Source organism: Planomonospora parontospora (genome assembly GCA_014647935.1).
Taxonomy (GTDB): Bacteria; Actinomycetota; Actinomycetes; order Streptosporangiales; family Streptosporangiaceae; genus Planomonospora; species Planomonospora parontospora.
On the sequence record BMQD01000021.1, the window covers coordinates 1 to 114,703 of the forward strand.

93 protein-coding genes, 3 tRNA genes and 1 riboswitch (1 of these 97 cut by a window edge) are annotated in these 114,703 nt (G+C 72.7%); of the genes, 56 read left to right on the forward strand and 40 right to left on the reverse strand.

Annotated features, from left to right (window positions below; translation table 11 throughout):
- The first annotated feature begins 84 nt into the window (after positions 1 to 84).
- The 7 genes from IEZ07_RS27075 to IEZ07_RS27105 all read left to right on the forward strand — a co-directional run bounded on the left by IEZ07_RS27075 (position 85) and on the right by IEZ07_RS27105 (position 19,460).
- Entirely contained in the window at positions 85 to 3,585 is a 3,501-nt protein-coding gene (locus IEZ07_RS27075; RefSeq protein ID WP_191897351.1) for a non-ribosomal peptide synthetase, read from the forward strand.
- Positions 3,575 to 9,043, forward strand: coding sequence for a type I polyketide synthase (locus IEZ07_RS27080; RefSeq protein WP_191897352.1), 5,469 nt, complete (start codon positions 3,575 to 3,577; stop codon positions 9,041 to 9,043). The genes IEZ07_RS27075 and IEZ07_RS27080 overlap by 11 nt, the downstream gene beginning before the upstream one ends.
- Positions 9,040 to 9,243, forward strand: a complete 204-nt coding sequence (locus IEZ07_RS27085; protein ID WP_230881929.1) for an MbtH family protein — start codon at positions 9,040 to 9,042, stop codon at positions 9,241 to 9,243. The genes IEZ07_RS27080 and IEZ07_RS27085 overlap by 4 nt, the downstream gene beginning before the upstream one ends.
- Positions 9,244 to 9,248: 5 nt before the next feature.
- Positions 9,249 to 12,401 (forward strand): non-ribosomal peptide synthetase, encoded by a 3,153-nt coding sequence (locus IEZ07_RS27090; RefSeq protein WP_191897353.1) that lies wholly within the window; start codon positions 9,249 to 9,251, stop codon positions 12,399 to 12,401.
- Positions 12,398 to 17,899 (forward strand): non-ribosomal peptide synthetase/MFS transporter, encoded by a 5,502-nt coding sequence (locus IEZ07_RS27095; protein ID WP_191897354.1) that lies wholly within the window; start codon positions 12,398 to 12,400, stop codon positions 17,897 to 17,899. Before IEZ07_RS27090 ends, IEZ07_RS27095 begins: the two co-directional genes overlap by 4 nt.
- Positions 17,896 to 18,873 carry a TauD/TfdA family dioxygenase gene (locus IEZ07_RS27100; RefSeq protein ID WP_191897355.1) on the forward strand — a complete coding sequence of 326 codons (978 nt, stop codon included), beginning with the start codon at positions 17,896 to 17,898 and terminating at the stop codon, positions 18,871 to 18,873. The genes IEZ07_RS27095 and IEZ07_RS27100 overlap by 4 nt, the downstream gene beginning before the upstream one ends.
- 311 nt (positions 18,874 to 19,184) lie before the next feature.
- The gene (locus tag IEZ07_RS27105; RefSeq protein WP_191897356.1) at positions 19,185 to 19,460 is read left to right on the forward strand and encodes a hypothetical protein; all 276 of its coding nucleotides are present in this window, start codon (positions 19,185 to 19,187) and stop codon (positions 19,458 to 19,460) included.
- 57 nt (positions 19,461 to 19,517) lie between these two features.
- Here the strand turns inward: IEZ07_RS27105 and IEZ07_RS27110 are convergent, their stop codons facing one another.
- Positions 19,518 to 19,820 (reverse strand): aldo/keto reductase, encoded by a 303-nt coding sequence (locus IEZ07_RS27110; RefSeq protein WP_204054632.1) that lies wholly within the window; start codon positions 19,818 to 19,820, stop codon positions 19,518 to 19,520.
- A 149-nt stretch (positions 19,821 to 19,969) separates the two neighbouring features.
- Here IEZ07_RS27110 and IEZ07_RS27115 point away from each other — a divergent pair, with 149 nt between their 5' ends.
- Complete coding sequence (locus IEZ07_RS27115) at positions 19,970 to 21,070, forward strand: integrase core domain-containing protein (protein ID WP_191897357.1); 1,101 nt, start codon at positions 19,970 to 19,972, stop codon at positions 21,068 to 21,070.
- A gap of 265 nt (positions 21,071 to 21,335) precedes the next feature.
- Here the strand turns inward: IEZ07_RS27115 and IEZ07_RS27120 are convergent.
- A tRNA-Arg gene (locus tag IEZ07_RS27120) sits at positions 21,336 to 21,409 on the reverse strand.
- A gap of 252 nt (positions 21,410 to 21,661) precedes the next feature.
- On the opposite strand from IEZ07_RS27120, the gene IEZ07_RS27125 reads away from it, so the two are divergent.
- The 7 genes from IEZ07_RS27125 (at position 21,662) to IEZ07_RS27155 (ending at position 28,674) form a co-directional block, all read left to right on the forward strand.
- The gene (locus IEZ07_RS27125; protein WP_191897358.1) at positions 21,662 to 22,459 is read left to right on the forward strand and encodes a phosphotransferase; all 798 of its coding nucleotides are present in this window, start codon (positions 21,662 to 21,664) and stop codon (positions 22,457 to 22,459) included.
- A gap of 240 nt (positions 22,460 to 22,699) precedes the next feature.
- Entirely contained in the window at positions 22,700 to 23,599 is a 900-nt protein-coding gene (locus tag IEZ07_RS27130; protein WP_191897359.1) for a cobalamin biosynthesis protein, read from the forward strand.
- A gap of 202 nt (positions 23,600 to 23,801) precedes the next feature.
- Complete coding sequence (locus IEZ07_RS27135) at positions 23,802 to 25,334, forward strand: cobyric acid synthase (protein WP_191897360.1); 1,533 nt, start codon at positions 23,802 to 23,804, stop codon at positions 25,332 to 25,334.
- On the forward strand, positions 25,334 to 25,540 hold the full coding sequence (locus tag IEZ07_RS27140; RefSeq protein WP_191897361.1) for an SHOCT domain-containing protein: 207 nt from the start codon (positions 25,334 to 25,336) through the stop codon (positions 25,538 to 25,540). Before IEZ07_RS27135 ends, IEZ07_RS27140 begins: the two co-directional genes overlap by 1 nt.
- Before the next feature lie 149 nt (positions 25,541 to 25,689).
- Positions 25,690 to 26,610, forward strand: a complete 921-nt coding sequence (locus tag IEZ07_RS27145; protein ID WP_191897362.1) for an ABC transporter ATP-binding protein — start codon at positions 25,690 to 25,692, stop codon at positions 26,608 to 26,610.
- On the forward strand, positions 26,579 to 27,379 hold the full coding sequence (locus IEZ07_RS27150) for an ABC transporter permease subunit (RefSeq protein ID WP_191897363.1): 801 nt from the start codon (positions 26,579 to 26,581) through the stop codon (positions 27,377 to 27,379). The genes IEZ07_RS27145 and IEZ07_RS27150 overlap by 32 nt, the downstream gene beginning before the upstream one ends.
- Positions 27,379 to 28,674 carry a PucR family transcriptional regulator gene (locus IEZ07_RS27155; protein ID WP_191897364.1) on the forward strand — a complete coding sequence of 432 codons (1,296 nt, stop codon included), beginning with the start codon at positions 27,379 to 27,381 and terminating at the stop codon, positions 28,672 to 28,674. Before IEZ07_RS27150 ends, IEZ07_RS27155 begins: the two co-directional genes overlap by 1 nt.
- On the opposite strand, the gene IEZ07_RS27160 is transcribed toward IEZ07_RS27155, so the two are convergent.
- Both IEZ07_RS27160 and IEZ07_RS27165 read right to left on the reverse strand, forming a co-directional pair.
- The gene (locus IEZ07_RS27160) at positions 28,595 to 29,641 is read right to left on the reverse strand and encodes a DUF8829 domain-containing protein (RefSeq protein WP_191897365.1); all 1,047 of its coding nucleotides are present in this window, start codon (positions 29,639 to 29,641) and stop codon (positions 28,595 to 28,597) included. The genes IEZ07_RS27155 and IEZ07_RS27160 overlap by 80 nt on opposite strands.
- A gap of 205 nt (positions 29,642 to 29,846) precedes the next feature.
- Positions 29,847 to 31,085, reverse strand: coding sequence for an MFS transporter (locus IEZ07_RS27165; protein ID WP_239320749.1), 1,239 nt, complete (start codon positions 31,083 to 31,085; stop codon positions 29,847 to 29,849).
- 67 nt (positions 31,086 to 31,152) lie between these two features.
- Here IEZ07_RS27165 and IEZ07_RS27170 point away from each other — a divergent pair, with 67 nt between their 5' ends.
- Positions 31,153 to 31,779 carry an ArsR/SmtB family transcription factor gene (locus tag IEZ07_RS27170; RefSeq protein ID WP_191897366.1) on the forward strand — a complete coding sequence of 209 codons (627 nt, stop codon included), beginning with the start codon at positions 31,153 to 31,155 and terminating at the stop codon, positions 31,777 to 31,779.
- A 96-nt stretch (positions 31,780 to 31,875) separates the two neighbouring features.
- Here IEZ07_RS27170 and IEZ07_RS27175 read toward each other — a convergent pair whose 3' ends face one another.
- The 4 genes from IEZ07_RS27175 to IEZ07_RS27190 all read right to left on the reverse strand — a co-directional run bounded on the left by IEZ07_RS27175 (position 31,876) and on the right by IEZ07_RS27190 (position 36,440).
- On the reverse strand, positions 31,876 to 32,835 hold the full coding sequence (locus IEZ07_RS27175) for a quinone oxidoreductase family protein (protein ID WP_068903586.1): 960 nt from the start codon (positions 32,833 to 32,835) through the stop codon (positions 31,876 to 31,878).
- 72 nt (positions 32,836 to 32,907) lie between these two features.
- Positions 32,908 to 34,821: a serine/threonine-protein kinase gene (locus IEZ07_RS27180; RefSeq protein ID WP_239320746.1), complete on the reverse strand. Its 1,914-nt coding sequence runs from the start codon at positions 34,819 to 34,821 to the stop codon at positions 32,908 to 32,910.
- A 149-nt stretch (positions 34,822 to 34,970) separates the two neighbouring features.
- Entirely contained in the window at positions 34,971 to 35,723 is a 753-nt protein-coding gene (locus IEZ07_RS27185) for a DUF4328 domain-containing protein (protein WP_191897367.1), read from the reverse strand.
- Positions 35,724 to 35,789: 66 nt separating this feature from the next.
- Positions 35,790 to 36,440, reverse strand: a complete 651-nt coding sequence (locus tag IEZ07_RS27190; RefSeq protein ID WP_204054631.1) for a response regulator — start codon at positions 36,438 to 36,440, stop codon at positions 35,790 to 35,792.
- A 128-nt stretch (positions 36,441 to 36,568) separates the two neighbouring features.
- Here IEZ07_RS27190 and IEZ07_RS27195 point away from each other — a divergent pair, with 128 nt between their 5' ends.
- Both IEZ07_RS27195 and IEZ07_RS27200 read left to right on the forward strand, forming a co-directional pair.
- Positions 36,569 to 37,246, forward strand: a complete 678-nt coding sequence (locus tag IEZ07_RS27195) for an ABC transporter ATP-binding protein (protein ID WP_068903591.1) — start codon at positions 36,569 to 36,571, stop codon at positions 37,244 to 37,246.
- Positions 37,243 to 39,288 carry an FtsX-like permease family protein gene (locus IEZ07_RS27200; protein ID WP_239320743.1) on the forward strand — a complete coding sequence of 682 codons (2,046 nt, stop codon included), beginning with the start codon at positions 37,243 to 37,245 and terminating at the stop codon, positions 39,286 to 39,288. Before IEZ07_RS27195 ends, IEZ07_RS27200 begins: the two co-directional genes overlap by 4 nt.
- A gap of 82 nt (positions 39,289 to 39,370) precedes the next feature.
- Here IEZ07_RS27200 and IEZ07_RS27205 read toward each other — a convergent pair whose 3' ends face one another.
- On the reverse strand, positions 39,371 to 40,405 hold the full coding sequence (locus IEZ07_RS27205; RefSeq protein WP_191897369.1) for an LLM class F420-dependent oxidoreductase: 1,035 nt from the start codon (positions 40,403 to 40,405) through the stop codon (positions 39,371 to 39,373).
- Positions 40,406 to 40,508: 103 nt separating this feature from the next.
- Between IEZ07_RS27205 and IEZ07_RS27210 the strand changes: the two genes are divergently transcribed.
- Entirely contained in the window at positions 40,509 to 42,005 is a 1,497-nt protein-coding gene (locus tag IEZ07_RS27210; RefSeq protein ID WP_204054630.1) for a sulfatase family protein, read from the forward strand.
- 90 nt (positions 42,006 to 42,095) lie between these two features.
- On the opposite strand, the gene IEZ07_RS27215 is transcribed toward IEZ07_RS27210, so the two are convergent.
- The gene (locus IEZ07_RS27215; protein WP_191897370.1) at positions 42,096 to 42,872 is read right to left on the reverse strand and encodes a FadR/GntR family transcriptional regulator; all 777 of its coding nucleotides are present in this window, start codon (positions 42,870 to 42,872) and stop codon (positions 42,096 to 42,098) included.
- A gap of 88 nt (positions 42,873 to 42,960) precedes the next feature.
- On the opposite strand from IEZ07_RS27215, the gene IEZ07_RS27220 reads away from it, so the two are divergent.
- Genes IEZ07_RS27220 through IEZ07_RS27235 form a run of 3 tightly spaced genes read left to right on the forward strand, consistent with a single transcriptional unit; the run spans position 42,961 to position 46,218 of the window.
- Positions 42,961 to 43,947, forward strand: a complete 987-nt coding sequence (locus IEZ07_RS27220; protein ID WP_191897371.1) for a (Fe-S)-binding protein — start codon at positions 42,961 to 42,963, stop codon at positions 43,945 to 43,947.
- Complete coding sequence (locus tag IEZ07_RS27225) at positions 43,944 to 45,539, forward strand: lactate utilization protein B (protein WP_301549354.1); 1,596 nt, start codon at positions 43,944 to 43,946, stop codon at positions 45,537 to 45,539. Before IEZ07_RS27220 ends, IEZ07_RS27225 begins: the two co-directional genes overlap by 4 nt.
- 52 nt (positions 45,540 to 45,591) lie before the next feature.
- Entirely contained in the window at positions 45,592 to 46,218 is a 627-nt protein-coding gene (locus IEZ07_RS27235) for a LutC/YkgG family protein (RefSeq protein WP_191897372.1), read from the forward strand.
- A gap of 105 nt (positions 46,219 to 46,323) precedes the next feature.
- Here the strand turns inward: IEZ07_RS27235 and IEZ07_RS27240 are convergent, their stop codons facing one another.
- The gene (locus IEZ07_RS27240; protein ID WP_191897373.1) at positions 46,324 to 47,397 is read right to left on the reverse strand and encodes a baeRF2 domain-containing protein; all 1,074 of its coding nucleotides are present in this window, start codon (positions 47,395 to 47,397) and stop codon (positions 46,324 to 46,326) included.
- Positions 47,398 to 47,577: 180 nt separating this feature from the next.
- Positions 47,578 to 48,000 (reverse strand): DUF2795 domain-containing protein, encoded by a 423-nt coding sequence (locus IEZ07_RS27245; RefSeq protein WP_068903602.1) that lies wholly within the window; start codon positions 47,998 to 48,000, stop codon positions 47,578 to 47,580.
- Positions 48,001 to 48,199: 199 nt separating this feature from the next.
- Here IEZ07_RS27245 and cbiE point away from each other — a divergent pair, with 199 nt between their 5' ends.
- From cbiE to IEZ07_RS27300, 11 genes are all read left to right on the forward strand, one after another.
- Positions 48,200 to 49,435, forward strand: coding sequence for a precorrin-6y C5,15-methyltransferase (decarboxylating) subunit CbiE (gene cbiE / locus IEZ07_RS27250; RefSeq protein ID WP_191897374.1), 1,236 nt, complete (start codon positions 48,200 to 48,202; stop codon positions 49,433 to 49,435).
- Between the two features lie 84 nt (positions 49,436 to 49,519).
- Positions 49,520 to 50,347 carry a sirohydrochlorin chelatase gene (locus tag IEZ07_RS27255; RefSeq protein ID WP_191897375.1) on the forward strand — a complete coding sequence of 276 codons (828 nt, stop codon included), beginning with the start codon at positions 49,520 to 49,522 and terminating at the stop codon, positions 50,345 to 50,347.
- Between the two features lie 179 nt (positions 50,348 to 50,526).
- Positions 50,527 to 51,696: a nicotinate-nucleotide--dimethylbenzimidazole phosphoribosyltransferase gene (locus IEZ07_RS27260; protein WP_191897376.1), complete on the forward strand. Its 1,170-nt coding sequence runs from the start codon at positions 50,527 to 50,529 to the stop codon at positions 51,694 to 51,696.
- Between the two features lie 156 nt (positions 51,697 to 51,852).
- Positions 51,853 to 53,088, forward strand: a complete 1,236-nt coding sequence (gene cobA, locus IEZ07_RS27265; protein ID WP_068903610.1) for a uroporphyrinogen-III C-methyltransferase — start codon at positions 51,853 to 51,855, stop codon at positions 53,086 to 53,088.
- Positions 53,085 to 55,268, forward strand: coding sequence for a GTPase (locus tag IEZ07_RS27270; RefSeq protein WP_239320734.1), 2,184 nt, complete (start codon positions 53,085 to 53,087; stop codon positions 55,266 to 55,268). The genes cobA and IEZ07_RS27270 overlap by 4 nt, the downstream gene beginning before the upstream one ends.
- 157 nt (positions 55,269 to 55,425) lie before the next feature.
- Positions 55,426 to 57,072: a YfjP family GTPase gene (locus IEZ07_RS27275; protein WP_191897377.1), complete on the forward strand. Its 1,647-nt coding sequence runs from the start codon at positions 55,426 to 55,428 to the stop codon at positions 57,070 to 57,072.
- A gap of 140 nt (positions 57,073 to 57,212) precedes the next feature.
- Positions 57,213 to 57,959: a single-stranded DNA-binding protein gene (locus IEZ07_RS27280; protein WP_191897378.1), complete on the forward strand. Its 747-nt coding sequence runs from the start codon at positions 57,213 to 57,215 to the stop codon at positions 57,957 to 57,959.
- Positions 57,960 to 58,332: 373 nt separating this feature from the next.
- Positions 58,333 to 59,634 carry a GGDEF domain-containing protein gene (locus IEZ07_RS27285; protein WP_191897379.1) on the forward strand — a complete coding sequence of 434 codons (1,302 nt, stop codon included), beginning with the start codon at positions 58,333 to 58,335 and terminating at the stop codon, positions 59,632 to 59,634.
- 26 nt (positions 59,635 to 59,660) lie between these two features.
- The gene (gene ettA, locus IEZ07_RS27290) at positions 59,661 to 61,325 is read left to right on the forward strand and encodes an energy-dependent translational throttle protein EttA (protein ID WP_191897380.1); all 1,665 of its coding nucleotides are present in this window, start codon (positions 59,661 to 59,663) and stop codon (positions 61,323 to 61,325) included.
- A gap of 68 nt (positions 61,326 to 61,393) precedes the next feature.
- Complete coding sequence (locus IEZ07_RS27295; RefSeq protein WP_191897381.1) at positions 61,394 to 61,855, forward strand: acyl-CoA thioesterase; 462 nt, start codon at positions 61,394 to 61,396, stop codon at positions 61,853 to 61,855.
- Between the two features lie 45 nt (positions 61,856 to 61,900).
- Positions 61,901 to 62,722 carry an arylamine N-acetyltransferase family protein gene (locus tag IEZ07_RS27300; protein ID WP_204054627.1) on the forward strand — a complete coding sequence of 274 codons (822 nt, stop codon included), beginning with the start codon at positions 61,901 to 61,903 and terminating at the stop codon, positions 62,720 to 62,722.
- A gap of 102 nt (positions 62,723 to 62,824) precedes the next feature.
- Here IEZ07_RS27300 and IEZ07_RS27305 read toward each other — a convergent pair whose 3' ends face one another.
- The 4 genes from IEZ07_RS27305 to IEZ07_RS27320 form a co-directional block, all read right to left on the reverse strand.
- Positions 62,825 to 64,354 carry a glycoside hydrolase family 13 protein gene (locus IEZ07_RS27305; protein ID WP_191897383.1) on the reverse strand — a complete coding sequence of 510 codons (1,530 nt, stop codon included), beginning with the start codon at positions 64,352 to 64,354 and terminating at the stop codon, positions 62,825 to 62,827.
- Positions 64,355 to 64,399: 45 nt separating this feature from the next.
- Positions 64,400 to 64,798: a globin gene (locus tag IEZ07_RS27310; RefSeq protein WP_191897384.1), complete on the reverse strand. Its 399-nt coding sequence runs from the start codon at positions 64,796 to 64,798 to the stop codon at positions 64,400 to 64,402.
- A gap of 124 nt (positions 64,799 to 64,922) precedes the next feature.
- Positions 64,923 to 65,954, reverse strand: coding sequence for a mechanosensitive ion channel family protein (locus tag IEZ07_RS27315; protein ID WP_301549355.1), 1,032 nt, complete (start codon positions 65,952 to 65,954; stop codon positions 64,923 to 64,925).
- Positions 65,955 to 66,340: 386 nt separating this feature from the next.
- Entirely contained in the window at positions 66,341 to 66,589 is a 249-nt protein-coding gene (locus IEZ07_RS27320) for a hypothetical protein (RefSeq protein ID WP_231647630.1), read from the reverse strand.
- 377 nt (positions 66,590 to 66,966) lie between these two features.
- On the opposite strand from IEZ07_RS27320, the gene IEZ07_RS27325 reads away from it, so the two are divergent.
- The 4 genes from IEZ07_RS27325 to IEZ07_RS27340 all read left to right on the forward strand — a co-directional run bounded on the left by IEZ07_RS27325 (position 66,967) and on the right by IEZ07_RS27340 (position 71,545).
- A complete protein-coding gene (locus IEZ07_RS27325) occupies positions 66,967 to 68,529 on the forward strand; it encodes an NsdA family TPR-like regulatory protein (RefSeq protein ID WP_191897385.1) in 1,563 nt (520 codons plus the stop codon).
- On the forward strand, positions 68,526 to 69,017 hold the full coding sequence (locus tag IEZ07_RS27330) for a GNAT family N-acetyltransferase (RefSeq protein WP_068903628.1): 492 nt from the start codon (positions 68,526 to 68,528) through the stop codon (positions 69,015 to 69,017). Before IEZ07_RS27325 ends, IEZ07_RS27330 begins: the two co-directional genes overlap by 4 nt.
- 765 nt (positions 69,018 to 69,782) lie before the next feature.
- On the forward strand, positions 69,783 to 70,400 hold the full coding sequence (locus tag IEZ07_RS27335; protein ID WP_191897386.1) for a TetR/AcrR family transcriptional regulator: 618 nt from the start codon (positions 69,783 to 69,785) through the stop codon (positions 70,398 to 70,400).
- Entirely contained in the window at positions 70,397 to 71,545 is a 1,149-nt protein-coding gene (locus IEZ07_RS27340; protein ID WP_191897387.1) for an FAD-dependent monooxygenase, read from the forward strand. Before IEZ07_RS27335 ends, IEZ07_RS27340 begins: the two co-directional genes overlap by 4 nt.
- A 20-nt stretch (positions 71,546 to 71,565) precedes the next feature.
- Here IEZ07_RS27340 and IEZ07_RS27345 read toward each other — a convergent pair whose 3' ends face one another.
- The 3 genes from IEZ07_RS27345 to IEZ07_RS27355 are packed head-to-tail and all read right to left on the reverse strand — an operon-like array spanning position 71,566 to position 73,598.
- Positions 71,566 to 72,009 carry an NUDIX hydrolase gene (locus tag IEZ07_RS27345; protein ID WP_275413866.1) on the reverse strand — a complete coding sequence of 148 codons (444 nt, stop codon included), beginning with the start codon at positions 72,007 to 72,009 and terminating at the stop codon, positions 71,566 to 71,568.
- A 12-nt stretch (positions 72,010 to 72,021) separates the two neighbouring features.
- On the reverse strand, positions 72,022 to 72,654 hold the full coding sequence (locus tag IEZ07_RS27350; RefSeq protein WP_191897389.1) for a DUF47 domain-containing protein: 633 nt from the start codon (positions 72,652 to 72,654) through the stop codon (positions 72,022 to 72,024).
- Complete coding sequence (locus tag IEZ07_RS27355) at positions 72,651 to 73,598, reverse strand: inorganic phosphate transporter (protein ID WP_239320731.1); 948 nt, start codon at positions 73,596 to 73,598, stop codon at positions 72,651 to 72,653. The genes IEZ07_RS27350 and IEZ07_RS27355 overlap by 4 nt, the downstream gene beginning before the upstream one ends.
- A 336-nt stretch (positions 73,599 to 73,934) precedes the next feature.
- On the opposite strand from IEZ07_RS27355, the gene purU reads away from it, so the two are divergent.
- On the forward strand, positions 73,935 to 74,786 hold the full coding sequence (purU, locus tag IEZ07_RS27360; RefSeq protein ID WP_191897390.1) for a formyltetrahydrofolate deformylase: 852 nt from the start codon (positions 73,935 to 73,937) through the stop codon (positions 74,784 to 74,786).
- Positions 74,787 to 74,851: 65 nt separating this feature from the next.
- Here the strand turns inward: purU and IEZ07_RS27365 are convergent, their stop codons facing one another.
- From IEZ07_RS27365 to IEZ07_RS27375, 3 genes are all read right to left on the reverse strand, one after another.
- A complete protein-coding gene (locus IEZ07_RS27365; RefSeq protein ID WP_191897391.1) occupies positions 74,852 to 75,199 on the reverse strand; it encodes a VOC family protein in 348 nt (115 codons plus the stop codon).
- Positions 75,200 to 75,296: 97 nt separating this feature from the next.
- The gene (locus tag IEZ07_RS27370; RefSeq protein ID WP_191897392.1) at positions 75,297 to 76,118 is read right to left on the reverse strand and encodes an AraC family transcriptional regulator; all 822 of its coding nucleotides are present in this window, start codon (positions 76,116 to 76,118) and stop codon (positions 75,297 to 75,299) included.
- A gap of 113 nt (positions 76,119 to 76,231) precedes the next feature.
- Positions 76,232 to 78,304 (reverse strand): prolyl oligopeptidase family serine peptidase, encoded by a 2,073-nt coding sequence (locus tag IEZ07_RS27375; RefSeq protein ID WP_191897393.1) that lies wholly within the window; start codon positions 78,302 to 78,304, stop codon positions 76,232 to 76,234.
- Positions 78,305 to 78,621: 317 nt separating this feature from the next.
- Here IEZ07_RS27375 and IEZ07_RS27380 point away from each other — a divergent pair, with 317 nt between their 5' ends.
- The 3 genes from IEZ07_RS27380 to IEZ07_RS27390 all read left to right on the forward strand — a co-directional run bounded on the left by IEZ07_RS27380 (position 78,622) and on the right by IEZ07_RS27390 (position 80,316).
- On the forward strand, positions 78,622 to 79,131 hold the full coding sequence (locus IEZ07_RS27380; RefSeq protein WP_068903643.1) for an HNH endonuclease: 510 nt from the start codon (positions 78,622 to 78,624) through the stop codon (positions 79,129 to 79,131).
- A gap of 54 nt (positions 79,132 to 79,185) precedes the next feature.
- Positions 79,186 to 80,010 (forward strand): GNAT family N-acetyltransferase, encoded by an 825-nt coding sequence (locus IEZ07_RS27385; protein WP_191897394.1) that lies wholly within the window; start codon positions 79,186 to 79,188, stop codon positions 80,008 to 80,010.
- Positions 80,011 to 80,109: 99 nt separating this feature from the next.
- Entirely contained in the window at positions 80,110 to 80,316 is a 207-nt protein-coding gene (locus tag IEZ07_RS27390; protein ID WP_068903647.1) for an FmdB family zinc ribbon protein, read from the forward strand.
- 156 nt (positions 80,317 to 80,472) lie between these two features.
- Here the strand turns inward: IEZ07_RS27390 and IEZ07_RS27395 are convergent, their stop codons facing one another.
- The 5 genes from IEZ07_RS27395 to pepN form a co-directional block, all read right to left on the reverse strand.
- Positions 80,473 to 80,958: a helix-turn-helix transcriptional regulator gene (locus tag IEZ07_RS27395; RefSeq protein WP_068903649.1), complete on the reverse strand. Its 486-nt coding sequence runs from the start codon at positions 80,956 to 80,958 to the stop codon at positions 80,473 to 80,475.
- Between the two features lie 332 nt (positions 80,959 to 81,290).
- Positions 81,291 to 83,129, reverse strand: coding sequence for a dihydroxy-acid dehydratase (gene ilvD / locus IEZ07_RS27400; protein WP_068903650.1), 1,839 nt, complete (start codon positions 83,127 to 83,129; stop codon positions 81,291 to 81,293).
- Positions 83,130 to 83,353: 224 nt separating this feature from the next.
- Complete coding sequence (locus tag IEZ07_RS27405; RefSeq protein WP_239320729.1) at positions 83,354 to 84,166, reverse strand: nuclease-related domain-containing protein; 813 nt, start codon at positions 84,164 to 84,166, stop codon at positions 83,354 to 83,356.
- 131 nt (positions 84,167 to 84,297) lie between these two features.
- Entirely contained in the window at positions 84,298 to 85,281 is a 984-nt protein-coding gene (locus IEZ07_RS27410; RefSeq protein WP_068903657.1) for a hypothetical protein, read from the reverse strand.
- Positions 85,282 to 85,512: 231 nt separating this feature from the next.
- Complete coding sequence (gene pepN / locus IEZ07_RS27415; RefSeq protein ID WP_191897396.1) at positions 85,513 to 88,086, reverse strand: aminopeptidase N; 2,574 nt, start codon at positions 88,084 to 88,086, stop codon at positions 85,513 to 85,515.
- A gap of 223 nt (positions 88,087 to 88,309) precedes the next feature.
- On the opposite strand from pepN, the gene IEZ07_RS27420 reads away from it, so the two are divergent.
- Together IEZ07_RS27420 and IEZ07_RS27425 are read left to right on the forward strand one after the other, a co-directional pair.
- Positions 88,310 to 88,930: a mycothiol-dependent nitroreductase Rv2466c family protein gene (locus IEZ07_RS27420; protein ID WP_068903661.1), complete on the forward strand. Its 621-nt coding sequence runs from the start codon at positions 88,310 to 88,312 to the stop codon at positions 88,928 to 88,930.
- A gap of 440 nt (positions 88,931 to 89,370) precedes the next feature.
- Positions 89,371 to 90,780 carry an aldehyde dehydrogenase family protein gene (locus IEZ07_RS27425; RefSeq protein WP_191897397.1) on the forward strand — a complete coding sequence of 470 codons (1,410 nt, stop codon included), beginning with the start codon at positions 89,371 to 89,373 and terminating at the stop codon, positions 90,778 to 90,780.
- Positions 90,781 to 90,888: 108 nt separating this feature from the next.
- Here the strand turns inward: IEZ07_RS27425 and def are convergent, their stop codons facing one another.
- Positions 90,889 to 91,377 (reverse strand): peptide deformylase, encoded by a 489-nt coding sequence (gene def, locus IEZ07_RS27430; RefSeq protein ID WP_068903665.1) that lies wholly within the window; start codon positions 91,375 to 91,377, stop codon positions 90,889 to 90,891.
- Positions 91,378 to 91,476: 99 nt separating this feature from the next.
- On the opposite strand from def, the gene IEZ07_RS27435 reads away from it, so the two are divergent.
- Positions 91,477 to 91,944 (forward strand): ribose-5-phosphate isomerase, encoded by a 468-nt coding sequence (locus IEZ07_RS27435; protein ID WP_189239229.1) that lies wholly within the window; start codon positions 91,477 to 91,479, stop codon positions 91,942 to 91,944.
- A 19-nt stretch (positions 91,945 to 91,963) separates the two neighbouring features.
- Here IEZ07_RS27435 and IEZ07_RS27440 read toward each other — a convergent pair whose 3' ends face one another.
- Together IEZ07_RS27440 and IEZ07_RS27445 are read right to left on the reverse strand one after the other, a co-directional pair.
- On the reverse strand, positions 91,964 to 92,119 hold the full coding sequence (locus IEZ07_RS27440; protein WP_157237510.1) for a hypothetical protein: 156 nt from the start codon (positions 92,117 to 92,119) through the stop codon (positions 91,964 to 91,966).
- 75 nt (positions 92,120 to 92,194) lie between these two features.
- Positions 92,195 to 93,424, reverse strand: coding sequence for a GNAT family N-acetyltransferase (locus IEZ07_RS27445; protein ID WP_191897398.1), 1,230 nt, complete (start codon positions 93,422 to 93,424; stop codon positions 92,195 to 92,197).
- A gap of 118 nt (positions 93,425 to 93,542) precedes the next feature.
- Between IEZ07_RS27445 and IEZ07_RS27450 the strand changes: the two genes are divergently transcribed.
- The 3 genes from IEZ07_RS27450 (at position 93,543) to IEZ07_RS27460 (ending at position 96,754) form a co-directional block, all read left to right on the forward strand.
- A complete protein-coding gene (locus tag IEZ07_RS27450) occupies positions 93,543 to 94,658 on the forward strand; it encodes a PP2C family protein-serine/threonine phosphatase (protein ID WP_191897399.1) in 1,116 nt (371 codons plus the stop codon).
- A 96-nt stretch (positions 94,659 to 94,754) separates the two neighbouring features.
- On the forward strand, positions 94,755 to 96,059 hold the full coding sequence (locus IEZ07_RS27455; RefSeq protein WP_239320723.1) for a M50 family metallopeptidase: 1,305 nt from the start codon (positions 94,755 to 94,757) through the stop codon (positions 96,057 to 96,059).
- A 50-nt stretch (positions 96,060 to 96,109) separates the two neighbouring features.
- Positions 96,110 to 96,754 carry a MarR family winged helix-turn-helix transcriptional regulator gene (locus tag IEZ07_RS27460; protein ID WP_191897400.1) on the forward strand — a complete coding sequence of 215 codons (645 nt, stop codon included), beginning with the start codon at positions 96,110 to 96,112 and terminating at the stop codon, positions 96,752 to 96,754.
- On the opposite strand, the gene IEZ07_RS27465 is transcribed toward IEZ07_RS27460, so the two are convergent.
- The 5 genes from IEZ07_RS27465 to IEZ07_RS27485 form a co-directional block, all read right to left on the reverse strand.
- On the reverse strand, positions 96,741 to 97,247 hold the full coding sequence (locus IEZ07_RS27465) for a DinB family protein (protein WP_191897401.1): 507 nt from the start codon (positions 97,245 to 97,247) through the stop codon (positions 96,741 to 96,743). The genes IEZ07_RS27460 and IEZ07_RS27465 overlap by 14 nt on opposite strands.
- Before the next feature lie 84 nt (positions 97,248 to 97,331).
- The gene (locus tag IEZ07_RS27470) at positions 97,332 to 98,279 is read right to left on the reverse strand and encodes a coiled-coil domain-containing protein (protein WP_239320720.1); all 948 of its coding nucleotides are present in this window, start codon (positions 98,277 to 98,279) and stop codon (positions 97,332 to 97,334) included.
- A gap of 90 nt (positions 98,280 to 98,369) precedes the next feature.
- Positions 98,370 to 98,505: riboswitch (cyclic di-AMP (ydaO/yuaA leader) on the reverse strand.
- Between the two features lie 72 nt (positions 98,506 to 98,577).
- A complete protein-coding gene (gene galT, locus IEZ07_RS27475; protein ID WP_191897403.1) occupies positions 98,578 to 99,675 on the reverse strand; it encodes a galactose-1-phosphate uridylyltransferase in 1,098 nt (365 codons plus the stop codon).
- The gene (locus tag IEZ07_RS27480; RefSeq protein ID WP_191897404.1) at positions 99,672 to 100,472 is read right to left on the reverse strand and encodes a DeoR/GlpR family DNA-binding transcription regulator; all 801 of its coding nucleotides are present in this window, start codon (positions 100,470 to 100,472) and stop codon (positions 99,672 to 99,674) included. The genes galT and IEZ07_RS27480 overlap by 4 nt, the downstream gene beginning before the upstream one ends.
- 82 nt (positions 100,473 to 100,554) lie before the next feature.
- Complete coding sequence (locus tag IEZ07_RS27485; RefSeq protein WP_191897405.1) at positions 100,555 to 101,160, reverse strand: HD domain-containing protein; 606 nt, start codon at positions 101,158 to 101,160, stop codon at positions 100,555 to 100,557.
- A 113-nt stretch (positions 101,161 to 101,273) separates the two neighbouring features.
- On the opposite strand from IEZ07_RS27485, the gene IEZ07_RS36385 reads away from it, so the two are divergent.
- Positions 101,274 to 101,351 carry a 50S ribosomal protein bL37 gene (locus tag IEZ07_RS36385; protein WP_373293985.1) on the forward strand — a complete coding sequence of 26 codons (78 nt, stop codon included), beginning with the start codon at positions 101,274 to 101,276 and terminating at the stop codon, positions 101,349 to 101,351.
- 87 nt (positions 101,352 to 101,438) lie between these two features.
- On the opposite strand, the gene IEZ07_RS27490 is transcribed toward IEZ07_RS36385, so the two are convergent.
- The 3 genes from IEZ07_RS27490 to IEZ07_RS27500 all read right to left on the reverse strand — a co-directional run bounded on the left by IEZ07_RS27490 (position 101,439) and on the right by IEZ07_RS27500 (position 105,543).
- Positions 101,439 to 102,008 (reverse strand): TIGR03086 family metal-binding protein, encoded by a 570-nt coding sequence (locus IEZ07_RS27490; protein ID WP_191897406.1) that lies wholly within the window; start codon positions 102,006 to 102,008, stop codon positions 101,439 to 101,441.
- Positions 102,009 to 102,169: 161 nt separating this feature from the next.
- A complete protein-coding gene (locus IEZ07_RS27495) occupies positions 102,170 to 103,930 on the reverse strand; it encodes an ATP-binding SpoIIE family protein phosphatase (protein WP_191897407.1) in 1,761 nt (586 codons plus the stop codon).
- A 254-nt stretch (positions 103,931 to 104,184) separates the two neighbouring features.
- Positions 104,185 to 105,543: a TrpB-like pyridoxal phosphate-dependent enzyme gene (locus IEZ07_RS27500; protein WP_191897408.1), complete on the reverse strand. Its 1,359-nt coding sequence runs from the start codon at positions 105,541 to 105,543 to the stop codon at positions 104,185 to 104,187.
- A 140-nt stretch (positions 105,544 to 105,683) separates the two neighbouring features.
- Between IEZ07_RS27500 and IEZ07_RS27505 the strand changes: the two genes are divergently transcribed.
- Positions 105,684 to 105,833 carry a hypothetical protein gene (locus IEZ07_RS27505; protein ID WP_191897409.1) on the forward strand — a complete coding sequence of 50 codons (150 nt, stop codon included), beginning with the start codon at positions 105,684 to 105,686 and terminating at the stop codon, positions 105,831 to 105,833.
- Positions 105,834 to 105,955: 122 nt separating this feature from the next.
- Here IEZ07_RS27505 and IEZ07_RS27510 read toward each other — a convergent pair.
- Positions 105,956 to 106,026: transfer RNA gene (locus tag IEZ07_RS27510), tRNA-Gly, on the reverse strand.
- Positions 106,027 to 106,114: 88 nt separating this feature from the next.
- Here IEZ07_RS27510 and IEZ07_RS27515 point away from each other — a divergent pair.
- Positions 106,115 to 106,188, forward strand: a tRNA-Pro gene (locus tag IEZ07_RS27515).
- Positions 106,189 to 106,272: 84 nt separating this feature from the next.
- Here the strand turns inward: IEZ07_RS27515 and IEZ07_RS27520 are convergent.
- Positions 106,273 to 106,779, reverse strand: coding sequence for an ATP-binding protein (locus IEZ07_RS27520; protein ID WP_239320717.1), 507 nt, complete (start codon positions 106,777 to 106,779; stop codon positions 106,273 to 106,275).
- A gap of 244 nt (positions 106,780 to 107,023) precedes the next feature.
- Here IEZ07_RS27520 and IEZ07_RS27525 point away from each other — a divergent pair, with 244 nt between their 5' ends.
- The 6 genes from IEZ07_RS27525 to IEZ07_RS27550 form a co-directional block, all read left to right on the forward strand.
- Complete coding sequence (locus tag IEZ07_RS27525; RefSeq protein WP_191897410.1) at positions 107,024 to 107,890, forward strand: Sco1979 family transcriptional regulator; 867 nt, start codon at positions 107,024 to 107,026, stop codon at positions 107,888 to 107,890.
- A gap of 207 nt (positions 107,891 to 108,097) precedes the next feature.
- Positions 108,098 to 109,468: a trigger factor gene (tig, locus tag IEZ07_RS27530; protein ID WP_191897411.1), complete on the forward strand. Its 1,371-nt coding sequence runs from the start codon at positions 108,098 to 108,100 to the stop codon at positions 109,466 to 109,468.
- 322 nt (positions 109,469 to 109,790) lie between these two features.
- Positions 109,791 to 110,435: a ClpP family protease gene (locus IEZ07_RS27535; protein WP_153054624.1), complete on the forward strand. Its 645-nt coding sequence runs from the start codon at positions 109,791 to 109,793 to the stop codon at positions 110,433 to 110,435.
- Positions 110,436 to 110,446: 11 nt separating this feature from the next.
- Positions 110,447 to 111,091, forward strand: a complete 645-nt coding sequence (locus IEZ07_RS27540; protein ID WP_068903692.1) for an ATP-dependent Clp protease proteolytic subunit — start codon at positions 110,447 to 110,449, stop codon at positions 111,089 to 111,091.
- Between the two features lie 193 nt (positions 111,092 to 111,284).
- Positions 111,285 to 112,562 (forward strand): ATP-dependent Clp protease ATP-binding subunit ClpX, encoded by a 1,278-nt coding sequence (clpX, locus tag IEZ07_RS27545; RefSeq protein ID WP_068903694.1) that lies wholly within the window; start codon positions 111,285 to 111,287, stop codon positions 112,560 to 112,562.
- Between the two features lie 198 nt (positions 112,563 to 112,760).
- On the forward strand, positions 112,761 to 114,703 hold the 5' portion of the coding sequence (locus tag IEZ07_RS27550; protein ID WP_191897412.1) for a valine--tRNA ligase. It continues 643 nt past the right edge of the window; 1,943 of the gene's 2,586 nt are visible here — the first part of the coding sequence; the start codon lies at positions 112,761 to 112,763; the stop codon falls past the right edge of the window.

A 114,703-nucleotide genomic window follows, 5' to 3' on the forward strand; every position in this document is an offset into this window, starting at 1 on the left:
CTGGGTCCCCGACCACGCGGGCAACCGCTACTTCAGCGAGCTCCGTCTGCAGATCACCGACCCCGACACCCCAGGCGGTGTGCGATGAACGACCACCTGCCCCCTCCCGAGGCGACCGTCGCCGACCTCATCACGGCGCGGGCCCGCGCCGTGCCGGACGCGGTTGCGGTCGCCCAGTGGGACGAGAAGATCACATACCGCGAGCTGGTCGGCCGCGCCGCGGCGCTCGCCGCCCGGCTCGGCGCGCTCGGCGTCGGGCCGGAGAGCCGGGTCGGGCTCTGCGTGGAGCGGCGGCCCGCCGCGGCGGTCGCGATCCTCGGCGTGCTGCTGTCCGGCGGCTGCTACGTGCCGCTGGATCCGGCCGGTCCGCGGCTGCGCCTGAGGGACACGGCCGCCGACGCCGGTCTGGAGATCGTGGTGGCGGACCGGGCGGGAGCGGAGGCGGCCGGCGAGGCGGGCCTGCGGTGCGTCGCCGTACCCGGCCCGGCCGAAGCGGTCGACCTGTCCGCGGTGCCCGCCTGCCCGGCCGCGCCGGACAACCTCGCCTACGTGCTGTACACCTCCGGCTCCACCGGCTGGCCCAAGGGCGTGCTCGTCACCCACCGCAACCTGGCCGACTTCGTCGTCTCGTGCGCCGCGAGCACCGGAGCCGACCGGACCACCCGCGCGCTGGGGATCGCGTCCTTCGGGTTCGACGCCTCCGTCATCGACCTGTTCGTGCCGCTGAGCGTGGGCGGCGCGGTGCAGCTGGCCGGTGCCGCCGACCGCGCCGACCCGGCCAGGCTGCAGCGCTTCATCGCCGGGCACCGGGTCACCTGGGGGTTCGTCACCCCGGCCGTGCTGTCCCTGCTCGACCCCGCCGCACTGCCCGACTGGCGCCTGGTGATGTGCGGCGGCGACGCGGTGCCGCCCGCGCTGGTCGACCGGTGGGCGACGCCGGGCCGCCGGTTCATCGACTCCTACGGGCCCACCGAGACCACGGTGCTGGCCGTCACCGGCGACCTGACCGCGCCGCAGGCCACGCCGGTGCCGATCGGCCACCCGACGCCCGGCCACCGCTGCCACGTCGTCGACGACCGGCTCCGCCCGGTCGGACCCGGCGCCGAGGGCGAGCTGCTGATCGGCGGCCCCGGCGTGGCCCGCGGCTACCTGGGCAGGCCCGCGCTGACCGCCGAGGCGTTCGTGCCCGACCCGTTCTCCGGCGAGGCGGGCGCGCGGCTCTACCGGACCGGCGACATCGTGCGGTACGCCGACGACGGGCGGCTCGTCTACCTGGGCCGCCGCGACGGACAGGTCAAGATCCGCGGTCAGCGGATCGAGCTCGGCGAGGTCGAGTCCGTCCTGGAGGAGCATCCGGACGTGGCGCGGGCGGCCGTGGAGGCGGTCCCGAGACCTGGCGGCGACCTGGAACTGGTCGCGTTCCTCACGCCGGAGGCCGCCCCCGCCGATCCGGGGTACGCGGCCGCGCGGCTCACCGCGGCGATGCTGCCGGGACGCGTGCTGCGCCTGCCCGAGCTGCCGCTCAACCCCTCCGGCAAGGTGGACAGGGCCAGGCTGCGGGAGCTGGCCGCGCAAGGACGCCCGGCCGGCGACCTGGCGGAGGGGGAGACGCCCACCGAACGGGCGCTCGCGGCGGTGTGGCGGCGCCTCGGCGTCGGTGCCGACTTCTTCGCGAGCGGAGGCGACTCGATCACCGCGATGCGGCTGGTCGCCGCCGCCCGCGACGAACTGGGCCTGGACGTGTCGGTGGAGGACGTGTTCGCCGGCCGTACCCTGCGGGAGATCGCCGCACGGTTCGACAAGGCCGCTCGGCGGACGGGGCCGGAGCTCACCTCCGGCAACCCGCCGACCCTGGCTCCGCCGCAGCGCCGCCTGTGGTTCCTGGACCAGCTGGCGCCCGAGGCCGCGCCGTACAACATCGCCCTCGCCGAACGGCTGCGCGGGCCCCTGGACGTGCCGGCGCTGCGGGCGGCGCTGCGGGCCGTCGCCGAGCGCCACGAGGTGCTGCGCTGGCGGATCCGGCAGGAGTCCGGTGTGCCGTACGCCGTCTGCGAGCCGCCGTCCGACGTGGACCTGACCGTGGTGGACCTGACCGGACACGGCGCGGCGCAGCTGCGCGCCCGGCTGGCGGCCGGTGCGGCCGAGCCGTTCGACCTGGCGGACGGCCCGCCCTGGAGGGCGCGGCTGTACGCGCTGGGCCCCGGCGAGCACGTGCTGGCGCTGACCCTGCACCACGCGGTGTTCGACGGCTGGTCCCGGGACACGCTCTACACCGACCTGTCCGCCGCCTACGCGAGCGCCGCCACCGGCCGGCCGGTGGACCTGGCGCCGCTGCGGGCGTCGTACGCCGACTACGCGGTCTGGCGGGCCGGGCGGGACCGCCGCGACGGCGACGCGGACCTGGCCTGGTGGACCGGGCACCTGGCCGGCGCGCCCACCGTGCTGGACCTGCCCCGCGACCGGCCCCGCCCGGCCGTGCAGACCTACCGCGGCGCCGAGGCCCGCGTGCTCCTGCCGCCGGCCGCCGGCGCCGCGGTCCGCGCGCTCGCCGCCGACCTCGGGGTGACTCCGGCGGGGGTGCTGCTGGCCGGCCTCGGCCAGCTGCTCCGCAGGCTCACCGGCAGGGCCGACCACGTGATCGGCGCGGTCGTCGCCGACCGGAGGGTGGCCGCCTTCGGCGACCTGGTCGGGTTCTTCGTCGACATGGTCCCGCTCCGGCTCCGGCCGGACCGGCGCGACGACTTCGCCACCCAGGTACGGCGGTGCGCCCGCGAGCTGCTGGACGCCGCCGCGCACCCGGCCGCGCCGCTGGAGCGCGTGGTCGAGGAGCTCGGCATCCCCAGGGACCCCTCCCGCGCCCCGCTGGTGCAGGTCGTGTTCAACGTGCTGAACCTCGCCGAGCCCCGGCTGGACCTGCCCGGGCTGAGCAGCGAGACGATCGAGGTGGACAAGCCGGGGTCGCCGTTCGACCTGACCGTGTACGTGGCGGAGCGGGACGGCGGGTTCTCCGTGGAGGTCGTCTACAACCCCGACCTGTTCGACGCCGCCAGGGTCGGCGCGATGCTCGCCGACTACGTGGACACGGTCGGCGCGCTGGCCGCCGACCCGGCCGTCCCGGTGGGCGAGGTCGCCCTGCCCGCACGGGTCACGCCGGACGGCGCGCCCGGCGCCATGCGGGTCGCCGATCCGGTCGCGGCGCCGCCCGGGAGCCGGGGGATCGGGTCGGCCGCCACCGAGAGGCTGATCACCGAGATCTGGTGCGAGGTCCTGGAACGGGACGGCGTCGGCCCCGGCGACAACTTCTTCGACATCGGCGGCCACTCGCTGGCCCTCGCCGCCGTGCACGCCCGGCTGCGCGCCCGGCTCGGCGGCGAGCTGCGGATGGTGGACCTGTTCCGCCATCCGAACGTCCGCTCCCTCGCCGCCCACCTCGACGCCCGGGCGGGCGGTTCCGCGGGCGACCCCCCGGACGGCGACTCCGAACTCGCCCGCGCGATCTCGCGAGCCGAGGCGCGGCGCAACCGCACCCGACGCGCACGACGCGTCCACAGCACCACCGGACAGGAGAACGACCATGATCAGTGACGTCAACGACGAAGGCGTCGAACCCATCGCGATCGTGGGGATGGCCGCCCGGGTGCCGGGCGCGGCCGACATCGGCGAGTTCTGGCGCAACCTGGTCGACGGCGTCGAATCGATCACCGAATTCACCCGCGAGGAGCAGATCGCCCGCGGGGTCCCCGAGGAGGACGTGGACGACCCGAGCTGGGTGTCGAAGGCGCCCTACGTGGAGGGGTACGACCAGTTCGACGCCGGGCTGTTCGGCCTGACCGCGCGGGAGGCGGAGATCCTCAACCCGCAGCACCGGCTGTTCCTGGAGTCGTGCTACGCCGCGCTGAACGACTCCGGGACCGACCCGGCGCGCTACGACGGCGCCATCGGCGTCTACGCGGGCACCGGAGGCAACCAGTACCTCTGGGAGAACCTCGCCCGCAACAGGCGGGTGTGGGACACCCGCCACGGCATCGGGCTCGCCACCGCCAACTCGCCGAACTACGTGGCCACCACCGTGTCGTACCGGCTGAACCTGCGCGGGCCCAGCCTGACCCTGCACACCGCCTGCTCCACCTCGCTGGTCGCGCTCCACCTCGCCTGCGAGGCGCTGCGCAACGGCGAGTGCGACATGGCCCTGGCGGGCGGGGTGAACGTGGAGCACCCGCCGGCCACCGGATACATCGGGGTGGAGGGGTTCACCTCGCCCGACGGCCACTGCCGGCCGTTCGACGCCGACGCGAACGGCACCGTCTGGGGCAGCGGCGTCGGCGTCGCCGTCCTCAAGCGGCTCGAGGACGCCCTCGCCGACGGCGACCACATCCGCGCGGTGGTACGCGGCAACGCGATCAACAACGACGGCGCCGGCAAGGTCGGCTTCTCCGCCCCCAGCGTCGACGGGCAGGCCGCCGCGGTCGCGCAGGCGCTCGGGGTCGCCGCGATCGACCCGCGCACGATCGGCTACGTCGAGGCGCACGGCACCGGCACCGCGATGGGCGACCCGATCGAGGTCACCGCGCTGTCCACGGTCTACACGCGGCACACGCGGGACCGCGGCTGGTGCGGCATCGGCTCGGTGAAGTCCAACATCGGCCACCTCAGCCAGGCCGCGGGCATCATCAGCCTGATCAAGGCGGTGCTGGCCCTGGAGAACGGGCTGATCCCGCCGACGATCAACTACGAGCGCCCCAACCCGGCGATCGACTTCGACGACACCCCGTTCTACGTGGCGTCCACGCTCAGCAAGTGGGAGACGGACGGCGGCCCGCGGCGCGCCGCGGTGAGCTCCTTCGGCATCGGCGGGACCAACGCGCACGTGGTCCTGGAGGAGGCGCCCCGCGTCGAGGCCGGCACCCGCCCCCCGCGGCCCGCGCACCTGCTGCAGGTGTCCGCCAGGACCGCGACCGCGCTGGACAAGGCGGTGGAGCGGCTCGCCGAGCACCTGACGGCCCACGAGGACCTCGACCTCGCCGACGTGGCCCACACGCTGCGGGCGGGCCGGACGGAGTACCCGCACCGGGCCGCGGTGGCGGCCACCGACCGGGCCGACGCCGTCGCCGCGCTGCGGGACCGCAGACGCCGGCGCAGGGGAGAGGCCGGCGCCTCCTCCCCGGCGGTGGCCTTCCTGTTCTCCGGGCAGGGCGCGCAGTACGCCGGCATGGGCGCGGAGCCGTACCGGACGGAACCGGTGTTCGCCGCCGCCGTCGACGAGTGCGCGGGCCTGCTCACCGAGCACCTCGGCCTCGACCTGCGCGAGCTTATGTTCGGCGGCGCGCCCGACGCCGAGGAGACGCTCCGGCGGACGTGCTACACCCAGCCGGCGCTGTTCACGGTGGAGTACGCGCTGGCCCGGCTGTGGCAGAGCTGGGGAGTACGGCCGGCCGAGATGATCGGCCACTCCATCGGCGAGTACGTCGCCGCGACCGTCGCCGGGGTCTTCACCCTGGCCGACGCGGTGCGGCTGGTCGCCGCCCGCGGCGCGCTGATGCAGTCCATGCCGCCGGGCGCGATGCTCGCCGTCCAGCGGGACGAGTCGGAGCTGGCCGGCCGGCTGCCGGACGGGGTGTCGGTGGCGACCGTCAACGGTCCCGGCACCTGCGTGGTGGCCGGTCCCGCGGACGCGATCGAGGCGTTCGCCGAGACGCTGAAGGCCGAGAAGGTGGGCTGCAAGGCCCTGCGCACGTCGCACGCGTTCCACTCGCCGATGATGGAGCCGATCCTCGCGGAGTTCACCGCGCTGGTCGCCTCGGTGCCGCGGCACGCCCCGCGCCTGCCGTTCTGGTCCAACGTCACCGGGCGGCCCATCACCGCCGAGCAGGCGACGGACCCGGCGTACTGGGCGGACCACCTGCGGCAGCCGGTCAGGTTCGGCGCCTGCGTCGCCGGGCTGTACGCCGCGTACGGCGACACGCCGCCGCTGCTGGTGGAGTGCGGGCCCGGACGGCAGCTGGCCGGCCTGGCCAGGATGCAGCTGCCCAAGGGCGCGCCCGCGCCGCTGCCCAGCCTGCCCGGGCCCGGCGAGCGGACCGGGGACGCCGCCACCCTCTACGACGCGGCGGGCACGCTGTGGGCCGCCGGAGTGCCGCTGACCGGGGGCTTCGGCGCGGCGGGCCGCCGGGTGCCGCTGCCGGCCTACCCGTTCGAGCGCCGGAGCTACTGGATCGACGCCGACCCGGCCGACCAGGCCGCCGGTCCGGTCCGGCACCGTGAACCGGCCGGCCCGCTGCCGCTGGCCGACTGGTTCGCGGTGCCCACCTGGCGCCAGGCCGCCCCGGACCCCCGGCGGACCGACCTCGGCGACTGCCTGGTGCTGGCCGACGGGCCCCGCGGGGACGAGCTCGTCGCGGAGCTGCGCGCCCGGGGCGCCACCGTGCGGACGGCCGGAGCCGGCGACCACGAGGCGCTGCTCGCCGGCGGCGTCCCCGCCAGGATCGTGCACGCCCTGGCGCTGGACGGCCCGCCCGCGGACGGCGGGATCGCCGCCACCTGGGAGGCGCAGGAGCGGGGCTTCTTCAGCGTGCTGAGCCTGGTCCAGGCCCTGGCCGGCGCCGGGGCGGCCGAAGGGGTCCACCTCGACGTGGTGTCGTCGGGCACCTCGGACGCCCAGGGCGACCTGACCCGCCCCGAACACGCCACCCTCGCCGGCATCGTCAGGGTGGTCCCGCTGGAACTGCCCGGCCTGACCGTCCGCCACATCGACGCCGACCCGCAGGCAGGCGCCGCGCGGACGGCCGACCTCGTCGCCGAGCTGCTGCGGCCCGCCGACGAGCCGGAGGTGACGCTGCGCGCCGGCCGCCGCTGGGTCACCGACCACACCCAGGTGTCCCTGGACGCGGAGACCGCGAGCGGCACGGTGGTCCGCGAGGAGGGCCGGTACCTGATCACCGGCGGCACCGGCGGCATCGGCATCACCCTCGCCGAGGACTTCGCGCACCGCGCCCGCGCCCGGCTGGCGCTGCTCAGCCGCGGCGGCCTGCCGCCGCGTGAGGAGTGGGACGCCCACCTGGCGGTGCACGGCGGCACCGACAGGACGGGCCGGGCCATCCTCGCGATCCGGCGGATGGAGCAGGCCGGGGCCCGGGTGCTCGTGCTGACCGCGGACGTCACCGACCCGGCGGAGCTGGCCGCGGTGCGCGAGCGGATCGACGCCGAGTTCGGCGGGCTGGACGGCATCGTGCACGCCGCAGGCCTGCCCGGCGGCGGCATGGCCGAGGTGAAGGACCGCGCCGCGGCCACCGCCGTGCTGGCACCCAAGATCGCGGGAACCCTCGCCCTGGCGCAGGCCTTCGGCGACCTTCCGCTCGACTGGGTGGCGCTCTGCTCCTCGGTGACCTCGGTGGTCGGCGGCCTCGGGCAGGTCGACTACTGCGCGGCCAACGGCTTCCTCGACGCCTACGCCCGCGGCGCCCACGGCTGGCGCGCGCCCGTCGTCTCGCAGAACTGGGGCGGCTGGACCGAGGTCGGCATGGCCGTCGAGGTGTCCGCGCCCGACGGGTTCCGCGCCGCCCGCGGCGGGGTCGCCGAACCGCTGGACCACCCGGTCCTGTCCACCCGGGTGACCGGCCCGGACGGGGAGACCGGGTGCCACGGCCTGGTGTCCGCCGCCACGCACTGGCTGCTCGACGAGCACCGCATCGGCGAGGTCCCGGTGGTGCCCGGCACCGGCCACCTGGAGTCGGTCCGGGCCGCCGTGGCCGCGTGCCTGCCCGCCCCGGACGCCGACCACGTCGTGGAACTGCGGGACGTGGCGTTCCTGGAGCCGTTCTCCGTCCCGGACGGGAGCACCGCGCAGTACCGGGTGGAGCTGACCGCCTCACCGGACGGCGGCGCCGACTTCCGGGTGGTGAGCCGTACGGCGGGCCGCTCCGCCGCGCACGTGCGCGGCTCGGCCGCCTGGGTGCGCCCCGCCCCGGCCGAGGAGGCGGACGCCCGGCCGATCGCGGCCCGCTGCCGGCCGGGCTCCGCGCGCGGGACCGGACCCGGGGCCGGAGCCGGGACCGGACGCACCAGCATGCTCAGCTTCGGCCCCCGCTGGGACGCGCTGGCCGAGCACCACGTGGGCCCGGACGAGGAACTCGCCCGGATCGTCGCGCCCGAGGCCGCCCTGGCCGATCTGGACCGCTGGGTGCTGCACCCGGCGCTGCTCGACGTGGCGACCGCGTTCGGCGAGGGGCGCGGCGAGGGCAGCTACCTGCCGCTCTCCTACGGCAGGGTGCTGGTCCGCGGGGCGCTGCCCGCGCGGTTCTGGAGCCACCTGCGCTACGCCGACGGCGGTGACGACGTGGTCTCGGCGGACCTGACGCTGTTCGGCGAGGACGGCCGGGTGCTGGTGGAGATCGGCGACTTCACGCTGCGCCGGGTGAACCGCGACGCGGTCACCGGCGACCTCGCCGCCCCCGCCCCCGCCCCCGCCCCCGCCCCCGCCCCCGCCCCCGGTGCCGCGACCGGTGCCGCGACCGGGGGGACCGCCGCGGCGGCGTCCCCGGACTCCCCGGCCGAGGGCGGGATCGCCCCCGTGGACGGCGCCGAGGCGTTCCGCCGGGTGCTGGCCGCGCGCCTCGGCCCGCAGGTCGTGATCAACCCGCTGCCGGTGGCCGAGCTCGCCGAACGGGCCAGGGCCAGGACCGCCGACGCCGTCGCGGGCGACGCCGGGGCGGAGGAGCGCCCCGGGACCGAGGCGGCCGGGGACGAGCGCGCCGCGCCCCGCAACGAGCTGGAGGCGACCATCGCACGGGTGTGGAGCGACGGCCTCGGCGTGCCGGGAGTCGGCGTCGACGACGACTTCTTCGAGCTCGGCGGCAACTCGCTGATCGCGGTGCAGCTCGTCTCCGCCCTGCGCAAGGCCGTCGGCGTGAAGCTGCCGATGCGCAGCCTGTTCGAGGCTCCGACCGTGGCCGAGCTCGCGGTCGTCGTCGAGCGGCTGCGGGCCGCCGGCGGCGACGCCGGGCAGTCACGCCCGGCCACCACCATCCCCAAGCTGGACCGCAGATGAACGAGGCAGGAACCATGACCGACCACCCCTACCTGGTCGTGCGCAACGACGAGGAGCAGTACTCGATCTGGGCCGAGGGGCGGGACCTCCCCGCCGGCTGGCACGACGCCGGTTTCCGCGGGACCCGGCAGGAGTGCCTGGACCACATCGAGACGGTGTGGACCGACATGCGCCCGCTCAGCCTGCGCCAGGGCGGGTGACGGGGGTGACCGCCAAGGAATGGGAGGCCCCCGCCTCGTTCGGCCAGGAACGGATCTGGCTGGCCGACCAGATGGAACCCGGCTCGCCGGTGTTCAACCTGCAGTGCCCGGTCGAGGTCCCGCACGCGCTCGAGGCCGATGAGGTCGTCGCGGCGCTGCAGGCCGTCACGGAACGGCACGAGGCGCTCCGCACGTCCCTCAGGATCGTCGACGGCGCCCTCCGCCAGGTGGTGCACGCCGAGGTCGAACCCGACGTCCGGGTACACGACCTGCGGGCGCTCCCGGAGGACGAGCGCAGGACCCGGTCGTACGGCCACGCCCTGGCCGTCACCGAGGCCGCTTTCCGCACCGACCGCGCCCCGCTGTGGCGGGCCGCGCTGATCAGGACCGGTGACGCGCGCTGGGTGGTGTACCTCGTGGTCCACCACGCCGTCTTCGACGCCGCCTCGTCCGTCATCCTCTCGGAGGAGATCACCGAGCTGTGCGCGGCCGCGGCGGCCGGACGCCCGGCCGAGCTGCCCGAGCTGCCCGTCCAGTACGCCGACTACGCCGCCTGGCAGCGCGACCGGCTCACCGGCCCGGCGCTGGCCGAGCAGACGGAGCGCTGGCGGGCGCGGCTGGCGGGGCTGCCCGCCGTGCACGCGCTCCCCACCGACCGGCCGCGGCCCGCCCGGCTCGGCTACGCCGGAGACGAGGTCCGCTTCACGGTGCCGGAAGGGCTGCAGGAGCAGGTCGCCGCGGCGGGCCGCCGCGCGGCCGCGACGCCCTTCATGGTGTACCTGACCGCGTACGCCGCGCTGCTGTCCCGGCTGTCCCGCGACGACGACATCGTGGTCGGGGTGACCATGAGCGGCCGGGACCTGCCGGAGGTCGCCGGGCTGGTCGGCATGTTCGTCAACCAGATGGCGGTGCGCACGGACACCTCGGGCGAGCCGTCCTTCGCCGGGCTGCTCGGCCGGGTCCGCACGACCCTGCTCGACGCCATGGAGCACGGGCAGGTCCCGTTCCAGGCGGTCGTGGAGGCGGTCACGCCGCAGCGGGACCCGGGGGTGCAGCCGCTCTACCAGATCGGCTTCAACTACATCCCCGACTCCGGCATCGAGCCGATCCCCTACGTCACCTCGAAGGACGACCTGGCATTCGACCTGACCACCGGGGTCAGCCGGCTGCTGTACCGCACCGACCTGTTCGACCGGGGGACCGCGGAGAAGTTCGTCGAACGCTACCTGCGCCTCCTGGCCGCCGCCGTCGCCGACCCGGAGACCCGGATCGGCGACCTGCCGCTGATGGACGAGGCCGAGCGCGCTTCCCTGCTGGCGGCGGGGGCGCAGGAACCGCCGCGCGAGCACGCCACGGCGCTGCGGATGGTGGAGGCGCAGGCCGCGCGCACCCCGGACGCGACCGCCGTGATCGCCGGCGACCGGCGGCTGACCTACGCGGAGCTGGACGAGGCCGCCGGCCGGGTGGCGGACCGGCTGCGCCGGTCGGGCGTCGGCCCCGAGTCGCTGGTCGCGGTGTACGCCGAGCCGTGCCTGGAACTGCTCCCCGCCCTGCTGGGGGTGTGGAAGGCCGGCGCGGGCTACGTGCCGGTGGACCCGGCCTACCCGGCCGGCCGGGTGACGTACATGCTCGCGGACTCCGCCGCCGCGGTGGTGCTCACCCAGCGGCACCTGGCGGGCGCCCTGCCCGCCGGCGGCGCGACCGTGCTCGCCGTCGACGACGCCGCCGAGTGGGCCGAGTGGACGGCCGAACGGGCCGAGGGGCCGGAGGCCGGCTCCGCGCAGGCCGCCGGGCCGGGGAACGTCGCGTACGTCATCTACACCTCGGGCTCGACCGGCACCCCCAAGGGGGTCGTGGTCGAGCAGGGTTCGGTGGCCGCCTACCTGGCGTGGGCCGGCACCGCCTACCCCGGCCTGGCCGGGCAGGCGCTGCTGCACTCCCCGATCTCGTTCGACCTGACCGTGACCGGCCTGTTCGGGCCGCTGACCGTCGGGGGAGCGGTACGGCTCGCCGCCCTCGACGAGAACGCCGCGACCGGCGACCGGCCGACGTTCCTCAAGGCCACCCCCAGCCACCTGGCGCTGCTGGCGGCGCTGCCCGACCGGGTGGCCCCCGCCGCCGACCTGGTGCTGGGCGGTGAGGCGCTGCCCGCCGACGCGGTCACCGCCTGGCGGGAACGGCACCCGGGCGTCACCGTCGTCAACGAGTACGGCCCCACCGAGGCCACCGTCGGCTGCGTCATGGCCGCGGTGGCCCCGGGCGAGGAGCTCCCGGTCGACCGGGCGGGGTCGGTCGGGATCGGCCGCCCGGCTCCCGGCAGCACCGCCTACGTGCTGGACGACGGGCTGCGGCCGGTGCCCGCCGGCGTCGTCGGCGAGCTCTACATCGCCGGCCCCCAGGTGACCCGCGGCTACCTGAACCGGCCGGGCGCCACCGCCGCCGCCTACCTCCCGTGCCCCTACGGGCCTCCCGGCCGCCGGATGTACCGCACCGGCGACCTGGCGCGCCGCCGCGCCGACGGGAGCCTGGAGTTCGCCGGCCGCGCGGACGACCAGATCAAGCTGCACGGCCACCGCATCGAACCCGGCGAGATCGAGGCGGCCCTGCGCGCGCTGCCCGGCGTCCGCGACGCCGCCGTCGGCGTCCGCGAGGACGCCTCCGAGGGCAGGCGGCTCGTCGCCTACCTGGTCGGCGAGGCGGACGCCGCGGCGGTGGACGGCGCGCTCGCCGCCACCCTGCCGGCGCACATGGTCCCGTCCGGCTACGTCGTCCTGGACGCCCTGCCGCTGACCGCCAACGGCAAGCTCGACCACGCCGCCCTCCCCGCCCCGGCGGCCCCGGAGCGCAGGTACATCGCGCCCCGCACCGCCGCGGAGGAACTGGTGGCGGAGGTGTTCGCCGACCTGCTCGGAGTGGAGAAGGTCGGCGCCGAGGACGACTTCTTCGAGCTCGGCGGCAACTCCCTGCTGGCGATCCGGGCCATCGCCAGGATCCGCGGCCGGATCGAGGTCGACATCCCGGTCCGCGGGCTGTTCTCCCACACCACGGTCGCCGACCTCGCGGCCGAGATCGAGCGGCGGCTCACCGAAGACCTCGACGGACTCAGCGACGAGGCCGTCGAGCGGCTACTCGCAGCGGAAGGTGACGGCCGGACATGACGACCACCCCCGAGACCCCTCCGAAGCCCTCCCCGGCCGAGGCCCGCCGGGCGCTGCTGGAGCGGCGGCTGCGCCGGCGCACCGCCGCCACCGTGACGCCCCGCCCCGAGGGAACCGCCCCGCCCCTGTCCTACCAGCAGGAGCGGGTCTGGTTCATGGAGCAGTTCGCGCCGGGCACGAGCCAGTACAACATCCCGGTCCCGATGCGCCTCACCGGAGAGCTCGACCTCGAGCTGCTGGACCGGGCCCTGCAGACGCTCCCGGCCCGGCACGAGGCGCTGCGCATGCGGTTCCCCGCCGACGCGGAGGGCCGCCCCGCGGTCCGCGTCGAGCCCTCCGCCGCGGTGCCGCTGCGCGTCGTGGCGGCCGGTGACGAGGCCGCGGCGCAGGCGCTGATCGGCGAGGCGGCCGCCGAGCCCTTCGACCTGGAGCAGGGCCCGCTGCTGCGCGCCCTGCTGGTCAGGCTGGCCGACGAGGACCACCGCCTGCTGGTCACGACCCACCACATCGTCGGCGACGGCTGGTCGGTGGACCTGCTGCTGCGCGACCTCGCCGCCGCCTACCACGCGCGGCGCACCGGTACGCAGGCCGGGCTCCCCGGCCTGCCGGTCTCCTACGGCGACTTCGCGCACTGGCAGCGGCGGACCCAGACCGGCCCGGAGCTGGACCGGCAGCTGGCGTTCTGGAGCGACCGGCTCGCCGGCGTGCCGCCCCTGGAGCTGCCCGCCGACCGGCCGCGGCCCGCCACCCAGGTCTTCGACGGCGGCCGGCACGTCGTCGAGGTCGACGCCGAGCTCACCGGCGCGGTCAACCGGTTCTCCAGGGAACGCGGCGCGACGCTGTTCATGACACTGCTCGCCGCCTACCAGGTGCTGCTGGCGCGGCACTCCGGCCAGGACGACTTCGCGGTCGGGTCCTCCTCGGCCGGCCGGTCGCTGGCGGAGCTGGAGAACGTGGTCGGCATGTTCGTCAACATGCTCCCGATGCGCGCCCGGCTCGGTGACGACCCCACCTTCGACGAACTGCTCGAACGCACCCGGGTCGGCGTGCTCGACGCCTTCGACCACGCCGAGGTGCCGTTCGAGCAGCTGGTCAACGCGCTCGGCGTGCCCCGCGACGTCAGCCGGTCGCCGGTGTTCCAGGCGATGTTCGCGCTGCAGAACTACCAGATGGGCCGGATCGCCGAGGCGGGCGGCTCCGACCTGCGCATCGAGTGGCTGCCGATGGACCTGCCGGCCACCCGCTTCGACATCGAGCTGCACGTCATCGAGGTCGAGGACGGGCTGATCGTCAAGTTCGTCCACAACACGGCGCTGTTCGACGAACCGACCGTGGCGAGGATGGCGGCCCGGTTCGTCACCCTCCTGCGGTCGATCGTCGCCGCCCCCGCCACCCGGGTGTCGGAACTGCCGATCCTGCCCGCCGACGAGCGGACGCTGCTGGTGGACGTGTGGAACGACACCGGCGCCGAGCTGGACGGGCAGGCGACGCTGCACGGCCTGGTCGAGGACCAGGCCGCCCGGACGCCAGGCGCGGTCGCGGTGACCTTCGAGGGCCGCCACCTCACCTACGCCGAGCTGAACGAGCGGGCGGACCGGGTGGCGCACCGGCTGCGTCGGCTGGGGGCAGGACCGGAGACCCTGGTCGGCGTCTACGCCGAGCGGTCGGCCGAGCTGGTAGTGGCGCTGCTGGGCGTGCTCAAGGCGGGGGCGGCGTACCTGCCGCTCGACCCGGAGTACCCGGCCGACCGGCTGGCGTTCATGATCGAAGACGCCGGCGCCCCGGTCGTGCTGACCCAGGGACGGCTCCGGGAGACGGTCCCGGCCACCGAGGCGACCGTCCTGGACCTCGACGACCCCGCCGAGTGGGCGGACCGGCCCGCCGACGGCCCCCGGTCGCCGGCCACCTCCGCCAACGCCGCCTACGTCATCTACACCTCGGGGTCCACCGGTCGCCCCAAGGGCGTGCCCAACACCCACCGCGGCATCGTGAACCGGCTGCAGTGGATGCAGCGGACCTACCGGCTGGGCGGCGACGACGTCGTGCTGCAGAAGACCCCGGCCGGATTCGACGTGTCGGTGTGGGAGTTCTTCTGGCCGCTGCTCGCCGGGGCGCGGCTGGTGCTCGCCAGGCCGGGTGGCCACAAGGACGCGGCGTACCTGCGCGAGCTGCTGATCAGCGAGGACGTGACCACCGCGCACTTCGTCCCCTCGATGCTGGCGGTGTTCCTCGCCGACGACGAGCAGGCCGCGGGGGACTGCACGGCGCTGCGCCGGGTGATCTGCAGCGGGGAGGAGCTCCCCGCGGCCACCGCGGCCGCGTTCACGGCCGTGCTGCCGGACTGCGAGCTGCACAACCTGTACGGCCCCACCGAGGCCGCCATCGACGTCACCTCGTGGCACTGCCGCCCCGAGGCCGTGGCCGGGGCGGTGACCCTGCCGATCGGCGCCCCGATCTCCAACATCCGCCTCTACGTCCTCGACCGGCACGGGCGGCCCGCCCCGATCGGGGTGCCCGGTGAGCTGCACATCGGGGGAGTGGGAGTGGCCAGGGGATACCACCGCCGTCCGGCGCTCACCGCCGAACGGTTCGTCCCCGACCCGTTCGGCGCCGACCCGGGCGCCCGGCTGTACCGCACCGGCGACCTGGCGCGCCGCCGCCACGACGGGAACCTGGAATTCCTCGGCCGCATCGACCACCAGGTGAAACTGCGCGGCCTGCGCATCGAGCTCGGGGAGATCGAGACGGCGCTGCGCGACTGCGACGGCGTCGCCGACGCGGTGGTGGTCGTCCGCGAGGACACGCCGGGGGACAAGCGGCTGGTCGCCTACCTGACGGCCTCCGGCGAGGCGGAGGCCGACGCCGCCGGGCTGCGGGCCGCGCTGAAGCGGAACCTGCCCGACTACATGGTGCCGGCCGCGTTCGTCACCCTGGACGCGCTCCCGCTGTCCCCCAACGGCAAGCTGGACCGCAAGGCGCTGCCGGCCCCGCAGGCGACGCGGGACGCCACCGCGGAGCTGGTCGAGCCGGAGACCGCCACCGAACGGATGCTGGCCGGCATCTGGACCGAGGTCCTCGGCGTGGAACGGCTCGGCGTCCACGACGACTTCTTCGACTCCGGCGGCCACTCCCTGCTCGCCACCCAGGTGGTGGCCAGGATCCGCAAGGCGTCCGACGGCTCGGGACGCCCGGTCGGCGTGATGGACCTGTTCCAGAACCGCACCATCCGCGAACTGGCCGCCTTCGTCGACGCGGGCGCCGACGCGGACACCGGGCCGCAGCGGCTGCTGTACGAGCTGACCCCGAAGGGCGCCGCGCGCACCCTCTCCTACGTCTGCGTGCCGTACGGCGGCGGCAGCGCGATCGTCTACCAGCCGCTCGCCGACGCCCTCCCCGCCGGGCACGCGCTGTACTCGGTGGCCATCCCCGGCCACGACGTGGGCCTGAACGAGGAGGGGCTGCCCTTCCACGAGCTGGTGGACCGGATCGCGGAGGAGGTCCGGGAACGGGTGGACGGCCCGCTGGTCCTGTACGGGCACTGCGGCGTCGGCAGCGCCATCGCGGTCGGCGTGGCACGGAAGCTGGCCGAGGCCGGCCGGGACGTGGACGCGGTCTACATCGGCGCCATGTTCCCGTTCGCCCGGATCAAGGGGGTCGTCGGCAGGCTGCGGACCCGGCTGGAGAAGCTGCGCAGCAACCGCGAGTACGCCAACTGGCTGAAGGGCATGGGCGTCGACACCGACGAGCTCGACCCGGAGCAGGCCGACCGGATCATCGGCAACATGCGCGCCGACTCCCGGGCCGCCGAGGAGTACTTCACCGAGCTGCTCGACCGGCGCCCGGAGCCGATGCGGGCTCCGATCATCTCGGTGGTCGGCTCCGAGGACCCGGTCACCGACTACCACACCGAGCGGTACCGGGAATGGGAGTTCCTCACCGGCACCACCGGGCTGGTGGTGCTCGACCAGGCCGGCCACTTCTTCCTGAAGCACCGCGCGGAGGAGCTGGCCGAGATCGTCACGAGCATCCACCCGGCGATGGCCCGGCGGGAGACCGCCGAGTACGGCCCCGCCGGGCGGGGCCCCGACGCCGCCTGGGCGCTGCAGGACACGCACTACCCCGCCGAGCCCGGCCAGGACGCCGGAACACGCGCGGTGGAGCCGAGCAACCGCCGGTTCCTCAGCGTCGCGATCGGGCAGCTGGTCTCGGCGACCGGGTCGGCGCTGACCGGCTTCGCCGTACCGGTGTGGCTGTTCGACCGGACGGGGTCGGTGGCCGACCTCGGCCTGCTGTGGGCGCTGACGCTGATCTGCGGGGTGGCGATGCTGCCCGTCGCCGGACCGCTGATCGACCGGTTCGACCGGCGGCGCGTCATGATCGCCGCCAGCGGCGTCTCGGGCGCGATCCAGCTCTGCATCGCGCTGCTGCTGTGGACCGGCCGGCTGGACCTGTGGACCATCTACCTGCTGCTGCCGCTCAACTCGATGGCCGGCACCTACCAGCGGCTGGCCTTCCAGACCGCGGTGCCGCAGCTGGTGCCCAAGCGCTACCTGGGCCACGCGGTGGGCCTCACCCAGCTCACCAACGGGTTCGCGATGCTGCTCGCCCCCCTGATGGGCGCCGGGCTGTACGTCGCGATCGGCCTGCCAGGCGTCCTGGCCATCGACGTGGCGAGCTACCTGTTCGCCGTCGCGGTGCTGCTGGTCGTCCGCTTCCCCGACACGCTCGGCTTCCGCCGCAAGGAGACGCTGGTCACCTCGATCACCGAAGGCCTGCGGTTCTCCTGGAACCTCCGCGGGTTCCGGTCCATGGTCGTCTACTTCGCCGTCGCCAACGTCTTCCTGGGGCCCGCCCTGGTGCTGACGGTTCCGCTGACGCTCTCCTTCGGCACGGTCGACCAGGTCGCCCAGGTGGCGGTGGCCGAGGCGCTGGGCGCGGTGACCGGCGGAATCGCGATGGCGCTCTGGGGCGGCCCGAGGAGGCGCCGGATGGCCGGCGTGTTCCTGGGCAACCTGGGCATGGCCGCCGGGTGCCTGGTGATGGGCCTGCGGCCGTCCCTGGCCGTGGTCGCCTTCGGCGTCTTCTGCATGGCGATGGCGATGACGGTCTCCCAGGGCATCTACGTGACGCTGGTCCAGGTCAAGGTGCCGCAGCGGTTCCACGGCCGGGTGCTCGCGCTCAACCAGGCCATCTCCTGGTCCACCCTGCCGCTCGGTTTCGCCGTGCTGGCGCCCCTGGCCACCGGCCTGTTCAACCCCATGCTGCAGCCGGACGGCGCGCTCGCCGGCTCGGTCGGCGCGGTCATCGGCACCGGGGACGGGCGGGGCGTCGGCCTCACCTACATCGTCTTCGCGCTGATGATGGCCGCCGTCACCGCCTGCGCGTCGACCATCCCGCTGCTGCGCCGCTTCGACACCGAGGTGCCCGACTCGCTCCCCGACGACCTCATCGGCATGCAGGAACGGCAACGCCGCCTGAAAGGAACCGACGCATCATGACGGATGTCACCACCTCCGCGCACCCGGCCCGGCTCGGGCCGGTGACCGGCCGCCTGGACGGCAACGAGCACACCACGATCACGGTGTACGGCCTCGGGCCAGGCATGACCGACCACCTCGGCTGGGTGGAGACCCACCGCGACGGGCTGCGGGCGGCCCTGGCCGCGCACGGCGCGGTGCTGCTCCGCGACCTGCCCGCCGACCTCGACCTGTTCGACCGGATCGTCCGGGTCGTCGGCGGCGACCCGCTGCGCTACACCGAACGCTCCACCCCGCGCACGTCCGTGACCGAGTCCATCTACACCTCCACCGAGTACCCGGCCGACCAGCCGCTGCCGATGCACAACGAGAACTCCTACTCGGACACCTGGCCGGGCCACCTGTTCTTCTACTGCGACGTGGCCGCGGCCACCGGCGGGGCCACCCCGATCGCGGACAGCAGGGCGGTGCTCCGCCTGCTCCCCGAGGAGGTGCGGAACCGGTTCGCGGGCGGCGTCGTGTACACCAGGGCCTTCCGGGAAGGGCTGGGCCTGTCCTGGCAGGAGTCGTTCCAGACCGACGACCCCGCGGCGGTGGAGGAGTACTGCGCGCGGCACGGGCAGACGTTCGAGTGGACCGACGACGGCCTGCGCACCAGGCACCACCGGCCCTCCTGGCAGACCGAGCCGCTCACGGGGGAGCGGGTCTGGTTCAACCAGGCCAACCTGTTCCACGTCACCAGCCTGGACGAGGAGGTCCGGGAGGCGCTGCTGTCGCTGTACGACGAGGCGGACCTGCCGCGGAACGCCTACCTGGGCGACGGCACCCCGATCGATCCGGCCGACCTCGCCGCGGTCAAGGCCGCCTACGACGAGGCCTCCTTCGGCTTCCCCTGGCGCCGGGGCGACCTGATGATCATCAACAACATGCTGTGCGCGCACGGCAGGGAGCCGTTCACCGGCCCCCGCCGGATCCTGGTCGCCATGACCGCCTGACCGCCCGGCGACCGGAGGCGTCGGACCCGGCCGCCCTGTGACACGCCCTGGTCTCCGAGAGCCGGCGAGCCCGCATGAGGCGGGCTCGCCGGCTCTGACCAGGAGCACTGAAATCCATCGTTCCGGTCATGCAGGACGCGGTGCTCGGATTCCGGCACTGGTACATGCCGGTTACTCTCCGTGTTTTGATGGATTGGAGCGATGGGTATCGGTTCCCTGCATCCGGAGCCGTTTCGTCGCAGCTGTCCGAAGTGGAGACCGGATACGGTCCGGGTCTCCGGCCGGGCAGAGCCAGGACGAGAGGAATTCCTATGGGCAGGATGTCGCGCATCACCCTCGCGGGGGTCACCGTGACGGCACTGGCGCTTCAGATCCCCGCCACGGCGATGGCGGGGGGCGGCGTCTCCTGCCACGGCAAGAGCCCGCTCCGCAGACTCTGCGACGGCGGCGGTCCGGCTTCCGGCACGGAGAGCGGCGGTTCCGCTTCCGGCACGGAGAGCGGCGACGACGAGCCCAGCAGCCGCAGCGGCGACGATTCCTACGATTCGTCGTCCACCACGGCGGGCCCGAACGGCGCCTCCAACTGACGCCTCATCCTCCCAGGGGTGATCGCGAAGCGGGAGCCGTCCCCGAGGTCCCCGAGGTCAGGGTGTGGTTCTCGTCCAGCTCGGCTTGACCGCCATCATCTGCGCGGTCTTGCCGTGATCACGGTCGACGAGGTCTCCGAGCACCTCGTCCACGCGCTTCAGGGCGGCGTCATCGAGCGTTCGACCGGACGCCGCGGCGTTCTCGGTGACCTGCTCGGGCCTGGTGGCCCCGGCGACCACCGAGGAGACCCCCGGTTGCCGGAGCACCCAGGCGATGGCGAGCTGCGCGGCCGACATGCCGCATTCCCCGGCGAGGGGGATGAGGTCCTGCACGCGTTCGAGGAGCGGCCGGCCCAGCACTCTCCCGATGAACGTGGGAGCCCGCCCGCCGGCCTTCCCCCTCGACCCTGCGCTTGCCGATAATGTCGTCCGGCCAGGTCATGGGCTTGCTGGGGATCTCCTGACGCGAGTGACTCCCTGTTGCTCGGCGTGCGGCATGATGATCGTCCGTGCTGCTTCGCCTGGCCTATCTCGCCGTCACGAACGCCTTCGCCGCGCTGCGGTTGCTGCCGGTGAGCGATCGGGACAAGGACGTCGAGATCCTCGCTCTCCGCCACCAGATCACCGTTCTCGAACGGCAGCTCGGTGCCGGTACCAGGGTGAGATTCGCTCCCGAGGACCGTGCCTTCCTCGCCGCCCTGCTGACATCACTGCCCCGCGAGGTCCTGCGCCGGGTGCGGCTCATCGTCCGTCCGGATACCGTCCTGCGCTGGCACCGCGATCTCATTAGACGGCGGCACGCCCGCATCAGTAAGCCCAGGCGGTCGGGGCGCCCGCCCACGGTCCGCTCCATCCGAGCGCTCGTCCTGCGCCTGGTCAGGGAGAACCCGTCCTGGGGATATCGGCGAGTACACGGCGAGCTGGCCGTGCTCGGCATCACGGTCGCGCCCTCCACCGTGTGGGAGATCCTCAAGCAAGAAGGCGTTGATCCGGCACCTGAGCGGGCGTCGGTCACCTGGGCCGACTTCCTGCGCTCGCAAGCCGATGCGCTGCTGGCCTGCGACTTCATCGAGACCGTCACCCTCACCGGGCAGCGCCAGTACATCCTGGCCGTCATCGAGCACGCCAGCAGGCGCGTCCGCGTGCTGGGCACCACCGCCCATCCGACCGCGGTCTGGGTCGTCCAGGCGATGAAGAACCTCGTGATGGACCTGGAAGAGGCCGGCTGCCGGGCGGGCTACCTGATCCGGGACCGGGACGGGAAGTTCCCCGCCCTCATGGACGAGATCCTGGCCGAGGCCGGCATCCGGACCGTGCTCACCGGTGTCCGAGTACCGCGCATGAACGCGGTCATGGAGCGGTGGGTGCAGTCATGCCGCCGTGAACTTCTCGACCGCTGCCTGGTATGGAACGAACGCCATCTACGGCACGCTCTACGGGAGTACGAACACTTCTACAACCGGCACCGGGCCCATCAGGCACTGGAACAAGCGGCCCCGCTACGCGCCGTCCCGGACCCGATCACGGATCCGACGCGCATCGCCGAGCTGAGCGTACACAGACGGGACCGGCTCGGCGGAGTCCTCCACGAGTACTCACATGCCGCTTGACCTGCACGGACGGAATTTTCGGCAGGCGCACGGTTCTTGTCACCGAGTGGTCGTAGAAGATCCGGAACACTTGCGGAAGGTGTGAGGAGAGCTCATCGTGGCCACAGCGACGTCATGGTCGGTGGGAGTGGCGCTGAGGACCCATTCGATCATGGTGTGTGCACGGTCCGTGCACGCGAGCACGCCACGAGCACGCAGGGGCCGGAATTTCATTCCAGAAGAGACCTGTCCTCCGAGTTTTCGCAGGTCAGGCCATGATCAAAAGCGCGCCCTGCAGGATTCGAACCTGCGACCGTCGGATTAGAAGTCCGGTGCTCTATCCAGCTGAGCTAAGGGCGCTCCTGCCTAATTGTGCATGATCCGGCGAGTGCCCATGCATCGGTTTTCCCACCGTGTCAGGAAGATCACTCCGTGGGGGTGCCGGGATGCCCTCCCGGCAGGGGGGCGGATCCGGAGAAGTGCGAGGTCGAAGGGGGTGGATGGAGGTGAGTCGATCATGGTCCGGCTGTCGAGCGGTCTTTCAACGGAACGGGTACCGGTCCGGCCGGAACAGGCCCGACCACCGGACGGGCCGGTCTAGGCTCAATTGCCATGTTCGTCGCCACGTCCCACGAGGAGATCCCTCTGCTGGGCGGCGATGTGACGGAGGGCGTGGTGCGCGTCGGGGAGACCGTGCGCAGGCCCACCCGGCCGTCCACGCCGTCCGTGCACGCGCTGCTGCGGCACCTGGAGGCCGAGGGTTTCGACGGCGCGCCCCGGGTGGTGGGCCTCGACGAGCGGGGACGGGAGGTCCTCACCTATCTCGACGGCGAGTCCGGAGTCCGGCCGCTGCCGGAGTACGCGGTCACCGACGAGGCCCTGGCGGCCCTGGCCGGCCTGCTGCGGCGCTTCCACGATGCCGCCGAGACCTTCCGGCCGCCCCGCGACGCGGTCTGGGAGGACGGGTCCAACGACGACCGGGCCGCCGAACTGGTCGGCCACTGCGACGTCAACCTGGACAACGTGCTCTTCCGGGACGGCCTGCCGTACGCGTTCATCGACTTCGACCTGGCCCGGCCCACCACCCGGCTGTTCGACGTCGTGACCACGCTGCGCCACTGGGCGCCTCTCGCCGACCCCGTCGACCTGGACCCCGCCCAGCGGGAGCTGGCGGTCGGCCCGCGCCTGCGCCTGTTCTGCGACGCGTACGGCCTGCCGGCTCGCGACCGAAGGCGCCTCCTCGACCTCGCCCGACTGCGCTTCAGCCGCTCCTACGTCATCATGCGCACCAGGGCCGCCGCGGGCGGCGGCTGGGCCCGGATGTGGGCCGAGGGCGCGGGGGCGCGCATCCGCAGGGCCGGGGCATGGCTCGACGAGCACCAGGATGAGCTGCATGCCCACCTCGTCTAGCGGGTTCCCCGGGAGGAGCCTGGGAGGGATGTCCAGTGGGATCCCCCGGGAGGAGCCCGGAGGGACCCACACCCGGCAGGAACCGTCCCATTAGTTGAGACCCGTCCCGTCAACTGAGACCCGCCTCGCCTAGGAAGATTCGCCTTGTCTAGAAGTACCGCCGCACCGGGGAAGAACGCATCGGGGAGAACCGCGGCCGGAAGGACCGGGAGAGCCGCTGCGCGGGCCCACGCTCTCGGGATGCTCGCCGGGGTCGTGCTCGACGCGCTCTTCGCCGATCCGCGCCGCGGGCACCCGGTCGCGCTGTTCGGCACGGCCGCCGCGGCGCTGGAGAAGAGGACGTACGGTGACGCCCGGGCCGCCGGCGTCGTCCACGTCGCCGTCTGCGTCGGATCCGTGGCCCTGCTCGGCACGGCCGCGTCCCGGGTGCGCGACCCGCTGGCACGGGGGGTCGTGAGCGCCGCGGCCACCTGGTCGGTGCTGGGCGGGACGACGCTGGGGCGCGAGGGCGCGGCCATGGCGTCCTTCCTGGAGGCCGGTGACCTCGCCGGGGCGCGGGGAAGGCTGTCGCACCTGTGCGGGCGCGACCCCTCCCGCCTGGAGCCGCCCGAGCTGGCCCGGGCCACGGTCGAGTCGATCGCCGAGAACACCTCCGATGCGGTGGTCGCGCCGCTGCTGTGGGGGGCCGTGGCGGGGGTCCCCGGACTGCTGGTCTACCGCGCGGTCAACACCCTGGACGCCATGGTCGGCCACCGCAACGCCCGCTACGAGCGCTTCGGCTGGGCCGCCGCCCGGCTCGACGACGTGGCCAACGCCGTACCGGCCCGGATCACCGGGGTGCTCTCGGCTCTCGGCGCCCCCCTGGTGAGCGGTTCGGCCGGCCGGGCGCTGGCAGTGCTCCGCCGGGACGGCCACCGCCACCCGAGCCCGAACTCGGGCCGGTGCGAGGCGGCGTTCGCCGGTGCGCTCGACGTCACGCTCGGCGGTGTGAACGTCTACGGGAACCGCGTGGAGCACCGGCCGGAGATGGGTGACGGGCCGAAACCGTCGGTCCCGGACATCCGCCGCTCGGTACGGCTGGCGCGCGCGGTAGGGTTCGCCGCTGCGGGACTCGCCGTCCTCGCCGCGCTGCGCGGCTGACCGCGCACGCGCCGGACGACCGCCGAAGGGCCGCCGGACGACCGGCGGCCGTCCGGCGCATGGGCGAAGCGCGGCCGGAGCGCTTCCCGCGCCGGACGGGGTACGGCAGGGCCGCGGCGCCGGCGGGCTCGTCCCGCCGGGCGGGTACGGCGGAGCCGGCGCCGACGGGCGGCGACCGGCGGGAGAGAGGGCGGGCACGGGGATGAGAGGCGCGCTGCTGGTCGCCGGGACGACCTCCGACGCGGGCAAGAGCGTGGTCACCGCCGGGATCTGCCGGTGGCTGGCGCGGCAGGGGGTGAAGGTCGCGCCGTACAAGGCGCAGAACATGTCGCTCAACTCCTTCGTCACCGCCGACGGCGCGGAGATCGGCCGGGCGCAGGCGATGCAGGCCGCCGCATGCGGCCTGGAGCCGAGCGCCGACATGAACCCGATCCTGCTCAAGCCGGGCAGTGACCGGCGCAGCCAGGTCGTGGTCATGGGCCGGCCGCTCGCCGACGTCGACGCGATGGAGTACTGGCAGGTCAAGGACCACCTCCGGGAGACGGCCGTCGAGGCGCTGCGGCGGTTGCGGGAGCGCTACGACGTGGTGGTCTGCGAGGGGGCGGGCAGCCCGGCGGAGATCAACCTGCGCCGGGGCGACATCGCCAACATGGGTCTGGCCCGCGCCGCGGACCTGCCGGTCATCGTGGTCGGCGACATCGACCGGGGCGGGGTCTTCGCCTCGCTCTACGGCACGGTGGGGCTGCTGGAACCCGCCGACCAGGCGTTGATCGCCGGATTCGTCATCAACAAGTTCCGGGGCGCGCGCGAGCTCCTCGAACCGGGGCTGGACATGCTCAGGAACCTGACGGGGCGCGAGGTGTACGGCGTGCTGCCGTGGCTGGACGGCCTCTGGCTCGACGTCGAGGACTCCCTGGCCCTGGACAACCGGCCCGCCGCCGCGGCGCGCACGCCGTACGGCCGGCAGACGCTGCGGGTCGCGGTGGTCCGGCTGCCGCGCGTCTCCAACTTCACCGACGTCGACGCGCTGGCCTGCGAGCCCGGCGTGGTCGTGCGCTTCGTGACCTCCCCGGCGGAGCTGGACGACGCCGACCTGGTGGTCCTGCCCGGTTCCCGCGCCACGGTCTCCGACCTGGCCTGGCTGCGGGCCACGGGCCTGGCGGAGGCGCTGCGCGGCCGGGTCGTGCTGGGCATCTGCGGCGGCTACCAGATGCTCGCCCGGACCATCCGCGACGACGTCGAGTCGGGGGCCGGACGGGTCGAGGGGCTCGGGCTGCTGCCCGCCGCGGTCGAGTTCGCCGCGGACAAGACCCTGGGCCGCCCGGTCGGGAGCGCCTACGGCCACCGGGTGGCCGCCTACGAGATCCACCACGGGACGGTGACTCCCGACGACGGGGCGGAGCCGTTCCTGGACGGCTGCCGGGCCGGGACGGTCTGGGGGACCACCTGGCACGGGGCGCTGGAGAACGACGACTTCCGCCGGGCGTTCCTGCGCGAGGTGGCCGCCGTCTCCGGCCGGGACTTCGCCCCCGCGCCGGGGACCTGCTTCGCCGCGCTGCGCGAGGAGCGCCTGGACGCCCTCGGAGATCTCGTCGAGCGGCATGTGGACACCGGGGCCCTGCTCCGTCTGCTGGAAGGCGGTGCCCCCGAGGGCCTGCCGGTGCTCCCTCCCGGCGGGGCCCTCCACGAAGCGCCGGATTTCTCGCAGAATGGAGGCATGGACGGTGAACGGTGATGGCCCGGTTCGCGGTGGCGCTCCTCGTCGTCGCCGTGATTGCCGCGGTGGTGCTCGGCCTCGCCCTCATGGCGCGTGCCTCCAGGGCGCGCCGCGGACCGGCCCCCGACGATCCCAGGGAGATCCTCAGGCGGCGCTACGCGGCCGGTGAGATCGACGAGGACGAGTACCTCCGCCGCATGTCCGGCCTCTCCCAGGACTGGTAGCCGTTCCCGGTGCCTTCCGGTGCTGTGCGGAAAACCGGAGCGGAACCGCCCGGGGGCCGGAGCGTTCCGGAACCGGGCAACGAACGCGGGCCCAAGTGTCAGGAACAGGTCATGGTCCGGTGGATCGGGCGCAGGGCACGATCTGAGGCATGACAGCGGTAGTGGAGACCGAGGGACTGACCAAGTTCTACGGCAGGCGCCGGGGACTGGAGGATCTCGACCTGGAGATCCGGCCCGGAGAGGTGTTCGGGTACCTCGGCCCGAACGGCGCGGGCAAGACGACCACCATCCGGCTCCTCCTCGACGTCATCCGGCCCACCCGCGGCCGGATGAGCGTGCTGGGGACGGACCCGCGCGACCCGCGCGTGCGGGGCCGGATCGGGTACCTTCCCGGAGAGCTCGCGCTGGAGGGACGGGAGCGGGCGAGCGAGTACCTCGCCTTCCTGGCCGGGGTGCGCGGCGGCGTGTCCCGGGACCGGATCACGGCGCTGGCCGAACGGCTGGAGGCCGACCTCTCGGTGCCCATGGGCAGACTCTCCAAGGGCAACAAGCAGAAGGTCGGGCTGATCCAGGCGTTCATGCACGAACCGGAGTTCCTGATCCTGGACGAGCCGACCGGCGGCCTGGATCCGCTGGTCCAGCAGGAGTTCCTCGCCATGGTCCGCGAGGTGCGCGCGGCCGGCCGGACCGTGCTGATGTCCTCGCACGTGCTCGCCGAGGTGGAGGACGTCGCCGACCGGGTCGGCATCGTGCGGCAGGGGAGGCTGGTGGCCGTCGAGGACGTCGCCGCCCTGAGGGAGAAGGCGGTGCGCCGGGTGGAGTTCCACTTCGACGCCCCGGTGCCCCGCGAGGAGTTCGAGGGCCTGCCCGGGGTGCGGGACCTGAGGGTCGAGGGCGCGAACCTGAGCTGCACCATCGACGGCCGCCCCGACGCGCTGATCAAGGCGGCGGCCCGGTTCACCGTGGTGCACCTGGTCAGCGCCGAACCCGATCTGGAAGAGATCTTCCTGACCTACTACAGCGAAGAGGAGGCGCACCATGCCCGCGCTGGTGTCCAAGAGCCTGCGTGACCACCGCAGGTCGCTGGTCCGCTGGACGATCGGCATCGGCGCGTTCTTCGCGCTGTACCTGTCGTTCTACCCCAACATCTCCCAGAATCAGGACCTGTACGGCGATGCGGCCCTGGAGAAGTTCCCCGAGGCGATGCGCGACCTGATGGGCGGGCTGACCGGCTTCACCACCGGGACCGGCTATCTGCACGGCGTGGTCTACCAACTGTTCGGGCCGATGCTGTTCGTCGTGTGCGCGGCGGTCCTGGGAAACCAGGCGATCGCCCGCCCCGAGGAGTCCGGCACGCTGGAGCTGACCGTCACGCTCCCGATCGACCGCAGGCGGCTGGTCTTCGAGCGGTTCGCCGCGCTCGCGCTCGGGCTGCTCGGTGTCGCGGCGGCGACGTTCCTGCTCGCCTGGGGCCTGTCGGTCGCCACCGACATGGGCGTCGCCTTCGACAGGATCCTGGCCGCGCACACCGGGGTCTTCCTGCTCGGCCTGCTCTTCGGCGCGCTGTCCCTGGCGGTCGGCGCCGCTGCCGGCCGCAGGGGCCCGGCGATGGCGGTCGTCGGCGTGGTCGCGGTCGGCGGCTACATCGTGGAGACCATGGGCAAGAACGTGGACGCGGTCTCCTGGCTGCGGTGGGTCTCGCCGTTCCACTACTACCTGGACGGCAAGCCGCTCTACCAGGGCTTCCCCGGCGGGGACTATCTCGTGCTGGCGGGTGCCGCCGCCGTGCTGCTGGTCGTCGCGATCCTGGCCTTCGACCGGCGTGACATAGGGGTTTGATGGACGAGACCGCCCGGGTGCCCGCCGACCTGCTCGGCGGGCACCCTCGGATGTTGAGCGAGGCCGCCGCCACCGGGCGGCTGCCCGGCAGGGAGGCGCTCGACGGCTACCGGGCGGCGGGCGCACGGGCCGCCGAGCTGGGCCTGCCGCTGCGGGAGATGGTCGACGCGGCGCTGAGCATGGCCGAGGCGGTCGTCTCCGGGCCGTCCGATCCGGGATCATCCGCGCCTGGAGCCTCCGCTCTCCGGGGGTCCGGTTCCGACCCGGCAGCTTCCGGACCTGCCTGGCCGGGGCCGTCCGGGGAGGGGCAGGCGAAAGGGGCCGCTCCGGCGGTGCTCTCCGCGCTGAGGCGGGCGGTCTCCGCGCTGATGGAGGGCTATGAGAACGCCCAGCGCCTGGCGATCCGCCAGGAGGAGGCCGCGCGCCGGGAGTTCGTCGACGACCTGCTGCACGGGCGGGCCGACCGGCTCGCCGAACGCGCCGAGCACTTCGGCCTCCGGCTGGCGGAGTCCTACGTGGTGGCGGTCGCCCGCCCTGCCGTGTCCGTGCGGGCGGTAGACACGGGACCCGGTGGAACAGGACTCGTTGGAGTAGGGTCCGACGGAACAGGACCCGGTGGAAAGAAGGCGGCACCCGATGAGGCCGGGACGCCGGGACTGCGGGACAGTGATCCGGTGGCGAGGCGGATCGAGGAGGCGCTGGTCGCCCGGTTCGGGTCGCACAACGTGCTGGTGGCGGTCCGGGACGGGCTGCTGGTGTGCGTGGCGCCGGGTAGCCTCTCCGCCGCGACCGGGGAGTTCACCCACCACGTGCGGCAGGCCTTCGAACCGGGCTGGTGCGTCGGCGTGGGTCGGGCGCACCGGGGGCCCGGCGGGGTGGTCGCCTCCTACCGGGAGGCGGGCAACGCGATCGAGCTGGGCGACCGGCTCGGGCTGCGGGCGCCCGTCCTCAAGGCGGCCGACCTGCTGGTCTTCCCCGTGCTGCTGCGGGACCGCGAGGCCATCGACGACCTGGTGACGACCGTGCTCAGCCCGCTGCTGGAGGCCCGGGGCGGGCCCGAGCCGCTGCTCGACACGTTGGAGGCGGTCTTCGCCGTCCAGGGCAACCAGGCCGCGGCCGCGCGGCGGCTCGGGGTCAGCACCCGGGCCGTGACCTACCGGCTGGAGCGGATCCGCCGTCTCACCGGCTTCTCGCCCGACGACCCCACCCAGCGTTTCACCCTGGAGACCGCGGTGCTGGGCGCCCGCCTCCTCGACTGGCCCGCCCAACCTCTCGGACCGGCGGTGCGGGCCTGAGGTCCGAAGATGGTTCCGGAGCCGGATCCGAAACCGGGTCCGGAACCGGCGGATGAGGTCTTTCATCGGGCACTACTCGTTCGTCGAGTCCTTCTCGGAAGGACGGGGCGTCGGCGTACTCGGCGGAGGGCTCGGGGGCGAGCGGGTCACCGGTCCGGGCATCGGCGCAGAAGGCCGCACGCGTCTCCGCGCCACTCAGGGACCGGAGTTCACCGTCCCGGATGGACCAGCCGCGGACGATCTCGATGGGGAGGCCGGTGGCGGGGTCGGTCCTCCGGGTGCGGAATCGCATGATCAGGCTGCCGAGAGCCCTCACCGCGCGGGCGAGGACGAGCATCTGGGCGAGCACCAGCGGAGCTTCTCCACGCAGCAGCGTCTTGCTCTGGCGCACCTCGACCTCGGCCGAGACCTCCAACGGATCGCCCCGGCCGGCCTCCACCAGGCAGGTCAGGACGTGCAGGCCCGGCCCTTCGCGGCTCAGCAGCCACAGGAGCACACCGGCCGTGTGCTCCTGTGCCGCCTTGACCCGCCCGGTCGGAACGAGGGCGAGGCGTCCTTCGATCCTGGAGGACAGCCTGCGGAGTCTCTCCCGGCGGGCGAGCACGGCGATGAAATCCTCTATGGGCTCGCCCCGGTAGGGGAGAGGGTCGCCCTCCTCGCACACCAGCGCGGCGTACCGGGCCCGGCTAACGGCGCCGTCGGCGTCCAGTCCTGCGTCCTGGCAGAAATCGAGGTACTCCCCGAGGTCGAACGCCTCCGCCACCACTTCACCGGACGCGCGCATGGAACGCATGTCGCGCTCGCAGGCGGCGAGATAGGCGGCGTAGTCCCGGTGCGTGAGGGAACCGTGTTCGCGGAGCGCGGCGAGATCGCGCTCGTCGGTCAGCAGCGCGACCCCCAGTACGGGCCGCCCGCCCGGCGACCTGCCGGTCCGGTGCCGCGACGACCGCCTATGCCTGTTTCCCATCTCCGCCCCTTCCGTCCGGACGGCAAAAGTAGCCATGCCAGCAGAGACGGTTCTGGTGCACGGTGTTCCCTGGGGGCGACCCCACCGCATACGGCTACCTGTGGATAACCGTTCTGTCCCGGTGAAATAATGATCGTTTCCCGGGAAGTGCGTATGACGGGCGCGGACGGAAGACACATACTTCCCGAAAAGCGACCTTGGTTCTTCAGGTGGGCGCGGGCTGGACGGTGGTATCCGCCGCGGACTCGGCTTCGGCGACCGAGCGGGTCGTGACACTCCGGCAGGTGAGGGTGACGGCCAGGACGCACAGCACCGAGGCCGCGGCGAACACCGCCGGCAGCCCGGCCGCCGTGGCGAGGGCACCGCCCGCGGCCGCGCCCAGCGGTGTGGACCCCATGCCGATCAGGCGGATGGCCGAATTGACCCGGCCGAGCAGGTGACCGGGGATGAGCCACTGTCGCAGCGATACCCGCAGGACGTTGGCGGTGGCGCCGGCGGCGCCCAGCAGTACGGCGGTGAGGCCGATGGCGGCGGGGGTGGGGACGAGGGCGGGCACGAGCAGCAGGACGCCACCGGCCAGGTCGGCGACGACCAGTGTCCTGACCTGTCCGGCCTTCTGCGCGACCCGGTCGGTCAGTAGCGATCCCGCCACGGCCCCGAAGGCGAGCGCCACCATGAGGAGGCCGTACCGGCCGGGAGTGAGCCCCACCCGGGACTCCTCCCCGACGACCCACAGGACGAAGACCGCGAAGTAAGCCGAGTTCGCGAAGTTGAGCACACCCGACAGCAGGGCCAGGTCCCGCAGCACCCGGTGGCTCCACAGGTGGCGCCACCCTTCTGCGATGTCGTGGTGGAGCGGCCGGGTGGAGGGCTCCTCCACCCGGAAACGCCCGCGCATGCCGAGCAGGGCGATCCCCGCCGCCGCGTAGAGCAGGGCGGGTGCCCCGAACGCGGCGGCGGCGCCGAGCCCGGTCAGGAGTCCGGCGGCGGACCCTCCCAGGAAGTTGTTGCCGACGGTCTGCGCGGCGACGAGCTTGCCGTTGGCGTCGCCGAGCCGTTCCCGCGCCACGGTCATCGGCACCACCGACTGCGCCGAGGTGTCGGCGAAGACCTCTCCGGCGCCGAGCAGCAGGGCTCCGGCCAGCAGCACGGGCAGGGGAAGCGTCCCCAGCCAGGCGGCCGCCGCCAGGGTGGTCAGGACCGTGACCCGGGTCCACGTGGTCAGAGCCAGGATCCGCCGCCGGTCGTGCCGGTCGGCGAGCGCGCCCGCGTGCAGGGACAGCAGCAGCCAGGGGAGGGTGGCCGCCGCGCTGACGAGAGAGACCAGCAGCGGCGAGCGGGTCAGCGTGATCGCCAGCAGGGGCATGGCCACGACGACGATGCCGTCGGCGGTATTGGACAGACCGGAGGCCGTCAGCAACCAGCGGAAGGGTCGATCGGTCACCGCTGTCTCCGATAACGTGTAAAGGAAAGTATGCAAAACTCCCTTTGCAAAGATATGGCTGCACGCAATGGATGACAAGACCCGTGATTCCGATCCATCGGCGCTCACCGGGCACGCGGACCGCGAACTCGACGCATCAGCGCTCAAGGGCCTCGCCCACCCGGTACGGCTCCGCCTGCTGGAGCTGCTGGACCACCACGGCCCCGCCACGGCGACCCGGCTCGCCGCCCGCACCGGGGAGAACAGCGGCTCGACGAGCTATCACCTGCGTCAGCTCGCGCGGCACGGCCTCATCGAGGAGGTGTCCGGCCGCGGGAAGGGCAAGGAGCGCTGGTGGCGCTCCCGCCGGTTCGGGTTCGACGGGGACCGGTTCCGCCGCGACCCCGAGACGGCGCAGGCGGCGGAGCTCCTGCTCGCCGAGCTGCTCCGTAAACGGAACGCCGAGCTCAGCCGCTGGCTGGAGGAGTCGCGGACCACTCCCCGCGAGTGGGTCGAGGCCACCGTCAACCTGCACACCGTCATGCGCATGACCCGGGAGGAACTCGCCGGCCTCGTCCGCGAGATCTCGCGGGTCGTCGACGCGCACCACGAGAAGGTACGGGACCGTGAGGAGAGCGCCCCCGGCACCGCGCGGGTCATCGTCAACTTCGACGCGTTCCCGATCGGTCTCGGCGGCCAGGAACCGCCTGAGTGACGCACGGCTGCCGCGCGGGCGAGGCGACGAGGGACGGCGTCGCCGAGCAGTCCTGGAAGCGCCGGAGCAGCCGGATCCCGCAGCGGGAAGCGGGGCTCAGGGGATGAGCAGGAGCTTGCCGGTGGTGCGGCGGGCCTCCAGGTCCTCGTGGGCCTGCGCGGCCTCGGCCAGGGGATAGCGGCGGGAGACGTGCACCCGGAGCCGGCCGGAGGCCAGCCAGCCGTACAGGTCGGAGGCGCGCCAGGCGAGCTCGTCCTTGGTGGCGATGTAGGCGCCGAGGCTGGGGCGGGTCAGGAAGAGGGACCCCTCCTTGGCCAGCAGCTGCGGGTCGATCGGCGGCACCGGGCCGCTGGCCTGGCCGTACAGGGCCATCATGCCGCGCGGGCGCAGGGCGGCGAGGCTCTCGGCGAAGGTGGTCGCCCCCACGCCGTCGTAGACGACGTGCACGCCGGAACCGGTCAGGTCGCGGACCGCGTCGGCGAACCCCTTGTAGCGCAGGACCTCGTCGGCGCCGGCCTGCCGGGCCAGCTCCTCCTTCTCCTCGGTGGAGACCGTGCCGATCACCCGGGCGCCGCGGAGCTTGGCGATCTGCGTGAGCAGCAGGCCCATGCCGCCGGCCGCGGCGTGCACCAGCACGTCGTCGCCGGGCTTGACCTCGTGCACCGAGTGGGTCAGGTAGTGCGCGGTGAGCCCCTGGAGGGTGACGGCCGCCGCGAGCTCGGGGGCCACCCCCTCGGGCACCAGGAGCAGGTGGGAGACCGGCACGACGGCCTTCTCGGCGTAGCTGCCCATGACGCTCGCCCAGGCCACCGTGTCGCCGACGGAGACCCCCTCCACGTCCTCGCCGACCGCCGCGACGGTGCCCGCCCCCTCGTTGCCGGGCACGAAGGGCAGCGAGAGGGGATAGCGGCCCATCCGGTGGTAGACGTCGATGAAGTTCACGCCGCTGGCCGCGACGTCGACCAGCACCTCGCCGGGGTTCAGCGCGGGGTCCGGATAGTCCTCGTAGGAGAGGACCTCGGGGCCGCCGGTGGCGGAGACGACTATGGCGCGCATCGTGCGGGCTCCTTCGCTCAGGTCGGTGTTCCGATCGTCCCCAACCGCGAGCCGATCATTCGTTGTTCCCCCTCAGGGCTTCTTCTCCGGGGCCGCGCCGCGCATCGTGAAGTTGTCGAAGCCCGTCTTCAGGGTGGCGCCGCTGCTCTCCCCGACCCGGACGATCATGCCGAGCTCACCCGGCGGCAGCGGGTCGGGGTCCGTGACGGACTGCACCCGGGTGCCGTCGACCCACATGGTGAGCTGCATCCCCTCCGAGCCGGCCGAGCACTCGGCCTGGAGCCGGACGGGCTTGCCCTTCGTCACCTCCACCGGGGCCGGTTCGGTCAGGTCGCCGCCGGCGCTCTTGACCGCCCTGCGGATGCGGGCCTTGCCCGAGGTGTCGATCAGGAACTCGTAGCGGGTCGCCTCCGTGGCGTCCGCGCCCCGGCAGAACAGCCCGTACTCGCCGGCGCCCGTGCTGCCGTTGCGGACCGTGACGTCGGCCCCGAGGAGCAGCCGGCCGGGGATGGTCGGGGTGGGGCTGGCGGCGGGGTCCGGGGTCGCGGGCGGGGCGGTCGCGAAGGGCACCGGCGCGGTGATGCGCTGGACGGCGTTCTCGCCGTCGGCGTCGACGGCGTAGTGCCCCTCGGGTGCGTAGCCGTACTTGCCGCCGTTCGCGGGGTCGTAGGTCCCGCTCCAGTCGCTCTTCTGGGTGAAGTCGTCCTGGTAGAGCAGGGTCAGGTCGGTGGGGGGCCCGCTCGGCGAGAAGGCGAGGTAGAGCCCGAAGCCGCCCGCCGCGACGAGGGCCGCGACCGCCGCGCCGGCGATCAGCTTCTTGCGCCGGACGGCCTCGGCCGGAGCACCGCCCGCGCGCCCGCGTCCCCCGTCGCCCCCGGCCGGGAGCCGCGTGTCGTCCTGCGCCCAGGAGCCACCCGATCCCACCGGTACGGCGTGCGCGCCCGCCCCGGCCGCGGGGGTGGGGTCACCCGGCCCGCCCGGCACGGCGTACGGGCCCGGGGCGGCCGGTGCGGTCGGGGCCCCCGGCCCGCCCGGTACGGCGTGCGTTCCGGAACCGGCGGACCCGCCCGGGACGTGGGGCCCGCCCGGCCCGGACCCCGCCCAGGCGGCGGGTTCGGCCAGGGTGGGCGGGCTCTGCTGCCAGACCGCCTGGACCGAGTGCGCGGTCTGCTCGGGCGCGGCCGAGCGGCCGACCAGGTGGTCGAGGAGCTGCTGGGAGGTGGGCCGCCGTCCCGGGTCCTTGTCCATCGCGTGGGCCACCAGCTCGCGCAGGCCGGCCTCCATGCCCTCCAGCACGGGCTCGGTGTTGAGCACCTGGTACAGCACCGCGTGCAGGGCCTCGCCGCCGAACGGCGCCCGGCCGCTGGCCGCGAACGCGACCAGGCAGCCCCAGGAGAACACGTCGCAGGCGGGGGAGACCGGCTCGCCGCGCAGCACCTCCGGCGCCATGTAGCGGGGCGTGCCGATGATCTCGCCGGTCCCGGTGACGCCGCTGAGCGTGTCGAGGGCCCGGGCGATGCCGAAGTCGATCACTCGGGGGCCGACGGGGGAGAGCAGCACGTTGGACGGTTTCAGGTCGCGGTGCACGACCCCGGCCCCGTGGATCGCGGTCAGCGCGGTGGCCACGCCGACCGCGAGCGCGTCGAGGCTGGAACCCCGGAGCGGGCCGCCCGAGCGCACGGCCTCCTCCAGGTTGGGCCCGGGCACGAACTCGGTGACCACGTAGAGCTGATCGCCGTCGAGCGCGGCCTCCAGCACCGCGGCCGTGCAGAACCGCCGCACCCGCTGGGCCGCGTCGGCCTCCCGCCGGAAGCGCATCCGGAACTGCTCGTGCTGGCTGTACTCGGAGTTGATCACCTTGAGGGCGGCCCGCTGGCCGTCGGGGGCCTGCCCGAGGTAGACGGTTCCCATGCCGCCCCGGCCCAGCCGGCTGAGCACTCGGTATCGCCCGATCTGCAGGGGGTCACCCGGACTGAGGTTGTTCACCGTGATACCTAACCGCAAAAACGCCGTCGTATGGGGAGCTCAGCGTACCGAGATCCCCACGCGGGCATCAGCCTGCGGCGGGAGCGGCCGGGACCGGGAGGCCGACCGGCCCGGTGGCGGCGGGGGAGGGGAGAGCCGCTCCGGGCGCGTCAGAAGCCCTGGTAGGCCAGCCCCTGGACCTCCGAGCCGACCGGATCGGCCGCCATGCGGACGCGGTGCAGGACGCTCTCCGTCTGGATCCTGGTGATCCGCCGGACCGTGGCCCCGCACAGCAGGGCGGAGACGGTCACGACGGCCAGCTCGACCGGGCCGATGCCGGTGAGGTCCGCCACCCCGGGGGCGGGGGAGAGGAAGAGCCGCAGGAGGAGGGCGAGTGCGGCCAGCCAGCTCAGCCACCAGGCGGCGAGCAGCGCCAGCCAGGAGGCGCGGTGGTCGGCCGGTGTACGGGAGGCCCGCCAGAGGCGGTCCACCAGCACCGGCGGGGCGACCAGGTTGAGCCCGGGGGTGAACCAGGCCGCCAGGACCGGTGCCGCGGAAGGACGGGAAGGGGCGCCGGGAGAGGGGCGGGACCCGGGGGCGCCGGAGGAGGGGCGGGAAGGGGCGCCGGCGGTCTCCGCGGCGTACCGCCTGGCCCGCGCCAGCCAGACGAGGTGGGCGGCGCCCGCGGCGGCCGTGGTGACGGCCACCAGGATGACCAGGACGGCGAAGACGGTGACCGGGCCGACGAGGGCCTGCGCGCCGGGGGCGCGCGGATCGCCGCCGAGCGCCGCGATCTCCTGGGCCAGCCGCTCGCCGCGGGCCTGCTCGAACACGGTGAGGGCGGTGACCGCGCAGATCTGCAGGACGAGGGCCGCCTGGACGGCCGAGGCGGGCCTCGTGCTGGGCGGCGGGACAGAGCGCATGTGAATCTCCCCCCGGCATGCGCTGAAGGACTTGACTCTCTTCTATCCCGTCAGCGCCTCCGCCAATCAACTCACCACGCCGGACTCCCACGCCCACGCGGCGATCTCCACACGGTTTCTCGCCCCGAGCTTGCCCTGGATGCTGCCCAGGTGCGTCTTGACCGTGGACAGCGAGACGAACAGCTCGGCGGCGACCTCCTGGTTGGTCCGGCCCCGGGCCACCAGCCGCACGACGTCCAGCTCCCGCTCCGTCAGCGGCTCGACCAGCGGCCGGGAACGCCCTTCCCGGGGGCGGGCCAGGTGTTCCAGCAGGCGCACGGTCACCGAGGGGGAGACCAGCGCGTCCCCGGCGGCGGCGGCACGGATCGCCTCGATCAGCAGCGTCGGCCCGCTGTCCTTGAGCAGGAACCCGGTCGCGCCCGCCCGCAGCGCCCCGTAGACGTACTCGTCCAGGTCGAAGGTGGTGACGATGACCACCCGCATCGGGTCGGGGACGCCGGGGCCGGCCAGCAGCCGGGTGGCCTCCAGGCCGTCCAGCCGGGGCATCCGGATGTCGAGCAGGCACACGTCGGGCCGAAACCGCCGGGCGTGCTCGACCGCCTCGGCGCCGTCCGCGACGGTCGCCACGACCTCCATGTCGGCCTGGGCGTCCAGGATCATCTGGAAGCCGGTCCGCACCAGCTGCTGGTCGTCGGCGATGAGCACCCGAATCGTCACCCGGCTGATTCTGCCAGCCCCGCGCGGCGGGTCGTTCCCATCCATCCGACTTTCGGCCGATCGGGCACCTCGGAGGATCGCACGCTCGGCCGATCCGCCGGGACCCTCGGACGGGCGAGGGTGCTCCCATGACTTCTGTTGTCCTCGAGGGATACGGCTTGACCAAGCGGTTCGGCCCGGCGACGGCGCTGGCGGGCGTCGGACTGGCGATCGGCCGCGGCGAGGCCGTGGCCATCATGGGTCCGAGCGGGTCGGGCAAGTCGACCCTGCTGCACTGCCTGGCCGGGATCATGAAGCCGGACGAGGGGGAGGTGCGCCTGCTCGGGCAGCGCGTCGACACGATGGGGGAGCGGGAGCGCAGCGCCCTGCGCCGGACGCGGTTCGGATTCGTCTTCCAGTTCGGCCAGCTCCTGCCCGAGCTCCCGGCCGACGAGAACGTCGCGCTGCCGCTGATGCTGGGCGGCGTCTCCCGGCGCGACGCCGTACGGCGGGCGCGGGAGTGGTTCGGCCCGCTCGGCCTGGGCGGCATGGAGGAGCGGAGGCCCGGTGAGCTGTCCGGCGGGCAGGCCCAGCGGGTGGCGATCGCCCGCGCCCTGGTCACCAGGCCCGCGGTGGTGTTCGCCGACGAGCCGACCGGCGCGCTCGACCAGACCACCGGGCACGACACGATGCGCCTGCTGGTGGAGGCGACCCGGGGCGGCGACGCCTCGCTGGTGGTGGTCACCCATGACCCGCAGGTGGCCCGCTGGTGCGACCGCACCGTCGAGGTCCGCGACGGCCGGATCATGACCGGGGTGGGAGCGTGAGGGCAGCGCTGGGACTCGGCTGGCGGCTGCTGCGCGCGGGCGGCCGCAAGGGGCTGCTGGGCGCGGCCCTGACCGCGCTGGCGGTGACGGTCTCCACCGCGCTGCTGCTCTTCGCGGTCTCCGCGAACCTCGCCTTCGAGGGGCGGGGCGACCGGGAGGCGTGGCGCAACCCGGTCCCGGCGCAGGGGCGGGCGGTGGCCGTCCAGTCCGTCCGCGTGGACTACGTGCGCGACGAGCGGATCACGGTCGTGGAGCTGGCCGCGCTGGAGCCGGGAGCGCCGCCGCCCCCGGGGCTGGACCGCTTCCCCGCGCCGGGCGAGGTCTGGCTCTCCCCGGCCCTGGCCGAGCTCGCCCGCAGGCTCCCGGCCGACCAGCTGGCCGGCCGGTTCGCGGGCGGGCGCGGCGGGACGGTCGGGGACGAGGCGCTGGTCCACCCCGGCGAACTGGTCGCCGTGCGGGGCTGGGCGCCGGACTCCCCGGTCCTGGCCGGGAAGGGGACCGACGAGCCGCGGGGCGAGGTCGCGCCCACCCGGATCTCGGATTTCACCGGGGAGCCGACGCCCGACGCGCAGGGCTACCGGATCCTCGCGCTGATCGCGAGCGTGCTGATGGCCGTGCCGCTGCTGGTGTTCGGGGGCGCGGCGGCCCGGCTCACCGTGGCCCGGCGCGACCAGCGCCTGGCGGCGCTCCGCCTGGTCGGCGCCACCCCGGGCCAGGTGGTCGCGATGACCGCCGCCGAGGCGGTGATCACCGCGTTCGCCGGGGCGGTCGCGGGGACGCTCCTGTACGTCCTGCTGATCCCGCCGCTCACCGGGATCGAGATCGCCGGCGGCTCGTGGTTCGCCGCCGACCTGTGGCCGGGCGTGCCGTACACGCTCGCCGTGCTGGCGGCCGTGCCGCTGCTGGTGGGCCTGTCGGCGGTGGTCGGCCTGCGCCGGGTCGTGGTCGGACCGCTGGGCGTGGCCAAGCGGGAGACCCCGCCGGGGATGCGCTTCGTCCGGGTCGCGGTGCTGCTGGCCGTCCTGGCCGTGGTGCCCACGCTCAGCGTCGGCAGCGGCGGCGGGATGATCGCGGTGGTGCTGGGCCTGGCCTTCCTCTCGATCAACCTGGCCGGCCCGTGGGTGGTCGGCCTGATCGGCAGGATCACCGCGGGTACGGCGCGCGGGCCCGCCCGGCTGCTGGCCGGCCGGCGGCTGGTGGACGACCCCAGGGCGGCCTGGCGGACCGTGAGCGGGGTGGCGTTGACCGGGTTCGTGGCGGGGTTCGTGGTCCTGCTGAACCCGTCGGCCGACCTGCTGGGTGAGGCGGACGCCTCGCGGCTGCGCCTCTCCGTCCCCGCGGCCCGGGCGGACGCGGTCGCCGCCGGGGCCCGCGAGCGGCTGACCGCGGCGGGAGTGCGCGCCGGGACCGAGATCACCGGCGAGGGCGGGGAGAAGGTGCTCGTCGTCGCGCTCGGCGGCGGCCGGGCGGCGGCACCGGGAAAATCGGGGAAGGGGGAGAAGGCGGACACCCCGGTGGACGCCCTGGTGGACGCCCCGGTGGACGCCCGGGTGGACGCGGCGCTGGTCGACCGGGCCCGCACCGCGCTCGACGGCCTGGTCCCCGGCCGGCGTGCGACCTCCACCGCCGACGACGACCGGTTCGGCCACGTGCTGATCGGCGACATCGGCACCGGGACGATCGTGGTGCTCACGGTCTCGTTCCTGGTCGCGGTGGTCAGCGCCGGGATCACCGCCGTCTCCTCCGTCCTCGACCGGCGGCAGACCTACGCGCTGCTCCGCCTGGCGGGCACTCCGCTGCAGGTCCTGGACCGGGCCCGGCGCGCCGAGACGCTCATCCCGCTGGCCGTCATGGGCGGCGGCTCGATCGCGGTCGGCCTGTTCTGCGCGCTCCCGTTCGCGATCACCGGGCTGGACGCCGGCGGGCTGGCCACCCTGCTCGCCTGCGTGCTCCTGGGTTTCGCCGGGGTGGTCGGCGCCGGGGCCGCGAGCGCCCCGGTGCTCCGCTCGGTCACCGAGAACCCCGCGCCGCGCCCGGACTGATCCGCCCTGCGTCCGGGCTGATCCGCCCCGTGCCCGGCGCCGGTGCCCGCCGGTCCGGGGGAGCGGCGGGCATCGGCGCCGCTCAGCCCAGGACCAGGTCGCGGACCGTGCGCAGAGAGGGCTCGTCGCCGAGTCCCATGACCAGGAGGCTGGTCACCGGGCTCTTGCGCCACGCCTCCAGCCGTTCGCGGATGCGCCCGGCCGGGCCGACCAGGGAGATGCCGTCGGCCAGCTCGTCCGGGACGGCCGCGAACGCCTCGTCCCGCCGCCCGGACAGGTAGAGCTCCTGGACCTCGGCGGCGGCGTCGGCGTAGCCCATCCGGCCGATGATGTCGGCGTGGAAGTTGCGGTCGCGGGCGCCCATGCCGCCGATGTACAGGGTGAGCATCGTCTTGACCCCGTCGAGGGCGGCCCGGACGTCGTCGGTGACCAGCGTCAGGACCATGGCCGCGATGTCGAAGTCCGGTCCGGCGGAGGCCAGCGACGGCCCGTACATCTGCTCGATCTTCTCGGGGAAGGCGAACAGGGGGAGCCAGCCGTCGGCGATCTCCGCGGCCAGGGCGACGTTCCTGGGACCCTCCGCACCGAGGTAGAGGGGGATCTCCGGACGCAGGGGGCGGGTGATGAGCTTCAGCGGCTTGCCCAGGCCGGTGACCCCCGGGCGGCCCTGCGCGGGCAGCGGGAGCGGGTAGTGCTCGCCGTCCGCGGTCACCGGCCCCTCGCGGCGCCAGATCCGGCGCATGATCTCGGCGTACTCGCGGGTGCGGGCGAGCGGGCGGGCGAACGGCACGCCGTACCAGCCCTCGACGACCTGGGGGCCGGACGCGCCGATGCCGAGCAGCAGGCGGCCGCCGGTGAGGTGGTCCAGCGTCATCGCGGTCATCGCGGTGGCCGCGGGGGTCCTGGCGGAGATCTGGGCGACCGAGGTGCCCAGCTTGATCCGCGAGGTGCGCGCGCCGTACCAGGCCAGCGGGGTGAAGGCGTCGCTGCCGTAGGCCTCGGCGGTCCACACGGAGTCGTAGCCCAGCCGCTCGGCGGCCTGGACGAGCGCGGTGGCGTCGGCGGGGCCGCGCTGCCAGTAGCCGAGGTTCAGGCCGAGCTTCAGGTCGGTGCTCATGGTCGGGCCTCTCGTCCGGGTGCGCCATCGTATTGGAACACGTTCTATTTCACTTTGCGAAAGGCCCGGTGTCGAGATCGGGGCTTTGGGGAAACGTGACACTGTGCTGAACGCTGCCCGTAAGGCTTTATGCCTGTTTCCTCTGCTCATCCTGGTCTCGGCCACGGTTCCGGCTGCGGCCGAGGCGCCTCGGCGCCCCAATATCGTGCTGATCCTGGTCGATGATCTGGGGATGGGAGATCTGGAGAAATTTCCGAACATCTGGAACGAGTTCGTCCGGTCGGGCGCCGGTTTCAGCAGGTTCTTCGTGCCCAACTCCTGGTGCTGCCCGTCCCGCGCGTCCATCCTCCGCTCCCAGTACGTGCACAGTCATGGCGTGCTGACCAACACCGCCCCCAAAGGGGGGTTCGGGAAGTTCTACCGGGATGATCTGGAACGTTCCACGATAGGGACCTGGATGAAGAACGCCGGCTACCGGACCGGCCTGATGGGCAAGTACCTCAACCACTATCCGGGCCCCGCCCCCGCCACCCACGTGTCCCGGGGCTGGGACGAGTGGCACGTGCCGGTGCGCAGGCTGTACGACGAGTACGGCTACACGCTGAACGAGAACGGCAGAGTCAGGGCCTACGGCTCCGCGCCCGAGGACTACCTGACCGACGTGCTCAGCGCGAAGGCGGACGCGTTCGTCTCACGGGGGGGCGACCCCTTCTTCCTCTACCTCGCGCCGGTCGCCCCGCACCTGCCGGCCAACCACGCGCTCCGGCACCGCGACGCCTTCACCGGCTACACGGCTCCGCGCCCGCCCTCCTTCGACCAGGAGGACGTCGCCGCCGAGCCGCTGTGGCTGCGCTCGCGCAAGCGGCTGACCCCGGAGCGGATCGAGCGGACCGACGAGATCTACCGCGACCGGCTGCGGGCCATGCTCGGCGTGGACGACATGGTCGGATCCCTGGTCCGGAGCCTGCGCGCGGCCGGGAAGCTGGACGACACCTACCTGTTCTTCGGCTCCGACAACGGGTTCCACCTGGGGCAGCACCGGCTCGGGCAGGGCAAGACGACCCCGTTCGACGAGAGCATCAGGGTGCCGATGTTCGTCCGGGGGCCGGGGATCCAGCCCGGCCGGACCGTCACGGAGGTGGCCTCCACCGTGGACCTCGCCCCGACCTTCGCCGGACTCGCCGGCGCCCGGCTGCCCGGCTTCGTCGAGGGCCGTTCCCTGCTCCCCCTGCTGCACGGCCGGACCCCGACCGGCTGGCGCCGGAACGTGCTGGTCGAGTTCCACCGGCCGGGGAAGGCGAAGCCCGCGGCTCCGGCCCGGATCCCGGCCTACCAGGCGATGCGTACCGCCCGGCACACCTTCGTCCGCTACGCGACCGGAGAGCACCAGCTCTACGATCTCGCCTCCGACCCCTACCAGCTGCGCAACCTGGCCGGGAGGGTGCCCCGCTCGGTGATCGCCCGGTTCGAGCGCCAGCTCGACGCCCTGGTCGCCTGCTCCGGCGCGTCCTGCCGCGTCGCCGACGCGGCCTCCCCGCCGGAGTTCTCCGTCCCGCCTCTGGAGATCACGGGCTCCGTCCTCCCCCGCTCCGCGTTGTGACCGGTCCCGTGCGGCGGGCGGCGATCCCGGCGGTACGGCTCGCCCCAGCGGTACGGCCCGCCCCGGGTGGGCGGCCCGTTCCGGCCGGGATCAGCCCGCCGAGTCCGGAGCGTCCGCCGGGCCCGGAGTGCCTGCCGAGTCCGGAGCGTCCGCCGGGCCCGTCGGGTCCGCCGGATCCCGCAGGTCCGGGTAGGCGCGGGTGAGGTGGTCGGCGATCGCGGCGGCCGCCTCCTCGGCGTCGCCGGACGCGATCGCCTCGTAGATCCGCCGGTGGTCGTCCATGAGCGGGTCGGTGACGCCGAGCCGCTCGACGGCCTCGACGGCGTGGCGCTGCACCGTGGCGCGCAGGGCGTGCATCGTGGCCGCGAGCAGGCGGTTGCCGGAGAGCTCGGCGATCGTGAGGTGGAACTCGGCATCGTGCAGGACGAACTCGTCGGCGCTCCCGGCCCGGTCCATCCGCGCCAGCGCCGCCCGCAGCCGGTCCAGGTGACCGGGGGTGACGTTCCCGGCCGCGTGCCGTACCGCCCACTGCTCGATCATCATCCGGGTCTCGGCGACCTCGCGCATGGAGAGGCTGGACAGGCCCACGTGCAGCCGGAGCAGGTCGGCGAGGGCCGCGGCGGGGCGGGCGGTGAGCACCGCGCCCGCGTCGGGGCCCCGGCCGGCCTGCGAGGCGACCACGCCCAGCGTCTCCAGCACCCGCAGCGCCTCGCGCACCGACGAGCGGCCGACCCGGAGCTGCTCGGCGAGCTGCCGCTCACCCGGCAGCCGGTCGCCGACCACGAGGCCGTCCTCCGCGATGCGCCGCTCGATCTGGGCGATCACGTCCTCGAACGCCCGGGTGCGCCGGACCGGCTCCCATCCCATGCCGTCTCCCTCGCCGTGGTGGGGTGGTCCTTGTCGGGACCTATGGTCTGACCATACTGTGGTCAGACCATAAGCCGGAAGGAGCGCCGTGCGCGTCGCCCTGTTCATCACCTGCGTCAACGACACCCTCTTCCCCGGCACGGGCCGGGCGGTCGTGACGCTGCTGCGCCGCCTGGGGTGCGAGGTCGACTTCCCCCGGGCCCAGACCTGCTGCGGCCAGATGCACGTCAACACCGGATACCCGCGGGAGGGGACCCGGCTGGCGCGGCACTTCGCGGACGTCTTCGCCGGATACGACGCGGTGGTCACGCCCTCCGGATCGTGCGCCGCCATGGTCCGCGAGCAGTACCCCCGGCTCGCCCGCACCGCCGCGGCGGCCGGACGCCCCGCCTCCTCCGGGACCGCCCGGGACGCCGGGGGGAGGGCCGCCGGACGGACGGCGCCGCCCTCCTTCGCCGAGGAGGTGGCCGCGCTCGTGCCGAAGGTCCACGACCTCTCGGAGTTCCTGGTCGACGTCCTCGGGGTCACCGACGTCGGCGCCTGCTTCCCGCACCGGGTGACCTACCACCCGACCTGCCACTCCCTGCGCGGGCTCCGGCTGGGAGACCGCCCCACCCGCCTGCTGGAGCAGGTCAGGGGCCTGGAGCTGGTCCCACTCCCCGGTGCGGAGGAGTGCTGCGGGTTCGGCGGCACCTTCGCCGTCAAGAACCCGGCGGTCTCCGCGGCCATGTGCGCGGACAAGGCGCACAACGTCATGGCGACCGGGGCCGAGGTGCTCTGCGCGGCGGACAACTCCTGCCTGATGCACATCGGCGGCGCCCTGGGCCGCCAGCGCGCCGGGATCCGGGTCATGCACCTGGCGGAGATCCTCGCCGCCACCGAGAGCGGTGAGACCGCCGCGGCCCCCGCCGGACCCGCCGCCCGGACCCGCACCGCGCCCGCCACCCGGCCTCTCTCCGCACCCGCCGCCCGGACCCTCGCCGCGCCCGGCGGGGCGACCCCTGCGGGACCGGCCGCGGGCACCCCCCCGGAGCCGGGCCCGGCGGCGCACGGGCGGACGGGGGAGGAGCGGTGAGCGCCACCTTCCTCGGCATGCCCGCCTTCCCCCGCAACGCCGCACGGGCCGTGGGGGACTCGCAGCTGCGCTTCAACCTCCGCAAGGCCACCCGCACCATCCGCGGCAGACGGGCCGCGATGGTCGGCGAAGTGCCGGGCTGGGAGGAACTGCGGGCCGCGGGCAGGCAGATCAAGGACCACACCCTGCGCCATCTGGACCGCTACCTGCTCCAGCTGGAGGAGGCGGTCGCCCGGGCCGGTGGGCGGGTGCACTGGGCCGCCGACGCCGACGAGGCCAACCGGATCGTCGCCGGCCTCGTCGAGGCCACCGGCGAGACCAGCGTGGTCAAGGTCAAGTCGATGGCCACCCAGGAGATCGGCCTCAACGAGGCGCTCGCCGCCCGGGGGATCACCGCCTACGAGACCGACCTCGCCGAGCTGATCGTGCAGCTCGGCGACGACCTGCCCTCGCACATCCTCGTCCCCGCCATCCACCGCAACCGCGCGGAGATCCGTGAGATCTTCCGGGAGAAGATGGCCGAGTGGGGGCGGCCGGCGCCCGAGGACCTCACCGACGAGCCCCGCGCCCTGGCGGAGGCCGCCCGGCTCCACCTGCGCGAGCGCTTCCTGTCGACGAAGGTCGCGGTCTCCGGCGCCAACTTCATGATCGCGGAGACCGGCACCCTGGTGGTGCTGGAGTCCGAGGGCAACGGCCGCATGTGCCTGACCCTGCCCGAGACGCTGATCAGCGTGGTCGGCATAGAGAAGCTGCTGCCGACCTGGCAGGACCTGGAGGTCTTCCTCCAGCTGCTCCCGCGCTCCTCCACCGGCGAGCGGATGAACCCCTACACCTCCACCTGGACCGGTGCGTCCGAGGGGCAGGAGTTCCACCTCGTCCTGCTCGACAACGGCCGCACCAGGGTCCTCGCCGACGAGGTCGGGCGCCAGGCGCTGCGCTGCATCCGCTGTTCGGCCTGCCTGAACGTCTGCCCCGTTTACGAGCGCGTGGGCGGCCACGCCTACGGCTCCGTCTACCCCGGGCCGATCGGCGCCATCCTCACCCCGCAGCTGCGCGGCACGGACTCCGGGGCCTCCGCACCGCCCGGCGGCATGCCGGCTTCTGCGGCCCCGGCGCCCGGAGGTCGCATGCCGGCTTCTGCGACCGCTGTGTCCCGCGGTCGCATGCCGGCTTCTGCGACCGCTGTGTCCCGCGGTCGCATGCCGGCTTCTGCGACCGCTGTGTCCCGCGGTCGCATGCCGGCTTCTGCGACCGCTGAGCTGGACGCCTCGCTGCCGTACGCGTCGTCCCTGTGCGGAGCCTGCTACGAGGTGTGCCCGGTCGCCATCGACATCCCCGAAGTGCTCGTCCACCTGCGGGCCAAGGCGCCCCACCCGCGCGCCGAGCGCCTGGCCATGCGCGCCGCCGGGTGGGTGCTCGACCGCCCCGTACGGCTGGCCCGCGCCCAGCGCCTGTCCGGCCGCCTGCGCCGGTTCGTCCCCAGACGCCTGCCCGGCCCGGCGGCGGCCTGGACCGACACCCGCGACATCCCCGACATCCCCGCCGAGTCCTTCCGCGACTGGTGGGACCGTACCGACGGAGGCACCCGATGAGACCCTGCACCGGGAGGCACTCGATGAGCTCCCCCACCGGCGGAGGCTCCCGATGAGCTCCCGCGACCTCATCCTGTCGCGCGTCCGCGCGGCCGTCGCCGGGGCGCCCGACGTCCCGCACACCGGACCCCGCGCCGCCCCGGCCGCGGCGGGGGAGCGGACGGTGGAACTGTTCGCCGGACGGGTCGCCGACTACCGGGCCGTCGTCCACGTGGTGGAACCCGCGGAGGCCGCCGGGGCGATCACGGCGGCGCTCGCCCGCCGGGCGGCCGAGCGCGTCGTCGTGCCCGGCGGCCTGCCGGAGGAGTGGGCGCACGCCGTGCGGGCGCACCTGGGAGACGGGGCCGTGGGAGACGACCCGCCGCTGTCGGCCGCCGAGCTGGACGCCGCCTGCGGGGTGGTCACGGGCTGCGCCGTGGGGATCGCGGAGACCGGCACGATCGTGCTCGACACCGGTCCGAGACAGGGCCGCAGGGCGCTGACCCTGGTGCCCGACTACCACCTGTGCCTCGTGCGGGCCGGGCAGATCGTGCCGGGGGTGCCCGAGGCGGTGGCCGCCCTCGACCCGGCCAGGCCGCTGACCTGGATCAGCGGCCCCTCGGCGACCAGCGACATCGAGCTCGACCGGGTCGAGGGCGTGCACGGCCCGCGCACGCTGGAGGTCGTCGTCGTCCGCTGACGGCCGGCCGCCGGTACCGGGGTCGCGCGGCCACCGGGCGCCGACGGCCACCCCGGGGAGCGCAGCCCGGGCGGCCGGACCCGGAGTGGAGGGAAGGGCGTGGGGTCAGAACCGGAGTACGGCGCCGACACCGTCGGGGGCGTCGAGCTCGGGGACGAACCACAGGGCGGCGTCCGTCGCGCAGACCGCCCGGGCCAGTGCGGCGTCCGCGCGGTCCTGCCAGGGCTCGGCCACGCCCCACTCCTGCATCTCGTCGCGCTCCACCGCCAGCTGCGTCCCGTCGGGGCCGACCCACAGCAGGCCGTCCGCGTCGGGCCGGTCGACGAGCAGCAGGGTGTCCACCCGGCCCTCGCGCAGCGCGCACGCCGTGGCGGCCAGTCCGGAGACGGCCAGTTCCTTGGCGGATCCCTCCCGATGGCGCTCCAGCAGTTCCTCCCGCCTGCGGTCCAGCCAGGAGTCGATCGCCGACTCCACGTCCTGGTTGAACGGGAGCGGATCACTGCCCGTGGCCCTGCTCCCGTGGTCCACCGTGACCAGGACGGCGGAGGCCTCCTTGCCGAGGCTGTCCTGGAGCAGCGGCCGGGACTGCGGGTCGCCCGCCACGATCACCAGCTCGGCCCCGACGCGGCGGACCTCCTCGTCCACCGCCTCGGCGACCGCCCTGGCGTTGCGCGCCCAGGTCTCCTCCACGTTGTTCTCGTAGTGCCGCTGCGACCATCCGCCCTGCGCGGTCTTCTGATGCGGCCAGTCCTGCACCTGCACCGCCGTACGGCGGGGCGCCCCCGAACCGACGGTGATCACGTCCGCGCCCAGGTGGTCGATGACCACCCGCACGTGCGGCACGTTCTCACCCCGCTGGGCGAGCAGCGGCATGACGTGGGGCAGCGCCGACCAGCGGGCGGTCGCCCTGCGGGGCGGCTCCGCCAGGGCCTCGGTGTGCAGGATCTCGCCCCCCGCGGCGAAGGCCGCGCGGCCCGGCGCCGCCGCGTTCACGTCGGTGAACAGCTTCTCCAGGGCCGACAGGGTCGCCTTGTCCGCGCCGGCCAGCTGCTCGCTCAGCGCCTCCCAGCGCAGCTGGACCTGGTCGCCGCCCTGTTCCATGGCGCGGTCGGTGTCGAGGTACGCCGAGGCGAACGGCCCCTCGCGGTCGTACACGGATCGGAGCATGTCCAGTTTCATCAGCACTCCTCAGCGCGGATACCCCGTCCTCGGAGTCCTCGGAGTCCTCGGAGTCCTCGGACGGGAGAGACGGATGCGCCCGCCTTCAGCGGGGGGAGGAGCGGTGAGAGCGGGAGCCCTGGCGGGCGAAGGCGGGCCTCCCCCCTCGCGAACGGAGCGCCGAGGGGGGAGGCCCGCAGGTCAGCCCTGGTCCTTGTCCTCGGTGCCGTACCCGAGCGCCTGCGCCACGTCCGCCATGTTGGTGAAGGTCGCGTTCGGCAGCGACCGGACGGCGGAGACCACCGAGTCCGGGGCTCCCTGCTCCTGGGCGCGGGCCAGCAGGGTGTCGCGGTCGGCGGGGAACACGCCGGTGCCGCTGATCCACTTGGCGAGGTTGCCGCGGCGCTCCACGTCCGCGGGGGTCATGCCGCGCGGGGCACCCGGCTCGCGGTCGGAGGGCCGGGATGCGGACCGGGACAGGCCGCCTTCGCCCGGAGCCGGCATGGGCTCGGGCTCCTTCCACTCCTCGGCGTGCGTGGTGCCTCCACTGCGGGTCATCCCCTGGGTCTCGTGCTTCTGCTGCTCGTCCAGTCGCGAACCGTGCTTGGCGCTTCCGCGTTCCATATGGAGCCACCCCTTTCAGCTGCGGATAATCCACACCCATACCCGGCGGCTCCGGGGCAAACATCCGGGCCGCTTCCGGAGCGGCCGTCTTTGACCTGCGCATTCCGCGAGGAGAGGAGAACGTGACCGCCATCCGAGAACCGCTCTGGCCTGATCGCCGCGCGATCGGCACTCTGGAGGGCGAGGACGGTGAGCATCGATGATCACAGTTGTCGGGGTCGACGGGCGGGCGCTGTCCCCGCTCGCGCGGGCCAGGCTGGAGGAGGCGACCGTGCTGGCCGGCTCCGACCGCCTCCTGGAGCGCGTCCGCCCGCTGCCGGGCGGGGCCCGGGTGGTCGGCGGGCCGCTCGGCCGGGCGGTGGAGGCCCACCGGGAGCACGGCGGGCGGCTGGTCGTGCTCGCCGCCGGAGACCCCGGGTTCTTCGGCGCGGTCGCGGAACTGCGTGGACACGGCGTCGTCCCGGAGGTGCTCCCCGCCCCCTCCCTCGTCTCGCGGGCCTTCGCCGGGGCCGGGCTGGCCTGGGAGGACGCCCTGGTCGTGACCGGTGAGCGGCTCGACCGGGTGGCGAACGCCTGCCGCGCCCACCACAAGGTCGCCGTGCTCGCCGCGCCGGGAGTCGGTCCCGCCGAGATCGCCAGGGAGCTGGCCCCCACCACCCCCCGGGCCCTGATCGTCTGCGAGGACCTCGGCGGCCCGGACGAGCGGATCACCCACAGCCGGATGGGCGAGGCCACCACGCGGCCGTGGAAGAACCCCGAGGTGGTGCTCGTCCTGGACCCGCTGCACCGGGGCCCGGACGAGCCCGCGTGGGCGGCCGGCGCCCGGCCGGGTCCCCCGGGGTGGGCGCGGGACTTCGCGGGCGCGGGGCTCGATCCCGTGGTCCGGGCGTTCGCGCTGGCCCGGCTCGGCCCTCGGCTGGGGGATCTGGTCTGGGACGTCGGCGCGGGCGGCGGGGAGATCGCCGTGGAGTGCGCCCTGCTCGGTGCGGCCGTGGTGGCGGTGGAGCCCGAGGAGGAGGCCTGCGCCCGGCTGCGCCGCAACGTCATCGCCCACGGGGTGAAGGTCGCGCTGACCCGGGGCCGGGCGCCCGCGGCCCTGGAGCCCCTGGCCGCCCCGGACGCCGTCTTCGTCGGCGGAGGCGGAGTCGAGGCGGTCGCGGCGTGCGCGGCCCGGGGACCGCGGTCCCTGGTCTGCGCGCTCAGGACGGCGGAGCAGGCCGACGCGGTGCTGGAGGTCCTCCGCGAGCACGGTTACCGGGTGGAGAGCGTGCGGATCGAGGCGTCCCGGACGGCCGGTGGAAACCGGGGGGAGGCCGAGGAGGGACACGGGGAGGAGACCGGTGGGGACGGTGCGGGCCACCGCGCTCCCGCCTCCGGACCGATCTTCGTCGTGTGCGCCGCCGGCCGAGGCCTGGAGAAGATCATCGCTCCATGACCTGTCCGGGATGAACCACCATCGGATATCCTCGCCAGTCGCCGTTGCGTAATCCCAGGTCAAGGTCATTGGAGTCCTCCTCACATGAAGCCGCCGCTGCTGCTCATCGGGCAGGGCTCACTCGATGACGGCGGATCCGCCGAGTTCGGCAGGTTCGTCCACCGGCTCCGATGCCGCCTCGACAGGACCGCCGCCGACGTCTCCGGCGGTTACATCGCCAAGGCCAGGCCGCGTCTCAGCGACTCGATCGCCTCGCTGGTCGCACGCGGGCACCACCGCATGGTGGCGCTCCCGCTGAGCCTGGCGGGAGACCTGCGGACCGGCACCGAGATCGCCGCCGCGATGGCCCGGGAGCAGGAGCTCCACCCGACGCTCGCCTGCGACTACGGCCGTCCCCTGGGCTGCGACCCGCGCCTGCTGTCGCTGCTCGCCGAGCGGCTGGCCGACGCCGCCGCCGAGGTGCCCCGGCTCCGGCTCGTCGCGGCGGGGGGCGGACTCCTCGACGAGGAACCCGAGGAGATCGGGCTCGGCGAGACCGCCGTGGTCCTGGTCGGCGACGGTTCCGGCGACCCGATGGTCAACGCCGACGTGCACGGGGTCTCGCGCCTGTTCTGGGAGACCCTCGCCCACGAGTACATGACGGTGGAGACCGCCTTCGCCTCACTGGCCCGGCCGGGCGTCCCCGGCGGGATCGAGCGCTGCCGCCGTCTCGGGGCCCGGCGGGTGATCGTGCTGCCCTACCTGCTGTTCGCCGGAGGCCTGCTGGAGAAGGTCTGGGGTCAGGCCATGGCCTACGCCGCGGGCCACCCCGATCTGGACGTGCGCTGCGCGGAGGTGATCGGCGACTGCGAGGGCCTGGCCGACGTGGTCGTCGAGCGCTACGAGGAGGCGCTCGAAAGAGCCTCCCACTGACCGCCGGGAGGACTCCGGAGGGCGTCGCGGGAGCTTCGCTAGGACTCCGGAGGGCGTCGCGGGCCGGGCGCTTCGGGAGGACTCCGGGAACCCCTGCGAGGACACCGCACGAGAGCCGCATGAGGGCTTTGCGGGACTTCGCGGGGACTTCGCGGGGGCTTTTCCGGGACACTGATGGCATGACCATCCTTGAGCAGACCCTCGCAGCGATCCGGCCCGCCGACCCGGAGGCCGTCGCCGAGGCGCGCGCCCACCAGGACCGGCTGACCAAACCCCGGGGTGCGCTGGGCGCGCTGGAGGAGGTGGCGGTACGGCTCGCCGGCTCCGCCGCCGCCAGCCCGCCGCCGATCCCCGCCCCCGCCGCGCTGGCCATCTTCGCCGCCGACCACGGTGTCCACGCCCAGGGCGTGAGCCCCTGGCCGCAGGAGGTCACCCAGCAGATGGTGGGCAACTTCCTGGCGGGCGGCGCCGTGGCCAACGCCTTCGCCGCCCAGGTCGGCGCCACCGTGACCGTCGTGGACGTCGGCGTCGCCGCCGACCTGCCCCCGGCGCCGAACCTGATCGTCGACAAGGTCGCGTACGGCACGGCCGACCTGTCCGAGGGGCCGGCGATGACTCCGGCGCAGGCCGTGTCCGCACTGGAGGCCGGCATCGCGGTCGCCCGCCGCCTGGTGGACCAGGGGGCCCGCTGCCTGGTCACCGGGGACATGGGCATCGCCAACACCACCGCCTCCGCCGCTCTGATCTGCGCGTTCACCGGCCGGGACGCCGCCGAGGCGACCGGCAGGGGGACCGGGGCCGACGACGAGACCCTCACCAGGAAGGTGGAGGTCGTCCGCCGGGCGCTGCTGGCCAACGGCCTGGCCGGCCCGGCGGGCGGACGGTCGCGGGACGCCGGGGACGGGCGGGTTCCGGACGGTGACGTGACGGCCGGGCCCGCGGGACCCGGAGGGCCGCCCGCCGGAGACGTGCTCACCGGATCCGCGCTGAGGACGCTCGCGGCCGTCGGCGGTCTGGAGCACGCGGCGATCGCCGGGTTCATCCTGGGAGCCGCGTCGCTGCGGGTGCCGGTCATCCTGGACGGGGTGATCGCGGGTTCGGCCGCCCTGGCCGCCGCGGCGCTCGCCCCCGAAGCGGTGGACCACTGCGTTGCGGGGCACCGTTCGGCCGAGCCCGGTCACGCCCTCGCGCTCGCCCATCTCGGCCTGCGTCCCCTGGTCGAGCTGGAGCTCCGGCTCGGCGAGGGGACCGGCGGGCTGCTGGCCCATCCCCTCGTGTGCGCGGCGGTCCGGGTCATGCACGAGGTGGCCACCTTCGACTCGGCGGGGGTCACCGAGAAGGGCGCCTGACCTGCGGGAGCCGCCGGCCGGACGCCGGTCGGCGGCGATCACAGCGCTTCTTCACCGTTGTTAACAAGGTGGAAGCAAACGACGAGCCGGGAGCCGGTAGGTTTACCTCCTAACGCACGCGCTTCACCATTCGTCGTGAACGGGAGATCTGTCGTCATGTCGTCGCCCTATCTGCTCGGCCTGCGTCTCTCCGGGCGGCGGGTGCTCGTCGTGGGGGGAGGCCGCGTCGCCCAGCGGCGGGTGCCCGCCCTGCTCGACGCCGGTGCCCTGGTCACCGTCGTCTCCACGAGCGTCACGCACGCCCTCGACGACCTCATCGCGACCGGCCGCGTGACCTGGGAGGCCAGGCCGTACCAGGTGGGAGACCTGGACGGGGCCTGGCTGGTGCACGCCTGCACCGACGACAGGGCGGTGAACGCGGCGGTGGCCGCCGAGGCCGAGGCCAAGCGGATCTGGTGCGTGCGCGCCGACGACAAGGACGCGTCGGCGGCGTGGACCCCGGCCAGCGGCCGGGTGGACGAGATCGGTGTGGCGATCACCGCGGGCGGCGACCCCCGGCGGGCGGCGGGGATCCGGGACGCCGTGGTCGCAGCGCTCCGCGACGGCACCGTCGACGCCCGGCGCAACCGGACCAAGCCGGTCGGCGTCGCGCTGGTCGGAGGAGGTCCGGGCGACCCCGGTCTGATCACGGTCCGCGGGCGGCAACTGCTCGCCCAGGCCGACGTCGTCGTGGCCGACCGGCTGGCCCCGCAGGCCCTGCTCGACGAGCTCTCGCCGGACGTCGAGCTGATCGACGCGGCGAAGATCCCCTACGGTCGCTACCTGGCTCAGGAGAAGATCAACGAGCTGTTGGTCGAGCACGCCCGGAAGGGCAGGTTCGTCGTCCGGCTCAAGGGCGGCGACCCGTTCGTCTTCGGCCGGGGCGGCGAGGAGATGCTCGCCTGCGCCCGGGCGGGGATCCCGGTCGTCGTGGTCCCGGGGATCACGAGCCCGGTCGCGGTGCCCGCCGCGGCGGGCGTGCCCGTCACGCACCGCGGGGTGAGCCAGGAGTTCCACGTCATCTCGGTGCACGTCCCGCCGGGCGACGAGAGATCCACGGTCGACTGGCCGAACCTGGCCCGATCGGCGGGAACGCTGGTGCTCATGATGGCCGTCGAGCGGATCGCGGTGATCGCCGAAACCCTGATCCGTGAGGGACGTTCGCCGGAAACTCCCGTAATGGTGGTACAGGACGGTACTCTTCCCACCCAGCGTGCTCTTCACGCCACGCTGTCCAGCGTGGCGGAGCGTGTGACCGCGGCTGGGATTCGGCCACCGGCGATCGTGATCGTCGGCGACGTCGTGAAAGTCGGCCAGGAGGTCGAGATGGTTCGAGCGGAGCGGGTTCCGTGAAATCGGCTGCCGACAAGCCCGTGCACCCGGCGGCCGAGGACGGCCCCCGGCTCGGCGTCGCCCGCGAGGAGGAGCCGGAGGGCGCCTTCCCGGGCCGCGCGGAGAGCCCGGGGGAACAGACGCTGACCTTTCAGGCGATCCGTGCCGACGAGGAGGGCGTGCCCGCAGGTGCCGCGGAGGCGGAGGACGCCGGAGACCCGCCCGCCGATCCCGGCGCGGACGGCGGGCAGACCGCCGGGAACGGACCGGATTCCGCGCCGGACGACGGCGACGTGGATCAGGCCGGCCCCGACGACGCGGATGACTCCGCCGACCCGGACGGCCCCGGCGCCCTGGACGGCTCCGGTGACTCCGGCGGCCTGGAGGATCCCGCGGACCCGGACGGTCCCGGGGGAGCGGACGGTCCGGACGAGGACGACGCCGTGGTGGTGGTCGCGGACCTCGACGGGTCCGGGGAGGAGAACGGTGCGACCCCCGAGGGGCGGGTTCGGGACGAGCCGCTGCCCGACGAGGTCTCCGAGGCGCTGACCGGCGCGCTCGCCGCGCTGCGCGACAGCGTCACCGATCTCGCCTTCGGCCTGGACCTGCCCGGGGTGGAGGAGGCGAGGAAGGCCAGGGCCGAGATCCTTGCGCAGCTCGACGACTACGTGATCCCCCGGATCCACATGAGCACCGCGCCGGCGCTCATCGTCGTCGCGGGCTCCACCGGCGCCGGCAAGTCCACCCTGCTCAACACCCTGGCCAACGCCGACGTCAGCCCCACCGGCGTCCGTCGGCCGACCACCGGGACCCCCGTCCTCGCCTGCCACCCCGACGACCACGAGTGGTTCGCCGAGGGCGGCCTGCTCGGCAGCCTGGAACGGAGGGGGGCGTCCGAACCCGGGACGGGAACGGACGGGCTCGTGCTCGTCACCACCGAGCGGCTGCCTCCGGGCGTGGCACTGCTCGACACCCCCGACATCGACTCCGTGGTGGAGGCGCACCACGAGATCGCCCACCGCATGCTCGACGCGGCCGATCTGTGGATCTTCGTCACCACCGCGGCCCGCTACGCCGACGCCCCGGCCTGGCGGCTGCTCCGGCTGGCCAAGGAGCGCGGCGCCCGGCTGGCGATCGTGCTCTCCCGGGTCCCGGCCAGGTCGCGCGAGGTGGTCACCAAGCACTTCGTGCGCATGCTCACCGAGTACGGCCTCGGCCAGGTGGACCGCTTCGTCATCAACGAGAGCAAGGCCGCCGACGGGATGCTGCCCGACCACGAGGTCACCGAGCTCAGGCTCTGGCTGACCGAGCTGTCGGTGGACGACCGGCGGCGGGCGCAGGCCGTACAGGCGACGCTGGCCGGAGTGCTCGACAGCTTCCGGGCCCGGGTCCCCGCCCTGGCCAGGCAGCTGGAGGTCCAGCTGGCCCTGCGCGCCGAGCTCCGGGGCGACGTGGACGCCGCGTACGGCGGGGCGATGGCCGAGATCGACGAGGCGACGAGGAACGGCTCCCTGCTCCGCGGGGAGGTGCTGGCCCGGTGGCAGGACTTCATCGGATCGGGCGACCTCATGCGGACCCTGCACCTGCGCAAGCCCGGCCGGTTCGCCGGGAAGGCGAGCCACCAGGGCCCCGAGCGGCTCAGCGCGCTGAAGACCGCGCTCCGGACCGGCCTGGAGGCGGTCGTGGTCTCGGCCGCCCAGCGCGCCGCCGAGGAGACCGTGGCGCGCTGGCTGAACCGGCCCGGCGCGGGGGAGACCCTGGCCGCGGTGCCGGGCCTCGGGGAGCCCTCCGACGACCTGCCGCGCCGGGCAGGCCGGGCCGTGGCCGCCTGGCAGGACCACCTCGTCGGGCTGATCCGCACGGAGGGCGTGACCAAGCGGTCGGTGGCCAGGCTGGTCTCGTTCGACGCCGACTCCCTCGCGGTGATCCTCGCGATCGGGATGTTCGGCTACGGCACCGCCGAAGTCGAGGTCGCCGGCAAGAGCGCCCTGCCGCAGCGGCTGCTGCACGCACTGCTCGGCGCGGAGTCCCTGCGCAACATCAGTGCCAAGGCCCGCAGCGATCTCCGCACCCGGATCGGCACGCTGTTCGACGACGAGGTCTGGCGCTACGTCCAGGCCCTCGACGGTGCGGGCGTCCCCGACGAATCCGCAGCCACCCGTCTCTACCAGGCAATGTACAACCTTGAGGTCGCCCGATGAGGAGTGAGTCCCGCGCCGCGCGCGCCGGAACCGCCGTGTGCGCATCCGTCATGACGGCCGGTGAGGCCCGCCGGGAGCGCAGGGCCCGGACGTCCGCCCGGCCGGCGGTTCCCGTGCCGGCCGCGGGCCGTACCGCGAACGAGGGGCGGTGGCGGCGATGACCGGCACCATCGGCACCGTCCAGACGCGGCAGGGACTCGGCGGCCGGCTCGCCGCGATCGCCCGGATCGTGGAGCTGGGACCGGGCAGAGTCGACCCCAAGGTCCTCACGGAGGCGGGTCAGCTGCTGCTGCGCGCCGGTGACCGGCTCAAGCTCTCCCCCGACCACACGGTGGTCGCCCTCGCCGGAGGCACCGGCAGCGGCAAGTCGTCGCTGTTCAACGCCGTATCCGGGCTGGAGCTGTCGCCCACCGGGGTGCGGCGGCCCACCACGGCGCGCACCCACGCGTGCGTCTGGGGCCTGGAGGGCGCCGGGCCGCTGCTCGACTGGCTGCAGATCCAGTGGCGGCACCGCTTCGCCAGGGCCAGCGCCCTCGACAAGGGCGAGAGCGGGCTGCACGGCCTGGTCCTGCTCGACCTGCCCGACCACGACTCCATCCGGGCGCTCACCGACACCGAGGCCGACCGGCTGATCCAGGTGGCCGACCTGGTCGTCTGGGTGCTGGACCCGCAGAAGTACGCCGACGCGTCCACCCACCGGCGCTACGTGACCGAACTGGCCGGGCACGACGCGGTGACGGTCTTCGTGCTGAACCAGGTCGACCGGCTGAGTCCCGAGGACCTGGCCGAGTGCGTGGCCGACCTGGAGGACCTGCTCCGCCGCGAAGGGCTCGAGAACCCCGTCATCGTGACGACCTCCGCGACCACGGGCAGGGGCGTCGACAACCTCAGGGCCGTCCTCTCCGACGCCGTGGTCCGGCGCCGGGCCGCGATCCAGCGGCTGGAGGCGGACCTCGACCGGCTGGTCGGGCGCCTGGCGAAGGCGATGCCCGCCGAAGGCGTCCCTTCCTCGCCCGCCTCCGTCGACGACGCCCGCCGGATCGGGCTGACCGACGCGCTCTGCGACGCGGTCGGCGTGCCGGCCGTCGGCGAGGCGATGGAGAACGTGTACGGCGTGCGGTCGGCCGAATGGGTCGGCTGGCCGTACGCCCGCTGGATCACGAAGCTCCGGCCCGACCCGCTCGACAGCCTGCGCCTGGGCGACCTGCGGGACGAGATCCGGGGCCTGAGCGGCGGCGCGGTGAGCGCGCAGCCCGCGGAGGTGGACAACGCGGTCCAGGCCCTCTCGGACGGCCTCACCACGGGCATGCACGAAGCCTGGAGGAACGCGGTCCGGGACGCCGCGCGCTCCCGTTCGGCGCAGTTGCCGAAGGCGCTGTCGGAGGAGCTGACGGAGATCGCCCCCCGCCTGGACCGGGTGCCCGCCTGGTGGCGGGCCCTGCTCGCCTGGCAGTACACGCTGGTACTGCTCTTCGTCGCGGGTGTCGCCTGGGTCGGCACGGCCCTGGCCTACGGGGTGTTCGCGGTGGGGGAGATCCCGGAGGGCCTGGCGTTCTTCGGTGACGCCGCCGCGCTGCCGTGGGTCGTCCTGATGCTGCTCTCCGTTCTCGGTCTGGGTCTCCTCACCGCCGTGGCCAGCCGGAACTTCGTGGTATTGGGCGCGGCGGGCGAGCGCGAGAGGCTGGAGCGCGAGATGCGCCGCAGGGTCGCGGCGCTGGCCGAGAGCATGGTGATCGAGCCGGTGGAGCGCGAACTGGCCCGGTACAACGAGTTCTACGCGGCCCTGCGCGCCGTACGAGGCTGATCTCCGCCGGTCGTCCACAGGTCTGCCCGCGCCGCGTCCGCCCGTCCACAGCGCGCTCGGCGGAGGCCCGCGACCCAGGCCGCGCGGGCCATCGTGTCTTCCATGCCGCGGGCAGTCCGCCCGCTCTCATGGGAGGCACGATGAACGACATCCACGTCACGCTCACCGGCAACGTCGCGGCCCCGCCGCGCCAGCACACCTTCCCGGACGGATCGCGGGTCACCTCGCTCAAGGTGGCCTCGACGAACCGCTACTTCGACCGGGAGAACCAGCAGTGGCGCAACGGCGAGACGACCTATTTCGGGGTCCGGTGCTTCCGGGGGCTGGCGGACAACGTCGCCCAGTCGGTCCACGTGGGCCAGCCGATCGTCGTCCACGGACGGCTGCGCATCCGGGAGTTCGTCCATGAGGGGGAGCGCCGGTTCATGGCGGAGGTGGAGGCCGGTTCCCTCGGGCACGACCTCCGCTGGGGCCTGGGAAGTTTCAGCAAGCCGCAGCGGGGCGGGACGGCCCCGTCGCTGGGTGCGGAGGAGCGCAGCGAGCTCGACCGGGGGACCCACGACTGGGCGCTGGGCGGGGCGACGGCGGAAGAGCCCGCGCAGACGCCGTCGCAGCGGGAGCCGCGGGAGCACACGGACGGGGCGGCGGCGCACGGCGGGGAGACGCCGGCCGGGATCGTCGCCGAGCGGGCCGCCGGCTCCGCCGGAGAGGCGGTGGCCGGGGACGTCGAGGGCGTCGGCTCCACCGGGTCCGCCGACGCGGACGGGGCGGGCGGCCCGGAGCCGGACGGGGCCGCGGGCGAGGGGAAGGACAAGGGTGACGGGGCGGCCGCCCCGGAGACGAGGAGCGGCAGGCTGTGGCGTGCCGGAGCCCGCATGGCGGCCTGAGGCCGTTCCGCCGGGGTGCGGAGGTCTTCCGGTGCCCGGGCGCACGCCTGCGGCGGGAGCGCGGGGGCCGGGAGGAGCAGGGAGAGGGGGCATCGGCCGGACGCGGTCGGTGCCTCGCCCTGCGGGCACGGATCACCTGGGGGAAAACGGCCGATGGTCGGGTTCGTCTCAGACGCCGAGGCACCTGTCAGGTCCAGGTCACGCCCCGCAGCATGGCTGCTCCTTTCCCACACGTTCCGGTCGCGTAGAGAGCGATGTCCATCGCAAGCCACCCGATATGTCGGCTCACTCCGCCCAAGGTAGCGGTTCCCATCGCATGGCGCACACCCCGCAACTATTGTGTTACACATCGTTAGCCAAAGAGGGGGACTGCATGGTGGCGCCCAGTCATACCTCGGCCAAGCCACGTGACGGCGTGGCGACCCTGGCCGGTCGGTGGCCCCTGCTGGGACAGCGCCGCCCGCTGGTCGTCTACCTCTGCGGGGTCGTGGCCCTGGCTCTGGCCGCGATCGCATTCTCCGCCACGACCAGCGCGCTCCGCTGGCCCGACACGCTGACCTTCACCGCCTTGATGGCGTGCGGAGCGGTCTGCATCGAGGCGACCCGCAGGCTCGGGATGCCCGCCGGGGTCGCCCGCGACCTGCTGTCCGCCTGGTGGCTGCCCGTCGCCCTGCTCCTGCCGCCGGTCTACGCCCTCGTCGCTCCGATCCCGCTCCAGATCCTGCTGCAGAAACGGGTGCGCGAGACGGTCGTCTACCGGAGGGTGTTCAGCTCGGCGGCGATCGGGTTGTCCGGCTGCGCGGCCTCGGTGCTGTTCCACGCGGCCGTCGGGGACCCGTCCGCGCTGAGCACCGGCCGGGGGTGGCCGATCCTCGTCGCGATCGGCTGCGCGGTCCTGTTCACGGTGCTCAACACCGCACTGATCGCCGTGGCCGCGCACACCGCCAATCCCGACAGCCGCTGGCGCGAGGTGCTGTGGGACCGGGAGAGCCTGACACTGGACATGGTCGAGCTCTGTCTCGGCGTCATCGTGGCGATCACCTGCGGGATCAACCTGACGCTGCTGGTGCTGGCGCTGCCGCCGGTGGTGCTGCTGCAGCGGAGCCTGCTCCACGCCCAGCTCCAGGCCGCGGCCCGCACCGACGCGAAGACCGGTCTGCTCAACGCCGCCGCCTGGCAGCGCGAGGCGGACACCGAGATCGTCAGGGCCAGGCGGACCGGTGACCCCCTCGCCGTGCTGATCATCGACATCGACCACTTCAAGCGGGTCAACGACAGTTACGGCCACCTGATCGGGGACCAGGTCCTGGTGGGGGTGGCCACGACGCTCCGTAGCCAGCTCCGCGAATACGACGTGGTGGGCCGGTTCGGCGGGGAGGAGTTCGTCGTGCTGCTGCCCGGAGCCGACACGACCGAGGCGCGGCGGGTGGCCGAGCGGCTGCGGTCGCGCATCGGGCGGATGGCGGTCCCGGTCGACGGGAGCATGATCAGCGTGACGATCTCGGCCGGTGTCGCGGTCATGAGCGTGCACGGCAACGACCTGATCGAGCTGCTCGCGGTGGCCGATCTGGCCCTCTACCACGCCAAGGAGCTCGGCCGTGACCGGATCTACCTGCCGGCCACCTCGTCCGTGCCGCCCGCGCAGCCGTCCGGCCAGCAGGACGCCCCTAGCTGACCTCCGCAGGGCCTAAGCTAGAAGGCATGCCGGAGTACATCTACACACTGCAGCGCGTGCGCAAGGCGCACGGTGACAAGGTCGTCCTCGATGACGTGACGCTGTCGTTCCTGCCGGGCGCGAAGATCGGCGTGCTGGGCCCCAACGGCACCGGAAAGTCGACGCTGCTGAAGATGATGGCGGGCCTGGAGCAGCCGTCCAACGGCGACGCCCGGCTCATGCCCGGCTTCACCGTCGGCATGCTGCAGCAGGAGCCCCCCCTCAACGAGTCCAAGACCGTGCTCGGCAACGTCCAGGAGGGCGTCGCCGAGACCAAGGCCATGCTCGACCGGTTCAACGAGATCGCCGAGCTGATGGCCACCGACTACAGCGACGCGCTGCTGGAGGAGATGGGCAAGCTCCAGGACGCCCTGGACCACCGCAACGGGTGGGACCTCGACAGCCAGCTGGAGCAGGCGATGGACGCGCTCCGCTGCCCGCCCCCGGACGCCGAGGTCACCCAGCTGTCGGGTGGTGAGCGCCGCCGGGTCGCGCTCTGCAAGCTGCTGCTGGAGCAGCCCGACCTGCTCCTGCTCGACGAGCCCACCAACCACCTCGACGCCGAGAGCGTGCAGTGGCTGGAGTCCCACCTGGAGAAGTACCCCGGCACCGTCCTGGCCGTCACCCACGACCGCTACTTCCTGGACAACGTGGCGACCTGGATCCTGGAGCTCGACCGCGGCCGGTGCCACCCCTACGAGGGCAACTACTCCACCTACCTGGAGGCCAAGTCCGCCCGGCTCAAGCTCGAGGGCCAGAAGGACGCCAAGCGCAAGAAGCGCCTGGAGGACGAGCTGGAGTGGGTGCGCTCCAACCCCAAGGCCCGCCAGACCAAGAGCAAGGCCCGTCTCCAGCGCTACGAGGAGATGGCCGCCGAGGCGGACAAGCACCGCAAGCTCGACTTCGAGGAGATCCAGATCCCGCCGGGCCCGCGCCTGGGCACCACGGTCATCCGCGCCGAGAAGCTGACCAAGGGCTTCGAGGACCGGGTCCTGATGGACGGCCTCACCTTCGACCTGCCCCGCAACGGCATCGTCGGCGTGATCGGCCCGAACGGCGTCGGCAAGACCACGCTCTTCCGCATGATCACCGGTGGCGAGACGCCGGACGGCGGTGAGATCGTCGTCGGCGACACCGTCAAGATCTCCTACGCCGACCAGAGCCGCGGCGGCATCGACCCGAAGAAGAACGTCTGGGAGGTCGTCTCCGACGGGCTCGACCACATCAAGGTCGGCCAGGTCGAGATGCCGTCCCGCGCCTACATCGCCGCGTTCGGCTTCAAGGGCCCGGACCAGCAGAAGAAGGCCGCGGTCCTGTCCGGCGGCGAGCGCAACCGCCTCAACCTGGCGTTGACCCTCAAGCAGGGCGGCAACGTGCTCCTGCTCGACGAGCCCACCAACGACCTGGACACCGAGACGCTCTCCAGCCTGGAGAACGCGCTGCTCGACTTCCCCGGCTGCGCGGTCATCACCTCGCACGACCGGTGGTTCCTCGACCGCATCGCGACCCACATCCTCGCCTGGGAAGAGGGCTCGAACTGGTTCTGGTTCGAGGGCAACTTCGCCGACTACGAGAAGAACAAGATCGAGCGGCTGGGTGCCGACGCGGCCCGCCCGCACCGGGTGACCTACCGCAAGCTCACCCGCGACTGACCCGCCCGCCGCGGTCCCCGCAACCCCGCCGCCGGGCGGAGGCGGCGGGGACCGCTACGGTTCTGGGTGTGCTCGAACAAACCACGAACGACGCCGGCCGCGCGCACCGGCACGTCTTCCCCCGGGCCGTCAGGTTCGCCGACATCGACGCGCTGGGTCACGTCAACAACGTGCGGTTCTTCGACTACCTGGAGGACGCCCGCCTCGGGCTGTTCCACGTCGATCCCCACCGGGAGGGCATCGCTCCGTTCCAGGGGCTCGTCGTGGCCAGGCACGAGATCGACTACCGGCGGCCCCTCACCTTCCGGCCCGACCCGGTCAGGGTGGAGACCTGGGTGACCGAGATCCGCCCGGTGCGCTTCACCCTCGACTACGAGATCCGCGACGACGACGAGGTCTTCGTCCGGGCCCGCTCGATCCTCGTGGCCTACGACGTGGCCAAGGGCGCCCCCCGGCGGCTGAACCAGGACGAGATCGCCTACCTGAGCAGGTTCACCGCGGAAGGCCCGCAGGACGCCGGACCCAGATGATCGAATGACATCTCCGGCATGTCATGAAAGGTCATGATGGAAGGCATGAAGGAGAACACTCTCGCCTCCGAGTGGGGCGTCGAACGCGTCGACCTGACCGCCTACCTCCGGAGGATCGGCCACCAGGGCCCGCTCGACCCCACCGCGGAGACCCTGCGCGCGTTGCACCGCGCCCACGTGACGGTGATCCCGTTCGAGAACCTCGACGTGATCCTGGGCCGCGGTGTCCGGCTGGACATCGACAGCCTCCAGGGCAAACTGGTGGATTCCCGGCGGGGCGGTTACTGCTACGAGCAGAACCTGCTCTTCGCTGCGGTGCTGGAACGGCTCGGCTACCCGGTGACCCGGCTGCTGGCCAGGGTCAGGATGGGCGAGGACCGGCGGCGCCCGCGCTCGCACGCCATGCTCCTGGTCGAGGTCGAGGGCACGACCCATCTGGCCGACGTGGGATTCGGCGGAGACGGACTGCTGGAGCCCGTGCCGCTCGCCGACGGGGCGCTCTCCTCGGTGGACGGCTGGGACTGGCGGCTCGGCAGGGACGGCGACGAGTGGGTGCTGCACGGCCTGCGCCCCGAAGGCTGGATCGCGCTGTACTCCTTCCGCGCCGAGACGCACTACCCGGCGGACTTCGAGGTCGCCAACCACTACACCTCCACCGTCCCCACCTCGCCGTTCGTCAGGCACCCGATCATCCAGCAGACGGCCGCGGGCGTCCGCCGCCGGCTGCAGGGCCTCGAACTCGACGGGGAGCGGCTGGAGCCGGGGAAGCTGCACGCCGTACTGGAGGAGGTCTTCGGCATCGGCCTGGAGGCCGATGAGGCGGAGATCCTGGCCGCCCGAGCCCTGGCCGCTCAGGAGACGGCGTAGTCCGGCCGGGGACGGGGTGCCCCGGCCGTCCAGGACACGCACAGTCAGGCCGGGGACGGGGCGCCGGAGGAAGCGGGCCCCGTCCCCGGGCGGAGCGGGGTGCTACGGCGTGTGCAGCCAGGCCGCCGTGTCCGGGAGGAGCAGGTGGCCCTCCACCGGGGCGCTGCCGATCAGGACCCGGTCGTGCGGCGGGAGCGGCACCGGCTCCGAACCGCAGTTGACGACGCACGTCAGCGGGCCGCGGGCGAAGAAGAGCGCGTCCTCGGGGGAGTCCAGCCAGGTGACCAGGTCGGGGAGCGTGCCGCGCAGCGACCGCCGGGCCCGCAGCGCCTGCCGGTAGAAGGCGAGCGTCGAACCGGGGTCGTTCGACTGGCGCTCGGCCGTCAGCGCGGCCCACTCCGCCGGCTGGGGAAGCCACGGCGCCACACCCTCGGGGGAGAACCCGTACGGCTCGGCGACACCGGACCACGGGAGGGGGACTCGGCAGCCGTCCCGGCCGGGGAGCGTGCCCTCCGAGCGGATGAAGATGGGATCCTGCCGGACCCCGGGGGGAAGATCCGTCACCTCCGGGAGGCCGAGCTCCTCCCCCTGGTAGAGATATGCCGACCCGGGCAGGGCGAGCATGGCCAGGAGCGCGGCCCGTCCCCGGGCGAGCCCGGTGGTCGAGGCGGGCAGCCCCTCGCCGTAGCGGGTGACGTGGCGGACCACGTCGTGGTTGGAGAGCACCCAGGTGTGCGCCTCCCCCGTGGCCAGGGTGTCGTCGATGACCTTGCGGAACGCCGTGGCCGACCAGGGTGCCTGCAGCCAGGCGAAGTTGAAGCTCTGGTGCAGCTCGTCCGGGCGGACGTAGAGCGCGAGGTCCTCGGCGGAGTCGGTCCACACCTCCCCGACTGCCATCCGCTCGCCCCCGTAGGAGTCGAGCACCTTGCGCCACTCCCGGTAGACCTCGTGGACCTCCGGGCGGCTCCAGATGGGCGACTCGGACTTGAACGCCTGGCCCTCGGGCGGGGTGTCGGGCAGTCCTTCGGCCTTGTACAGGCCCATCGCCACGTCGATCCTGAACCCGTCCACCTCCCGGTCCAGCCAGAACCGCAGCACGTCGAGGAACTCGGCGTGCACCTCGGGGTTGCGCCAGTTGAAGTCCGGCTGGGCGGAGTCGAACAGGTGCAGGTACCACTGCCCGTCGGGGAGCCGGGTCCAGGCCGGGCCGCTGAAGGTCGACTGCCAGTTGTTGGGCGGCAGCTCCCCGCCGTCCCGGAAGACGTAGCGGTCGCGGCCCTCGCCGCGCAGCGCCGCCTGGAACCACGGATGTTCCGAGGAGCTGTGGTTGGGCACGATGTCCACGAGCACCCGCAGGCCGAGCCGGTGGGCCTCGGCCGTCATCGCGTCGAAGTCGTCCAGGGTGCCGAACAGCGGGTCCACGTCCCTGTAGTCGGCCACGTCGTAGCCGCCGTCGGCCATGGGGGAGCGGTAGAAGGGGGTCAGCCAGATCGCGTCCACGCCGAGCTCGGCGAGGTACGGCAGGCGCTGCCGGACGCCGGCCAGGTCGCCGACGCCGTCTCCCGAGGCGTCGGCGAAGCTGCGAACGTAGATCTCATAGACGACGGCATCACGCCACCAGGGGATTTCCATGTGTGGGGGTTGCCCCGGCCCGGCGGCCTTTATGCGTCGGGCGCGTCACGCGTCGGGTGCGTTGACCATGCTGTGCGCCGCGTAGACGAGGTAGTCCCACAGGCGCTTCTCCAGCTCCTCGGGGAGCTCCAGGGAGAGCACGGCGTCGTGCATGTGCCGCAGCCACGCGTCCCGCTCGGCGCTCCCGATCACGAACGGGTTGTGCCGCATCCTCAGCCGGGGATGGCCGCGCCGCTCGCTGTAGGTGCCCGGCCCGCCCCAGTACTGGATCAGGAACAGGCTCAGCCGGTCCTCGGCCCCCGCCAGGTCCTCCGCGGGGTACATCGGCCACAGCAGCGGGTCGTCCACGACCCCCTCGTAGAAGCGGCGGACGAGACGGCGGAAGGTCTCCTCACCGCCGACGGCGTCGTAGAACGACTGGGATTCCTCGGTGGTACCTGACACGGTTTCAGCCTAAGGGGTCATCCGGCGGGCATCGCCCGCCGCGAGCGGGTCTGCGCGGCGGGATGCTTCCCCGCTCGCCGCGGACGGAGCGACCGGTGCGGGCGGGCCCGCCCCGCCGCGCGGGTCAGCCGGCGATCGTGATGGACGCCCGGTCCAGGGCGGCCTTCACCCGCAGGCGGATCTCCCGGGCGACCTCCGCCTGGCGGGACGGGATCGTCTTGGCGCTGATCCGGAAGACCACGGCGGTGTCGGAGATCTGCTCGATCCCCCAGACCTGCGGCTCCTCGACGATGACGGAGTCGCGGAAGGCGGGGTCCTCCCACATCTCCCCGGCCACCTGGGAGAGGATCTCGCGGACGGCGGGCACCTCGGCGCTGTAGGCGACCGGGACGTCGACGGTCGCGCGGGACCAGCCCTGGGACTCGTTCCCGACCCGGGTGATGGTGCCGTTGCGGACGTACCAGACGCGGCCGTCGGCGTCGCGCAGGCGGGTGATGCGCAGCGTGACGGCCTCCACGGTGCCGATCGCGGGACCCGCGTCGATCACGTCGCCCACGCCGTACTGGTCCTCCAGGAGCATGAACATGCCCGCGATGAAGTCCTTGACGAGCTCCTGGGCACCGAAACCGAGGGCCACGCCGATGATGCCGACGCTGGTCAGCAGGGGGGCGATCGGGACGGAGAGCCGCTCCAGGACGGTCAGGATCGCGGTGCCGATGATGACGATCGAGGAGACCGAGCGCAGCACCGAGCCGATGGTCTCCGAGCGCTGCCTGCGCCGCTCCGCGGCGACCGCGTCGAGACCCTCCGGCTGCACCGTCTGCCGGCCCCGCAGCCGCCCGGCGAGCGAGGAGTTGCCCGAGGAGGCGCGCCGCACCACCCGGGTGATCAGGCGGTGGGCGACGTTGCGCAGGACGAAGGCGATCACCATGATCAGTGCGATGGCGATCAGGCCGCCGACCACGGGGGCCCAGGCCGCGGGCAGGACGGAGGACACGAGGTCGCAGACTATGTCGGCCTCGCCGCTGCTCTTGCACGCCTTGCTCAGGCCTTCGGTCATCTGCAGGGGGAGTTCCAGGACCGACGCGGGGGGTGTCGATGAGGGGTCCGGGGTCGGCGGCTGGGTGGGAGAAGGACTGGGGGACAGCAGGAACACGGAGAGGATCCCTCCCGGATCGGTTCGGTCGGCAATGGGGAAGTCATCGACGTCCCCAATATTGCCGACAGAAGCGGCCGCCGTCACATCACGCCGGGGAAGACGGGGGCGTCCGGTCCGGGGCCGCGGGGGGCGGATCCGGACGCTCCGGTGGCGTACGGCACGGACGGGGCACGCACCCGGAAGCGTGTCCCGTACCGCTACGCGGGAGGGATCTCTCCCCGATCGCCGTCCGGGAGGACCCGGACGGCGGCTCTGTGTTCCGAAGCCGGCGGGGTGCCCAGCGTCCGAGGACGCTCCGCACCGGTCACCCCGCCGGCCCGGCCGGGCCGCGGTGGGCGCGGCGGACCGGTACGGCTGCGCTCCGTGCCGGTCCGCCGCCGTGGTCAATCCCCCACCGCGGCGAGTACGCGTGCGACCTTGGTCGCGGCACCGGCGGGGTCCTCCGCCGTGTGCATCCGCTCGCCCCAGGACCACCAGTAGTACCAGTCGGGATGGCTGGGCGCGGCCTGGGCGCGGCAGGTGACGTTCTCCGCCAGGCTGGTCGCGTTCGGGTTGATCACGCGGACGAACACGCGACCCGTCTGGCTCCGCACCACGCGGGCGTGCAGCCCCCGAGCGCCCAGTTCTGACACCAATCGCTCCAGATGTGCGAAGTCGTCTCCCTGCACCTCGTCCCTCCTCCTTGGGTTCGGCCGGCACCGAATCGCATTCTTGTGATCAGGCGAATCAGTGCTGGTCGGCCAAAGATGTCTCACACCGGCGCGGCGGTCAACGGCGCGAAAACCGAGATCAGGGTGGACGTTCTCCCAAGTAGGTTGAAAGAAGCAGTCCGGGGGGAGACGATCCTTAGCCGATGGCTCTATTCGCTGGTTCCGGATGAGTCAAAGGTGGTCCATCATTCTCAGTAGGCGCAGTGCGACGCTATGGTCACACTGAGTCAGCAGGAGAGGACCGGTCAGGACATGTAAGTGTGCCAGCCCGCCCAGCTGGTCACGAGAGAGGGGCCGGTATGTCCGGCAGGCAGCACAGAGAGACAGAGCTGGCGCGGCGGATCCGAGCTCGGGGTCTGGCCGCGGGACGAGGCTCGGCGCAGATAGCCGAGGAGATCCACGAGAAGTGCGGTCCGCAGTTCGGGACCACTCGGATCAAGGGTCATCGTCTCGCGCACGGCATCGCGCTCGCCGACGTGATCGAGCAGGTCAGGGCGCTGTTCGAGCGCGACGGGAAGCCGGCGCCCGGCATCGGGGAGACGCTTCTCTCGGCCTACGAGAGCGGGCTGAAGCGGCCCGGTCCCGAATACCTCCACTATCTGTGCACCGTCTACCGGGTAGAACCGGTCGCCCTTGGATACGAGGGCCCGTGCATCTGCGGCCACGGCCACAAGATGCCCGGTGTCGTCCGAGGCGATCTCCAGGATGAGAAACCCGAAGCTTCCCCTGGGCCGCGCGAGCGGTGGATCCCACCTCAGGTCGACAGTGACCCTTCGGTGGACGGGGGCGAGGAGGACGAGAACGTGCTACGGAGAACGCTTCTGGGCCTTCTGGCCGGCGGCAGTGTCGCATTGGACGGCCAGGTGCTCGGATCGGTGGACAACATACGCAGGAGGATGGACGGCACCCTGGTGTCGGCCACGGTCTCCCCGGCGATGCTCGATCAGTGGGAGGAGGCCGCCGTCGGCTTCGGCCGGCAGTACATGAACACGCCGCCGCTCCGCCTGCTGTGCGACGTGCTGCTGGAGTTCAGCGCCGTGCGCAAGGCGATGGAGCGCCGACAGCCCGTGGACCTGCAGGAACGGCTCTGCCGGATGGCGGCGCAGCTGTCCGGCCTCAGCGGCATGATCATGATCAATCTGGGCGACCACCGGATGGCCCGGTCCTTCTTCAGGACCGGCAGGATGGCGGCGGACGAGACCGGGGACCGCGCGCTGCGGGCCTGGGTCACGGCCCGGGAGGCGCTGGTCCCGCTCTACTACGGCGACCCGCGCGAGGCGCTCAACCTCGCCAAGAAGAGCGGCGACCTGGCCGGCCAGACCCCGTGCGCGGCCCAGGCAATGGCGCCGGTGGTCGAGGCCCGGGCGCTGGCGATGCTCTCGGGTTCGGGCAAGAAGGACGTGGTCGACCAGGCCAAGCGGGCGCTGTCCCGGGCCCGGGCGGCGTTCTCCCAGATGACCGCCGACCAGAAGGAGGACGCGGCCTTCGGCTACACCGAGCGCCAGCTCTACTTCCACCAGGGGGACGCCCTGGTCAGGCTGGGCCAGGCGATGGAGGCCGACCTCATCCTCGAGCAGGCGCTCACCAAGTACGGCCCCTCCGACTGGCTCGATCCCACATTGATCAGGCTTGACCGGGCCAGGTGCAAGCTGATGGAGGGCGACGTCGAGGAGGCGCTCACGATCGCCCAGGCGACGATCGAAGGCCTGGGCGACGGGTGCAGGCCGGACATCCTCATGCAGCGTGCGCAGGAGGTGGCGAGGGCGGTCGAGGCCAAGGCCCCCGGCCATCCCCGCCTCAAGTCATATCTGGAGGCGCTGCGCACCGCCTCGGTGACCGAGCTCGAAGTGCCGACTGCATGAGCCTCAGGATCAGGCGCTACCGCTGGTCCGACCTCGAGGCCGTCTGCGCGCTGCACCAGATCTGCCTCGCGCAGGTCGGCCTCGCCCCCGGAGACGGCGTCTGGTACGACGACGACTTCCCGCGGATCAACGAGGTCTACCTCGCCGACCGGGGGGAGTTCCTGGTGGGGGAGATCGGCGGCCGCGTGGCGGCGATGGGCGGGCTGCGCCGGATCGACGACGAAACGGCCGAGATGTGCCGGTTACGGGTGCATCCGGAGTTCCAGCGGCGGGGATACGGCGCCCAAGTGGTCCTCTCCCTGGAGGCCCGGGCGGTCGAGCTGGGCTATGTCCGGCTCCTCTGCGACACCACGCTGAACCAGCATGCTGCGATCGGGCTCTATCGCAAGTACGGCTGGCGTGAGATCCGCAGGGAGGAGCGCGGGGGATACGTCGTGCTGTATTGGGAAAAAGATCTGAAAGACACGATGTCCGTCCTGCCTAAATAATGCCAATGCTGTACTGATCCGTTTTTCGTCATTGCGATTCCAGGGGATGCCGGAATACTTACTCTTCGTACCCATGTCGATTTTTTGGGGGGTGCGATGAAAAGGATCATCGTGCACAAGCCCGGCGTCGCCCGACTGAGCGGTGCCGCGAGCGCTGCGCACGTGGGCTGAGAAGGGCGCCTGCACCGGCCGGAACGCCCCGGCGCCCGCCCGGGTGTCCCACCTCCTGCCGGGCGGGCGCCGGTGGCCGTCGCATGGCCGCGTCTCCCGTCGGTGGCCGTCACGTGGCCGGGTCTCCCGCCGCCCGTCCCGTGCCGGAAGGCCAGCCCCTCCGCTCCCCTTCCGATGAGACCACCCGGATGCACCGGTGATCCGCATGCCGGGGTCCGGGTCGTCGACGAGCCCTGGAACCGGGTCGCGTGGGAGCCGGACTCCTGTCCGAGATGAAGGGGGAGTCCTGCCGGCGGTGAAGAGGAGCGCTCCCCGGAGGGGTGGAGAGAACCACTCCCGGGGGAGTCGTCCTCCCCCTCCGGAAGGGAATGCCTCCCCGGTCGACTGCGGGATGGACCTGCGGCCGTACCGCCCCGGGTGGAGGATCCTCTCCCGTCGGGGTGGTCCTCTACCTCCTGGTTGAGGATCTTTCCTCCCGTCGCCCGGTTCGTGCCGTGACGGTCGAGCTGCGAGGGGGGCGACTCCTCGCGGAGTCATCACTCGTGACGGGGGCGGCTCTTGCTTTGTGCTGAACGATCGTTTAGTTTATTAAACATGCGTTCAGCACGAGACGATCGTACCGCCAGGGCCGTCATCCGGGACCGGGCACTGGAGCTGTTCGCGGCGCAGGGGCCCGCTTCGGTGACGGTCCGCCAGATCGCCTCGGCGGCGGAGGTCTCACCCGGCCTCGTCATCCATCACTTCGGTTCGAAGGACGGGCTCCGCGCCGCGGTGGACGACCACGTGGCGTCGGTGTTCGACGGCCTGTTCGCCGGAGCGGCAAGGGGTGAGCTCGACCTGTCCGACGGAGCGTCCATGGCGGAGGTGCTCCTGGCCGAGCTTCCGCCCGATTCGCCGGTCCCCGCCTACCTGCGCCGGCTGCTGCTGTCCGGCGATCCCGCCGGGACCGCCGTGTTCCGCCGGTGGTTCGCGGCCAGCAGGGCGATGACCGGGAAGCTCGTCGAGCGCGGGGTCCTCGCCCCGGGCCGGGACCCGGAGGTCCGTACGGCCTTCCTCATGGTCAACGACCTGGTGCTGCTGCTCCTGCGCGACCAGCTCGCCGACGTCCTCGGCGTCGACCCGCTCGCTCCCGAGGGGGCGAGCAGGTGGGCGGAGGAGGTGCTGAGCGTCTACCGGGACGGTCTGTTCGGCAATGGAGAGGAGACGTCATGAGGGTCCTGATCTGCGGCGCGGGAATCGCCGGGCTCACCCTGGGATGGTGGTTGCGGCGGGCCGGAGCCGAGGTGACGCTCGTCGAGCGGTCGGCAGGGCCGCGCGACGACGGCTACATGATCGATTTCTTCGGGGCCGGTTACGACGTGGCCGAGCGGATGGGCATCCTCGCCGAACTGCACGGAGTCTCCGCCGACATCACCGAGATCGTCTACCTCGACGGGCACGGCAGGCGGGCCGGCGGCCTGAGCTACGACTCCGCCAGGGCGATGGCCGGCGGGCGCGTGCTGAGCATCATGCGCGGCGAGCTGGAGAGGATCCTGCGGTCGTCGCTGGACCCCGGCGCCGAGATCCGGTACGGCACCAGCGTCACCGCGATCCGGGACGTCCCCGGCGGAGTGGACGTCGAGCTGACCGACGGGAGCGTCCACCGCGCCGACCTCCTGGTGGGCGCCGACGGCCTGCACTCCGTGGTCCGGCGGCTGGTCTTCGGTCCGGAGGAGCGCTACCTGCGCCTGCTCGGCTACCACACGGCCTCCTACCTGGTCCGGGACGCCGAACTGGCGGAGGAGGTGGGCAGGAGGGCCCTCCTGGTGGGCGTGCCGGACCGGCAGGCGGGGATCTACCCGACGCGGGACGGAGACCTCGCCGCGTGGCTGGTCCACGCCTCACCGGGGACGGCCCTGCCCGCCGACACCCGGGCGGAGATCACGTCCCGCTACCGGGGGATGGGCGGCCTGGTGGACCGGGTGCTGGCGCACTGCCCGGAGGATCCCTACTACGACCAGGTTGCCCAGATCGGGATGCCCGGCTGGACCCGGGGGCGGGTCACCCTGCTCGGCGACGCCGCCCACGCGGTCTCGCTCATGGCGGGCCAGGGGTCGTCGATGGCGATGGCGGGGGCGCACCTGCTCTCCACCGAGTTGCTCGGCGCCGGCGTCGAGGCGGCGCTGGAGCGCTACGAGCGCCGGATGCGCCCGTTCGTCCTGGGCAAGCAGAGAAGCGGCCGCGGGGCCGCCCGCTGGATGGTCCCGCACCAGGCCTGGCGGATAACACTGCGCAACCGCCTGTTCGGCCTCGCGGACCTGCCCGGCGGCACCGCCGTCATGGGCCGCGCTTTCAGGCGGCTGAGCGCCGGCGTCTGAGCGCCGGCGTCCGGGCCGGGTCATCCCAGCAGCGTGAGCCGGGAGACGATCTCCGGTAGGCCGGGTGGGTCCACCGCGTCCGGCAGGCCGGGCATCTCCTCGAGGAGGAACCAGCCCGACCCGAGATGGGCGGCGTCCTCCTCCGCGGTGAGCCGGCCGGGACGCACCTGCGGGGCGCGGTCGAACCTGGCCAGGTAGAACCGCTCGGTCTTGACGTAGCGGACGCCGAGCCAGGTGAAGTCCCGGCGCACCGGCAGCCACCTGTCCAGCACCGCCGCACCGGGCAGGCCGGTCTCCTCCGCCAGTTCCCTGCGGGCGGCCTCCAGCGGGGTCTCACCCGGATCGATCCCGCCGCCCGGCGGCTCCCACAGGGCCTGCCCGCTCACCGCGTCGCGCCAGTGCATCAGCAGCACCCGGCCGGACCCGTCCACGCAGATCACCCGCGCCGCGGGCCGATCGCTCACCTCCGCCATCGCTCAGCGCTTCATCGCGCCGTCGGCGATGGCATCGGCGGCGTCGCCGATGGCGCTCGCAACGACCTCCAGGCGGCGTACCAGCTCACGCTCCTTCATGGTCTCGGAGGTTATCTCGCCGGAGAAGATCTGGGCGATCTCGTACTGGTACATGCGCTGGAGGGCGCCGCTGGCCTTCTTCACCTCCAGCGCGTCACCGGTGACCGCCGAGGGCCGGGACGCCAGGTCGTGGACGGCGGTCTCCAGGGCCTCGATCCCGGTGATCACCTGGTCCAGCATGGGCGCGAAGCGCCGCTGCTCGCGCACCCGGTAGAGGTGCGACTCGCGGACGAAGTCCCGCAGGGAGTCCAGGACGTCGTCGATCGAGCGGGACAGCCGGAACATGTCCTCCCGGTCGATCGGGGTGATCAGGGCGCCGGAGAGCTCCTCCACCAGGCGAGCGCGCTCGGTGTCGCCCCGGTGCTCGATCTCCCGCATCGCCTCGTGCGCGTGGGCCCTGCGGATGTCACCGCCGATCATGGACACGGCCAGCCAGGCCCCCTGCTTGGTCGCCTCCAGCTGCCCGATCAGCGCGTCGGTGAGCGCGCTGTCCATGTGGCCGGTCATCAGGTCCCGGATGCGGCGTAACCGTTTCAAGCGACCACCCCTCTGACGATGAGCGCCGCCGCCGCGGCGAGCAGGCCGCTCACCGGCAGCGTCAGCATCCAGGCTAGAACGATCTTCAGTGTGGCGTGCCAGCGCACCCGGCCGGCGCTCCCGGTCATCCCGGCTCCGATCAGGGCGCCGGCGATGGTCTGGGTCATGCTCACCGGCGCGCCGAGCGCGGCGCAGCCGAGCACCGCGGTGCCGCTGGCCAGCTCGGCGGTCACCCCGTGCAGCGGCCGCGAGGCGATGATCTCCCGGCTGAGCGTACGGCCGGCCCGCGGCAGGCCGTACACGGAGCCGGCCCCGAACATCCCGGCCATCGCGACGCAGGTGGGCAGATGCGCTTCCGAGAAGCCCTGGGCCAGCATGAAGACGGCCAGCATCTTCTGGCCGTCGTTGGCCGCGTACGCCAGGCACTGCAGGGTGAACCCGGCCCGGTGCCACCGCCGCAGCAGCCGGGTGTGCCCCAGTCGCGACAGCGCGCGGCGCACCGGGACCGCCAGCAGCGCGCCGACGAAGGGCGCCGCCAGCGCGACGGCGAGGACGAACAGCACCGTCCGCGGGGAGACCGGGACTCCCCAGCCCAGACCGGCCCCGGTGAGGGCGCCGACGATGGCGAGGGTCAGGCTGGTGGGCCGGCCCCGGTTGCTCAGGACCATGACGACGGCCAGCGCGGACAGGACCGCGACGGACATGACGATCCGCCCGGCGGGGCCGCCCACGACCGTCAGGCGGGTGGCGAAGGTGGTCGCCACCCGGTGGGTCACCAGGGGGACCAGCGCGACCGCGGTCATCATCATGAGCACGCCGGTCACCGGCCGGATGCTGGGGATCTTGAGGCCGGTCGCGAGCAGCGCGCCGCCGTCGTTGACCCCCGTGACGATCGCGAACAGCGCCGCGAGCGCCGTCAGCGCGGCGAGGTCCACGGTTCCCACCCCACGTCAGCCGTCTGGGCCTCCGGCTTCTCGCGTGCGGGTCCCGTACGCGGGCTGCGTGTCTGCGTCGGTGTCGTCTCCGTCCGTGCCTCGGGGGTGATCCGTCACCGGACATAGATACCCGGAGGCCGCGGAACATAGCACCCGGATGCGGGACGGCCGGCGCCGGCCCGGCCGCGGAGCGACGGGGAGGCCCGCCTTGGCGGCGGACCCGGGTAACCTCGTTCCCGCGGCCGCCGGGACGGACCGGTGCCGGCCGGACGCGGAGAACGCGGCCGCCGGCCGGACCCGGTCCCAGGGCGCCCGAACGATCCGACCCGCGCGAAGGTGGAGGCCATGAGTGCTGCCGAGTACGTCCTGACGCTGTCCTGCCCGGACCGCCCCGGGGTCGTCGCCGCCGTCTCCGGGATGCTCGCCGGGTACGGGTGCAACATCACCGAGAGCCAGCAGTTCGGCGACCGGGACAGCGAGCGGTTCTTCATGCGGGTGCAGTTCTCCGCGCCGGTGCCCGAGGACGAGCTGCGCGCCGCCCTGGCCGCGCTGGCACCCGAGTTCGGCATGGAGGTCAACCTGCGCGCCGCGGCGGTCAGGCCGCGCGTGCTCATCATGGTCAGCAAGTTCGACCACTGCCTGAACGACCTGCTGCACCGGGTCCGCTCCGGCCTGCTCGACATCGAGATCGTCGCGGTCGTCTCCAACCACCCCGACCTGCGCCCGCTCACCCAGTCGCACGGCGTCGACTACCACCACCTGCCGGTCGCCCCGGAGACCAAGGCGAGGCAGGAGGCGGAGGTTCTGACGCTGGTCGAGCACTACCAGGCGGATCTGGTGGTGCTCGCCCGTTACATGCAGGTGCTCTCGCAGGACCTCTGCGAGAAGCTGGCCGGGCGGGCGATCAACATCCACCACTCCTTCCTGCCGTCGTTCAAGGGCGCCAAGCCGTACCACCAGGCGCACGCCCGCGGGGTGAAACTGATCGGGGCCACCGCCCACTACGTGACGTCGGACCTGGACGAGGGGCCGATCATCGAGCAGGAGGTGGCCCGGGTCAACCACAGCCACTCCCCGGAGGACCTGGTCGCCATCGGCCGGGACGTGGAGTGCCTCGTGCTGGCCAGGGCGGTCAAGTGGCACGCCGAGCAGCGCGTGCTGCTCGACGGCCACAAGACGATCGTCTTCCCCCGCTAGGGCCGTCGCGCCGGACCGCACTCCGGGCCGAGGGCCCCGCCGCGGAGGACGGGCACCGGGTGAGGTCAGGGCCGGTACGTCCCGAAGTACCACTGGCAGCCCTCGGGGTCCTTGCAGGCGTACTCCCGCGAGCCGTAGGGCCGGTCGGTCAGCGGGGAGGTGATCTCCGCCCCGGCGGACACCGCGCGGTCGTGGTGGGCGTCCGGGTCCTCGACGGCCACGTAGACCCCCTGGCCGCCGGGCTCCCCGGCACCCAGCATGATCATTCCGGTGCCGGCGGTCAGTTCGGCGTGCGTGATCGTGCCGTCGCCGTCCGTGGAGACGTCCCCCGCCTCGAACCCGAACGCTTTGCCGAGCCACTCGATCGCCGCCGCCGGATCGCGGTAGCGGACCAGTGGATATACCGTTCGCATGATCGTTCCTCCTTCTCCGCGGTCGTCTGCGCGGTCCTGCCAGTGTGCAGAGAGGGGACGCCGCGGGGCTTGGAAGAATCTGACCTGGAGGCGGAACTCAGCCCGGGACGATCGCCCGCCCCGCGGTCCAGGACCTGACCAGCTCGCCGGGGCTGGCCCCGGCCATCGTCCGGAAGTCGCGGTTCATGTGCGCCTGGTCGTAGTAACCGCAGGCCGCGGCGGTGTCCGCGGGGCGGGCGCCGCCGCGCAGGCGGTCCAGGGCGTGCTCGAAGCGGAGCACCCGGGCGGCGGCTTTGGGCGTGAGGCCGATCTGGTCGCGGAAGCGGGCGACGAGGTGCCGGTGGCTCCAGCCGAGCTCGCGGGCCAGTGCCGCGACGCCCGCCGCGCCGCCGGTGGCCACGAGCCGGCTCCACGCCCAGCCGACCCGGGGGTCCGGGTCGGGGGCCGTATGGATCCGCCGGACGAGCAGTCCGTCCAGGAGCGCCAGGCGGGCGTGCCGGTCACCTGCTCCGGCCAGCCGCTCCACCGCGGTGCCCGCCCACGGACCGAGCGCCTCCTCCAGCGGGATCACCCGGTTGGCCAGCTCGCTCAGCGGGATCCCCAGCAGCCGCCGCGCTCCCGCCGGGGTCAGGTCGACCTGCACGCCCTCCGCCGCACCGGTCGTGACGGTGTCGACGTAGGTCTCGTGGAGGCCGCCGGTGAAGGACGCCAGCCTCCGGGCCCCGCCGGGACCGTCCAGGCCGAGCGGTGCGCCGAAGCCGAAGATCAGCACGATGCCGGCGAACGGCGGCTGCCGACGCTCGAGGGGGGTGTCGTAGCGCTCGGAGTAGGCCGAAAGCTGCCTGACGTACGGCTGCAGGGCGGGGCTCGGCTCGGCTGCGGCGTAGGTCAGGCCGCCGGTCGTCACGACTTCTTCCACCCCTCGACGGTAACCGCCGGTGCCGACGGTTTCCCGCCGGAACCGAGGGCGGTCCCCGCCCGTCCCGGCGGGCGGGGAATCGGCTCCGGACGGCCGGGACGGGCGGGGAGCCCTCAGGCGGTCAGGCCGGTGTGGTGGGCCAGGAAGGTGAGCTGGTCGGCGGCGAGGTCGACGGTCTTGCTGACCGCGCGGGCGCCGTGACCGGTCTCGGCCTCGTTGCGCAGCAGGACCGGCCGGTCGGCCGCCTGGGCGTGCTGGAGGGCCGCGCACATCTTCCAGGCGTGCAGCGGGTGGACCCGGGTGTCGGACTGGAAGACGGTGAACAGCGTCGCCGGGTAGGAGACGCCCTCGCGGACCCGGTGGTACGGGGAGTAGGACCAGAGCCAGGCGAACTCGTCGGGCTTCTCGGCCGAGCCGTACTCCACGTTCCAGGTCGCGCCGAGGCCGAAGAGCTCGTAGCGGACCATGTCGAGCAGCGGGGCCGAGCAGGCCACCGCGGCGTAGAGGTCGGGACGCTGGGTGAGGGCCGCGCCGACCAGGAGGCCGCCGTTGGAGCCGCCGGAGATGGCCAGCCGGTCGGGGGTCGTGACGCCGCCGGCGATCAGGTGCTCGGCCGCCGCGTGCAGGTCGTCGAAGACGTTCTGCTTGCCGGCGAGCATCCCGGCGCGGTGCCAGTCCTCCCCCTGCTCGCCTCCGCCGCGCAGCTGGGCGATGGCGTAGGTGCCGCCCGCCTCCACCCAGGTCAGGATCGAGGCCGAGTAACCCGGGGTCATCGAGATGCCGAAGCCGCCGTAGCCGTACAGGATCGTGGGGCGAGGGCCCTCGGCGCCGGGCGGGGAGATCACCAGCATGTGGACCTCGGTGCCGTCGGCCGAGCGGTAGACGACCTGCTCGGTGGTGACCGCGGGCACCTCGACGGCGCCGGGGGAGGCGGCCCAGAGGGAGGTCTCACCGGTGCGGGCGTCGTAGCGCTGGACGGTGGGCGGCGTGGTGTTGTCGGTGTAGCCGAACCAGGCCTCGTGGCCGCCCTCCGGCCGCTCGCTGATGCCGCCGATCGTGCCCAGCCCGGGGGTGGGCACCTCGCCGGTCCGCTCACCGGTGGCCAGGTCGTGCACGGAGATCTCACTGATCGCGTGGCGGGTCCAGCCGGCCAGCATGACCGGCCGGTCGAGGTCGTCGAGGATCGCGAAGTCCGAGAGCACGGCCTCGGGGTCCTGCGGGATCAGGTCGCGCCAGTGCTCGGCCTGCGGCGTTGTGGGGTCGGTGACGCAGATCCGCCCGCGGGGGGCGTCGCGGTCGGTGAAGACGTAGAGCAGGCCGTCGCGGCCGAAGTGCAGGCCGGTCTGGGCGTCGACGCCCTCCTGGACGACGACGAGCTCCGGAGCCTCGGAGGAGGAGGCCTCCAGGTCGGCGGTCCACAGGTCGTTGCGGGGAGCGGTGCCCCGGGAGGCGGAGATCTGCAGCCACCGGCCGTCGCGCGACACCCCGACGCCGTAGTAGTTGGTCTTCTCCATGCCGTGCCCGAAGATCAGCACGTCCTCCTCGGTGGAGGTGCCGACCCGGTGCAGGTAGACGCGGCGGTGGTACTGCTCCTCGCCTGCGGGGACCTCCGTGGCGGGCAGCCTGCGCACGTAGTAGAACGCCTCGCCGCCGGGCAGCCAGGCGATGGGGGAGTAGCGGCACCGGTCGATCGGACCCTCGATGCGGGTCCCGGTCGCGACATCCATGAGATAGAGGCTGGACTCCTCGTCGCCGCCCACCGAGATCTGGTAGGCGAGCAGGCGGCCCTCCTTGTCGGGCTGCCAGGCGTCCAGCGTGGTCAGCCCGGTCGGGTCCAGCGCCATCGGGTCGAGCAGCGCCCGCTCGGCGCCGGAGGAGTCCGCGGTGTACAGCACGGAGTGCTCCTGCTCCGGGGTGCGGCGCATGAAGAAGTGCCGCTCGCCCCGCCAGACCGGGGCGCCCACCGAACCGGACCTCAGCAGCTCGGCGACCCGGGCCTTGAACCGCTCCCGCCCCGGGAGCTCCCCCATCTCGGCGGTGAAGAGCCTCTCCTGGTCGGCCAGCCACGCGGCGGTGGCCGGCTCGTCGGGGTCCTCCAGCCAGCGGTAGGGGTCGGGGACGGGGGTGCCGTGCAGGTCCTCGACGACGTCGTCACGGCGGGCGGGCGGGTACGGCTGTCGCGTCATGGCTGGAACCCTACGACCTCCGGCGGACAACGGGACACCGCTTGCGCGCCAGGCGTACCGAACGAGCTTCGGAGGAGTGAAGAACAGGTAATGGGGGCATAAAAGCACCAGGAGTCCCTCCAGTCGTTTATGAGTGGCGGGCACACCGGTCCAGAAGTCAAACTTGGTCCAGGACGGTGCCGTGGTGACCATCCGCTGGGCCGTCCGGCGGAGGTCCTCGTGACGGAAGCGCCCGGGCCCCAAGAGGGGCCGCCAACCGGGGCACGCGACGGCGTGCCCCCCGAGACGACGCGACGCACGGCGGGAGAGGCCCGCTGATGCGCCAGGTCCTTCTGCTCAACGCCACTTTCGAACCCCTGACCACCCTCCCCATGCACCGCGCCGTGGTGCTGGTGCTGCGGGAGAAGGCGGACGTCGTGCACCGCGACGGGCGGGGCGCCGTGCTCCGCTCGGCGAGCCGCACGGTCGACGTGCCGTCGGTGATCAGGCTTCGTCGTTACGTCCGCATCCCCTACCGGTCGCGGATCCCGCTGACCAGGACCGCGCTGATGCGCCGGGACGACTACCGGTGCGCCTACTGCGGCCAGCGGGCCGACACCATCGACCACGTGATCCCCCGCTCGCGCGGCGGCCCCCACACGTGGGAGAACTGCGTGGCCTCGTGCACGACGTGCAACCACCGCAAGGCCGACAGGCTGCTGGAGGAGCTGGGCTGGACGCTGAACGTCGCCCCGGTGGTGCCGCGCGGCGTGCACTGGCGGCTGATCGGCGCGCACGTCGTCGGTGACCCCCAGTGGGCTCCGTACCTCGCGGAGAACGCGGCCTGAGATCAGCCCCGTATCCGCTCGCCCCGGCGAGGTCCTTGTCGGCACAATCGGTGCATGGCATGGATCTTCACCTCCGACGTCGAGGTGTTCGCCGGGGCGGCGGAGCCGTGGCTGCTCCGCGACCCGGTCCGCAACACCGTCCCGCTCACCGTCCTGCGCGCGATCCGCGTCGGCGTCCACAGCGGGGACGTGCTGCTGGCCTGGCTGGAGGAGGACGGCCGGACCGTCGCCGCGGCGCTCCAGACGCCGCCGCGCGGGCTGCTCCTGCCCGACCTCCCCGCCTCCTCCGTGCCGTCCCTGGCCGCCGCGCTGATCGAGGCCGAGCGGGAGGTCCCCGAGGTCCAGGGGCCGCTGGCACAGGCGGAGGCGTTCGCCGCCTCCTGGTGGCGGCCTGTGGCCCGGCGCGTCCCCGAGCGCCTCTACCGGCTGGAGATCGTGACCCCGCCCCGGCGCCCGGTCCCCGGGGCCGCCCGTACGGCGGGCACCGGTGACCGTGAGCTTCTGGCGGCCTGGTTCGCCGACTTCCACCTCGAGGCGCTGGGGGAGCGGGCGGCGGGCGAGATGCTGCCGGTGGTCTCCAGCCGGATCGGCCGGGAGGAGCTGATCCTGTGGGAGGACGGCGGGCGTCCCGTCGCGTGCGCGGCCTTCTCCGTGCCGATCGCCTCGATGTCGCGGATCGGCCCGGTCTACACGCCGCCGGAGTTCCGTGGCCGGGGATACGGCGAGGCGGTCACGCGCGCGGTGACCCGCGAGGCGCTGGACGCCGGCGCCATCGAGGTGCTGCTCTTCGCCGATCTGGGCAACCCGGTCTCCAACTCCGTCTACCAGGCGATCGGCTACCGGGCGATCGCCGACTACGCCGCGATCGCATTCGGGTGAGGGCACCGTCGCGCCGGATTCCGTGACGTCTCCGCGACGACCGGGTCACGACTGCTCCGGGAAGGGGGAGGAACCCGGCGGCCTGAGTAATCTGGTGGCATGCCTCGCTACGATTTCCGCTGCCGCGCCTGCGGCTCCACCTTCGAGCTCTCGCGCCCGATGGCCAAGTCCGACGAACCCGCGCTCTGCCCCGAGGGACACGAGGACACCGTCCGGCTGCTGTCCACGGTCGCCATGACCGGCGGCGCCGCCGCCCCCAGGCCCGCCGGTGGTGGCGGTTGCTGCGGTGGTGGTTGCTGCGGCTGACCCCGGCCGGAGTCTCCGGGAAGCGGCGTCCAGGTCGCGGATCCGCACGGGAGAACGCCGCCCTGCGCTCGCGGGGCGGCGTTCCGGCGTCTCAGGGGCGCACGGCGCGGCGCTTCAGCGGATGTGCCCGAGGGGGATCACACCGCTTGCGGAGGGTCACGCCGCGCGCTTGCCCTGGAAGGGCAGGAAGCGCTCGGCCGGATGCGGCCGGGCGGGGACGAAGGTGGGCTCCGTGGCGATGATCCGGTCGAACCGGAAGGCCCGGATCGCACCGCGCATGCGGCACATGCCCACGAGGTACCAGTGCTCGCGGTGGACCATGCAGGTCACGGGGTCGACGTCACGGACGGTGATCCGGCCGGAGACGTCCCGGTAGTGCAGGCGGATCACGAGCCGGGACGTGATCGCGCTCGCGATGGTCCTGGCCCGGTCGGCGACGGCGGAGGGGAGCGGCTCGGTCAGGGTGGCGAGGGTGGCTGCGGTGACGTCGTCGTCGAGCTCCAGGTGCTCGAAGGCGTGGCGGAGGCCGTGCCGGGCGGCGGCGGCCTGCGGGCCCGACCCCAGGTGTGCCAGGGACAGGGCGAGGGCGGCGATCTCGGCGGTCGTCAGCGGGCTGGCTGGGGGCTTCATGACGGTAGCCATACCCACAGAATACGGACGAGCGCCGACATTTTTCGAACAGAGTTACCGGCTTCAGGACTATAACCCAAGGGAAAGCCCGGCATGCCGCCGCGGATTCGCCGTCCGGATGCCCGTCATGGAGACTGGCAGGATTCGCCGTCCGTATGTCCGTCATGGGAGAGCCCGGCCGGGTGCACCGTCCGGGTCGTCCGATGGCGTGCCCGGAGGCGCGCGGGGCCGTACTCCGGGCGGGACCGTACCCGGCGTGCCCGGAGACGTGCCGGGGCCGTCCCCGGGCGCGGCCGTACCCGGGACGCGCAGGACCGCCTGCGGACGGTCCTGCGCGGATGCGCCTACCGGGAGAGCTGGGACAGGTCGCGCGAGGCGCCGGTGGAGGCCGAGGTGGTCAGCGCGGCGTAGGCCTGGAGCGCGGCCGTCACCGGGCGGTGGCGGTCACGGGGGCGGTAGCCGCCCAGGTCGGCCAGGAGCCGCTCGCGCCGGGCGGCCAGCTCCTGCTCCGGCACCTTCAGCTCGATCGAGCGGCCCGGGATGTCGATCTCGACGAGGTCGCCGTCCTCGACCAGGGCGATGGTCCCGCCCTCGGCCGCCTCCGGGGACGCGTGGCCGATGGACAGGCCGCTGGTGCCGCCGGAGAAGCGGCCGTCGGTGATCAGCGCGCAGGCCTTGCCCAGCCCCTTGCCCTTCAGGAACGAGGTCGGGTAGAGCATCTCCTGCATGCCGGGCCCGCCCTTGGGCCCCTCGTAGCGGATGACGACGACGTCGCCCTCCTTGACGCGGTTGTTCAGGATGCCCTCGACCGCGTCCTCCTGCGACTCGAAGACCACCGCGGGCCCGGAGAAGCGCCAGATAGACTCGTCGACCCCGGCGGTCTTGACGATGCACCCCTCGGCGGCGATGTTGCCGTAGAGCACGGCCAGGCCGCCGTCGCGGGTGTAGGCGTGCTCGATGTCGCGCACGCAGCCGCCCTCGCGGTCGAGGTCGAGGGAGTCCCAGCGGGCCTCCTGGGAGTACGGCTTGACGGTTCGGATGTTGCCGGGGGCGGCGTGCCACAGCTCCCGCGCCTCGGGCAGGGCGCCGGCCGACTTCGGGTCCCAGGCGTCGAGGTAGTCGCCCAGCGTGCCGCCGTTGACGGTGGGCACGTCGCGGTGGAGCAGCCCGCCCCGGTCGAGCTCGCCCAGGATGGCGGGGATGCCGCCGGCCCGGTGCACGTCCTCGATGTGGTATTTGTCCGTGGCCGGGGCGACCTTGCACAGGCACGGCACCCGCAGCGAGATCTCGTTGATCTCCTTCAGGCCGAAGTCCACCTGGGCCTCGCGGGCCGCGGCGAGGATGTGCAGGATCGTGTTGGTCGATCCGCCCATCGCCACGTCCAGCGTCATGGCGTTCTCGAACGCCTCCTTGGTGGCGATGCTGCGCGGCAGGACGCTCTCGTCGTCCTGCTCGTAGTAGCGGCGGGTGATCTCCACCAGCTGCCGGCCGGCATCCTGGAACAGCTTCTTGCGGGCCTTGTGGGTGGCCAGGATCGTGCCGTTGCCCGGAAGCGCCAGGCCGATGGCCTCGGCGAGGCAGTTCATCGAGTTGGCGGTGAACATCCCGCTGCACGAGCCGCAGGTCGGGCAGGCGTTCTCCTCCATCTCCAGCAGCTCGGCGTCGGAGACGTCCTCGTTGGCGGCGGCGATCATCGGGTCGATCAGGTCGAGCTTCCGGCCCGCCGTCTTGCCGGCCTCCATCGGGCCGCCGGAGACGAAGACCGTGGGGATGTTGAGCCGGAACGCGGCCAGCAGCATGCCCGGGGTGATCTTGTCGCAGTTGGAGACGCAGATCAGCGCGTCCGCGCAGTGGGCGTTGACCATGTACTCGACCGCGTCGGCGATGAGCTCGCGGCTGGGCAGCGAGTAGAGCATGCCGCCGTGGCCCATGGCGATGCCGTCGTCGACCGCGATCGTGTTGAACTCCCGCGGGATCGCCCCGGCCTCGCGGATCGCGCCGGCGACGACGTCGCCGACCTCGCGCAGGTGGACGTGCCCGGGGACGAACTGGGTGAAGCTGTTGGCCACGGCGATGATCGGTTTGCCGAAGTCGCCGCCGTCCACGCCCGTCGCCCGGAGCAGGGCCCGGGCTCCGGCCATGTTCCTGCCGTGAGTGACCGTACGAGACCTGAGGGCCGGCATGACGCTTCTCCCATCATCGACGCTGAGTCTTCAAATGGTACGGCCAGCGCCCGCCTGGTGAGACCCGCGGTCCATGTTGCGGACGTCCCCCGCGATGTCCAGGGCGGACGCCCGGAACGCGTCCGGCGCGGCGGCGGCGGCGACGAAGGGACGCCGAAGAGACGCCGAAGAGACGTGGAACGCCCGGCGGCGGGGGCCACCGGGCGTCCGGGACGGGGAACGGGTCAGCTCTCGGGATAGCGGGAGGGCAGGACCCGCTCGGCGATCTCGTAGATCTTCCGGATCTCGGCGTCGGTGAGCGAGCGCTCCCGCTTGGTGATCCACTTACGGACCCGCGAGCCGTCGAACACGTCGACCTCGCGGACGGTGAGGACCTTCCACGGGACGGGCGGCCCGTAGATCGCGAGAGAGGGGACGATGACGACCTCGCGGCCGAGGGCCTTGCCGATCAGCTCGGCGGCCCGGCTCGCCTCCCAGCGGGCCTCGTCCAGGCGCTTCTTCTGGTCGAACGGGCCGTGGAACAGCTTGCGGTGGGACTGCACCCGCACCGGGAGCCGCTTGTCCCACTTTTCGGAGTCGACGGCGTAGACCCCCGTGGGGCCGATGACCAGATGGTCGATCTGGGCCTCGCTGTCCGGGATCGCGCGGGCGTGCAGGGTGCGGTAGCCGCTGCGCTCCAGCCGTTTCAGCTGCGCCTCGGTGCGCCGCTCGGCGACCGAGGCGCGCCGCCAGGCGGGCACGGTCGAGTGCGAGCGGGCGCGCACCACCGTGTCGGCGATCGCGGCCAGCACGGCGGCGGTCACCCCCCAGCGCCAGCCGGCGAGCAGGAAGCCCCCCGCCACTCCCGCGACGACCGCGATCAGCAGCCGGCGGCGGAGCGGACGGTAGCGGGGATGGCCGAGCAGGCCGCGCAGGGAGGCCCGCTCGGCGGTCGGCGCGTACGTAGACGCGGGCGCGACGGGCCGAGCCGCCGGCCTCTCCTCGGCCCGGCGATCACCGACCCGGAGCGGTGACGTGCTGTTACCGTCTTCTGGCACATGACCGGAGTCCACGTGACTCACGGTAGCCGAAGTTCCAAGAGGGTGCCTAGTAGTCCCCAACTCACACTTTTGTGACCACGGTCACCCGCATGAGGGTGCACCGCAGCGGGTATCCATACGTTTCCTCTCTAGAGAACCCCCGTCCGCCCCGAGGCCCCGTCTCCGCCGGATCTCAGCAGTCCGACCAGGTGGACGGTGATGTCCTCCAGCAGCGTCGAGACGGTCACCGGGGCGGCGGCGACGGCGGAGAAGAGGCTGGGCAGCCCCGGCAGCGGAAATCCGTCCTCCCGCCCGGCCGCGCCGCCCACCTCGTTCTTGGCCAGCAGGACCCGGCTGCGCTCCCAGGCCTCGAGGACCTCCTCGGGCGAGGGCACGCCGAACCCGTGGCCCACCGGTGCCGCGTGGCGGAGCCGTACCAGCGGGGTCTCGGCGAAGGCCAGCGCCACCCGTGAGCGCAGGGCGAGGTCCTCGCGCGGGCCCGGGGCCACCCAGTCCATCGCGGTGCAGGGGCTGCGGCAGTCGGACACGCAGGTGGCCAGCGCGCCGGCGACCTGGCTGTGCTGGCGGTCGAAGTAGGCCCGCCAGCCCTCGGCGGGTTCCACGGCCACCCGCAGGGTCCGGTTGGCGGCCGACTGCTCGGACTTGGTGTGGTCGCACTCGCGGTCGCCGATCACGCCGAACCTGCTGCCGGGCGAGCTCAGCCCGGCGGGCCAGCGGACCGGGTCGCCCGCGTGGCCGAGCACCGACTCGAAGGCGAGCATCGGGAGGTACTCGCTGGCGATGTGCAGGGCGGCCACCATGGGGCTGAGCTCGCGCCGCTCCCAGCGGATCGCGATCACCTCCAGCAGCAGCCCGTAGGCCGGGCGCAGCGACTCCAGCGCGCCGCGCGGCTGCTCCCTGGGGGTCTGCGGCATGGTGCACGCCCGCGCGCGCCGCCGCAGGGCCGGGGGCACCCGCCGGGCCTCGGCGGCGAAGTCCTCGGCGTCGAGGGAGAGCAATCGGTGCCCGAACTCGCACACCGCGGCGACCTCGGGATCGTCGGTTAGGGCCTCGAGGTCGGCGAACGCGTGCCGCCTGGCGAGCGCGACGAGCAGGTCCTGTACCGAATCCATCAGCGGACGGCCTCGCTTTTCCCGGCGCCGGCGGTTCGCGGAACCGCCGGCGCCGTCTCGGGGAGCGCGGCGGCGCCCCCGGCGTACGGAGTGTGCAGCGTGCGCGGAGCCCGGTGCGCCCGGCGCGGGGGCACCGCGGCGCCCCGCCGTCCGGAGCATTCGGAGCGTCCGGAGCCGGAACGCGACGGCGCCCCCGCCGTTTCCCGCGGGGGCGCCTGCCGGTCCGGTCCCTCAGGCCGACGCGTCCCTGGCCTGGGCCCGCAGAGCGCGGCGGACGCCGTCGGCGCCCTCCAGGAGCAGGCGCCTGAGCGCGTGCGGCGGGTTGCTCTCCTCGATCAGCCGCTCGGTCCTGGCGACGGTCTCCGGGGAGACGGCCAGGGCCGGGTAGCAGCCGTTGGCGAAGTTCTGGGCGCTGTCGGAGGTCCAGGACTTCCAGATCCGGCCGATCTCGGCGAAGTACCGGTCGGCGTACGGCTCCAGCAGCTCGGGGTGGCGCGGGTCCATGAAGCCGCCGACCGTCGAGCGGAGCAGCGCGCCGCTCAACCCGCCCTCGGTGATCGCGTTCCAGGCGCCGGCCTTGCCCTCGGCGGTCGGGAGGGCGGCGCGGGCCAGGGCGGCGGCGCGCTCGCCGGTCGCGGTGGGGTCGCGCAGCAGCTCCTCGGCGATGTCGGCGTCACCGAGCACGCCGCCGGAGACCAGGGCCTGGGTGAGGGTCCAGCGCAGGTCCGTGTCGACGGTCAGGCCCTCCAGGACGACCGTGCCGTCCAGCAGGCCCTTCAGGAACGCCATGTCGTCGGCGGAGACGGCCGTGGCGGCCAGCGCGTTGAGGTAGGCCAGCTGGTGGTCCGAGCCGGGCTCCGCCACGGCGACGAGGGAGCGCAGCGCCGAGGCCAGCAGGGCCAGGCCCTCGGCGCGCCAGGCGGGGTCGGCGTACTGCTGGACGGCCAGGCGGGCCTGGCGCAGCACGGTCTGGACGACGGTGATGTCCTCGACCGAGGCGATGCCGGAGGCGACCAGCGCCACGTAGTCGCGGGTGGCCATCTCGGCGTCGCGGGTCATGTCCCAGGCCGCCGACCAGCACAGCGCCCGGGGCAGCGAACCCGAGGGCCCGGCGAACTTCGCGATGCCGCCGGAGACCAGCGTGCGCAGCGAGCGCTCGTCCAGCCGGACCTTGGCGTAGGTCAGGTCGTCGTCGTTGATCAGCACCAGGTCCGGCTGGACCTCGCCGACCAGCTCGGCCACGGCCGTGCGCGCGCCGACCACGTCGAGCTCGACCCGCTTGACGCGGACGAGGGCGTCACCGGAGTAGGAGTACAGGCCGATGGCGACGCGGTGCGAGCGCAGCGTCGGGTAGTCGGCCGGAGCCTCCTGCAGCACCTCGAAGCTCGTGAAGCGGCCCGCCTCGTCGACCTCGAAGGCCGGGCGCAGCGTGTTGACCCAGGAGGTCTCCAGCCACTCCTTGGACCACTCCGACAGGTTGCGGCCGCTGGTGCGCTCCAGCGCGCGCAGCAGGTCGGAGAGCTCGGTGTTGCCCCAGGCGTGCTCGTTGAAGTAGTCGCGCACGCCCGCCAGGAAGTTGTCCAGGCCGACGTAGGCGACGAGCTGCTTGAGGACCGAGGCGCCCTTGGCGTAGGTGATGCCGTCGAAGTTGACCTCGACCGCGTGCATGTCGACGATGTCGGCGGCGATCGGGTGGGTGGAGGGCAGCTGGTCCTGGCGGTAGGCCCAGGCCTTCTCCACGTTGGCGAAGGTCGTCCAGGCGCCCTGGCCCCAGCGGGTGGCCTCGGCCTGGCAGAGCACCGAGGCGTAGGTGGCGAAGGACTCGTTCAGCCACAGGTCGTCCCACCAGCGCATGGTGACCAGGTCGCCGAACCACATGTGCGCCATCTCGTGCAGGATCGTCTCGGCGCGGCGCTCGATGACGGCGTCGGTGACGCGGGAGCGGAAGACGTAGTCCTCCAGGAACGTCACGCAGCCGGCGTTCTCCATCGCGCCGGCGTTGAACTCCGGCACGAAGAGCTGGTCGTACTTGCCGAAGGGGTAGCGCAGGCCGAACACCTTGTGGAAGAAGTCGAAGCCCTGCCGGGTGACCTCGAAGATGTTGTCGGCGTCCAGGTGCTCGGCGAGCGAGGCCCGGCAGTACAGGCCCAGCGGGATGCCGTCGTGCTCGGAGGTCACCTTGTGGTACGGCCCGGCGCACAGCGCGGTGATGTAGGTGCTCATCACCGGGGTGGGCGGGAAGTGCCAGCGCTTGGACGCCTGCAGGGCCCCGTGCCTGCCGCGGTGCTCGGGGAGGTCCTCGATCCCGTCGGGCGCCGCGTTGGAGATCACCTCCCAGTGGGAGGGTGCGAGCACGGTCAGCTCGAAGGTCGCCTTCAGGTCGGGCTGGTCGAAGCAGGCGTACATCCGGTGGGCGTCGGCCGTCTCGAACTGGCTGTGCAGGTAGACGCTCTTGTCGACCGGGTCGACGAAACGGTGCAGGCCCTCGCCGGTGCGCATGTAGGAGCAGTCGGCGTCGATCCGCAGCTCGTTGCTCTCGGCCAGGCCCGGCAGGGGGAGCCGGCCGGTCTCGAGGTCGTAGGTGCTCACGTCGAGCTCGGCGCCGTTCAGGACGGCCTTGCGCACCTTGGCCCCGGCCAGGTCGATGAACGTCTCAGCGCCGGCCCGGGTGCTGGTGAAGCGGACCGTGGTGACGCTCTCGAAGCGCTCCTCACCCTCGGTCAGGTCGAGCTCCACCGCATACGACTGCACGCTGAGCAGCCGTGCGCGCTCGCGGGCCTCGTCACGGGTCAGATTGCCTGCCACTACCGCTCCCTCGTCGCAACTTCCTCCGCTCCGTTGCTGGAGGACTGTTCTGAATCCTGCCACGAGGGGCGGGGAATCGTCGCCTGGAAGATCGGATGACGGCCCGGCCTCCTCTCCGGAGGGTGGAGAAGATCCCCGGCGCGATCGCCCGCGGGCGGAATACGACCTCTCGCGCGAGGGGTTGTCCCGTGGAGGAACATCCTTTTGAGGAGAGAGCTGACCGATGACCGAGCGCACACCGGTGGACCTCTGGTTCGACCCCTTCTGCCCCTTCGCGTGGATGACCTCGCGCTGGCTGCTGGAGGTGGAGAAGGTGCGGCCGATCGAGCCGCGCTGGCACATCATGAGCCTGTACGTCCTCAACGAGGACAAGGACGTCCCCGAGGACTACCGCGAGATGATCGGCAAGGCCCTCGGCCCGGCCCGGGTGGTCACCGCGGTGCAGGAGAAGCACGACTCCGAGACGGTCGGCCGGCTCTACACCGAGCTGGGCGTCCGCTTCCACAACGAGGGCAGGGTCAAGCAGCTCGACACCCTCCGCGAGACCGTGGAGGAGGCGCTCGAGGCGGCGGGCCTGGACCGCGCGTTCGCCGACGCGATGGACTCCGACGCCTACGACGCGGCACTGCGCGCCTCGCACGCCGACGGCATCGACCGGGTCGGCCAGGAGGTCGGCACCCCGGTGATCGCGGTCGGCGACGTCGCGTTCTTCGGTCCGGTCATCTCGCCCGCGCCCAAGGGCGAGGAGGCGGGCAGGCTCTGGGACGGCGTCCGGCTGGTCGCCGGCTTCGACGGCTTCTTCGAGTTGAAGCGCTCCCGCACCCGGCCGCCGATCTTCGACTGACGCACCCGGATGTCGATCTCCGGCTGAGCCGGTGGGCCGCGCGGCCGGGGAACCGGCCGCGCGTGCGACGGGAGCCGCACTCCCTCGTGCCGTGACGGCGCATGGCGGGAGCCGTGCCGCTCTCACGTGCGACGGAACGCGACAGGAGCCGTGCCGTCCGTACGTGCGTGCGTGCGCGCGACGGCAGCGGTGCCGCTCGCGCGTGCGATGAGACGTGAGGGGAGCTGTGCTCCCCTCATGCACGGTGAGATGCGACGAGACATGGCGAATGTGCGAGATCTCGGCTATTCACCACCGACCGGGACGCTCCTCCGTATTCTTGGCGGACGAAGCGACGGACAGCATCCAGCCGCGCCTTTGACGGTCGGTGATGCAACGAACACGCCGCGTAGCGATCGGGACTCTCGCCTTCCCCCCGGTCCTCGCGCAAGGATGAGGGAATGCGTCACCTTTATCTGGACGGAGCATGGCGGCCGTCGGCGTCGGGCGCGAGCATCGACGTCGTCAACCCCGCGACCGAGGAACTGATCGACCGGGTCCCCGCGGGGTCGCCCGCCGACGTGGAGGCGGCCGTGGCCGCCGCCCGCGCGGCCCTGCCGCGGTGGTCGGCCACGCCCCCCGCCGAGCGGGGCAAGGTCCTCGCCGCGGCGGCCGCGCTCATCCGGGAGCGCTCCGACCAGATAGCCAGGATCATCTCCACCGACATGGGCGCCCCCTACGGCATGGCGCTCAAGGTGCAGACCCTGATGCCCGCCGGGGTGCTGGACTCCTACGCCCGGCTGGCCGAGGCCTACGAGTTCGACACCCGCAGGATCGGCAACTCCTGGATCCTGCGGGAGCCGGTCGGCGTGGTCGGCGCCATCACGCCGTGGAACTACCCGCTCCACCAGATCGTGTGCAAGGTCGGACCGGCGCTCGCCGCAGGCTGCACGGTCGTGCTGAAGCCCAGCGAGGTGGCGCCGCTGGCGGCCTTCGCGCTGGCCGGGGTCTTCGACGAGGTGGGGCTGCCCGCCGGGGTGTTCAACATGGTGAGCGGTCACGGCCCGGTCGTCGGCGAGGCCGTCGCCGCGCACCCCGGCGTGGACATGGTCTCCTTCACCGGCTCCACCGCGGCCGGGCGCCGGGTCGCCGCGCTCGCCGCCGAGACGGTCAAGCGGGTGGCGCTGGAGCTCGGCGGCAAGTCGGCGAGCGTGATCCTGCCGGACGCCGACCTGCCGACGGCGGTCAAGGCGACGGTGGCCAACGCCTTCCTCAACTCCGGCCAGACCTGCTCCGCCTGGACCCGCATGATCGTCCACCGCGACCAGTACGACGAGGCCGTCAGGCTGGCCGTGGCGGCCGCCGCCAAGTACACCGTCGGCGACCCCTTCGACGAGGCCACCCGGCTCGGTCCGCTGGTCTCCGCCGCGCAGCGCGACCGCGTCGTCCGCTACATCAACCGGGGCCAGGAGGAGGGCGCCCGGCTGGTCGCCGGAGGCGCCGACCGCCCTGCGGGCAGGGGGTTCTACGTGGAGCCCGCGGTCTTCGCCGGGGTGGAGCCCGGCATGGTCATCGAGCAGGAGGAGATCTTCGGCCCCGTCCTGACGATCATCCCCTACAGCCGTGGGGAGGACGAGGCCGTCGCCATCGCCGACGGCACGCCGTACGGCCTGGCGGGCGCGGTGTGGGCGGGCAGCGAGAACCGGGCCGTCTCCCTGGCGCGGCGGCTGCGCACCGGCCAGGTGGCGATCAACGGCGGCCGGTTCAACCCGCTGGCCCCTTTCGGGGGCTACAAGCAGTCCGGTCTCGGGCGCGAGCTGGGGGAGTTCGGTCTGGAGGAGTATCTGGAGACCAAGTCGCTCCAGCTCTGACCCCTCTCCGGGCGGGTCGCGGGCTCCGACCTCTCCAGGAGGGGAGCGGGTCCCGGGCCGCGGAGGACGTGCGGGCGCGCGGTCCCGGCCGCGGCGGGCGGGACCGGGTCAGGGCGTCTGGAGCAGGACCTTGCGGGCGGCGTCCTTGGCCAGCCGGTCGACGTAGAGCATGCCGTTCAGGTGGTCGGTCTCGTGCTGGAAGCACCGGGCGAGCATGCCGCGGGCCCGGACCCGCACCGGGCGGCCGAGGCGGTCGACCCCGGTGACGGTGACCCCTGAGGCGCGCGGGGTCCTGGCGTAGAGCGGCTTGCCCGTCTCGCGGCTCGGGACCGACAGGCAGCCCTCCTCGTCGACCATCTCGGCGTCGTCGTCGATCGTCAGCTCGGGGTTGATCACATGGCCCTTGCGGTTGCTGCAGTCGTAGACGAAGATCCGCTTCGACACGCCGATCTGCGGACCCGCCAGGCCGACGCCCTGCGCGGAGTACATCGCGGCGAACATCTCGTCGACCAGACGGCGCAGGTCGCGGTCGAAGTCCACGACCGTCTCGGCGGGCGTGCGCAGGACCGGATCCCCGATCACTCGGATGTCGCGCATGGAGGGCTCCCGGATGTAAGGGTTCTTGTGGCGGGCCGGTCATTACTCTAGCGGGGGGTGGGGGTCCGGCCGGACATCTCCACCTGCCACACTGGGCCCGTGCGTGTCTACATCGGTGCCGACCATGCCGGCTATGAGCTCAAGAACCACCTCGTCTCCTGGCTGAAGGAGCACGGCCACGAGGTCGTCGACTGCGGTCCGTCCGTCTACGACGCCGAGGACGACTATCCGCCGTTCGTGCTGCGCGCGGCCGAGGGCGTCGCGGGGGACCCCGGCAGCCTCGGGGTCGTCATCGGCGGCTCGGGCAACGGCGAGCAGATCGCGGCCAACAAGGTGCGCGGCATCCGCGCCGCCCTGGCCTGGAGCGAGGACACCGCCAAGCTGGCCCGCGAGCACAACGACGCCAACGTGATCAGCATCGGCGGGCGCATGCACCCGCAGGAGGAGTCGACCAGGTTCGTCGAGCTCTTCCTGTCGACCCCCTACTCGGGCGCCGAGCGGCACAGCCGCCGCATCGAGCAGCTCGCCTCCTACGAGACGACCGGGGAGCTCCCGCCGCTGCCGTAGCCGCCCGGCTCCGCCCGCCCTACCTGTCCCGGCCCCTGCGCGCCGGCTCCCTGCGGGGGGTCTCGTCGCGCAGGGGCCGCCGGTCGGCGGCCTCCTGCTGCTCCTTGGAGGGCCGGGAGACGTCCCGGGCCCGCATCGCGGTGATCGCCGTGATCTGCAAGCTCTGCAGTGCCATGCCGCCACGATAACCCGGCGCCGCCGTACCGGCGGGCCGGGCTCCCGGAGGCCGGGCTCCCGAGGAGCCGGGGGCTCAGAAGACCAGGCCCGCCCAGGGGGCCGGCTCCCACGACAGGGCCGCGGACAGCTCCCGTACGGCTCCCGCCCGCGCCTCGCGTACGACGCCGGCGGCCTGCAGCGCGGTGAGCGACCGGCCGCCCAGGTAGGCGGCGCCCAGCGCGGTGACCGGCAGCACCAGGTCGGCGGCCTCCCCGGTGGGCGCGCACCGGGCCGCCCCGGTGCCGGCGGTCAGCCGCCAGCGGCCGGCGTTCCACGGGCAGACGGTGTCCTCGACCTCGACCACCACGTCCACCGGCGCGGCGTACCGGCGTGCGGGAAGGGCCCGCTCGACGTCCACGATCCGGACCCACAGGTCGTCGAGCCAGCCCGCGCGGAGCCGGCGCGGCTCGGCCAGCAGGTGGATCAGCGGATCGTCGGAGGGGCGGCTCCAGGCCTTCACCCGCGCGACCAGGTCGCGTTCGAGCAGGTGCCGCCAGAGCAGCGCGTAGGCGGCCGGGTCCAGACCGAAGAGCTCCTTCAGCCGCAGCTCGCCGTCCGGCTCGTCGTGCTCGGTGACGCCCGCCTTGATCCGGAACAGCGCGTAGCCGCGCGGGCCGCCGTCGTCCTCGGCGACGACCGCCCGGAGCGGGCCGGCGCCGTTCTGGTCGGCCTCGTGGTCGGACAGGACCGCGTCCCAGCGCGCGGACGTGCGGGCGTACAGGCCGGGACGGCTGTCGAGCGCGGCCTCGAAGACCTTCTCGAAGACCTCCCTGCTCTCGGCGGGCCTGACGATCCGCAGGCGCAGCGCGGGATCGGCCGGGGCGTGCGGGGCCAGGGCCGTGCCGCGGGTGGGGATGTCGAAGAACAGGGTGTCGGCGGCCCTGCCGTACCCGAACCGCCCGTAGATCGCCGCCTCGGAGGCGTAGAGCGCGGCGACGGCCTCACCCCGCTCGTGCAGATCCGCCAGCTGGCGGGTCATCAGGGCGGTCAGCACGCCCCGGCGGCGGTGCGAGGGGAGCACGCCGACGGCGGTGACCCCGCCGACCGGGATCGGGCCGCCGGGGACCGTCATGGTGAAGCTGCACACCGCGGTGACGCCCACCAGCCGACCGCCTTCGAAGGCGCCCAGCGAGCGGTCGAACTCGGTGTTGTTGCGGAACAGTCCGACGCGGTGCGCGGGGAAGGCGTTGCCGAAGGCCTCCTCGTCGACGGAGATCCATTCGGACCAGTCGGATTCTGTCATCGGCCGCAGGGTGAGACTCATTCCTCCCACGGTAGGCAGAACGGCCGTTTCCGGCCATCGAATATACGTGCTTAATGATCAAGGCATTGGTCAAGTGGGCTGCCCAAAAGGCGGGCGGCCCGCTACAGTCGAGCGCATCATGAGTTCCCGACCGGCGCCGTTGATCCCCGCAGGGCTCCGCGCGTTCCTGGTGCGGGTCCCCTTCCTGGTGTCCATCGTGCGGTTCCTCCGCCGGGGGCCGCTGGCCCGCGACCGCAACCTGCTCATCACGCTGATCGTGCTGACGCTGGTGATCGGGGGACTGGCCGCCCGCGTCTCGGTCGAGTGGTTCTCCCCGGCGCTCGTGATCCCCGTCATCCTGGTCGGCGGGCTGCAGCTCCGGCTGCGGAGCCTGGCCAAGCTGCTCGGCGCGGCCGTGGCCGCGCTGGCCTATGTCGGCTTCGCCGCCGGCCCGGCGCACATCGGCCCCGGGCTGCTGGCGGCCTTCGGCTTCACCGCCGTGCTGGCCGCCCTCATGTCCCGCACCCGGGGACAGCTCGGCGTGCAGGGCCTGCGCGGCGACGTGATGCTGCTGGAGCTGCGCGACCGGCTCAAGAAGCAGAGCGAGCTCCCCCCGCTGCCCAAGGACTGGGGTTCGAAGGTGGTGCTCAAGCAGGCCGGGGGCTCCTCCTTCGGAGGCGACTTCCTGGTCTCCGCGCGCGACGGCGACACGCTGGAGCTGGCCTTGGTCGACGTGTCGGGCAAGGGCGTCGACGCGGGCACCCGGGCCCTGATGCTGTCGGGGACCTTCGGCGGCCTGCTCGGCTCGGTCTCCGACTTCCTGCCCGCCTGCAACGCCTACCTGCACCGCCAGCGGGAGGCCGAGGGCTTCGTCACCGCCGTCCACGTCCGGATCGACCTGGCCACGGGCGAGTACGAGATCACCTCGGCCGGGCACCCGCCGGTGGTCACGTTCGAGGCGGGGACGGGCACCTGGCGGGTCTCCTCCGCCAAGGGGGTGGTCCTGGGGGTCGTCCCGGACCTGCACTGCGAGCCCGACCGGGGGACCCTCCGCAAGGGCGACGCGCTCATGCTCTACACCGACGGGCTGATCGAGCAGCCGGGCCGTGACATCGACGCCGGTCTCGACCGGCTGCTGGGCGAGGCCGAGCGGCTGCTGCCCTCGGGTTTCGCGGGCGGGGCGCGCAACCTGGTCACCTCCATGTCGTCGGGGCACAACGACGACTGCGCGCTGATCCTCATCTGGCGGCCCTGACCCGCTCGCGGTTCCGGAGCGCGGTCCCGGTGGCAGGGGCTTCGGCTAGTCTCTTATGGGGCATTGCTGGTAAATCCGCGACCAGGGGGAACCTCTGTGGACCTGCTTTTCCTGATCGGCATCGTCCTCTTCCTTCTGGGACTGATGGCCTCGATCGGACTGCACGAGATCGGCCACCTCGTGCCGGCGAAGCTGTTCGGCGTCAGGGTCACGCAGTACATGGTCGGTTTCGGGCCGACGATGTGGTCGCGCCGCCGGGGCGAGACCGAGTACGGCGTCAAGTGGATCCCCCTCGGCGGATACATCCGCATGATCGGCATGCTGCCGCCCCGCGCCGGCGACGATCCGGGCAAGGTGCGCTCGGTCTCCACCGGCCCGTGGCAGGGCCTGATCGAGAACGCCCGAGAGGTCGCGCTGGAGGAGGTCCGTCCGGGGGACGAGGACCGCGTCTTCTACCGCAAGCCCTGGTGGCAGAAGGTCATCATCATGACGGGCGGCCCGGCGATGAACTTCGTGCTGGCCTTCGTCCTGTTCGCCGTCGTGCTGATGGGCTTCGGCGTCACGGTGCACAAGACGGAGATCGCCTCGGTCCCGGCGTGCGTGAAGACCGCCGCCCAGTACGCCGCCAACCCCGAGTGCACCGCCGCCGACGCGGCCAGTCCGGCCGCCGCGGCGGGGCTGCGGCCCGGCGACGTCATCGTCTCGGTGGCCGGCAGGCCCGCAGCCACCTGGGAGGCGGCGACCCGCGCCATCCGCGGCAGCGGCGCCGGGCCGGTGCAGATCGGCATCACCCGGGGCGGGCAGCCGATGACCGTCACGGCCACCCTCATCGCCCAGGACCGCGAGTCCCTCGACGAGCCCGGCAAGACGGAGCGGGTCGGCTACCTGGGGGTCAGCCCCAAGCAGGTCATCGAGAAGCAGGACTTCGGCGCCGTGGTCGTGCACATGGGGGACATCACCTCCAGGACCGCCGCCGCGCTGCTGCGCTTCCCGGAGAAGATGGTCGGCGTCTGGAACGCCGCCTTCTCCGGGGAGGAGCGCGACAAGGACGGCCCTATCGGCGTCATCGGCGTCAGCCGCATCGGCGGCGAGATCGCGTCCTCTGACGCCCCGCTGGAGAACAAGGCGGCCGTCTTCGTCAGCCTGCTGGCCAGCTTCAACCTGGCGATCGGTCTGTTCAACCTGATCCCGCTGCTCCCACTGGACGGCGGCCACATCGCCGGCGGTCTCTGGGAGGGGGTCAAGCGCGGCTTCGCCCGTGTCACCCGCAGGCCCGAGCCGGCGCACGTGGACATCGCCAAGGTGCTCCCGCTGACCTACGTGCTGGCCTTCACGATGATCATCATGGCCGGCCTGCTGATGTACGCCGACCTGGTCAACCCGATCCGCCTGGCCGGCTGACCCGGCTTCGGGCGCGGCCCGCCGCGGTGGGCCGCCGATAGGGTGGGGCCGTGGAGGACGGGACGCCCGGAGCGGTGATCGACGTGGCGCTGTTCCGGTTGCGCCGGATATGGTCGCGGCCGCTGCGCGCGCGCAAGACCGCCGATCCGCAGCGGCCGGTGCAGATGTCCAACGTGATGGTCGTGCACGCCGTGCACAAGCTGAGCCTGGACGTCGCCGAGGTGACCGTGGGGGCCGTCGCCGAGCAGCTCGACGTCGACCCGTCCACGGCGAGCAGGCTGGTCAACGACGCGATCGGCGCGGGCCTGGTGACCCGTGAGGAGTCCGAGGTCGATGCCAGGCGGGCCCGGCTGGTGCTGAGCGCGCCCGGACGCAGGGTCCTGGAGGCGGTGGTCCGCTATCGGAGGGCCTACCTCGACGGCCTGATGGCCGACTGGGACCGGGCGGACCGGGAGGCGTTCGCCCGGCTGCTCACCCGGTTCGCCGAGGCGGCCACGGCCCGTCCGGCGGATTCGGCCGCCCTCGACCGCCTGATCGCTGAGGCGCTGGAGGGCGGCGGGGCCGACACGCCGGTGGCGTCCGGTACGGTCCCGGCGCCCGGTGGTCCGGTGACGCCCTCTCCCGGCACCCGGTCCGGCCCGCTCCCGGACGGCGGGACCGCAGACCCGGCCCGGGGCGCGGCTACTCGCCCGTGACGCCGTCGATGTGCTCGCGGATGATGTCGGCGTGGCCGTTGTGCCGGGCGTACTCCTCGATCATGTGGACCAGGATCCAGCGGAGCGAGACCTCCTCGCCCCTGCGCAGGGTCTTGCCCGCGGTCTCCAGCGGCAGTCCGGCGGAGACGCGCCGGGCGTCCTCGATCGCGGTCCGCCAGTGGGCGAACGCCTCCTCGGCCGAGGCGGTCTCCACGTTGTCGAAGTCCCCGTCGGGGTCCTCCTGGGTGCAGAAGAGGTCGGGCACGTCCTCGCCCATCAGGATCTCGCGGAACCAGTAGCGCTCCACCTCGGCCAGGTGCCGGACCAGGCCCAGCAGCGAGAGCGCGGACGGCGCGGCGGCGCGCAGCCGCAGCTGCTCCTCGGTCAGGCCGGCGCACTTGACGGCGAGGGTCTCGCGGTGCCAGTCCAGCCAGCTGTGCAGCATGGACGTCTCATCGGCGATGAAGGGGGGATCGACCCGTTTGTCAGTCATGGGTCCTCATCCTGCCCGCACGCCCGACCACTGTCATACCGTTTTGTCCCCGACTGGAAGTCCTGTCCGGCCGAGGGCGGCGGGTCAGAGCATCGAGATGTGCACGTGGTCGTAGTGGTTGGCGGTGTTGCCGCCGCGGTCGGACATGAAGCGCCAGCCGGAGCCGTGGTTGATGCGCTGGCGCCAGATCACGTACTTGACGCCGAGCTTGCCCCTGTTCTTCAGGACCCAGGCGGCGATCTCGTCGCCGAGCCTGAGGCCGGCGGCCGAGGGCATCGCCCCGCCGGTGCTCATCATGAAGTCGCAGGCACGGCCCAGGGGGTGCTCGCCTCCGTCGTTCATGCTCCGGTAGCAGCCGACCGTGTGGGTCAGCTCGAAGCGCCGCTTGACGACGTCGCGCATGTTCCGGGTGCGGTCGGTGATGTTGTCGGGGCCGTTGGGCAGCTGGGGCACCCAGCTGCCGTCCGCGCGGCGGCCGGAGCCGAGGGGGACCAGCTGGTCCAGCTTCCGCTTGATGTCGCGGATCACCTTCTCGGCCTCCTCGCGCCGGTCCTCGACCTCCTCGGCCTCCTCGCGGAGGTCGTCGGTGAGCCGGGCGGCCCGCTCCGCGGCCTGCTTCCTGCGGTCCCTGCTGACGGCGAAGCCCTCCAGGTAGGCGGACTGCTGGGCGACGAGCTGCTCCATCACGGCGGCGGCGGCCATGTCGCCCTCACCGGAGAACAGCAGCACGGGCAGGTCGCCGGAGTTGCTCTGGTAGCGGAGCTGGGCGATCGAGTCGACCTCCTGCTTCGCCTCCTGGTAGGTCTTCTCCGCCTTGCGGAGGTTGTCCTTGGCGACGCCCTCCGCCTTCTCCGCCTTGCGCACGGACTCCCGCTTGGCCGCGTAGGCCTCGATGAGCCCGTCGACCTTCTTGCCGAGCCTCTTCAGGTCCTTGCGGAGCTCCGCCTCGGTGGGCTTGGGCTCCGCGAGGCCCGCGGCGGGGACGCCGAGGGTGAGGCCGAGCGCCGAGACCAGGCAGACGGCCGCGGCCACGCGGTGACGGAACGTGGGGGACGTAGGGGACGTGGGGGACACAGCCGATACAGGCGACGCAGGCGACGCAGGCGACGCAGCCGCCACGAACTCTCCTCTCCTTCAGCCGGCCGGGTTAGCTGACGGGTTCGGGCTGGAGGAAGCCCTTCCACTGATGTGGTTCACCCCAGATGCGGTGGTTCCCCGGCTCCCGGGCGAGGAGCCCGGGATTAGGCATATCTGCTGTTGAAGCCGATGACTGAAGGATAGTAGTGGTAATGGGATGGTCATGCGGCTCCAAGCCGAGACCAAGCGGTGATCAATCCGTGATCGCCGCGCGCAGGAGCCGGGCCGCCTCCTCGGGCGGGACGTCGTTCACGAAAGCCCCCATCGCGGACTCCGACCCGGCGAGGTACTTCAGCTTGTCCGGCGCCCGGCGGATGCTGAACAGCTCCAGATGCGCATACGACAGGTCCCGCCCGACGTTGACCGGCGCCTGATGCCAGGCCGCGACGTACGGCATGGGCACGCCGAACAGCCCGTCCAGCCGGCGCAGCACGCCGGTGTAGAGCGGGCCGAACGCCGCGCGCTCGGCCCGGTCCAGCCCGCTCAGGTCGGCGACCCGCCGGTGGGGGTAGACGTGCACCTCGAACGGCCAGCGGGCCGCGGCCGGGACGAACGCCGTCCAGTGCTCGTTGGCGGCGACCACCCGCACCCCGGCCTCCCGTTCGGCGGCCAGGACGTCGGCGAACAGGTTGCCGCCGGTCCGCTCCCGGTGGCGCTCGGCGGCCCGCAGGGTCAGCTTCGTGCGCGGGGTGACGTAGGGGTAGGCGTAGATCTGGCCGTGCGGGTGGGCCAGGGTGATGCCGATCTCCGCTCCCCGGTTCTCGAAGCAGAACACCTGCTCCACGCCGGGGATCGCGGACAGCTCCGCGGTGCGGTCGATCCAGGCCTCCATGACCAGCTCGACCTGTGCGGGGGAGAGCGAGGAGAAGGACGAGTCGTGGTCGGAGGTGAAGCAGACCACCTCGCAGCGGCCCAGACCCGGGCGGGTCCCGCCGATCACGCCCGCCCCGGCGTGGCCGCCGGGATCATCGTGGGTGCCGGGGGGAGTGGAGAACGAGGGGAAGCGGTTCTCGAAGACGACGACGTCGTAGGAGGAGGCGGGGATCTCGGAGAGGCGGCCGGGGGCCGACGGGCAGAGCGGGCACTGGTCGGCGGGGGGCAGGAAGGTCCGGCTCTGCCGGTGCCCCGCGATCGCGATCCACTCCTCGGTCAGCGGGTCGTAGCGCAGCTCCGAGGGAGCCGGGCGGGGCGGCAGCTCGCGCTCGTCGACGGCGCCGCGGTCCATGTCGTCGTACCGGTCGAAGTAGAACAGCTCCCGGCCGTCGGCCAGGTGGGTGAGGGTGCGCTTCACCGGCCCGCCACCTGCCTGTCCTGCTCCGGTTCGGCGATGACGAGCTCGCCCGCCTGGGCGGAGATCTCCTCGCGGGCCTCCTGGGGCAGCCCGGGGTCGCTGATGACGACGTGCGCCTCGGACAGGCGGGCGATGGTGCTGATCCCGACCGTGCCCCACTTGGTGTGGTCGGCGGGCACGACCAGGCGGTGCGCGGAGGCGACCAGCTCGCGGTCGGTCTCGGCCTCCAGGAGGTTGGGCGTGGTGAACCCGGCGCGGGAGCTCATGCCGTGCACCCCGAGGAAGAGGGTGTCCACGTGCAGCCCGCGGATCGCGGCGACCGCGACCGGTCCGACCAGCGCGTCGGAGGGGGTGCGCACGCCACCGGTCAGCACGACCGTGCGGTCGGCGCGGGGCGAGCGGTGGAAGACGTCGGCGATCCGGACCGAGTTGGTGATGACCGTCAGCTCGGGGACGTCGGTGACGAAGTGGGCCAGCGTCCAGGTCGTGGTGCCCGCGGAGAGCGCGATGGCGGTGCCGGGCCGGACGAGCCGGGCCGCCTGCCGGGCGATCGCCTCCTTCTCCGGCTGCTGGCGGGCCGACTTGGCGGCGAACCCGGGCTCCTCGGTCGATCCGGGGCCGGCGGCGGTGGCCCCGCCGTGGACCTTCTCCAGCAGGCCGCGCTCGGCGAGGACCTCCAGGTCCCGGCGGATCGTCATGTCGGACACGCCGAGCTCCCGGACGAGATCGGCGACGCGGACGCCGCCGCTGCTGCGCACCCGCTCCAGAATCGCCTGCTGCCGCTGTTGGGCGAGCATTGACCCACTCCTTAATCAAACAACTTCCATCAAATTACCACATTGCAACGCAGGGAAGATGTGCGTTTGTGCTGGATAATCCTCACAAGCAGGCGATTTCCCCTCGCATGTTCTCCCGGGCGGCTCCCTCCCACACTGAGGCGCCCGCGCTGTGGAAGATCGCCGGAAGGTCCAGCAGGGAGCGCAGCACGGCCGCCCGCCCGGTCCGGAACGCCTCGTCCGGGACGAAGGCGTACTCCTCGCGCACGGCCGCCGCGTAGGCGGCGTAGACCTCCGGGGGCGCGGCCAGGATCGCCAGGTCGGCGTCGCACAGCACGGCCCCGTCCGCGTCCCCGGACTCGGGGGCGTGGGTGACGGTGAGCCTGACCAGGCGGGCCACCGCGGCGACCGCCGGGGACGGCAGCCCCAGCTCGGGCAGGGCCCGCTCGGCCATCCGGGCGCTGCGCTCCTCGTTGTCGCCGCGCTGCGGATCGTAGACGGCATCGTGGAACCAGGCCGCGAGCCGTACCAGGTCGGGGTCTCCGGCGTGCCCGGCCAGCGCGTCGACGTGGTCGAGCACCGCCTCCAGATGGGCGGTGGTGTGGTATCTGCGGTGCGGCTCGCCGTACCGGGCGATCAGGTCCGCACCGAGCCGGTCGGCTCCGGGGCCGGTCAGGGCGCGCCAGCGGGCCATCAGGTGAGAGCTCATGCCCGGACTCTAGGGGCGGCCGCCGGACGGCCTGCGACTTGGGCCTTGTACGGCGTGCGTTCCCGGGGGACGGTGGAGGCCGGACCCGGATCCACGGACGGAGGCGGTCGCACATGGCCAGACGGGCGCGCAAGGCGCGGGCGAGGAAGAAGCGGAAGGCCAACCACGGCAAGCGGCCCGCGGCGCGGTAGCGCGCCGCGCCCGGTGCCCCGTCGCGGACCCGGTGCTTCCGCAGGGCGCTGCGCTCCCGCCGGGGCCGTCTCCGGGCACGGCGGGCCTCAGCCGGCGCGGCCCCAGGCGGCGAGCAGCCTGGCCTGCAGGCCGGTGCCCGCGGGCACCGGGTGCGGATCACCCATGACGCCCGCCTGCCGGTAGTCGTCCCCGGCGTCGGCGAACCAGGCCGCGCAGGCCTCGACCAGCTCGGGGTCGAGCCGCTCGTCCGCGCCGATCGCCCGGGCCAGGTCCCAGGTGTGGATGAGCGCGTCGGCGAACAGCTCGGTGATGTACTCCGCGCCGGGCACGTCGCCGAACGAGAGCCGGACGACGGCCGTCAGGGAACCGCCCTCACCCGTCGCCTGGACGGCGGCGGCGGCCGAGGAGTCGAAGGCCTTCAGCGGGTCGTCGCCGAGCAGGTCGCCGTCGAAGGCGCCGCCGATCTCCGCGGCGCTCCGCCCGGCGAACAGTTCGGGCACGCACAGGCTCTCGCTCACCACGTGGTTGACCAGGGTGCGGACGTCCCAGCCCGCGCACGGCGTCGGGTTCTCCCACTGCCCGGGTGCGATCCGGTGGACGAGGGCGCCGAAGCCGTCCAGTGCCCGCCGGTAGGCCTCCCGGATGTCGATGGTCATGTGCTGCCCTCCCGAATCATCGATTCGACCGTAACCCGTGGAGCGCCAGTAGTCAGCGCACCCGTCGGGCATGACCGGACGGGCGCTCCGGGTCCCGGGCAGGGGGCCGTACCGCGGTCGTCACGCGGCCCGCGTCCGGCGCCGGGTGTCCTGGAGCGGCGCTAGAGCAGCTTCTGCTCCACCCAGACGATCTTCCCCTGGGGCGTCGGGCGGGTCCCCCAGCGGTGGGCCATCCAGTTGATGAGCTGCAGGCCGCGGCCGCTGTCGTCGGTGCCCGCGGCCTCCCGCATGACCGGCATCGAGGGCGAGCGGTCGGCCACCTCGCAGACCAGGCTCGGACCGCGCAGCAGCCGGAGCCCGACGGGCCCCGCACCGTGCCGGACCGCGTTGGTGACCAGCTCGCTCACCATGAGCTCGGTGCCGTCGGAGACGGAATCCAGCCCCCACTCGGAGAGCGTGGCGCGGACGAAGCCGCGCGCCTTCGCCGCCGAACGGGTGTCCGGCGGGAGCGCGAGCACGGCGACCTCGTTCTCGGACAGCTCGCGCACCCGGGCCAGCAGGAGCGCGATGTCGTCGCGTTCGTGTCCCGGCCGCTGGGCGCCGATCGTGAGGTCGCAGACCTCCTCCAGGTCCTTGCCCAGCCCTTCGCCCCGGCCGGAGAGCAGCTGCCGCAGCGCGCCGATGCCCTCGTCGATGTCGCGGTCGCGGCTCTCCACCAGGCCGTCGGTGTAGAGGGCGAGCACGGAGCCGTGCGGCAGGGTGAGCGAGGCGGTCTCGACCGGGTCGTTGCCGATGCCGAGCGGGAGGCCCGCGGGTACCTCGACGACCTCCGTCGTGCCGTCCGGGTGCGCCAGGACCGGAGGCACGTGCCCGGCGCGGGCGATCGTGCAGAGCCGGGTGACCGGATCGTAGGTGGCGTAGACGCACGTCGCGATCTGGCTGCCGTCCAGGTCCTGGCTCATCCGGTTGAGCCGGAACAGCACCTCGCCGGGGCTCAGGTCCAGGCTGGCCAGCGTGCGGGCCGCCACCCGGAGCTGGCCCATCGTGGCGGCGGCCCGGGTACCGTGCCCCATCACGTCGCCGACCACCAGGGCGACCCGGCACCCCGGCAGCGGGATCACGTCGTACCAGTCGCCGCCGACGCCCGCCAGGTCGCTCGCCGGCAGGTAGCGGGAGGCGATGGACAGGCCGAGGGGCTGGTAGAGGTCGGAGGGGAGCAGGCTGCTCTGCAGGGTCAGCGCGGTCCGGCGCTCGTGGCCGTAGAGCCGGGCGTTGTCCAGGCAGATCGCGGTCCTGGCCGCGAGTTCCTCGCCGAGCGCCACGTCCTGCTCGTCGAAGGGGTCGCTGTCCGGCCGGCGGGTGTAGACGACGAAGCCCAGCACCCGGCCGCGCGCCTTCAACGGCACCACCAGGAACGAGCTGTCCTCCAGCACCCTGGTCACCTCGTCGCGCTTCCAGGCGCGGCCGATCTCCCGCGCGGTGCGGGCGCCCAGCCGGGGGTACAGGATCGGGTTGCCGGTGGCCATCACCTTGGCGTACGGCGTCCAGGCGTCGTAGACGGTGACCTCGTCCACCGGGAAGGCCCGGGCGTACTCCCCGGGGACGGCGGACGCCACGCCGACCGCGAGACGCCGGACCAGCGCCGAGCCGTCGGTGCTGCGGTGCGGGAACTCGCCGTCGGTGACGAGCCGGTCCTGCACCAGGATGCCGGCCGCGTCGGCGAAGCGCGGCACGGCGACCTCCATCAGCTCCCGGCCCGTCTCGAACATGTCCAAGGTGGTGCCGATGCGCTTGCTGGCGGCGTTGAGCAGCGAGAAGCGCTCGTGCACGGAGGCCGGGCTGCCCATCCGGACCTCGCCCGTCGCGGGGGTCTTGGTCACGAAGCGGTGGTCGGCCCGCTCCGCCGGGGCGTCGGTGCTCATTCGTCCCACCGCGGCTCGGGAACGAAGGAACCACCGGTGCCGGGCACGTTCTCGATGGAGATCGCGTGCAGGAAGGACTTGAACGGCACCCGGACCTGGTCGCTCTCCGTCACACGTCCCTCCCGTGTGCTTGACTCCGGCTCGGGCCAAGCGTAAAGAATGATCTACGATGGAGTCTCATGTTTACCTGAGAAACCGCCGGATGTCTCGTCCGGGTCCGGGGACGCGCCGGAAGGCGCGGCCGGTCTCCGCTCTCAGGTGACGGGCAGCTCCTCCAGCGCGGTGTCGATGCGCTCCTGCGGCAGCGCGAAGTCCTCCATCTCCCCCGCCAGGTGGCGGTCGTAGGCGTTCAGGTCGAAGTGCCCGTGCCCGCACAGCGCGGTCAGGATGACCTTCGGCTCGCCGGTCTCCCGGCAGCGCAGCGCCTCGGCGACGGTCTCGGCCAGCGCGTGCGTCGGCTCGGGGGCGGGGACGATCCCCTCGGTCCTGGCGAAGCGCAGGCCCGCCTCGAAGCACTCGGTCTGCCCCTTGGCCACCGCCTCGAACAGGCCCAGTTCGTACAGGTGCGAGATCAGCGGGGACATGCCGTGGTAGCGCAGCCCGCCCGCGTGGATCGGGTCGGGCACGAAGCCGTGGCCGAGCGTGTGCATCTTCAGCAGCGGGGTGAGCCCCGCGGCGTCACCGAAGTCGTAGGCGTAGACGCCCCGGGTCAGTGACGGGCAGGCCTCGGGCTCCACCGCGCGGATCACCGGGTCCATCCGCCCGGCCAGCTTCTCCCTCAGGAACGGGAAGACGAGCCCGGCGAAGTTGGAGCCGCCGCCGGTGCAGCCGACGATCAGGTCGGGCACCTCGCCGAACGCCGCCAGCTGCTCGATCGCCTCCTCGCCGATGACCGTCTGGTGGAGCAGCACGTGGTTGAGCACGCTGCCCAGGGCGTACCGGGTGTCGGCGGCGGCCGCGGCCACCTCGACGGCCTCGCTGATCGCGATGCCCAGGCTGCCGGGGGAGTCCGGGTCCTCGGCCAGGATCTTGCTGCCCGAGACGGTCTCCGGTGACGGGCTCGCGTGCACGGTCGCGCCGTACACCCGCATGAGGGACCGGCGGTGCGGTTTCTGGTCGTAGGAGGCGCGGACCATCCAGACCTCGCACTCGAGGCCGTACTGCGCGCAGGCGAACGCCAGGGACGAGCCCCACTGCCCGGCGCCGGTCTCGGTGGTGAGCCGGCGGACCCCCTCGCGGGCGTTGTAGTACGCCTGGGGGACGGCGGTGTTGGGCTTGTGGGAGCCGGACGGGGAGCCGCCCTCGTACTTGTAGTAGATCCGGGCCGGGGTGCCGAGCGAGCGTTCGAGCCGCCGGGCGCGGATCAGCGGCGTCGGCCGCCAGAGCCGGTAGACGTCGCGGACGCCGTCCGGGATGGGGACGAAGCGGTCGGTGCAGACCTCCTGGCCGATCAGCTCCGCCGGGAAGAGCGGGGCCAGATCGTCGGGACCGACCGGCTGGCGCGTGCCGGGGTGCAGGGGCGGCGGGGGAGGGGCCGGGAGATCGGCCAGGATGTTGTACCAGTTGCGCGGGATGCGGGACTCGTCGAGCAGCACGCGGGTGGCCTCGGACACGGTTCGCCTCCAGGGGTCGCTGCTCTCAGTGTCGTTCACCTCACCCGCCGTGGTCCACGCGTTTCCCTTTTGTCCTTCGAGGATGCACCGCGCCTCTTCTTCCCCCGGTACGGCGCCCGCCGCGGACGTACGCTGGATCCGTGGAGACAGAGAAGCACTGGAGGCGGCTCCCCGAGAGGGTGCTGCCCGAGGAGACGGTCGAGGCCCATCCGGCGGAGGAGGTCCCGGACACCGCGTTCGTCGAGGACCTCCGCTTCAAGCAGTGGCTGAGCGGTCCGGCGAGCGGCTGACCGGCCGGCGGGCGGGCCGGTGTGAGAGATCCGGGCGGACCGATGTGAGAGATCGGAGAATTCGCCGGGAAGAAGAAGGGCCAGGTCTCCGGTTACCCGGTGACCTGGCCCTTCTTCGTGAGAGCGGACGACGGGAATCGAACCCGCGTAGCCAGTTTGGAAGACTGGGGCTCTACCATTGAGCTACGTCCGCGCGATCCGGTGTTGGTCTGGTCTAGACTTCATCCGGTCGTCAGGGCGTAATCGTACCGGAGATCCGGACCGTGCGCGTACCCGACCGCCGGGGTGTGGCGCAGCTTGGTAGCGCACCTGCTTTGGGAGCAGGGGGCCGCAGGTTCAAATCCTGTCACCCCGACATCGACCGGGCGCCGGTTCCGACCGGCGCCCGGCTCTCGTCTCCTCCGGGGTTCTTCTTTCCTCCGGACCGTGCGGCCGGCGCTCAGACGGTGCCGCTGAAGAGGGCCCAGACGGCCTTGCCGCCGCGGGAGAGGTGGTCCCAGCCCCAGTAGCGGCTGTAGGTCTCCACGATGTAGAGTCCGCGGCCGTTCTCGGAGACGAAGTCCGGCTCCTTCGGGACGGGCGGGGTGTCGCTGGGGTCGGCCACGGCGAGGAGCACGTGGGGCGAGAGCCGCAGCAGCATCAGGGTGATCGGCGCCTCGGACCGATCGGACGGGCACAGAGCGTAGCGAACGGCGTTGGTGACGAGTTCCGAAACCACTAACGCGGCGTCGTCGCTGAGCTCGGACAGCCCCCAGTCGTCCAGCGTGGAGCGGGTCACGTCCCGGGCGGTCTTCACGGAGTCGGCCTGACGGGGGAGCGGGCAGGCCGCCGAGTCCGAGCGGTCGGCCGCGAGCAGCTCATCGAAGCCGATCTCACGAGTCGCCTGCAGGCAGGCGGCAGCCGATCGTGGCTCCTCCACCATCCTGCCGGTACCTCCCGCTGTCATCGTGAGCTCTCCGCGCCGGTTGAGAGTTTTCAAAGCTTGTGCACTATAAGCCCAATATGCACCAAGCCATCATGAGTCACGCGGGCGGGTCCTGCAAGACCCAAATGCACGTGCAGTTGCAGCGTGCAGCGGCATGTGCGTTTAAGGTACAAGGCTGACTAATAGGGCGCACGCCCAAGGCCTTGTCATAACGGCCGGAAGTGGTGACACTGTGTGCGCTGGCCCAAGTGAATAGGGAGGCGAAGTGACGCAGACCCAGCAGGGATCGGGTCCCACAGCTCTGCGCATCCTCCTGGGTTCCCAGCTGCGCCGTCTGCGCGAGACCAGAGGGCTCACGCGGGAGGAGGCCGGCCACCTGATCCGGGGTTCCGAATCCAAGATCAGCAGGATGGAGCTCGGGCGGGTCGGGCTGCGGGAGCGCGACGTCGCGGACCTGCTCACCTTCTACGGGGTGGAGGACGAGGAGGCGCGGGCGGCCGTCATGGACCTCCTGTCCCGGGCGAACGAGCCCGGCTGGTGGCACCGCTTCAACGACCTGCTCCCCAACTGGTTCCAGACGTACGTCGGCCTCGAGGAGGCGGCGGCCCGCATCCGCACCTACGAGGTGCAGTTCGTGCCAGGCCTGCTCCAGACCAAGGAGTACGCCAGAGCGATCATCACCGCCGGAGGCGCCGGCATCGCGCTCGAGGAGATCGCGCGCCGGGTGGACCTGCGCCTCGAACGCCAGCGGGTGCTGGAGCGGTCCGACGGCCCGTTCTTCTGGGCGGTCATCGACGAGGCGGCGCTGCGGCGCCCCATCGGCGGCGCCGAGGTGATGCGGGCGCAGCTGGAGCACCTGATGGACCTGATGCGCCAGCCGAACATCACGATTCAGGTGATGCCGTTCAGCTTCGGCGGGCACAGCGCGGAGGGCGGCGCCTTCAGCGTGCTGCGCTTCCACGACAGCGAGCTTCCCGACGTCGTCTACGTCGAGCAGCTCGCCAGCGCGCTCTACCTCGACAAGCCCGAGGAGGTGGACCGCTACAGCGAGGTCATGGAGCGCCTGTGCGCGGTGAGCACCACGCCGGGTGAGACCGTCGACATCCTCCGGCGCATCATCAAGGAGATCTGACCCGCGCCGTTCGCTGAGGGGTACGGGTCTGCCCTAGACTGGCCTGTGGCGCTGGACACCCGCCGCAGTGGAGCATGCCCCGAACCGCATCTCCTGAGGCTGTGCCCTGCGTCGCTCATGTGGGCGCGGCGCGCGAGCTTGCCGCGATAGCCGTACGAATTGGCGCGCGCCCGCGATCACTCGAAGCTTGATCAAGGAGACCACCCCGTGAAGACCGCTGTCGAGGAGCTCAGCCCGACCCGGGTCAAGCTCACTGTCGAGGTGCCGTTCGAGGAGCTCGGCGAGAGCATGCAGGCGGCTTACAAGAAGGTCGCGCAGCAGGTGCGCGTTCCCGGCTTCCGCCCCGGCAAGGTTCCGGCCCGCATCATCGAGCAGCGCTTCGGCCGCGCGGTGGTGCTGGAGGAGACCCTCAACGACGCGGTGCCGAAGCTGTACGGCCAGGCCGTCGACGAGAGCGACATCTTCCCGGTCAGCCAGCCGGAGATCGAGGTCACCAAGATCGAGGACGGCGAGCAGGTCGAGTTCACCGCCGAGGTGGACATCCGCCCGAACTTCGAGGTGCCCGACTACCAGGGCCTCGAGGTCACCGTCCCCGTCGCCGAGGTGTCCGACGAGGACGTCGACACCCAGCTGGACGGCCTGCGGCAGCGCTTCGCCACGCTGACCGGGGTCGAGCGTCCCGCCGCGAACGGCGACTTCGTCGTCATGGACCTCGCCGCCGCCATCGACGGCGTGAACATCGAGGAGCAGCAGGCGAACGACGTCTCCTACGAGGTCGGCGCCGGCTCGGTGCTGCAGGGCCTGGACGACGCACTGGCCGGCATGTCCGCCGGTGACGTCAAGGAGTTCACCACCAACCTGGTCGGCGGCGAGAACGCCGGCGAGGAGGCCGTGGTGACCATCACCGTCAAGAGCGTCAAGGAGAAGGTCCTCCCCGAGCTCGACGACGAGTTCGCCCAGCTGGCCAGCGAGTTCGACACCCTCGACGAGCTCAAGGACAGCCTCCGCGAGCAGATCCGCCGCAACAAGCTCATCGACCAGGTCGTGCAGGCGCGGGAGAACGCGCTCGACGCCCTCCTCGACAAGATCGACATTCCGCTCCCGGAGAGCGCGCTCAAGGCCGAGCTCGACAACCGCAAGCACAACCTCGAGCACCAGATCGCGGAGAGCGGCCTGAGCAAGGACGCCTACTTCCGCCTCTACCAGACCACCGAGGAGGAGCGCCACGCCGAGCTCGAGGCGAGCTCCGCCAAGGCGCTCAAGACCGGCTTCGTCCTCGACAAGATCGTCAAGGCGGAGGAGCTCGGTGTCAGCGAGCAGGAGCTGACCAACTTCGTGGTGCGGCGCGCCATGCAGATGAACGTCGCCCCGAACGTGCTGGCCCAGCACCTGGCCGACAACGACCAGCTCACCCTGGCCATGGTCGAGATCGTCCGCGACAAGGCCAAGAGCGTCGTCGGGGACGCCGCCAAGGTCGTCGACGAGGCCGGCAACGAGGTGGACCTCAAGGCCATCTACACCGAGATCAACGGCGAGGAGCCCACCGAGGAGCCCGCCGAGGAGAAGACCGAGGAGTAGGCACCCGCTCCGCCGGAACACCCGCGGCGCCTCCACCGTGTTCGCACGGCGGGGGCGCCGTTCCGGTTTCCGGGGGCGCCCGGTTCCCGAAGCCGCGGGGAGGACCGGCGGACGGGCCGCCGCCAGGGCCCCGGAACGCGCCCTTCACCGGCGCCTGCGGGCCCCTCCTGAGGCGGCGGAACCTCCGGGCGGGCACCGGGGCGGCCGGAGGCTCATCATGCGCTGTCGGCGAACAGCACGTGGAGGGGGCATGTCCGGTAGGCGCCGCGCGTTAAGGTCACAAGCAAAGCCAATCGATTACGACGCATCGGAAGGTGACGCTGTGACCAGCCCGCCGACCTTCTACCAGCCGACCGCCTCCGGGCCCGAGTCGATGAGCCAGCCGACCGGCTCGTTCAGGCTCGAAGACCAGCTCTACCAGCGGCTGCTGCGTGAGCGCATCATCGTGCTGGGCACCCAGGTCAACGACGAGATCGCCAACCGAATCTGTGCCGAGCTGCTTCTCCTGGCAGCGGATGACTCCGAGCGGGACATCTGGCTCTACATCAACTCGCCTGGCGGGTCGGTGACCGCCGGCATGGCGATTTACGACATGATGGAATACGTGCCGAACGACGTGTGCACGGTCGCGATGGGTCTGGCCGCCTCCATGGGCCAGTTCCTCCTCTGCGCCGGCGCGCGGGGCAAGCGCTACGCCCTGCCGCACGCACGCATCATGATGCACCAGCCTTCGGGCGGCATCGGCGGCACCGCCGCCGACATCGCCATCCAGGCGGAGCAGATGCTGTACGTCAAGAAGACCCTCGCGGAGCGCATCGCGTTCCACACGGGCCAGGACCTGGCGCAGATCGAGGCCGACTCCGACCGCGACCGCTGGTTCACGGCCGAGGAGGCCAAGGACTACGGCTTCATCGACAACGTCGTCCGGAGCGCCCGCCAGGTGCCCTCCGAGGGCGCAGTCTCCTGAAGGGACACAACGTGAGTGAGTTGATCCGGCCGGGAGACATCAACGGCCGCTACGTTCTCCCCTCCTTCGTCGAGCGCACGTCGTACGGCGTGAAGGAGATGAACCCGTACAATAAGCTGTTCGAGGATCGCATCATCTTCCTCGGCGTGCAGATCGACGACGCGTCCGCCAACGACGTCATGGCGCAGTTGCTGACGCTGGAGTCGCTCGACCCCGACCGTGACATCAGCATCTACATCAACTCGCCGGGCGGGTCGTTCACCGCCATGACGGCGATCTACGACACGATGCAGTTCGTCCGGCCGGACATCCAGACGGTCTGTCTGGGCCAGGCGGCCTCGGCCGCCGCGGTCCTGCTGGCCGGCGGTACGGCGGGCAAGCGGTTCGCCCTGCCGAACGCCCGGATGCTCATCCACCAGCCCTCCACCGAGGGCGGCGGGCAGGGCAGCGACATCGAGATCCAGGCACGCGAGATCCTGCGGATGCGCGCGCTCCTGGAGACCCTGGTGGCGCGTCACTCGGGCAAGGGCGCCGAGGAGATCCGCAAGGACATCGAGCGCGACAAGATCCTGAACGCCGAGGAAGCCAAGGCGTACGGGCTGATCGACGACATCATCCCGTCGCGCAAGAAGCTCGCCAAGGCTGTCGCCTCCTGAGGAGGTAGATTGCATCGGAACGGTGCCCAATTGGGCACCTTCCGGTGCGACTCGCCGTCAGAGGGCTCACTGAGGGCTCAGAAGGCGGTAACGTCGAAACCTAAGCGGGATGACTTTTCGTACCGGGTTCCGACCGGTCTCGAAAGAACCGGACCGCGGCAGCCAGGCGGTCCCACGCAAAGGAGTATCTGGGGTGGCACGCATCGGCGACGGGGGAGACCTGCTGAAGTGCTCTTTCTGCGGGAAGAGCCAGAAGCAAGTCAAGAAGCTCATCGCCGGGCCCGGCGTATACATCTGCGATGAGTGCATCGATCTCTGCAACGAGATCATCGAGGAGGAGCTCAGCGAGTCCTCCGAGCTCAAGTGGGACAGCCTGCCCAAGCCGAGAGAGATCTACGAGTTCCTCGACGCCTACGTCATCGGTCAGGACAAGGCGAAGAAGGCCCTCTCGGTGGCGGTCTACAACCACTACAAGCGGGTGCAGTCCGGTGAGCGCGGTCGTGACGACGGTCTCGAGTTGGCCAAGTCGAACATCCTGCTCCTGGGCCCGACCGGTTCCGGCAAGACACTGCTCGCCCAGACGCTGGCGAAGATGCTGAACGTCCCGTTCGCCATCGCCGACGCCACCGCGCTGACCGAGGCGGGCTACGTGGGCGAGGACGTCGAGAACATCCTGCTCAAGCTGATCCAGGCCGCCGACTACGACGTCAAGAAGGCCGAGACCGGCATCATCTACATCGACGAGGTCGACAAGATCGCCCGCAAGAGCGAGAACCCGTCGATCACCCGCGACGTCTCGGGCGAGGGCGTGCAGCAGGCGCTGCTGAAGATCCTGGAAGGCACCACCGCGAGCGTGCCGCCGCAGGGCGGACGCAAGCACCCGCACCAGGAGTTCATCCAGATCGACACCACCAACGTGCTGTTCATCTGCGGTGGAGCCTTCGCCGGCCTCGAGCAGATCATCGAGTCCCGGATCGGCAAGAAGGGCATCGGCTTCAACGCCATCATCCGCTCCAAGGAGGACATCGACTCCTCCGACATCTTCGGCGACGTGATGCCCGAGGACCTGCTGAAGTTCGGCATGATCCCCGAGTTCGTGGGCCGTCTCCCGGTCATCACGAGCGTGCACAATCTCGACCGCGAGGCGCTCATCCAGATCCTCACCGAGCCGCGCAACGCCCTCGTGAAGCAGTACCGCCGCCTCTTCGAGCTCGACAACGTCGAGCTCGAGTTCACTCAGGACGCCCTGGAGGCCATCGCCGACCAGGCGATCCTGCGCGGCACCGGCGCGCGCGGCCTGCGGGCCATCCTGGAGGAGGTCCTCCTCTCGGTGATGTACGAGGTGCCGTCCCGCGAGGACGTGGCCCGTGTCGTCATCACCCGGGAGTCGGTGCTCGAGCACGTCAACCCGACGCTCGTCCCGCGCGACCAGCTCAGCAAGCAGCGGGCCCCGCGCGAGAAGTCGGCCTAACCCCGGCACCCGCCCCGATCTCGTACGACGGCGCCCCCGCAGACCACCGCGGGGGCGCCGTCGCGTCCGGGACCGGGTGAGAAGCGGTCCATGGACGGGAGAAGCCGGCCGGACGCCGCCGGACGGACGGGCGTGAGCCGTCCGCACATCCGCGACTCACCGGGCGATGGGACGACGGCCACCCGGACGTCCTTAGAATTGGGCACCGTGACGACTCCAGAGCTGCCCACCCAGTACACACCCGCCGATGTGGAGACCCGGAGCTACGAGCGCTGGGTAGCGGAGGGATACTTCACCGCGGACCCGAGCAGTGAGCGCGAGCCGTACACCATCGTCCTTCCGCCGCCGAACGTGACCGGTGTCCTGCACATGGGGCACGCGCTGGACCACTCGATCCAGGACGCGCTGACCCGCCGGGCCCGCATGGCGGGCAAGGAGACGCTCTGGATGCCGGGCATGGACCACGCGGGCATCGCCACCCAGAACGTGGTCGAGCGCGAGATCGCCAAGGACGGCCTGTCCCGGCACGACCTCGGTCGTGAGGCGTTCGTCGAGCGGGTCTGGCAGTGGAAGGAGGAGTCCGGCGGCCGGATCCTCGGCCAGATGAAGAAGCTCGGTGACGGCGTCGACTGGTCCCGTGAGCGCTTCACCATGGACCCCGGGCTCTCCCGCGCGGTCCAGACGATCTTCAAGAAGCTCTTCGACGACGGGCTCATCTACCGCGCCGAGCGCATCATCAACTGGTGCCCGCGCTGCCTCACCGCCCTGTCGGACATCGAGGTCGAGCACAGCGAGGACGAGGGAGAGCTCGTCTCGATCCGGTACGGCGAGGGCGACGACTCCATCGTGGTCGCCACCACGCGGGCCGAGACGCTGCTCGGGGACACCGCCGTGGCGGTCCACCCGTCCGACGAGCGCTACGCCCACCTGGTCGGCCGCGAGGTGGAGCTCCCGCTGACCGGCCGCCGCATCCCGGTCGTGGCGGACGAGCACGTCGATCCCGCCTTCGGCACCGGTGCGGTCAAGGTCACCCCGGCCCATGACCCGAACGACTTCGAGATCGGCCGACGGCACTCGCTCCCGTCGATGACGGTCATGGACGAGCGCGGAGTGATCACCGCGCACGGTCCGTTCGAGGGCCTCGACCGCTTCGAGGCGCGGCCGGCCGTGGTCGCCGCATTGCGGGAGCAGGGCCGGATCGTCGCCGAGAAGCGGCCCTACCTGCACTCGGTCGGCCACTGCTCGCGCTGCAAGACGGTGGTCGAGCCCCGCCTCTCGCTGCAGTGGTTCGTCGACGTCTCGCCGCTGGCCAGGGCCGCGGGTGACGCGGTCCGGGACGGCCGGACGAAGATCCATCCGCCGGAGCTCGCCAAGCGCTACTTCGACTGGGTCGATGACATGCACGACTGGTGCATCTCACGGCAGCTTTGGTGGGGCCACCGTATCCCCGTCTGGTACGGCCCGGCCGGGGAGGTCGTCTGCGTGGGCCCGGACGAGGAGGCGCCCGAGGGCTACGTCCAGGACCCCGACGTCCTGGACACCTGGTTCTCCTCGGGGCTCTGGCCGTTCTCGACCCTCGGCTGGCCCGACCGGACGCCCGAACTGGAGAAGTTCTACCCGACCTCGGTCCTGGTGACGGGTTACGACATCCTGTTCTTCTGGGTCGCCCGGATGATGATGTTCGGCCTGTACGCGATGGACGGCCGACCGCCGTTCCAGACCGTCGCGCTGCACGGCATGGTCCGCGACCAGTTCGGCAAGAAGATGTCCAAGTCGTTCGGGAACGTCGTGGACCCGATGGACTGGGTGGAGCGTTTCGGCGCCGACGCGACCCGCTTCACGTTGCTGCGCGGCGCCAACCCGGGCTCCGATGTGGCGATCAGCGAGGAGTGGGCGGGCGGTTCCCGCAACTTCTGCAACAAGATCTGGAACGCGACCCGGTTCGCCCTGATGAACGGCGCCGCGGTCGGAGAGCTTCCCGTGACGGAGCTCACCGCGGCGGACCGGTGGATCCTCTCCCGTCTCCAGGAGGTCACGGCGTCCGTGGACGCCGCCTTCGAGGAGTTCGAGTTCGCCAAGGTCTCCGACCTGCTCTACCACTTCGCCTGGGACGAGGTCTGCGACTGGTACGTGGAGCTCGC

Excerpts from the sequence above, each read along its gene's own strand:
- IEZ07_RS27260 (WP_191897376.1), top strand. The coding sequence starts at position 50,527 with ATGACCATCCTTGAGCAGACCCTCGCAGCGATCCGGCCCGCCGACCCG.
- IEZ07_RS27520 (WP_239320717.1), bottom strand. The coding sequence starts at position 106,779 with ATGACAGCGGGAGGTACCGGCAGGATGGTGGAGGAGCCACGATCGGCT.
- IEZ07_RS27235 (WP_191897372.1), top strand. The coding sequence starts at position 45,592 with ATGAGCTCCCGCGACCTCATCCTGTCGCGCGTCCGCGCGGCCGTCGCC.
- purU (WP_191897390.1), top strand. The coding sequence starts at position 73,935 with ATGAGTGCTGCCGAGTACGTCCTGACGCTGTCCTGCCCGGACCGCCCC.
- IEZ07_RS27365 (WP_191897391.1), bottom strand. The coding sequence starts at position 75,199 with ATGCGAACGGTATATCCACTGGTCCGCTACCGCGATCCGGCGGCGGCG.
- IEZ07_RS27305 (WP_191897383.1), bottom strand. The coding sequence starts at position 64,354 with ATGGAAATCCCCTGGTGGCGTGATGCCGTCGTCTATGAGATCTACGTT.
- cbiE (WP_191897374.1), top strand. The coding sequence starts at position 48,200 with ATGATCACAGTTGTCGGGGTCGACGGGCGGGCGCTGTCCCCGCTCGCG.
- IEZ07_RS27375 (WP_191897393.1), bottom strand. The coding sequence starts at position 78,304 with ATGACGCGACAGCCGTACCCGCCCGCCCGCCGTGACGACGTCGTCGAG.
- IEZ07_RS27185 (WP_191897367.1), bottom strand. The coding sequence starts at position 35,723 with ATGCGCTCTGTCCCGCCGCCCAGCACGAGGCCCGCCTCGGCCGTCCAG.
- IEZ07_RS27205 (WP_191897369.1), bottom strand. The coding sequence starts at position 40,405 with ATGAGCACCGACCTGAAGCTCGGCCTGAACCTCGGCTACTGGCAGCGC.
- IEZ07_RS27285 (WP_191897379.1), top strand. The coding sequence starts at position 58,333 with ATGGTGGCGCCCAGTCATACCTCGGCCAAGCCACGTGACGGCGTGGCG.
- IEZ07_RS27480 (WP_191897404.1), bottom strand. The coding sequence starts at position 100,472 with ATGCTCGCCCAACAGCGGCAGCAGGCGATTCTGGAGCGGGTGCGCAGC.
- IEZ07_RS27340 (WP_191897387.1), top strand. The coding sequence starts at position 70,397 with ATGAGGGTCCTGATCTGCGGCGCGGGAATCGCCGGGCTCACCCTGGGA.
- IEZ07_RS27390 (WP_068903647.1), top strand. The coding sequence starts at position 80,110 with ATGCCTCGCTACGATTTCCGCTGCCGCGCCTGCGGCTCCACCTTCGAG.
- IEZ07_RS27490 (WP_191897406.1), bottom strand. The coding sequence starts at position 102,008 with ATGACCATCGACATCCGGGAGGCCTACCGGCGGGCACTGGACGGCTTC.
- IEZ07_RS27275 (WP_191897377.1), top strand. The coding sequence starts at position 55,426 with ATGACCGGCACCATCGGCACCGTCCAGACGCGGCAGGGACTCGGCGGC.
- IEZ07_RS27495 (WP_191897407.1), bottom strand. The coding sequence starts at position 103,930 with ATGAGCACCGACGCCCCGGCGGAGCGGGCCGACCACCGCTTCGTGACC.
- IEZ07_RS27425 (WP_191897397.1), top strand. The coding sequence starts at position 89,371 with ATGCGTCACCTTTATCTGGACGGAGCATGGCGGCCGTCGGCGTCGGGC.
- IEZ07_RS27440 (WP_157237510.1), bottom strand. The coding sequence starts at position 92,119 with ATGGCACTGCAGAGCTTGCAGATCACGGCGATCACCGCGATGCGGGCC.
- IEZ07_RS27080 (WP_191897352.1), top strand. The coding sequence starts at position 3,575 with ATGATCAGTGACGTCAACGACGAAGGCGTCGAACCCATCGCGATCGTG.
- IEZ07_RS27445 (WP_191897398.1), bottom strand. The coding sequence starts at position 93,424 with ATGAGTCTCACCCTGCGGCCGATGACAGAATCCGACTGGTCCGAATGG.
- def (WP_068903665.1), bottom strand. The coding sequence starts at position 91,377 with ATGCGCGACATCCGAGTGATCGGGGATCCGGTCCTGCGCACGCCCGCC.
- IEZ07_RS27170 (WP_191897366.1), top strand. The coding sequence starts at position 31,153 with ATGGATGACAAGACCCGTGATTCCGATCCATCGGCGCTCACCGGGCAC.
- IEZ07_RS27335 (WP_191897386.1), top strand. The coding sequence starts at position 69,783 with ATGCGTTCAGCACGAGACGATCGTACCGCCAGGGCCGTCATCCGGGAC.
- IEZ07_RS27280 (WP_191897378.1), top strand. The coding sequence starts at position 57,213 with ATGAACGACATCCACGTCACGCTCACCGGCAACGTCGCGGCCCCGCCG.
- IEZ07_RS27395 (WP_068903649.1), bottom strand. The coding sequence starts at position 80,958 with ATGGCTACCGTCATGAAGCCCCCAGCCAGCCCGCTGACGACCGCCGAG.
- cobA (WP_068903610.1), top strand. The coding sequence starts at position 51,853 with ATGTCGTCGCCCTATCTGCTCGGCCTGCGTCTCTCCGGGCGGCGGGTG.
- IEZ07_RS27245 (WP_068903602.1), bottom strand. The coding sequence starts at position 48,000 with ATGGAACGCGGAAGCGCCAAGCACGGTTCGCGACTGGACGAGCAGCAG.
- IEZ07_RS27240 (WP_191897373.1), bottom strand. The coding sequence starts at position 47,397 with ATGAAACTGGACATGCTCCGATCCGTGTACGACCGCGAGGGGCCGTTC.
- IEZ07_RS27215 (WP_191897370.1), bottom strand. The coding sequence starts at position 42,872 with ATGGGATGGGAGCCGGTCCGGCGCACCCGGGCGTTCGAGGACGTGATC.
- IEZ07_RS27155 (WP_191897364.1), top strand. The coding sequence starts at position 27,379 with ATGGACGAGACCGCCCGGGTGCCCGCCGACCTGCTCGGCGGGCACCCT.
- IEZ07_RS36385 (WP_373293985.1), top strand. The coding sequence starts at position 101,274 with ATGGCCAGACGGGCGCGCAAGGCGCGGGCGAGGAAGAAGCGGAAGGCC.
- IEZ07_RS27145 (WP_191897362.1), top strand. The coding sequence starts at position 25,690 with ATGACAGCGGTAGTGGAGACCGAGGGACTGACCAAGTTCTACGGCAGG.
- IEZ07_RS27385 (WP_191897394.1), top strand. The coding sequence starts at position 79,186 with ATGGCATGGATCTTCACCTCCGACGTCGAGGTGTTCGCCGGGGCGGCG.
- IEZ07_RS27195 (WP_068903591.1), top strand. The coding sequence starts at position 36,569 with ATGACTTCTGTTGTCCTCGAGGGATACGGCTTGACCAAGCGGTTCGGC.
- IEZ07_RS27300 (WP_204054627.1), top strand. The coding sequence starts at position 61,901 with ATGAAGGAGAACACTCTCGCCTCCGAGTGGGGCGTCGAACGCGTCGAC.
- IEZ07_RS27420 (WP_068903661.1), top strand. The coding sequence starts at position 88,310 with ATGACCGAGCGCACACCGGTGGACCTCTGGTTCGACCCCTTCTGCCCC.
- IEZ07_RS27150 (WP_191897363.1), top strand. The coding sequence starts at position 26,579 with ATGCCCGCGCTGGTGTCCAAGAGCCTGCGTGACCACCGCAGGTCGCTG.
- IEZ07_RS27465 (WP_191897401.1), bottom strand. The coding sequence starts at position 97,247 with ATGACTGACAAACGGGTCGATCCCCCCTTCATCGCCGATGAGACGTCC.
- ettA (WP_191897380.1), top strand. The coding sequence starts at position 59,661 with ATGCCGGAGTACATCTACACACTGCAGCGCGTGCGCAAGGCGCACGGT.
- IEZ07_RS27380 (WP_068903643.1), top strand. The coding sequence starts at position 78,622 with ATGCGCCAGGTCCTTCTGCTCAACGCCACTTTCGAACCCCTGACCACC.
- IEZ07_RS27125 (WP_191897358.1), top strand. The coding sequence starts at position 21,662 with ATGTTCGTCGCCACGTCCCACGAGGAGATCCCTCTGCTGGGCGGCGAT.
- IEZ07_RS27135 (WP_191897360.1), top strand. The coding sequence starts at position 23,802 with ATGAGAGGCGCGCTGCTGGTCGCCGGGACGACCTCCGACGCGGGCAAG.
- IEZ07_RS27330 (WP_068903628.1), top strand. The coding sequence starts at position 68,526 with ATGAGCCTCAGGATCAGGCGCTACCGCTGGTCCGACCTCGAGGCCGTC.
- IEZ07_RS27105 (WP_191897356.1), top strand. The coding sequence starts at position 19,185 with ATGGGCAGGATGTCGCGCATCACCCTCGCGGGGGTCACCGTGACGGCA.
- IEZ07_RS27325 (WP_191897385.1), top strand. The coding sequence starts at position 66,967 with ATGTCCGGCAGGCAGCACAGAGAGACAGAGCTGGCGCGGCGGATCCGA.
- IEZ07_RS27075 (WP_191897351.1), top strand. The coding sequence starts at position 85 with ATGAACGACCACCTGCCCCCTCCCGAGGCGACCGTCGCCGACCTCATC.
- IEZ07_RS27175 (WP_068903586.1), bottom strand. The coding sequence starts at position 32,835 with ATGCGCGCCATAGTCGTCTCCGCCACCGGCGGCCCCGAGGTCCTCTCC.
- IEZ07_RS27100 (WP_191897355.1), top strand. The coding sequence starts at position 17,896 with ATGACGGATGTCACCACCTCCGCGCACCCGGCCCGGCTCGGGCCGGTG.
- IEZ07_RS27140 (WP_191897361.1), top strand. The coding sequence starts at position 25,334 with ATGGCCCGGTTCGCGGTGGCGCTCCTCGTCGTCGCCGTGATTGCCGCG.
- IEZ07_RS27160 (WP_191897365.1), bottom strand. The coding sequence starts at position 29,641 with ATGGGAAACAGGCATAGGCGGTCGTCGCGGCACCGGACCGGCAGGTCG.
- IEZ07_RS27410 (WP_068903657.1), bottom strand. The coding sequence starts at position 85,281 with ATGGATTCGGTACAGGACCTGCTCGTCGCGCTCGCCAGGCGGCACGCG.
- IEZ07_RS27095 (WP_191897354.1), top strand. The coding sequence starts at position 12,398 with ATGACGACCACCCCCGAGACCCCTCCGAAGCCCTCCCCGGCCGAGGCC.
- IEZ07_RS27085 (WP_230881929.1), top strand. The coding sequence starts at position 9,040 with ATGAACGAGGCAGGAACCATGACCGACCACCCCTACCTGGTCGTGCGC.
- ilvD (WP_068903650.1), bottom strand. The coding sequence starts at position 83,129 with ATGCCGGCCCTCAGGTCTCGTACGGTCACTCACGGCAGGAACATGGCC.
- IEZ07_RS27255 (WP_191897375.1), top strand. The coding sequence starts at position 49,520 with ATGAAGCCGCCGCTGCTGCTCATCGGGCAGGGCTCACTCGATGACGGC.
- IEZ07_RS27485 (WP_191897405.1), bottom strand. The coding sequence starts at position 101,160 with ATGAGCTCTCACCTGATGGCCCGCTGGCGCGCCCTGACCGGCCCCGGA.
- IEZ07_RS27130 (WP_191897359.1), top strand. The coding sequence starts at position 22,700 with ATGCTCGCCGGGGTCGTGCTCGACGCGCTCTTCGCCGATCCGCGCCGC.
- IEZ07_RS27450 (WP_191897399.1), top strand. The coding sequence starts at position 93,543 with ATGAGTTCCCGACCGGCGCCGTTGATCCCCGCAGGGCTCCGCGCGTTC.